At 72.7% G+C, this 113,325-nt stretch carries 106 protein-coding genes, 1 pseudogene and 1 riboswitch (1 of these 108 only partly in view); of the genes and pseudogenes, 56 read left to right on the forward strand and 51 right to left on the reverse strand.

Features of this window, described 5'->3' with window-relative positions; genetic code table 11:
* Positions 1-384: 384 nt before the first annotated feature.
* Positions 385-996 carry a DNA-3-methyladenine glycosylase gene (locus ACP4J0_RS16660; protein ID WP_426599461.1) on the reverse strand — a complete coding sequence of 204 codons (612 nt, stop codon included), beginning with the start codon at positions 994-996 and terminating at the stop codon, positions 385-387.
* A gap of 68 nt (positions 997-1,064) precedes the next feature.
* A pseudogene (locus tag ACP4J0_RS16665) lies at positions 1,065-1,226 on the reverse strand (DNA-3-methyladenine glycosylase); the annotation flags it as partial.
* A 145-nt stretch (positions 1,227-1,371) separates the two neighbouring features.
* Here ACP4J0_RS16665 and ACP4J0_RS16670 point away from each other — a divergent pair.
* The 3 genes from ACP4J0_RS16670 to ACP4J0_RS16680 all read left to right on the forward strand — a co-directional run bounded on the left by ACP4J0_RS16670 (position 1,372) and on the right by ACP4J0_RS16680 (position 3,447).
* Entirely contained in the window at positions 1,372-2,154 is a 783-nt protein-coding gene (locus ACP4J0_RS16670) for a sporulation protein (RefSeq protein WP_426599462.1), read from the forward strand.
* 49 nt (positions 2,155-2,203) lie between these two features.
* Positions 2,204-2,743, forward strand: coding sequence for a YbhB/YbcL family Raf kinase inhibitor-like protein (locus ACP4J0_RS16675; RefSeq protein WP_426599463.1), 540 nt, complete (start codon positions 2,204-2,206; stop codon positions 2,741-2,743).
* Between the two features lie 197 nt (positions 2,744-2,940).
* Positions 2,941-3,447, forward strand: a complete 507-nt coding sequence (locus tag ACP4J0_RS16680) for an HNH endonuclease (RefSeq protein WP_426519439.1) — start codon at positions 2,941-2,943, stop codon at positions 3,445-3,447.
* 81 nt (positions 3,448-3,528) lie between these two features.
* On the opposite strand, the gene ACP4J0_RS16685 is transcribed toward ACP4J0_RS16680, so the two are convergent.
* The 3 genes from ACP4J0_RS16685 to ACP4J0_RS16695 form a co-directional block, all read right to left on the reverse strand.
* Complete coding sequence (locus ACP4J0_RS16685) at positions 3,529-4,479, reverse strand: SPFH domain-containing protein (RefSeq protein WP_426599464.1); 951 nt, start codon at positions 4,477-4,479, stop codon at positions 3,529-3,531.
* 175 nt (positions 4,480-4,654) lie between these two features.
* Positions 4,655-5,086, reverse strand: a complete 432-nt coding sequence (locus tag ACP4J0_RS16690; RefSeq protein ID WP_426519435.1) for an NfeD family protein — start codon at positions 5,084-5,086, stop codon at positions 4,655-4,657.
* Between the two features lie 53 nt (positions 5,087-5,139).
* Positions 5,140-5,937: an ABC transporter ATP-binding protein gene (locus tag ACP4J0_RS16695; RefSeq protein WP_279566094.1), complete on the reverse strand. Its 798-nt coding sequence runs from the start codon at positions 5,935-5,937 to the stop codon at positions 5,140-5,142.
* Positions 5,938-6,089: 152 nt separating this feature from the next.
* Between ACP4J0_RS16695 and ACP4J0_RS16700 the strand changes: the two genes are divergently transcribed.
* Positions 6,090-6,878 (forward strand): hypothetical protein, encoded by a 789-nt coding sequence (locus ACP4J0_RS16700; RefSeq protein WP_426599465.1) that lies wholly within the window; start codon positions 6,090-6,092, stop codon positions 6,876-6,878.
* A gap of 256 nt (positions 6,879-7,134) precedes the next feature.
* Here ACP4J0_RS16700 and chpE read toward each other — a convergent pair whose 3' ends face one another.
* The 3 genes from chpE to ACP4J0_RS16715 all read right to left on the reverse strand — a co-directional run bounded on the left by chpE (position 7,135) and on the right by ACP4J0_RS16715 (position 9,330).
* Positions 7,135-7,380 carry a chaplin ChpE gene (gene chpE, locus ACP4J0_RS16705; RefSeq protein WP_426519431.1) on the reverse strand — a complete coding sequence of 82 codons (246 nt, stop codon included), beginning with the start codon at positions 7,378-7,380 and terminating at the stop codon, positions 7,135-7,137.
* A gap of 170 nt (positions 7,381-7,550) precedes the next feature.
* Positions 7,551-8,192, reverse strand: coding sequence for a response regulator (locus ACP4J0_RS16710; protein ID WP_426599466.1), 642 nt, complete (start codon positions 8,190-8,192; stop codon positions 7,551-7,553).
* Positions 8,185-9,330, reverse strand: a complete 1,146-nt coding sequence (locus tag ACP4J0_RS16715) for a GAF domain-containing sensor histidine kinase (protein WP_426599467.1) — start codon at positions 9,328-9,330, stop codon at positions 8,185-8,187. The genes ACP4J0_RS16710 and ACP4J0_RS16715 overlap by 8 nt, the downstream gene beginning before the upstream one ends.
* A gap of 217 nt (positions 9,331-9,547) precedes the next feature.
* On the opposite strand from ACP4J0_RS16715, the gene ACP4J0_RS16720 reads away from it, so the two are divergent.
* From ACP4J0_RS16720 to ACP4J0_RS16730, 3 genes are all read left to right on the forward strand, one after another.
* The gene (locus ACP4J0_RS16720) at positions 9,548-10,246 is read left to right on the forward strand and encodes an SDR family NAD(P)-dependent oxidoreductase (RefSeq protein ID WP_426599468.1); all 699 of its coding nucleotides are present in this window, start codon (positions 9,548-9,550) and stop codon (positions 10,244-10,246) included.
* Positions 10,243-11,355: an S-adenosylmethionine:tRNA ribosyltransferase-isomerase gene (locus ACP4J0_RS16725; protein ID WP_426599469.1), complete on the forward strand. Its 1,113-nt coding sequence runs from the start codon at positions 10,243-10,245 to the stop codon at positions 11,353-11,355. The genes ACP4J0_RS16720 and ACP4J0_RS16725 overlap by 4 nt, the downstream gene beginning before the upstream one ends.
* A 348-nt stretch (positions 11,356-11,703) precedes the next feature.
* Positions 11,704-12,414 (forward strand): transglycosylase SLT domain-containing protein, encoded by a 711-nt coding sequence (locus ACP4J0_RS16730; RefSeq protein ID WP_426599470.1) that lies wholly within the window; start codon positions 11,704-11,706, stop codon positions 12,412-12,414.
* Between the two features lie 118 nt (positions 12,415-12,532).
* Here ACP4J0_RS16730 and ACP4J0_RS16735 read toward each other — a convergent pair whose 3' ends face one another.
* Entirely contained in the window at positions 12,533-15,073 is a 2,541-nt protein-coding gene (locus ACP4J0_RS16735) for an FHA domain-containing protein (RefSeq protein ID WP_426599471.1), read from the reverse strand.
* Between the two features lie 240 nt (positions 15,074-15,313).
* Between ACP4J0_RS16735 and ACP4J0_RS16740 the strand changes: the two genes are divergently transcribed.
* Both ACP4J0_RS16740 and serB read left to right on the forward strand, forming a co-directional pair.
* Entirely contained in the window at positions 15,314-17,272 is a 1,959-nt protein-coding gene (locus ACP4J0_RS16740) for a streptophobe family protein (RefSeq protein WP_426599472.1), read from the forward strand.
* 668 nt (positions 17,273-17,940) lie between these two features.
* Entirely contained in the window at positions 17,941-19,185 is a 1,245-nt protein-coding gene (gene serB, locus ACP4J0_RS16745; protein WP_426599473.1) for a phosphoserine phosphatase SerB, read from the forward strand.
* Positions 19,186-19,265: 80 nt separating this feature from the next.
* On the opposite strand, the gene ACP4J0_RS16750 is transcribed toward serB, so the two are convergent.
* The 4 genes from ACP4J0_RS16750 to ACP4J0_RS16765 form a co-directional block, all read right to left on the reverse strand.
* Positions 19,266-19,784, reverse strand: a complete 519-nt coding sequence (locus tag ACP4J0_RS16750; protein ID WP_426599474.1) for a SixA phosphatase family protein — start codon at positions 19,782-19,784, stop codon at positions 19,266-19,268.
* 91 nt (positions 19,785-19,875) lie between these two features.
* Complete coding sequence (locus ACP4J0_RS16755) at positions 19,876-20,082, reverse strand: hypothetical protein (RefSeq protein WP_426599475.1); 207 nt, start codon at positions 20,080-20,082, stop codon at positions 19,876-19,878.
* A gap of 183 nt (positions 20,083-20,265) precedes the next feature.
* Positions 20,266-20,382 (reverse strand): SGM_5486 family transporter-associated protein, encoded by a 117-nt coding sequence (locus ACP4J0_RS16760; RefSeq protein WP_426519409.1) that lies wholly within the window; start codon positions 20,380-20,382, stop codon positions 20,266-20,268.
* A 118-nt stretch (positions 20,383-20,500) separates the two neighbouring features.
* Positions 20,501-21,904 carry a CynX/NimT family MFS transporter gene (locus tag ACP4J0_RS16765; protein ID WP_426599476.1) on the reverse strand — a complete coding sequence of 468 codons (1,404 nt, stop codon included), beginning with the start codon at positions 21,902-21,904 and terminating at the stop codon, positions 20,501-20,503.
* 88 nt (positions 21,905-21,992) lie between these two features.
* Between ACP4J0_RS16765 and ACP4J0_RS16770 the strand changes: the two genes are divergently transcribed.
* Entirely contained in the window at positions 21,993-22,685 is a 693-nt protein-coding gene (locus tag ACP4J0_RS16770; RefSeq protein WP_426599477.1) for a FadR/GntR family transcriptional regulator, read from the forward strand.
* Here the strand turns inward: ACP4J0_RS16770 and ACP4J0_RS16775 are convergent.
* The 3 genes from ACP4J0_RS16775 to fabG form a co-directional block, all read right to left on the reverse strand.
* Complete coding sequence (locus tag ACP4J0_RS16775; protein WP_426599478.1) at positions 22,663-23,022, reverse strand: hypothetical protein; 360 nt, start codon at positions 23,020-23,022, stop codon at positions 22,663-22,665. The two genes, ACP4J0_RS16770 and ACP4J0_RS16775, sit on opposite strands and share 23 nt — an antisense overlap.
* Before the next feature lie 168 nt (positions 23,023-23,190).
* Positions 23,191-23,958, reverse strand: a complete 768-nt coding sequence (gene fabI, locus ACP4J0_RS16780; RefSeq protein WP_426599479.1) for an enoyl-ACP reductase FabI — start codon at positions 23,956-23,958, stop codon at positions 23,191-23,193.
* Between the two features lie 5 nt (positions 23,959-23,963).
* Positions 23,964-24,668, reverse strand: coding sequence for a 3-oxoacyl-[acyl-carrier-protein] reductase (gene fabG / locus ACP4J0_RS16785; protein ID WP_426599480.1), 705 nt, complete (start codon positions 24,666-24,668; stop codon positions 23,964-23,966).
* A 281-nt stretch (positions 24,669-24,949) separates the two neighbouring features.
* Here fabG and ACP4J0_RS16790 point away from each other — a divergent pair, with 281 nt between their 5' ends.
* From ACP4J0_RS16790 to tyrS, 3 genes are all read left to right on the forward strand, one after another.
* Complete coding sequence (locus tag ACP4J0_RS16790; protein ID WP_426599481.1) at positions 24,950-26,473, forward strand: TldD/PmbA family protein; 1,524 nt, start codon at positions 24,950-24,952, stop codon at positions 26,471-26,473.
* Complete coding sequence (locus ACP4J0_RS16795) at positions 26,470-27,864, forward strand: metallopeptidase TldD-related protein (protein WP_426599482.1); 1,395 nt, start codon at positions 26,470-26,472, stop codon at positions 27,862-27,864. Before ACP4J0_RS16790 ends, ACP4J0_RS16795 begins: the two co-directional genes overlap by 4 nt.
* 61 nt (positions 27,865-27,925) lie before the next feature.
* A complete protein-coding gene (gene tyrS / locus ACP4J0_RS16800; RefSeq protein WP_426599483.1) occupies positions 27,926-29,194 on the forward strand; it encodes a tyrosine--tRNA ligase in 1,269 nt (422 codons plus the stop codon).
* 109 nt (positions 29,195-29,303) lie between these two features.
* On the opposite strand, the gene ACP4J0_RS16805 is transcribed toward tyrS, so the two are convergent.
* The gene (locus ACP4J0_RS16805; RefSeq protein WP_361737914.1) at positions 29,304-29,585 is read right to left on the reverse strand and encodes a GlsB/YeaQ/YmgE family stress response membrane protein; all 282 of its coding nucleotides are present in this window, start codon (positions 29,583-29,585) and stop codon (positions 29,304-29,306) included.
* A 260-nt stretch (positions 29,586-29,845) separates the two neighbouring features.
* Between ACP4J0_RS16805 and ACP4J0_RS16810 the strand changes: the two genes are divergently transcribed.
* Both ACP4J0_RS16810 and ACP4J0_RS16815 read left to right on the forward strand, forming a co-directional pair.
* Positions 29,846-30,244, forward strand: a complete 399-nt coding sequence (locus ACP4J0_RS16810; protein WP_426599484.1) for a DUF3099 domain-containing protein — start codon at positions 29,846-29,848, stop codon at positions 30,242-30,244.
* Positions 30,245-30,523: 279 nt separating this feature from the next.
* On the forward strand, positions 30,524-30,757 hold the full coding sequence (locus ACP4J0_RS16815) for a hypothetical protein (protein WP_426599485.1): 234 nt from the start codon (positions 30,524-30,526) through the stop codon (positions 30,755-30,757).
* 20 nt (positions 30,758-30,777) lie between these two features.
* On the opposite strand, the gene moaA is transcribed toward ACP4J0_RS16815, so the two are convergent.
* The 3 genes from moaA to ACP4J0_RS16830 all read right to left on the reverse strand — a co-directional run bounded on the left by moaA (position 30,778) and on the right by ACP4J0_RS16830 (position 33,940).
* On the reverse strand, positions 30,778-31,767 hold the full coding sequence (gene moaA / locus ACP4J0_RS16820; protein ID WP_426599486.1) for a GTP 3',8-cyclase MoaA: 990 nt from the start codon (positions 31,765-31,767) through the stop codon (positions 30,778-30,780).
* Between the two features lie 185 nt (positions 31,768-31,952).
* Positions 31,953-33,587 (reverse strand): solute symporter family protein, encoded by a 1,635-nt coding sequence (locus ACP4J0_RS16825; RefSeq protein ID WP_426599487.1) that lies wholly within the window; start codon positions 33,585-33,587, stop codon positions 31,953-31,955.
* Complete coding sequence (locus ACP4J0_RS16830) at positions 33,584-33,940, reverse strand: DUF485 domain-containing protein (protein WP_375922535.1); 357 nt, start codon at positions 33,938-33,940, stop codon at positions 33,584-33,586. Before ACP4J0_RS16830 ends, ACP4J0_RS16825 begins: the two co-directional genes overlap by 4 nt.
* 264 nt (positions 33,941-34,204) lie before the next feature.
* On the opposite strand from ACP4J0_RS16830, the gene ACP4J0_RS16835 reads away from it, so the two are divergent.
* The 10 genes from ACP4J0_RS16835 to ACP4J0_RS16880 all read left to right on the forward strand — a co-directional run bounded on the left by ACP4J0_RS16835 (position 34,205) and on the right by ACP4J0_RS16880 (position 45,770).
* The gene (locus ACP4J0_RS16835) at positions 34,205-35,779 is read left to right on the forward strand and encodes a S8 family peptidase (protein ID WP_426599488.1); all 1,575 of its coding nucleotides are present in this window, start codon (positions 34,205-34,207) and stop codon (positions 35,777-35,779) included.
* An 82-nt stretch (positions 35,780-35,861) separates the two neighbouring features.
* Positions 35,862-37,391, forward strand: coding sequence for a S8 family peptidase (locus ACP4J0_RS16840; RefSeq protein ID WP_426599489.1), 1,530 nt, complete (start codon positions 35,862-35,864; stop codon positions 37,389-37,391).
* A 105-nt stretch (positions 37,392-37,496) separates the two neighbouring features.
* On the forward strand, positions 37,497-38,054 hold the full coding sequence (locus ACP4J0_RS16845) for a hypothetical protein (RefSeq protein ID WP_426599585.1): 558 nt from the start codon (positions 37,497-37,499) through the stop codon (positions 38,052-38,054).
* Positions 38,051-39,445 (forward strand): CoA transferase, encoded by a 1,395-nt coding sequence (locus tag ACP4J0_RS16850; RefSeq protein WP_426599490.1) that lies wholly within the window; start codon positions 38,051-38,053, stop codon positions 39,443-39,445. The genes ACP4J0_RS16845 and ACP4J0_RS16850 overlap by 4 nt, the downstream gene beginning before the upstream one ends.
* 131 nt (positions 39,446-39,576) lie before the next feature.
* A complete protein-coding gene (locus ACP4J0_RS16855) occupies positions 39,577-40,584 on the forward strand; it encodes a CopD family protein (RefSeq protein WP_426599491.1) in 1,008 nt (335 codons plus the stop codon).
* A 258-nt stretch (positions 40,585-40,842) separates the two neighbouring features.
* The gene (locus ACP4J0_RS16860) at positions 40,843-41,829 is read left to right on the forward strand and encodes a DEDDh family exonuclease (RefSeq protein WP_426599492.1); all 987 of its coding nucleotides are present in this window, start codon (positions 40,843-40,845) and stop codon (positions 41,827-41,829) included.
* A 102-nt stretch (positions 41,830-41,931) separates the two neighbouring features.
* Complete coding sequence (locus tag ACP4J0_RS16865) at positions 41,932-42,165, forward strand: hypothetical protein (protein ID WP_071528763.1); 234 nt, start codon at positions 41,932-41,934, stop codon at positions 42,163-42,165.
* 201 nt (positions 42,166-42,366) lie between these two features.
* The gene (locus tag ACP4J0_RS16870) at positions 42,367-43,158 is read left to right on the forward strand and encodes an SURF1 family protein (protein WP_426599493.1); all 792 of its coding nucleotides are present in this window, start codon (positions 42,367-42,369) and stop codon (positions 43,156-43,158) included.
* Positions 43,159-43,222: 64 nt separating this feature from the next.
* Positions 43,223-45,010 carry a glycoside hydrolase family 15 protein gene (locus ACP4J0_RS16875; protein ID WP_426599494.1) on the forward strand — a complete coding sequence of 596 codons (1,788 nt, stop codon included), beginning with the start codon at positions 43,223-43,225 and terminating at the stop codon, positions 45,008-45,010.
* Between the two features lie 4 nt (positions 45,011-45,014).
* A complete protein-coding gene (locus ACP4J0_RS16880) occupies positions 45,015-45,770 on the forward strand; it encodes an SDR family oxidoreductase (protein ID WP_426599495.1) in 756 nt (251 codons plus the stop codon).
* A 271-nt stretch (positions 45,771-46,041) separates the two neighbouring features.
* Here ACP4J0_RS16880 and amaP read toward each other — a convergent pair whose 3' ends face one another.
* The 5 genes from amaP to ACP4J0_RS16905 all read right to left on the reverse strand — a co-directional run bounded on the left by amaP (position 46,042) and on the right by ACP4J0_RS16905 (position 48,482).
* The gene (gene amaP, locus ACP4J0_RS16885; RefSeq protein WP_426599496.1) at positions 46,042-46,629 is read right to left on the reverse strand and encodes an alkaline shock response membrane anchor protein AmaP; all 588 of its coding nucleotides are present in this window, start codon (positions 46,627-46,629) and stop codon (positions 46,042-46,044) included.
* Complete coding sequence (locus ACP4J0_RS16890; RefSeq protein WP_426599586.1) at positions 46,626-47,234, reverse strand: DUF6286 domain-containing protein; 609 nt, start codon at positions 47,232-47,234, stop codon at positions 46,626-46,628. The genes amaP and ACP4J0_RS16890 overlap by 4 nt, the downstream gene beginning before the upstream one ends.
* A gap of 107 nt (positions 47,235-47,341) precedes the next feature.
* Entirely contained in the window at positions 47,342-47,725 is a 384-nt protein-coding gene (locus ACP4J0_RS16895; RefSeq protein WP_426599497.1) for a hypothetical protein, read from the reverse strand.
* Entirely contained in the window at positions 47,722-47,907 is a 186-nt protein-coding gene (locus ACP4J0_RS16900; protein ID WP_426599498.1) for a hypothetical protein, read from the reverse strand. The genes ACP4J0_RS16895 and ACP4J0_RS16900 overlap by 4 nt, the downstream gene beginning before the upstream one ends.
* Positions 47,908-47,999: 92 nt before the next feature.
* The gene (locus tag ACP4J0_RS16905; protein WP_426599499.1) at positions 48,000-48,482 is read right to left on the reverse strand and encodes an Asp23/Gls24 family envelope stress response protein; all 483 of its coding nucleotides are present in this window, start codon (positions 48,480-48,482) and stop codon (positions 48,000-48,002) included.
* An 87-nt stretch (positions 48,483-48,569) separates the two neighbouring features.
* Here ACP4J0_RS16905 and ACP4J0_RS16910 point away from each other — a divergent pair, with 87 nt between their 5' ends.
* A complete protein-coding gene (locus ACP4J0_RS16910) occupies positions 48,570-49,310 on the forward strand; it encodes a nucleopolyhedrovirus P10 family protein (protein ID WP_426599500.1) in 741 nt (246 codons plus the stop codon).
* Positions 49,311-49,596: 286 nt separating this feature from the next.
* On the opposite strand, the gene ACP4J0_RS16915 is transcribed toward ACP4J0_RS16910, so the two are convergent.
* From ACP4J0_RS16915 to ACP4J0_RS16940, 6 genes are all read right to left on the reverse strand, one after another.
* Positions 49,597-50,400: an enoyl-CoA hydratase/isomerase family protein gene (locus ACP4J0_RS16915; protein WP_426599501.1), complete on the reverse strand. Its 804-nt coding sequence runs from the start codon at positions 50,398-50,400 to the stop codon at positions 49,597-49,599.
* 158 nt (positions 50,401-50,558) lie between these two features.
* A complete protein-coding gene (locus tag ACP4J0_RS16920) occupies positions 50,559-50,780 on the reverse strand; it encodes a helix-turn-helix domain-containing protein (RefSeq protein WP_053128672.1) in 222 nt (73 codons plus the stop codon).
* 334 nt (positions 50,781-51,114) lie between these two features.
* Positions 51,115-52,713: an ABC-F family ATP-binding cassette domain-containing protein gene (locus tag ACP4J0_RS16925; RefSeq protein ID WP_426519361.1), complete on the reverse strand. Its 1,599-nt coding sequence runs from the start codon at positions 52,711-52,713 to the stop codon at positions 51,115-51,117.
* A 165-nt stretch (positions 52,714-52,878) separates the two neighbouring features.
* On the reverse strand, positions 52,879-54,306 hold the full coding sequence (locus tag ACP4J0_RS16930; protein ID WP_426599502.1) for a hypothetical protein: 1,428 nt from the start codon (positions 54,304-54,306) through the stop codon (positions 52,879-52,881).
* A gap of 168 nt (positions 54,307-54,474) precedes the next feature.
* Positions 54,475-55,602 carry an alpha/beta hydrolase gene (locus ACP4J0_RS16935; RefSeq protein ID WP_426599503.1) on the reverse strand — a complete coding sequence of 376 codons (1,128 nt, stop codon included), beginning with the start codon at positions 55,600-55,602 and terminating at the stop codon, positions 54,475-54,477.
* A gap of 578 nt (positions 55,603-56,180) precedes the next feature.
* On the reverse strand, positions 56,181-56,864 hold the full coding sequence (locus ACP4J0_RS16940) for a class II aldolase/adducin family protein (protein WP_426599504.1): 684 nt from the start codon (positions 56,862-56,864) through the stop codon (positions 56,181-56,183).
* Positions 56,865-57,088: 224 nt separating this feature from the next.
* On the opposite strand from ACP4J0_RS16940, the gene ACP4J0_RS16945 reads away from it, so the two are divergent.
* The 9 genes from ACP4J0_RS16945 to cobI all read left to right on the forward strand — a co-directional run bounded on the left by ACP4J0_RS16945 (position 57,089) and on the right by cobI (position 69,910).
* Positions 57,089-58,324 (forward strand): anion permease, encoded by a 1,236-nt coding sequence (locus ACP4J0_RS16945; protein ID WP_426599505.1) that lies wholly within the window; start codon positions 57,089-57,091, stop codon positions 58,322-58,324.
* A gap of 34 nt (positions 58,325-58,358) precedes the next feature.
* Positions 58,359-58,580, forward strand: coding sequence for a hypothetical protein (locus ACP4J0_RS16950; RefSeq protein ID WP_398135458.1), 222 nt, complete (start codon positions 58,359-58,361; stop codon positions 58,578-58,580).
* A gap of 214 nt (positions 58,581-58,794) precedes the next feature.
* A riboswitch (cobalamin riboswitch) is annotated at positions 58,795-58,933 on the forward strand.
* A gap of 102 nt (positions 58,934-59,035) precedes the next feature.
* Entirely contained in the window at positions 59,036-60,001 is a 966-nt protein-coding gene (locus ACP4J0_RS16955; RefSeq protein WP_426599506.1) for a cobalamin biosynthesis protein, read from the forward strand.
* Positions 59,998-61,506, forward strand: a complete 1,509-nt coding sequence (locus ACP4J0_RS16960) for a cobyric acid synthase (protein WP_426599508.1) — start codon at positions 59,998-60,000, stop codon at positions 61,504-61,506. The genes ACP4J0_RS16955 and ACP4J0_RS16960 overlap by 4 nt, the downstream gene beginning before the upstream one ends.
* Positions 61,503-65,159 (forward strand): cobaltochelatase subunit CobN, encoded by a 3,657-nt coding sequence (cobN, locus tag ACP4J0_RS16965; protein ID WP_426599509.1) that lies wholly within the window; start codon positions 61,503-61,505, stop codon positions 65,157-65,159. Before ACP4J0_RS16960 ends, cobN begins: the two co-directional genes overlap by 4 nt.
* On the forward strand, positions 65,156-67,174 hold the full coding sequence (locus ACP4J0_RS16970) for a putative cobaltochelatase (RefSeq protein WP_426599511.1): 2,019 nt from the start codon (positions 65,156-65,158) through the stop codon (positions 67,172-67,174). The genes cobN and ACP4J0_RS16970 overlap by 4 nt, the downstream gene beginning before the upstream one ends.
* Positions 67,174-67,773, forward strand: a complete 600-nt coding sequence (cobO, locus tag ACP4J0_RS16975) for a cob(I)yrinic acid a,c-diamide adenosyltransferase (protein WP_426599512.1) — start codon at positions 67,174-67,176, stop codon at positions 67,771-67,773. Before ACP4J0_RS16970 ends, cobO begins: the two co-directional genes overlap by 1 nt.
* The gene (locus tag ACP4J0_RS16980) at positions 67,767-69,182 is read left to right on the forward strand and encodes a cobyrinate a,c-diamide synthase (RefSeq protein ID WP_426599513.1); all 1,416 of its coding nucleotides are present in this window, start codon (positions 67,767-67,769) and stop codon (positions 69,180-69,182) included. The genes cobO and ACP4J0_RS16980 overlap by 7 nt, the downstream gene beginning before the upstream one ends.
* On the forward strand, positions 69,179-69,910 hold the full coding sequence (cobI, locus tag ACP4J0_RS16985) for a precorrin-2 C(20)-methyltransferase (RefSeq protein WP_426599514.1): 732 nt from the start codon (positions 69,179-69,181) through the stop codon (positions 69,908-69,910). The genes ACP4J0_RS16980 and cobI overlap by 4 nt, the downstream gene beginning before the upstream one ends.
* Before the next feature lie 23 nt (positions 69,911-69,933).
* Here the strand turns inward: cobI and ACP4J0_RS16990 are convergent, their stop codons facing one another.
* Positions 69,934-70,662: a ZIP family metal transporter gene (locus ACP4J0_RS16990; RefSeq protein WP_426599515.1), complete on the reverse strand. Its 729-nt coding sequence runs from the start codon at positions 70,660-70,662 to the stop codon at positions 69,934-69,936.
* A 317-nt stretch (positions 70,663-70,979) separates the two neighbouring features.
* Here ACP4J0_RS16990 and cobM point away from each other — a divergent pair, with 317 nt between their 5' ends.
* From cobM to cobC, 6 genes are read left to right on the forward strand one after another with little or no spacing between them, the layout of a single operon-like run.
* Entirely contained in the window at positions 70,980-71,774 is a 795-nt protein-coding gene (gene cobM, locus ACP4J0_RS16995; protein ID WP_426599587.1) for a precorrin-4 C(11)-methyltransferase, read from the forward strand.
* Positions 71,771-73,006 (forward strand): precorrin-6y C5,15-methyltransferase (decarboxylating) subunit CbiE, encoded by a 1,236-nt coding sequence (gene cbiE, locus ACP4J0_RS17000; protein WP_426599516.1) that lies wholly within the window; start codon positions 71,771-71,773, stop codon positions 73,004-73,006. Before cobM ends, cbiE begins: the two co-directional genes overlap by 4 nt.
* Positions 73,003-74,685 carry a precorrin-3B C(17)-methyltransferase gene (gene cobJ, locus ACP4J0_RS17005; protein ID WP_426599517.1) on the forward strand — a complete coding sequence of 561 codons (1,683 nt, stop codon included), beginning with the start codon at positions 73,003-73,005 and terminating at the stop codon, positions 74,683-74,685. The genes cbiE and cobJ overlap by 4 nt, the downstream gene beginning before the upstream one ends.
* Positions 74,682-75,284, forward strand: coding sequence for a precorrin-8X methylmutase (locus ACP4J0_RS17010; RefSeq protein ID WP_426599518.1), 603 nt, complete (start codon positions 74,682-74,684; stop codon positions 75,282-75,284). Before cobJ ends, ACP4J0_RS17010 begins: the two co-directional genes overlap by 4 nt.
* Positions 75,281-76,201, forward strand: a complete 921-nt coding sequence (locus ACP4J0_RS17015) for a sirohydrochlorin chelatase (protein ID WP_426599519.1) — start codon at positions 75,281-75,283, stop codon at positions 76,199-76,201. The genes ACP4J0_RS17010 and ACP4J0_RS17015 overlap by 4 nt, the downstream gene beginning before the upstream one ends.
* Positions 76,173-77,273: an Rv2231c family pyridoxal phosphate-dependent protein CobC gene (cobC, locus tag ACP4J0_RS17020; protein ID WP_426599520.1), complete on the forward strand. Its 1,101-nt coding sequence runs from the start codon at positions 76,173-76,175 to the stop codon at positions 77,271-77,273. Before ACP4J0_RS17015 ends, cobC begins: the two co-directional genes overlap by 29 nt.
* Before the next feature lie 220 nt (positions 77,274-77,493).
* Here cobC and ACP4J0_RS17025 read toward each other — a convergent pair whose 3' ends face one another.
* On the reverse strand, positions 77,494-78,585 hold the full coding sequence (locus tag ACP4J0_RS17025; RefSeq protein ID WP_426599521.1) for an amidohydrolase family protein: 1,092 nt from the start codon (positions 78,583-78,585) through the stop codon (positions 77,494-77,496).
* 44 nt (positions 78,586-78,629) lie between these two features.
* A complete protein-coding gene (locus ACP4J0_RS17030) occupies positions 78,630-79,130 on the reverse strand; it encodes a hypothetical protein (protein ID WP_426599522.1) in 501 nt (166 codons plus the stop codon).
* A 169-nt stretch (positions 79,131-79,299) separates the two neighbouring features.
* On the opposite strand from ACP4J0_RS17030, the gene ACP4J0_RS17035 reads away from it, so the two are divergent.
* The 5 genes from ACP4J0_RS17035 (at position 79,300) to thpD (ending at position 84,070) form a co-directional block, all read left to right on the forward strand.
* Positions 79,300-80,430, forward strand: coding sequence for a pyridoxal-phosphate-dependent aminotransferase family protein (locus tag ACP4J0_RS17035; RefSeq protein WP_426599588.1), 1,131 nt, complete (start codon positions 79,300-79,302; stop codon positions 80,428-80,430).
* A 328-nt stretch (positions 80,431-80,758) separates the two neighbouring features.
* Entirely contained in the window at positions 80,759-81,271 is a 513-nt protein-coding gene (gene ectA / locus ACP4J0_RS17040) for a diaminobutyrate acetyltransferase (RefSeq protein ID WP_426599523.1), read from the forward strand.
* A 132-nt stretch (positions 81,272-81,403) separates the two neighbouring features.
* Positions 81,404-82,675: a diaminobutyrate--2-oxoglutarate transaminase gene (gene ectB / locus ACP4J0_RS17045; RefSeq protein WP_426599524.1), complete on the forward strand. Its 1,272-nt coding sequence runs from the start codon at positions 81,404-81,406 to the stop codon at positions 82,673-82,675.
* A 90-nt stretch (positions 82,676-82,765) separates the two neighbouring features.
* Complete coding sequence (locus tag ACP4J0_RS17050; protein ID WP_217144727.1) at positions 82,766-83,164, forward strand: ectoine synthase; 399 nt, start codon at positions 82,766-82,768, stop codon at positions 83,162-83,164.
* Positions 83,165-83,170: 6 nt separating this feature from the next.
* Entirely contained in the window at positions 83,171-84,070 is a 900-nt protein-coding gene (gene thpD, locus ACP4J0_RS17055) for an ectoine hydroxylase (RefSeq protein WP_426599525.1), read from the forward strand.
* A 344-nt stretch (positions 84,071-84,414) separates the two neighbouring features.
* On the opposite strand, the gene ACP4J0_RS17060 is transcribed toward thpD, so the two are convergent.
* The 5 genes from ACP4J0_RS17060 to ACP4J0_RS17080 all read right to left on the reverse strand — a co-directional run bounded on the left by ACP4J0_RS17060 (position 84,415) and on the right by ACP4J0_RS17080 (position 89,194).
* Complete coding sequence (locus ACP4J0_RS17060; RefSeq protein WP_426599526.1) at positions 84,415-85,473, reverse strand: aminotransferase class V-fold PLP-dependent enzyme; 1,059 nt, start codon at positions 85,471-85,473, stop codon at positions 84,415-84,417.
* 95 nt (positions 85,474-85,568) lie between these two features.
* Positions 85,569-86,282, reverse strand: coding sequence for a DsbA family oxidoreductase (locus ACP4J0_RS17065; protein WP_426599527.1), 714 nt, complete (start codon positions 86,280-86,282; stop codon positions 85,569-85,571).
* A 75-nt stretch (positions 86,283-86,357) separates the two neighbouring features.
* On the reverse strand, positions 86,358-86,861 hold the full coding sequence (locus ACP4J0_RS17070) for an N-acetyltransferase family protein (RefSeq protein WP_426599528.1): 504 nt from the start codon (positions 86,859-86,861) through the stop codon (positions 86,358-86,360).
* Between the two features lie 37 nt (positions 86,862-86,898).
* A complete protein-coding gene (locus tag ACP4J0_RS17075) occupies positions 86,899-87,507 on the reverse strand; it encodes a DUF1349 domain-containing protein (RefSeq protein ID WP_426599529.1) in 609 nt (202 codons plus the stop codon).
* Positions 87,508-87,664: 157 nt separating this feature from the next.
* Positions 87,665-89,194 carry an aldehyde dehydrogenase (NADP(+)) gene (locus tag ACP4J0_RS17080; protein ID WP_426599530.1) on the reverse strand — a complete coding sequence of 510 codons (1,530 nt, stop codon included), beginning with the start codon at positions 89,192-89,194 and terminating at the stop codon, positions 87,665-87,667.
* A gap of 129 nt (positions 89,195-89,323) precedes the next feature.
* Between ACP4J0_RS17080 and ACP4J0_RS17085 the strand changes: the two genes are divergently transcribed.
* The 10 genes from ACP4J0_RS17085 (at position 89,324) to ACP4J0_RS17130 (ending at position 100,513) form a co-directional block, all read left to right on the forward strand.
* Positions 89,324-90,097, forward strand: a complete 774-nt coding sequence (locus tag ACP4J0_RS17085; RefSeq protein ID WP_426599531.1) for an IclR family transcriptional regulator — start codon at positions 89,324-89,326, stop codon at positions 90,095-90,097.
* A gap of 3 nt (positions 90,098-90,100) precedes the next feature.
* Positions 90,101-90,571 (forward strand): GNAT family N-acetyltransferase, encoded by a 471-nt coding sequence (locus ACP4J0_RS17090; protein WP_426599532.1) that lies wholly within the window; start codon positions 90,101-90,103, stop codon positions 90,569-90,571.
* A 77-nt stretch (positions 90,572-90,648) separates the two neighbouring features.
* A complete protein-coding gene (locus ACP4J0_RS17095) occupies positions 90,649-91,653 on the forward strand; it encodes a hypothetical protein (protein WP_426599533.1) in 1,005 nt (334 codons plus the stop codon).
* Positions 91,650-92,909: a sensor histidine kinase gene (locus ACP4J0_RS17100; RefSeq protein ID WP_426599534.1), complete on the forward strand. Its 1,260-nt coding sequence runs from the start codon at positions 91,650-91,652 to the stop codon at positions 92,907-92,909. The genes ACP4J0_RS17095 and ACP4J0_RS17100 overlap by 4 nt, the downstream gene beginning before the upstream one ends.
* A 483-nt stretch (positions 92,910-93,392) precedes the next feature.
* On the forward strand, positions 93,393-94,055 hold the full coding sequence (locus ACP4J0_RS17105) for a response regulator (RefSeq protein ID WP_426599535.1): 663 nt from the start codon (positions 93,393-93,395) through the stop codon (positions 94,053-94,055).
* A gap of 65 nt (positions 94,056-94,120) precedes the next feature.
* Positions 94,121-95,575 carry a peptidoglycan D,D-transpeptidase FtsI family protein gene (locus tag ACP4J0_RS17110; RefSeq protein ID WP_426599536.1) on the forward strand — a complete coding sequence of 485 codons (1,455 nt, stop codon included), beginning with the start codon at positions 94,121-94,123 and terminating at the stop codon, positions 95,573-95,575.
* Between the two features lie 166 nt (positions 95,576-95,741).
* A complete protein-coding gene (locus ACP4J0_RS17115; RefSeq protein WP_426599537.1) occupies positions 95,742-96,308 on the forward strand; it encodes a SigE family RNA polymerase sigma factor in 567 nt (188 codons plus the stop codon).
* Entirely contained in the window at positions 96,305-97,156 is an 852-nt protein-coding gene (locus ACP4J0_RS17120) for a hypothetical protein (protein WP_426599538.1), read from the forward strand. The genes ACP4J0_RS17115 and ACP4J0_RS17120 overlap by 4 nt, the downstream gene beginning before the upstream one ends.
* 86 nt (positions 97,157-97,242) lie before the next feature.
* The gene (locus ACP4J0_RS17125; RefSeq protein WP_426599539.1) at positions 97,243-98,076 is read left to right on the forward strand and encodes a pectate lyase; all 834 of its coding nucleotides are present in this window, start codon (positions 97,243-97,245) and stop codon (positions 98,074-98,076) included.
* A gap of 229 nt (positions 98,077-98,305) precedes the next feature.
* A complete protein-coding gene (locus ACP4J0_RS17130; RefSeq protein ID WP_426599540.1) occupies positions 98,306-100,513 on the forward strand; it encodes a family 43 glycosylhydrolase in 2,208 nt (735 codons plus the stop codon).
* Here ACP4J0_RS17130 and ACP4J0_RS17135 read toward each other — a convergent pair.
* From ACP4J0_RS17135 to ACP4J0_RS17190, 12 genes are all read right to left on the reverse strand, one after another.
* A complete protein-coding gene (locus ACP4J0_RS17135) occupies positions 100,494-101,594 on the reverse strand; it encodes a dienelactone hydrolase family protein (RefSeq protein ID WP_426599541.1) in 1,101 nt (366 codons plus the stop codon). The genes ACP4J0_RS17130 and ACP4J0_RS17135 overlap by 20 nt on opposite strands.
* The gene (locus tag ACP4J0_RS17140) at positions 101,578-102,705 is read right to left on the reverse strand and encodes a pectinesterase family protein (protein ID WP_426599542.1); all 1,128 of its coding nucleotides are present in this window, start codon (positions 102,703-102,705) and stop codon (positions 101,578-101,580) included. The genes ACP4J0_RS17135 and ACP4J0_RS17140 overlap by 17 nt, the downstream gene beginning before the upstream one ends.
* 211 nt (positions 102,706-102,916) lie before the next feature.
* Positions 102,917-104,251: a pectate lyase family protein gene (locus ACP4J0_RS17145; RefSeq protein ID WP_426599543.1), complete on the reverse strand. Its 1,335-nt coding sequence runs from the start codon at positions 104,249-104,251 to the stop codon at positions 102,917-102,919.
* Positions 104,252-104,287: 36 nt separating this feature from the next.
* Entirely contained in the window at positions 104,288-105,088 is an 801-nt protein-coding gene (locus tag ACP4J0_RS17150) for a rhamnogalacturonan acetylesterase (RefSeq protein ID WP_426599544.1), read from the reverse strand.
* 148 nt (positions 105,089-105,236) lie between these two features.
* Positions 105,237-106,601 carry an ABC transporter substrate-binding protein gene (locus ACP4J0_RS17155; protein WP_426599545.1) on the reverse strand — a complete coding sequence of 455 codons (1,365 nt, stop codon included), beginning with the start codon at positions 106,599-106,601 and terminating at the stop codon, positions 105,237-105,239.
* 140 nt (positions 106,602-106,741) lie between these two features.
* Positions 106,742-107,791 (reverse strand): pectate lyase family protein, encoded by a 1,050-nt coding sequence (locus ACP4J0_RS17160; RefSeq protein ID WP_426599546.1) that lies wholly within the window; start codon positions 107,789-107,791, stop codon positions 106,742-106,744.
* 33 nt (positions 107,792-107,824) lie between these two features.
* Positions 107,825-109,342, reverse strand: a complete 1,518-nt coding sequence (locus ACP4J0_RS17165) for a family 43 glycosylhydrolase (RefSeq protein WP_426599547.1) — start codon at positions 109,340-109,342, stop codon at positions 107,825-107,827.
* Positions 109,339-110,184 (reverse strand): PmoA family protein, encoded by an 846-nt coding sequence (locus ACP4J0_RS17170; protein WP_426599548.1) that lies wholly within the window; start codon positions 110,182-110,184, stop codon positions 109,339-109,341. Before ACP4J0_RS17170 ends, ACP4J0_RS17165 begins: the two co-directional genes overlap by 4 nt.
* Positions 110,181-111,341: a Gfo/Idh/MocA family protein gene (locus ACP4J0_RS17175; RefSeq protein WP_426599549.1), complete on the reverse strand. Its 1,161-nt coding sequence runs from the start codon at positions 111,339-111,341 to the stop codon at positions 110,181-110,183. The genes ACP4J0_RS17170 and ACP4J0_RS17175 overlap by 4 nt, the downstream gene beginning before the upstream one ends.
* Positions 111,338-111,550, reverse strand: a complete 213-nt coding sequence (locus tag ACP4J0_RS17180) for a hypothetical protein (protein ID WP_426599550.1) — start codon at positions 111,548-111,550, stop codon at positions 111,338-111,340. The genes ACP4J0_RS17175 and ACP4J0_RS17180 overlap by 4 nt, the downstream gene beginning before the upstream one ends.
* The gene (locus tag ACP4J0_RS17185) at positions 111,547-112,446 is read right to left on the reverse strand and encodes a carbohydrate ABC transporter permease (RefSeq protein WP_426519264.1); all 900 of its coding nucleotides are present in this window, start codon (positions 112,444-112,446) and stop codon (positions 111,547-111,549) included. The genes ACP4J0_RS17180 and ACP4J0_RS17185 overlap by 4 nt, the downstream gene beginning before the upstream one ends.
* Positions 112,443-113,325, reverse strand: partial view of a carbohydrate ABC transporter permease gene (locus tag ACP4J0_RS17190; RefSeq protein WP_426519262.1) — the 3' portion only. It continues 53 nt past the right edge of the window; the window shows 883 of its 936 coding nt (coding positions 54-936); its start codon lies off the right edge, out of view; its stop codon occupies positions 112,443-112,445. The genes ACP4J0_RS17185 and ACP4J0_RS17190 overlap by 4 nt, the downstream gene beginning before the upstream one ends.

Genomic DNA, 113,325 nt, shown 5'->3' on the forward strand with positions numbered 1-113,325 from the left:
AGATCCTTTTCCGATCCGATTTCCTCGGTGCTTTCCAGGTTCCCGCTTTCGCGTTTCCCTTTCCGGCGGTTCCGACTCTATCAGATCCTTTCGGCCCTGATTCCCTGTCGGCGGGATTTGTCGTGGCCCTTGGGCTTTCGCCCGTCGGCCTTTCGACATTCACTACGTTAGCCGATTCCTCCGTGGACTCATAATCAAGTCCCGCGAGTTCGAATTCGAGCATGCGGACACGCCGAATTCGCCCCCGCCGAGGGGAAGTCGTAGGTAGTGGGGTGGCCGCTTCCGGCTGCAGGCGATTGCCGTACCCGGGTCAAGCGGCTCGGGCTACATTACGCGTCTCCCAAGGGAGAGTCAACTTCGGCGGCACCGTCCACGCCGGTGCGGTCAGGCTCCCGCGGACGGCTTGGCTCTCGGGCTCAGCCGGTACGCCGAGACTGTCGGGTCATCGGCCAGGTAGAAGCGGTGCTGCCAGTCGTGGGCTCTGCTGACGCCCACCCGAGGGCCGACCCGGACGAGCGCAGCGGGTACCGGCTCACCCGCGGACAGCGAGACCGAGGCGCCCGTCAGCAGGTCCGTGCCGTTGTGCTCCGCCGTGATGCCGAGCGCCTGGCAGAAGTTCCCCGGACCCCGCGCGAGGCGTGGGGTCTCGACCTTCGCTCCTCGCCGCTTGCGCGCCAGGTCTTCCCCTTCGACGACCCTGCCTGCCCGGATGAGGACGGCCGAGGCGATGCCGTCCGTCCCGGTGACGACGTTGGCGCACCAGTGGAGACCGTGGGACCGGTAGACATACAGGTGTCCTGCTGCTCCGAACATGACGGCGTTACGGGGTGTCCGGCCTCGGTAGGCGTGGGAAGCCGGGTCAGCCGTACCGGAATACGCCTCGGTCTCCGTGATGGCGATGCTCACCGCCCCATCGGGGGTCTTGCAAGTGAGGACGCTCCCGAGCAGCTTGGGCGCGACCTCTTCAGCAGGATGGGCGAGGAAGTCAACGTTCATGCTGACCGCCTCGTCATGCCGTAGGTGAAGCAGGCGTACACGTGTCCGGGAAGACCGGACATCACGTCGTTCCGACCGTCGTGGGCCTCGGCCTCCGTCGGGCGGAGGGTGATCGGGCCGTCGGGGGTGTTGCGCACCAGGGTGCGGCCCTGGAGGTCGGGGGCCACCTCGACGATGGGGCGGTCGAAGGAATTTCCGGGTGGAGGCGTACGGTCGGGGCTCGCGATCATGCCGTCCGAGCGTAACGCAGCCGGGGGCCTGCGCGGGGTGGTCAGGGAGTGTGCGCCTTGCCAGGGTGTGGGGCGCGGAACCGGCCACGGCCGAATCGCGTTTGTAGGGATCAAGGGTTCACACAATGCCTGGAGAGGGAGAGACATGGCGTTCAAGAAGCTGCTCGCGAGCCTGGGGGCCGGCGGGGCCTCGGTCGAGACCGTGCTGAGTGAGGTCAACGTCGTTCCGGGCGGTGTCGTCCAGGGTGAGGTGCGGATCCAGGGCGGGTCCGTCGACCAGCAGATCGAGGCGCTGTCGGTCGGTCTGCAGGCCAAGGTCGAGGTGGAGAGCGGCGACCAGGAGTACAAGCAGGACATCGAGTTCGCGAAGAGCCGGCTCGGCGGTGCCTTCGAGCTGAAGGCGAACGCGGTGCACGCGGTGCAGTTCGGCCTCGAGATCCCCTGGGAGACGCCGATCACCACGATCGACGGGCAGTCGCTGCGCGGGATGAACATCGGCGTGACCACGGAGCTGGAGATCGCGCGCGCGGTCGACTCCGGTGACCTTGACGCGATCAATGTGCACCCGCTGCCGGCCCAGAAGGCGATCCTGGACGCGTTCATCCAGCTCGGCTTCCGTTTCAAGAACGCGGACATGGAGCGCGGGCAGATCCGGGGGACGCGGCAGAAGCTGCCCTTCTACCAGGAGATCGAGTTCCTCCCGCCTCAGCAGTACCGCGGGCTGAACCAGGTCGAGCTGAGCTTCGTGGCGGACGCCCAGGCGATGGACGTCGTGCTGGAGATGGACAAGAAGCCGGGGCTGTTCAGTGAGGGCAGCGACACGTTCCGTTCCTTCCAGGTGGGGCTGAACGACTACCAGGGCACCGACTGGGTCGCGTACCTCAACCAGTGGCTCTCCGAGGTCGGCAGCAAGCGGAACTGGTTCTAGGGGTTCTAGGCTCGGTCGTCTCAGCACCGAACGATCAGGAGGTACCGAGGTGACCGAGCTCAAGCGGCGTCCACTCCCCCATGACTTCCACCCGCCCGTGCCGTCTTTCACGGTCACGAGCGAGGACGTCCAGGAGGGCGGGACGCTCAAGGACGCTCAGGTCCACGCGGCCGGCAACACCTCGCCGCAGCTGCGGTGGGAAGGCTTCCCCGCCGGGACCAAGAGTTTCGCCGTGACGTGCTACGACCCGGACGCCCCGACCGGCAGCGGGTTCTGGCACTGGGTGGTGTTCGACATCCCGGCCTCGGTGACCGAGCTGCCGGCCGGCGCGGGCAGCGGCACGTTCGAGGGGCTGCCGGAGGGGGCCGTACAGGCACGCAACGACTTCGGCAGCAAGGACTTCGGCGGTGCCGCGCCGCCGCCCGGGGACGGGCCGCACCGGTACGTGTTCACGGTGTACGCCGTGGACCAGGAGAAGCTGGGACCGGACGCGGACAGCACCCCGGCGTTCGTCGGTTTCAATCTGCGGTTCCACACCATCGGGCGTGCCCAGCTGATCGGTGAGTACGAGGTACCCGCCGAGGGTTAGTGTCCCGAGCGTTCACGGAACGTTTGCCCGCCTCTGGTCTTGGAATGGATCAGGGGCGGGCATTTTTGTTGCGGGGGTGGCGGGGGCATGGCCCCCGCAGGAGCAGCACATATTGCGTTGTCCATCTCGGCGTGCCCGGCCAGAGTTGATCCCAGCCCGCCAGGGGGTGGGCCGGTGCGCACGGGAGGTGGGCTGGTATGCGGGACACGCTGGTACTGAACGCGAGCTTCGAGCCGTTGTCGACGGTGACGCTGAATCGAGCCGTCGTTCTGGTGCTCCAGGACAAGGCCGTCGTCGAACAGGCCCACCCCGAACTGCGGATGCGCGGAGCCGCGCTCGACATACCGGCGCCCCGGGTGATCAGGCTGTGCCAATACGTACGGGTGCCCTTCCGAAGACGCGCCCCGTGGTCGCGGCGGGGCGTGCTGGTCCGGGACCGGCACCGGTGCGCCTACTGCGGGCGGCGGGCGACGACCGTCGACCACGTGGTCCCGCGGTCGCACGGCGGGCAGGACACCTGGCTGAACACGGTGGCCTCGTGCGCGGAGGACAATCACCGCAAAGCGAACCGGACGCCGGAGCAGGCGGACATGCCGCTGCTCCGGGTGCCGTTCGAGCCGACTCCTGCTGACGCGATGCTGCTCGCGTTGGGGCAGGACGACTTCGACGCTCTGCCGGAATGGCTGGCCCAGCCTGCCGCATAGCCCGCGACCGCAGTCCGCTACGCCGTCGGGGGCGCACCTCTGGTGAGAGGTGCGCCCCCAACGGCGTAGCGGGTAATGCCGTCAGTCGATGGACGGCTTCTCGCGCCGCTCCTGGGCCGGGACGCTCGCGCCGCCGCCACTGCCCGAACCGCCGCCCATGCCGCCGAAGTTGCCCATGGCGCCGGACAGGCCCTTGAGGGCGTCGCCGATCTCGCTGGGGACGATCCAGAGCTTGTTGGCGTCGCCCTCGGCGATCTTCGGGAGCATCTGGAGGTACTGGTAGGAGAGGAGCTTCTGGTCCGGGTCGCCGGCGTGGATGGCCTCGAAGACGGTGCGGACGGCCTGGGCCTCGCCCTCGGCGCGCAGGGCGGCGGCCTTGGCCTCGCCCTCGGCGCGCAGGATCTGGGACTGCTTCTCGCCCTCGGCGCGCAGGATCTCGGACTGCCGGACGCCTTCGGCCTGGAGGATCGCGGCGCGCTTGTCGCGGTCGGCGCGCATCTGCTTCTCCATCGAGTCCTGGATGGAGGTGGGCGGTTCGATGGCCTTGAGTTCGACGCGGTTGACGCGGATGCCCCACTTGCCGGTGGCCTCGTCGAGGACGCCGCGCAGGGCCGCGTTGATCTCCTCGCGGGAGGTCAGGGTCCGCTCCAGGTCCATGCCGCCGATGATGTTGCGGAGTGTGGTGACGGTCAGCTGCTCGATCGCCTGGATGTAGCTGGCCACCTCGTACGTCGCGGCGCGGGCGTCGGTCACCTGGTAGTAGATGACCGTGTCGATGTTGACGACCAGGTTGTCCTGGGTGATGACCGGCTGCGGCGGGAAGGGGACGACCTGTTCGCGCAGGTCGATGCGGTTGCGGATGGTGTCGATGAACGGGACGACGATGTTGAGGCCCGCGTTCAGTGTCCGCGTGTACCGGCCGAAGCGCTCGACGATGGCGGCGCTCGCCTGCGGGATGACCTGGATGGTCTTGATCAGGGCGATGAAGACCAACACCACCAGGATGATCAAGACGATGATGACCGGTTCCATCGTGGTTGTCCGTCCCCTTCTCCGCCTCGACGCTCTGGCAGATCCTATTGACCCTGACGACTGCTTACTGCCCCCGACGACTGCTGATCTTACGGCCGTTGAGGATCTTGCTGGTCGAGTCTGACAGACCGTCGCGCACCTCGGGGGGTGTTCGGTCCACTTTCGTCCGGCGAGGTCACATGATGATCGCCGTGGCCCCCTCGATGTCCACGACGTCCACTTCCTCGCCCGTCTCGTAGACGCGCCCGGTGTCGAGTGCGCGTGCCGACCAGACCTCCCCGGCGAGCTTGATCCGGCCGCCGGAGCTGTCGGTCCGTTCCAGTACGACGGCCTGTCTGCCCTTCAACGCGTCCGTTCCCGTGGCGAGTTGCGGCCGTTGGGAGCGGTGCCGGGCGGCGATGGGCCGGACGACGGCGATGAGGGCGACCGAGGCGACGACGAAGACGAGCACCTGGACGACGACGTCCGCGCCGAACCCGGAGGCGACGGCGGCGGCGACCGCGCCGACGGCCAGCATCCCGAACTCCGGCATCGCGGTCACGACAAGCGGGATTCCGAGCCCTGCCGCGGCGACGAGCCACCACACCCATGCGTCGATGTCGTTCACATGGTCATGGTAGGTCCGCGGGACGTACCGGGGACAGGGCGCACGGGGGGCGGTCAGGACAGAGGGAGACCCTGTGCGGTCCAGCGGTCGCCGACCTGCTCGACGACGAGCGGCAGCCCGAAGCAGAGGGACAGGTTGCGGGAGGTGAGCTCGAGCTCCAGCGGGCCTGCCGCCATGACCTTGCCCTGACGGATCATCAGGACGTGGGTGAAGCCCGGGGCGATCTCCTCGACGTGATGGGTGACCATGATCATCGAGGGGGCGATCGGGTCACGGGCGAGGCGGCCGAGGCGGCGGACGAGGTCCTCGCGGCCGCCGAGGTCGAGGCCGGCGGCCGGCTCGTCCAGGAGCAGCAGCTCGGGGTCGGTCATCAGGGCCCGGGCGATCAGCGTGCGCTTGCGCTCGCCCTCGGAGAGGGTGCCGAACTTCCGGTCCAGGTACTCGGTCATACCGAGACGGTCGAGGAAGGCACGAGCACGCTGCTCGTCGATGTCCTCGTACTCCTCCTGCCAGCCGGCGGTCATGCCGTAGGCGGCGGTCAGCACGGTCTGCAGGACGGTCTGGCGCTTGGGCAGCTTGTCGGCCATGGCGATGCCGGCCATGCCGATGCGCGGGCGCAGTTCGAAGACGTCGGTGCCGGGCTCGCCGAGGGTCTCGCCGAGGATGGTGGCGGTGCCCTTGCTGGGGTAGAGGTAGCTGGACGCGACATTGAGGAGGGTCGTCTTGCCGGCGCCGTTGGGGCCCAGGATGACCCAGCGCTCACCCTCCTTCACCGACCAGGAGACCTGGTCCACCAGAGCCCGGCCCTCGCGGACCACGGATACGTCCTGAAGCTCCAGAACATCGCTCATGAGCGCGTTGTCTCCCCTTGCATTGTGGCCGGTCTCGGCTGTCGCGTACGCCTGTGGCTCGGGCCGCCGCGCCGGTGGGCGCAGGCCCTCCAGGAAATCTACGCCACCGGTCGGCTTCACCGTTCCATCGGTCCGGTCCTTAGGGTGGGGGCATGCTCTCGGAACCACGCGCAGGGCGCCTTGCCGCCTGGGGAAATGCCCTTATTGCCGGAATGGTCTCGCCGGATGACGCCGCGCTCGCCGTTGTCGGTGAGGACGCGGTGCACCGGGTGGAGGGGCTGCCCGGTGAATCGGCGCCGGTCGGTCTCACGCTGGCGCTGGGGCGGCTGCGGGCGCTCGGGGCGACCGGACTGCGGGTCGCGCTGCCCGCGCCCGGGCATCCGCTGGGGCTGAGCGGACCGCCGGAGTTCAACGCGCGGGCACTGGAGGCCGAGGAGGCGGTGATCTGTCACGGTGCCGCGCTCGGGCTGGTGCCGGAGGTGTACGAGGCCGGCCCCGAGGGTGATGTCCATGTCGAGGTCGTCTGGCACTGCCTGCCGGTGCGGGAGGCGCCGCCGGCCGACGTGCCCTCGCTCGGGGAGGCGGAGCGGGAGCTGGCGGAGGCGTTGCGGGACGCGACGCAGGTGCTGACGCGGCTGGACGTCGCGGGATCGGGGCCGGTGGCGGAGGCGGCGGTCGCGGCGTACCGGGCCCGTGCCGAGCGGGGGCGCGAGGTGCTGGCGCCGGGGTATCCGCCGCGGGCGGTGCGGGTGCTGGAGTTGGCGCAGCGGGTGGGGGCCTTGGTGTCCCTGGCGTATGAGAACGGTCACGGGGGTGCGGTGAGCGCGTCCGAGATGGCGGCGCGGGGGGAGGCGTTGCGGCCGGTGGAGCGGACGGCTCGGCGGGCGCAGGTCGCGGCGTACAACTCCGTTGTGGAGGAACGGGAGCGGGGGGTGCGGTGACGTCCCTCGGTTGTGCGGGGGCGTTGCTCTGAGGAGTGCCCGGCGTGGGTGAGGGCCGGGGATGCGGCACGCGGCCCGGCTCTGCGGGGTGCCTCCCCCACTCTCGGCTGCGCTCGGGCGGGAGGTGCCCCCCACCGCCCGCCCGTGCCGCCCCAGCACCGGCGGGCGCAGCGGGTGGGGCCGGGAACACGACCGGCCTCCCGGGTGAGGCCCGGGAGGCCGTGGTGGGCTTGGTGGGCTTGGTGGCCGGCCTGGGTCAGTGGTTGACGCCGTGGTTGCCGAAGGCCGGGTTCAGGAGGCCGATGACGTTGACGCTGTTGCCGACGGCGTTCACCGGGATGTGGACCGGCGCCTGGACGACGTTGCCGGAGGCGACGCCCGGGGAGCCGATGGCCTCGCCGTGGGCGACGGCGCCATCGGTGGCGGAGGCCATGCCCGCGCCGGCGGCGATCAGCCCGCCGGCCATCATCGTCACGGCCGCTGCCTTCTTCAGGTTCTTCACTTACAACCCCTCCTTGCGATTGCCGCGGCAGTCGCCGCAGCACGCACTGGAGAACGGTCGGACCCCTCGCAGGATGCGCCATATGGGGGACATTCCCACGACGGTATGAATCTCCGACCGGAAGGGAACCCTCCGGGTTGCCGCCGCGTACGGGGGCAACCCGTCACGGATCAGCCGGTCACGCCGTGGCGCACGGCCCACAGCGCGGCCTGGGTGCGGTCCGCGAGGTCGAGTTTCATCAGGATGTTCGAGACGTGGGTCTTGACGGTCTTCTCCGAGAGCACGAGCGCGCGGGCGATCTCCCGGTTGGAGCGGCCGTCCGCTATCAGGGCCAGCACTTCGCGCTCCCGCTCCGTGAGGGCGCCCGCTCTCCCCTGGCCGGAGTTGCCCTCCTCCTGGGACAGCAGGGCGCCCGCGACCTCGGGCTGGAGCAGGATGTGGCCCGCGTGGACGGAGCGGATGGCTCCCGCCAGCGCGTCGGGATCGACGTCCTTGTAGACGTAACCGGCCGCACCCGCCCGGAGGGCCGGGACCACGGTGCGCTGTTCGGTGAAGCTGGTGACGACCAGCACCCGCGCGCGGTTGTCCAGCTCGCGGAGTCTGCGCAGCGCCTCGACGCCGTCCATGCCCGGCATCTTGACGTCCATGAGGATCACGTCGGGTTTCAGTTCCTCGGCGCGGTCGACCCCCTCGGCTCCGTCCGCGGCCTCGCCCACCACCTCGATGTCGTCCTGCACCTCCAGGAAGGTGCGCAGGCCCCGGCGGACCACCTGGTGGTCGTCGACGAGCAGCACCTTGATTGCGTCAGCCACCGGGGACCTCCATCTCGATCGTGGTGCCCTTGCCGGGCGCCGATGACACGGTCAGCCTGCCGCCGGCCCCGCCGGCCCGGTCCCGCATCGAGACGAGGCCCAGGTGGCGTCCCGCGCGGCGCACCGCGTGCGGGTCGAAGCCGCTGCCGTCGTCGGTGACGCGCAGTACGGCTCCGGCGCCGCGCCGGTGCAGCGTCACGTCGACGTGTTCCGCCGACGCGTGGCGCAGGGCGTTGTGCAGCGCCTCCTGGGCGACGCGCAGCATCGCCTCCTCCTGGGCGGCGGGCAGGGCCTTGACCCCGTGGCCGGCGAAGGTCACGCGTGCGGTGTGGGCGCGGTCGAGGACCTGGATCTGGGTGCGGAGGGTGGCGACCAGGCCGTCCTCGTCCAGGGCGGCGGGCCGCAGCTCGACGACGGCGGCGCGCAGCTCGTCGGCGGCCTCCGCGGCGAGCGCGGCGACCTGTTGCAGCTCGCCCTTGGCGCGCGCGGGGTCGCGGTCGACCAGGGTGGCGGCGGCCTGGGCGGTCAGGCGCAGCGAGAACAGTTTCTGGCTGACCGCGTCGTGCAGTTCGTGGGCGAGGCGGGAGCGTTCCTCGGCGATGGTCAGCTCGCGGCTGCGTTCGTACAGGCGGGCGTTGGTGAGGGCGATCGCGGCGTGCTGGGCGAGGATGCCCAGCAGCTCCTCGTCGTCCGGGGTGAAGCCGCAGGTGCCCTCGGGCCTCGCACAGTTCTTGTTGGCGAGGAAGAGGGCCCCGATGACCTCGTCGCCGTCGCGGATCGGCAGGCCCAGGAAGTCGGCCAGGTCGGGGTGGGCGGAGGGCCAGCCGCCGAAGCGGGGGTCCTTGCGGACGTCGGCGAGGCGCTGGGGCGTGGCCTCGTGCAGCATCGCGGCGAGGATGCCGTGCTGGCGCGGCAGGGGGCCGATGGCCTTCCACTGCTCCTCGCTGACGCCGTCGACCACGAACTGGGCGAAGCCGCCGTGGTCGTCGGGGACGCCGAGTGCCGCGTACTGCGCGTCGAGCAGCTCGCGGGCCGAGGCGACGATCGTCTTGAGGACGTCGCGCACCTCGAGGTGCCTGCTCATGGCCAGCAGCGCGGAACTCACCGCGGCGAGGCCGGACCGGGGGCCGTGACTCATGTCCTCACGGTACCGGCGGGGTGTGACACCGGGATCGGACCTGTGACCGCCGTCGCCTAGGGCGCCGGTCCTAGGCCGGAGGTCCTGCCCGCCGGTCCTAGGGCGAAGGGCCCCGCACGGTTGCGGCCCGTGCCCGAGGCGCCGGTGCGGCCCGATTCCTACGTTGAGGACCACGCCGAGCCGATCAGGCGGCGTGGACGACGAGGGGACGTGTGTCATGCCGGTCGCGATCATCACGGGAGCGTCGAAGGGACTGGGCCGGGCGTTGGCCGAGGCCCTGGCGGCACGGGGCTGGGACCTGGTGCTCGACGCCAGGACGCCGGAGGTGCTGGAGGAGACGGCGGCGGCGCTGGAGGCGTACGGCACGCGCGTGACGGCGCTGCCCGGGGACGTCACCGACGCCGGGCACCGGGCCGGGCTGGTGGCGGCGGCCCGGCGGCTGGGCGGGGTGGACCTGCTGGTCAGCAATGCGAGCGCGCTGGGTGCGGAGCCGCTGGTGCGGCTGGAGGGGCTGGCGCTCGACGGGCTGCGGCGGGCGATGGAGGTGAACGTCGTGGCCGCGCTGGGCCTGGTCCAGGAGGCGCTGCCGTCGCTGCGGGCGGCCCGGGCGGGCGCGGTGCTGACGGTCAGCTCGGACGCCGCGGCGGAGGCGTACGAGACGTGGGGCGGATACGGAGCGTCCAAGGCGGCCCTGGACCAGCTGGCGGCGGTGCTGGGTACCGAGGAGCCCGGGTTGCGGGTCTGGGCGGTCGATCCCGGGGACATGGCCACGGACCTGTACGCGGCGGCCGTACCGGACGACGACGATCCGCGGCCCGATCCGGTGAGTGTCGTCCCGGCGCTGCTCAGGCTCCTGGACGAGCGGCCGGCCAGCGGCCGCTACGGGGCTCCGGCGTTGCTGGAGGGAGTGCGATGACGACGGTGCCGCACGTTCCTCGGGAGCTGTCGGCGCGGGTGCCCGCCGAGCAGCGCGGGCCCGGACTGGACCGGGACGCCGTGCGGCTGCTGGTGTCGCGTGGCACCGAGGTGTCGCATCACGTGTTCGGTGAGCTGCCGGGGCTGCTGCGGGCCGGTGATCTGCTGGTCGTCAACACGTCGGCCACGCTGGCGGCCGCCGTCGACGGGCACGTCGGGCACGCGCGCGTGGTGGTGCACTTCTCCACGCGCGGGGACGACGGCCGGTGGGCGGTGGAGCTGCGGGTTCCCGACGGACGGGGCACCACGCGCGCGCGTGCGGAGGTAGGGGCAGCGGAAGGAGCAGGGCGTGGAGCGCTTCCTTCGAAGGGGGGCGGGAGACGGGCGGGTGGGCAGGAGGGGACGAGGGTGCGGCTGCCCGGCGGTGCGCGGCTCGTGCTGGAGGAGCCCCTGAGCGCGCGCGGGGAGCGGTTGTGGTGGGCACGGGTGTCGGGAGCCGAGGTGCCCGTGGTGCTGCGGGAGCACGGGCGGCCCATTCGCTACTCCTATACGGAGCGGGATCAGCCGTTGTCCGCGTACCAGACGGTGTTCGCGCTGCCGTCCGCGGACGGGTCGGGCAGCGCGGAGATGCCGAGCGCGGCGCGGCCCTTCACGGCGCGGCTGGTGGCGGAGCTGGTGAGCCGGGGGGTGCAGTTCGCGCCGGTGACGCTGCACACGGGGGTGGCCTCGGCCGAGGCGCACGAGCCGCCGTATCCGGAGCGGTTCTCGGTGCCGGAGGCGTCGGCGCGGCTGATCAACGCCGCGGCGGCGGGGGACGGCCGGGTGGTGGCCGTCGGGACGACGGCCGTGCGGGCGGTGGAGTCGGCGGCCGGTGCCGACGGACGCGTACGGGCGCGGGCGGGGTGGACCGATCTGGTCGTGACTCCGGAGCGCGGGGTGCGGGTGGTGGACGGGCTGCTGACGGGGCTGCACGAGCCCGAGGCCTCGCATCTGCTGATGCTGGAGGCGGTGGCGGGGCGGGCGGCGCTCGACCGCGGATACGACGCGGCGGTGCGGGGGCGCTACCTGTGGCACGAGTTCGGGGACGTCCATCTCCTCCTGCCGCAGTAGTGGGGCGCAGACCCTCACAGATTGCATTGCTTCAGCAACCAACGGTGAGAAGAGCGGGGGGTCGGTGTGAGCCCCCGCATAGGGTGCACGTCACGTACGAAGGAGAGTAGGAGAACGACTCGTCCGTTTTGACCGGGGCAGATAGTCCAATCTGCCCCGTTTCACCCCTGCCTGATCCACTACCTCGGATCGTACGTCACACCTTTGCCTCCGGATTTTGCGACCGCTAAGAATTGCTCTCGTCGCTCAACGCGGCGGGTCCCGCCCCGCGGCGTTTGTGCCGGAAGCACCAACTGTCCCCACCGGACGAGAGCGACCTCCGCGCTATTCGAAGAGGTCTATCCCGCCATGCCCAAGAACATCTTCACCCGTGGTCACAGTCGTCCCCTGAACCGCACCCACAAGCTCGCGATCGCCGGTGTCGGCACGCTCGGCGCCGCCGCCGTCGCGCTCACCGCGGTCCCCGCCAGCGGCCAGACGACCACGAGCGAGGCCGCTCCCACGGCCAAGGTGGCGTACAGCACCGAGCAGATCCAGGACGTGCACGCCGGTGTCACCGGCCAGCTCGCCGGTGCCGGCCAGAAGGTCGCCTCCATCGAGGCGAAGCAGGAGGCGGCCACCAAGGCCACCGCCAAGAAGGCCACCGCCGAGAAGGCCGTGGAGAAGCGCGAGGCCAAGGAGACCGCGAGCCGGTCCGCCAAGCGCGTCGAGGCCAAGCAGGTCTCGACGAAGAGCTACGCCGACAACCTCGACGGCTGGATCCGCGAGGCCCGGGACATCATGAAGAAGCACGGCATCCCGGGTAGCTACGAGGGCATCCACCGCAACATCATGCGGGAGTCCTCCGGCAACCCGAAGGCCATCAACGACTGGGACATCAACGCCATCAACGGCATCCCGTCGAAGGGCCTGCTCCAGGTGATCCCGCCGACGTTCGAGGCCTACCACGTGCCCGGCACCTCCAAGAACATCTACGACCCGGTCGCCAACATCGTCGCCGCCTGCAACTACGCGGCGGACAAGTACGGCACCATGGACAACGTCGACAGCGCGTACTGAGGTCGGCGCGGACCTCTTCACGCCGGCTCGCGACCGAACGCCGAAGGGCGGCACCCTCAGGAGGGTGCCGCCCTTCGGGGCGTCTCGGCCGCGGGTCACCCGCGCATGACGCCGCGGGCTACTTGCGCATGACCTCGGGCTCGTGGCGGCGCAGGAAGCGGGCCACGAAGAAGCCGCAGATCACGCCGAGGGCGATCAGCGCGGCCATGTTCAGGCCCCAGGCGCCGACGGTGTGCTCCCACAGCGGGTCCGCCTCGGCGCCCTTCTCCGGCGGGCTGATCCTGTTGAAGTCCAGCGTGGCGCCGGCCGCGGCGACCGCCCAGCGCGACGGCATCAGGTACGAGAACTGGTTGACGCCGACCGCGCCGTTCAGGGCGAAGAGGCAGCCGGTGAAGACGACCTGGATGATCGCGAACATGACCAGCAGCGGCATGGTCTTCTCGGCGGTCTTCACCAGCGAGGAGATGATCAGGCCGAACATCATCGAGGTGAAGCCCAGCGCCATGATCGGCAGGGACAGCTCGAGGAGTGTCAGCCCTCCGAGGATCAGCCCCTCCTCCGGGATCTCCCGGTTGACGAAGCCGATGACGCCGACCAGCAGACCCTGCAGCACGGTGATCGCGCCGAGCACGAAGACCTTGGACATCAGGTACGCGGACCGCGACAGGCCGGTCGCGCGCTCCCGCTCGTAGATGACCCGTTCCTTGATCAGCTCACGGACGGAGTTGGCGGCGCCGGCGAAACAGGCGCCGACCGCGAGGATCAGCAGGACCGTGGTGGCGGTGCCGTTGGGAACGATCCGGCCGGTCTGCGGGTGGGCGGGGTTGGGCAGCAGGCCCTTGTCGGCGTCGATCAGCAGGCTCACCGCGCCGAGCACCGCCGGCAGGATCACCATCAGGGCGAGGAAGCCCTTGTCGGAGACGATCACCGAGACGTAGCGCCGCACCAGCGTGACGAACTGGGACATCCAGCCCTGCGGCTTCGGCGGCTTCATCGCCTGCATCGCCGGGACCTGTACGGCCTGCGGGGCGACGGCGTCGATGTCCGCGGCGTACATCTGGTAGTGCTGCGAGCCCTTCCAGCGGCCCGCCCAGTCGTAGTCGCGGTAGTTCTCGAAGGCGGAGAAGACGTCGGCCCAGGTGTCGTAGCCGAAGAAGTTCAGCGCCTCCTCCGGCGGGCCGAAGTAGGCCACCGAGCCGCCCGGCGCCATCACCAGCAGCTTGTCGCAGATCGCCAGCTCGGCCACCGAGTGGGTGACGACGAGGACGGTGCGGCCGTCGTCGGCGAGGCCGCGCAGCAGCTGCATGACGTCGCGGTCCATGCCCGGGTCGAGGCCGGAGGTCGGCTCGTCCAGGAAGATCAGCGACGGCTTGGTGAGCAGCTCCAGGGCGACGGACACGCGCTTGCGCTGGCCGCCGGACAGGGAGGTGACCTTCTTGTCCTTGTGGATGTCGAGCTTGAGCTCGCGCAGCACCTCGTCGATGCGGGCGTCGCGCTCCGCGCCGGTGGTGTCGGCCGGGAAGCGCAGCTTGGCCGCGTACTTCAGGGCCTTCTTGACGGTCAGTTCCTTGTGCAGGATGTCGTCCTGCGGGACCAGACCGATGCGCTGACGCAGCTCGGCGAACTGCTTGTAGAGGTTCCGGTTGTCGTAGAGGACCTCGCCCTGGTCGGCGGGCCGGTAGCCGGTGAGCGCCTTGAGCAGGGTCGACTTGCCGGAGCCGGACGGGCCGATGACCGCGATCAGCGACTTCTCGGGCACGCCGAAGGAGACGTCCTTGAGGATCTGCTTGCCGCCGTCGACCGTGACGGTCAGGTGACGGGCGGAGAAGGACACCTCGCCGGTGTCGACGAACTCCTCGAGCCGGTCCCCGACGATCTGGAACGTCGAGTGGCCGACGCCCACGATGTCGCTCGGGCCGAGCAGTTGGGAGCCGCCCTTGGTGATCGGCTGGCCGTTGACGTACGTGCCGTTGTGCGAGCCGAGGTCGCGGATCTCCATGCGCCCGTCGGGCGTCGAGTGGAACTCCGCGTGGTGACGGGAGACCTGGAGGTCGGAGACGACCAGGTCGTTCTCCAGGGCACGGCCGATGCGCATCACGCGGCCGAGCGAGAACTGGTGGAACGTGGTCGGGCTGCGATCGCCGTAGACCGGCGGCGCCCCCGCCGCGCCACCGGTCCCCTGCTGCTGCGGGAAGTGCGGTGCACCCTGCTGCGGCTGCTGCTGCCAGCCGGCCTGCTGCTGCCCGTGCTGCGGGGCCTGCCGCTGCGGCGGCTCCTGCGCCGGCGCCTGCTGCGCCCAGCCCGCGTCCGCGCCCTGAGCGGCGTACGGCTGCTGCTGGGCCGCCTGCGGCGCGCCCGCGGCGGCCTGGGCTCCGGTCAGGTTCAGACGCGGTCCGTCGGTCGCGTTGCCCAGGTTCACCACCGTGCCGGCGCCGAGCTCCATCTGCTGGATGCGCTGCCCGTGCACGAACGTGCCGTTGGTACTGCCGTGGTCCTCGACGACCCAACTGCGGCCGTTGAAACTGATCGTGGCATGCCGCCAGGAAACCCTGGCGTCGTCGAAGACAAGCTCCCCCTGCGGATCGCGTCCGAGCGCATATGACCGGGACGGATCGAGCGTCCAGGTCCGTCCATTGGATTCCAGTACGAGTTCCGGCACTCCATGCCCCACTGAGTTGTCCCCCGATGTACCCCCGTAGCGGGGAGTCCAGGGATGTCGAACATCGGGGGGCACTATTTCAGGCTCGGGCCCCTGACCGAAAGTCGGACCTTGTGAAAACCGCGTAGGCGCCCATCGGCCGTTCCCGTTGACGGGGTTGAAACCTGCCCGGACAGTGGTATTCCACGCGAGGGGGACATGCGCGGCAACCGGGCCGCGCAGCGGATCGGGGGGTCTGCCATGAGTGCGTCCACGAGCGTCGGTTCCGGGGAGTACGGCACCAAGGTGCCCTGGGGAGACGTCCTGCTGTCCGCGATCGCCTCCGTGAGCTGGGCGTTGATCGGCATGGCGGGAACGGCGGCGCTCGGTCTGCGTCTGCTGGACGCGGACGCGGCGGGCTCGCTGGGCCCGATGACCGCGGCGGTCGTGGCGCTCGGCGCGGGCGGTTCGGTCACCCCGACCGGTGACGTGTCGGCGTTCGGGCTGAAAGGGGCGGAGGCGCACACGGCCCTGGAGATGACGCCACTGGGCGTGGGTCTGGTCGGCGCGCTGCTGCTGTCGTTCTTCTTCCTGCGGTCCCTGCGGGCGGCCGGAGTCGTGGTCGCACCTGCCGAACTCCTCGCGCGCGCGGGCGCGGTGATCGCTCTGTTCGTGGCGATGACGGGCGGGCTGGCCTGGGCGGGCCACGACGTCATCACGATCGACGGCGGCTCGCTCGGACTCGACGACCTGCCCGGCGGCGGGGGTGGTGGTCTCGAGATCCCGGGGCTCGGCGACGTGGGTGACATCGGCGGGCTGCTGCCCGACCGGATCGGTGACCTCGTCGACGCCGAGGTGGCCGTCGGCTTCACCGTCGACACCGCGCCGACGCTGCTGGGCGGCCTGGTCTGGTCGGCCGGGGTCCTGCTGGTCGCACTGCTGGCCTCGCGCCGCGCTCCCCTGCCGCGCGGGGGCGAGGCCGTGCACCGGGTGGTGCGGCCGGCCGTGTCCGCCCTGGTCACGGTGGCGCTGACGGCGGTGGCGGCCGGCTTCGCGGCGGCGGCCTACGCGGCGATCGGCGACGACCACCCCCGGCGGATCGCGGGGGCCGCGTTGCTGGGCGCGCCGAACGGGGTGTGGCTCGGCGTTCCGATCGGACTGTTCGTGCCGTGGGACGGGCGGGCCACCGGTGAGCTGGTCCGGGTTCTCCCGGCTCCGCTGGACGAGCTGCTGGGCGCCGGCACCGAGCGGCCGGTCACGCTCGGGCGGCTGGCGGAGCTGGACGAACGGGTGTGGCTGCTCGGGGTGGCGGCTGCGCTGATGATGCTGATGAGCGGGGTACTGACGGCAGTACGGACTCCTGTGGCGCCGGGCGAGGCACGCTCGCCGGCTTTCGCCGGGCGGTGCGCCGTACGGCTGGGCGTCGGGACCGCACTGGCGCTGCCGCTGCTGGTCTGGCTGACGGAGGTGTCCGTGGACGCCTCACTGTCGGTACTCGGCGTCGACGCCTTCGGCGCGAGCGTCGACCTGCGCGGACGCCTCGGTACGGCGCTGCTGCTGGGTGCCGTGTGGGGCGCGGGGGCGGGGGCGGCCGGGGCGTTGCTGGCACGGGCGAGCGGGGCGGCGGGGTCGGGGGCGACGGCGTTGGCACGGGGTGCCTGGACGGCGGGGGCGGGTGGCGCGGACGGGGGTGGCGCGAGGGCCGGCGGTACGGCGTACGCGGGGGCGCCGCCCTCGGGGCCGTACCGGCCGGGCGCGCCGCATCGGCCGCCCAACCCCGGCACCAATCCGTACCTGCGACTCGGGGAAGGGGCGGGAGCAGGAGCGGGAGCGGGAGCGGAGACAGGAGAACCCGAGGATGCGCGGCCGGCGGGGTCGCGCATCCCTTCGCCGTCCGATGGCGGGCGGGCGCCGGGCTCCGGGCAGCCCGGCTCCGGCGCCCGGCCGCCTGTCGGCGCCGGGCGGGAAGAGGGGCGTGTGGACCGACGGTCCGGGAGCGCGGGGCAGCAGCCCGACGGCGACGAGCAGCAATCCGGCGACGACGTGTACGGCGCCCCTACGGTGGCCGGGCCGCTGGGACCCCGGCCGGGAACGCCGCGGCGGCCTCCGAGGCCCGGGGAACGGCCCGGGGGCCGGCCGCCGGGCCGGTGGGGTGAGGGGCCCCCGCCGCCGCCTCCCCCGCCTCCGGCGCCACCGCGGCGGCCCAGAGACGGTCAGTAGGAACCCCGGACACGAACGGGGGCGGCCGCGGTCGCTCCTCTGGGCCGCTGGACCGCTGGACCGCTGGGCCGCTGGAGCCACCGCCTGAGCGCCCCGGCGGCCTCCGCTTCCGGGAGCGGCCCGGACCGATCGCCCTTCACCCCGGGGACGACGGACCGCTCCCCGCCGCCCTCGGTGCCGGAGCTGAGGGGGAAACCGGCCGACCGGGCGCGGAGCGGGACGTCGGCCGAGACCCTCTCGGAGGAGCGGGACCGCTGGAACCATCGCCCTGAGCCGGGGACCCCTGAAAACCACCGTCCTGAGCCGGGGACCGCTGGAACCATCACCCTGAGTCCAGACCGCTGGACCCACCGCCCTGAGCCCAGACCACTGGACCCACCGCCCTGAGTCCAGACCACTGGACCCACCGCCCTGAGCCCAGACCACTGGACCCACCGCCCTGAGCCCAGACCACTGGACCCACCGCCCCGGGAAGCGTAGACGCGGGCGTCCTCGCCGGGGGGTGAACGGCCACCGGCTTCATCGCCCCCCGCTTCCAGCACCGCCCCGCACCCCCGGTGCAGCGGTGAACGTGCGGGCGCGGGCCGGGGCCCGCCCCGGCGGGGCCGTGTCCGTCAGGCGGACCTCGGGGGCGGGAGGCACCGGGTGCCGGATACGGTGGGAGCACCATGAGCGCTTCGCAGACCTCTGACGTTCCCACGCTTCTCGTCAAGATCTTCGGCAAGGACCGACCGGGCATCACGGCCGGCCTGTTCGACACCCTCGCCGCCTACTCCGTCGACGTCGTCGACATCGAGCAGGTAGTCACCCGTGGCCGGATCGTGCTGTGCGCGCTCGTGACCGAGCCGCCCCGGAGCCTTGAGGGTGATCTGCGGGCGACCGTGCACAGCTGGGCGGAGTCACTGAAGCTGCAGGCGGAGATCATCTCCGGTATCGGCGACAACCGGCCGCGCGGTCTCGGCCGCTCCCTGGTCACGGTGCTCGGCCACCCGCTCACCGCGGAGGCGACGGCCGCCATAGCGGCCCGGATCGCCGAGTCCGGCAGCAACATCGACCGCATCTTCCGGCTGGCCAAGTACCCGGTGACCGCTGTCGAGTTCGCGGTGTCCGGCGTGGAGACCGAGCCGCTGCGCACCGCGCTGGCCACCGAGGCCGCGGCGCTCGGTGTGGACGTCGCGGTCGTCTCGGCGGGGCTGCACCGGCGGGCGCAGCGCCTGGTCGTGATGGACGTGGACTCCACCCTGATCCAGGACGAGGTCATCGAGCTGTTCGCCGCGCACGCCGGCTGCGAGGACAAGGTCGCCGAGGTGACGGCGGCCGCGATGCGCGGGGAGCTGGACTTCGAGCAGTCGCTGCACGCGCGCGTGGCGCTGTTGGCGGGGCTGGACGCCTCGGTGGTGGAGAAGGTGCGCAGCGAGGTACGGCTGACGCCGGGTGCCCGCACCCTGATCCGTACGCTGAAGCGGCTCGGCTACCAGGTGGGGGTCGTCTCCGGCGGCTTCACCCAGGTCACCGACGATCTGAAGGAGCGGCTGGGGCTGGACTTCGCCCAGGCCAACACGCTGGAGATAGTCGACGGCAGGCTGACGGGCCGGGTCACCGGGGAGATCGTGGACCGGGCGGGCAAGGCCCGGCTGCTGCGCCGGTTCGCCGCCGAGGCGGGCGTACCGCTGGCGCAGACCGTGGCGATCGGGGACGGGGCCAACGACCTGGACATGCTGAACGCGGCCGGGCTCGGGGTCGCCTTCAATGCCAAGCCGGTGGTGCGCGAGGCGGCGCACACCGCGGTGAACGTGCCCTTCCTGGACACGGTGCTGTACCTGCTCGGCATCACCCGCGAAGAGGTGGAGGCGGCGGACACGCTGGACGAGGGTCTCGGCGAGGGCGTCGGCCTGCCCGTCGACCGGATCTGACTCACGCGCCCGGCCCCGGGCGGCTCGTACGGCGAGGGCCCGGACCGCCTGGGTGCCGGGCCCTGTCGCGCGGGGGCGGGTCAGTCGGCCGGCGCCCAGTAGTCGACCAGGGAGGCAGCGCCCGGCTCGACGTCCTTCCAGGAGCCCGTGAAGGTCAGGACGGCGAAGGCGGCGGTCGGGAAGCCCCGGTGGCCCATCCGCTCGCGGACGTCGCCCTCGGCCGAGCCCGCCAGGATCTCGGCGAGTGCTTCCATGCCCGGGTTGTGGCCGATCACCAGCACGTTCCGCAGGTCGTCGGGGGTCTCGTTGAGCACGGCGATCAGCTCGCCGGGAGAGGCCTCGTAGATCCGCTCCTCGTAGACGGTTTTCGGCCGCTGCGGGAACTCCGCGACGGCGAGCTTCCAGGTCTCGCGGGTCCGGGTCGAGGTGGAGCACAGGGCCTGGTCGAAGTGGACGCCGGTGTCCGCGAGCCGGCGCCCGGCCTCTGCGGCGTCCTTGCGGCCCCGATCGGCGAGCGGCCGCTCGTGGTCGGTCACCTGTGGCCAGTCGGCTTTCGCATGCCGGAAAAGGACAATCCTGCGGGATTCTGCGACGCTCATGGCATCCAGCTTCGCATGAAACAGGCCACGGGGCGCAGGGAGTTGACATGCGGATGCACCGCCTCGGGCGGATCCGGGGCGCCGGTCCGCCTCAGCGCCCGGTCAGCTGCCGCACCAGCTCCAGGAGGTGGGCGATCGCGGGTTCGCCGGCGGTGGCGTGGGCCTCGGCGGGATTGAGTATCAGCAGGAGCAGCGCGACGAATGCGAGCACGGGCAGAGTGAGGGCCCACCAGGGCAGCCGGATCTCGACGCCGCCCCCGGGTGTCCGGGGAGGCCGGGTGTGGGTTGGGGCCGACATGAGTGCCTCCGCTGGTCTTCGAGCGTCCCTGGTCCGTGCTCCGCGGCCCGCCTGTGGCGGGCACATCTCGAAACTACGGAATCCGCGGGCCCCAACCCATCCGGAGGTCCACCCACTTGACCCTGACCCTCGCCCCCTAGGGGATGGGGGGTTAACCCCACCGTCGGGCGGCCGAGGGCGGGATCACGGTGCGGCGATCGTCGCGATGACGCCGATGATCACGAAGATCGCGAGGAAGCCGCCGAAGACGTACAGCATCTTCTTCTGGCCGTGCTGGGGGTTCGGGTCGAGGACTGGCATACGGCAAGTCTCGCATCCGTCGCCCGCACCGGGGCAGGCGGGCCGCTTCCGCCGTCAGCGGGCGCCTGCCCCGACGCCGGGAGGCCGCTCCCCCGGAGCCATCAGGCCCCTGCCGGAGTCAGCGGGCCGCTTCCTCCTCCACCGTGCGGTCGCGCCCCGCCAGGAAGCCCACCACCATCTGCGGCACCATCAGGGCACTCATCAGTGCGATCGGCAGGCCCCAGCCGCCGCTGTGCTGGTAGAGCACGCCCACCAGCAGCGGACCCGGGATGGAGATCAGGTAGCCGGTGCTCTGCGCGAAGGCGGACAGCTGGGCGACGCCCGCGCCCGTCCTGGCCCGCATCCCGACCATGGTCAGCGCGAGCGGGAAGGCGCAGTTGGAGACGCCGAGCAGCAGGGCCCAGGCCCAGGCACCGCCGGCCGGCGCGAAGTACAGGCCGGCGTATCCGGCGAGCCCGCACACACCCAGTACCAGCACGATCGGGCCCTGATGGGGCAGGCGGGTGGCCACGCGCGGGATGACGAAGGCGAGCGGCACGCCCATCACCATGATGACGGCGAGCAGCAGCCCGGCGGTGCCGGCGGACACACCCGCGTCCCGGAAGATCTGCGCCATCCAGCCCATCGTGATGTAGGCGGCGGTGGCCTGGAGGCCGAAGAAGACGGCGAGGGCCCAGGCCGTGCGGCTGCGGGTGATCCGCAGCGGGGGCTGCTCGGCGGGCTGCTTCGCCTGCCGGTCCGCAGGGCGTGCGGTCGCGGGCTTCCCGGTGGCCTCGTCGGCCTCGAGGGCCTCGTCGGAAGGGTCCGGGGCGGGCGTGAGCGTGGACGGTGCCCTCCGTTCGCGTACGAACGGGATCCACGGCAGGACGGCCGCCGCCGCCACCACGGCCCACACCGCCAGGCCGGGCTGCCAGTCCCCGCCCAGCGCGTTCGTCATGGGCACGGTCGCCGCGGCGGCGATCGAGGTGCCGAAGGCGAGGGCCATCGAGTACAGGCCGGTCATGGAGCCGACCCGGTCGGGAAAGAAGCGCTTGACGATGACCGGCATCAGGACGTTGCTGACCGCGATGCCCATCAGCGCGAGGGCGGTGGCGGCCAGGAAGCCGGCGGTGCCGCCGGCGTACGGGCGTATGAGCAGGCCCGCGGTGATGGCGACCATGCCCGCGCAGACCACCGCGCCGGGCCCGAAGCGGCGGGCCAGCCGCGGGGCGGTGACCCCGAACACGGCGAAGCAGAGCGGGGGCACGGAGGTGAGGAGCCCGGCCACGCTGCCGCTCATGCCGAGCCCGTCGCGGACCTCCTCCAGGAGCGCGCCCAGGCTCGTGATGGCGGGGCGCAGGTTCAGCGCGGCCAGGACGATGCCGAGGAGGAGCAGGCGGGTCGTCCACGTCGTCCACGCGCGCGTGCCGGGTGCCCCGGGCGCCTCGCCGGGTACCCGGGCGTCGCGTGCGGTCGCCTCGCCGGGGGTCGTGGACCTCATGGTCTCCGTCCGGGTTTCGTCACTAGCCATGAGACCCATCATAGAATCATGGGATGATTGGTTGTCCATCCCGGCGTCATCCGGTGCCCGGTGGCTGTCCGCCGCCGGGACTCGCGTGCGAAGGTGAGCCATGCCCCTGAGCCATCCCCGCCGTTCGGCGCTGTCCGAGCAGGTCATCGCGGCCCTGCGCCAGCAGATCGCCTCGGGCGAGTGGCCGGTCGGCTCCCGCATCCCGACCGAGCCCGAACTGGTCGAACAGCTCGGTGTCGCCCGGAACACGGTCCGTGAGGCGGTCCGCGCGCTGGCCCACAACGGTCTGCTGGACATCCGCCAGGGCTCCGGCACGTACGTCGTGGCGACCAGCGAGCTGGCGGGCGTGATGCAGCGCCGCTTCGCCGAGGCCGACCCCCGGCACATCGCCGAGCTGCGTTCCACGCTGGAGTCCGCCGCCGCCCGGCTCGCCGCCGAGCGGCGCACGGAGAAGGACCTCAAGCAGCTCGACGCGCTGCTGGTGCGCCGCGAGGAGGCCTGGGAGTCGGGTGACACTGAGGCGTTCGTGACGGCGGACGCGACGTTCCACCTGGCCGTCGTGGCCGCCTCGCACAACGACGTGATGACCGCGATGTACGCGGATCTGGGCGAGGTGATGCGGGACTGGCTGCGCGTGGACGTCGGCGGCGAGCTGACGCCGGAGACGCACATGGACCACACGCGGCTGGTCGACGCGATCCGCGTGGGGGACGCGGTGACGGCCGCCCAGGAGGCGGCCGGCTATCCGTTCCTGTGCCGTCCGGGCCGGATCAGCGCGCCCGCTGATGGCTGACCCACGCCGCCTGGATCTCCTTCCAGCAGCGTCCGTCCAGTCGCACGGTCTGCGCGGGCCCCGCCGCGACCGCCGAGCCGTCGCTGTCGAGGTCCCACCAGCGGACGCACTCGATGTGCAGGCGCACGTGGTCGGTCTCCGGGAACGGGTTGTGGCAGTGGGCGGTCACCTGGGAGTCGTCGACGCGGACCCGGCACTCGGCGCCGAACGGCTCCGCCGACGCGGAGTCCCCGGTGTCCCCGGCGGGCACGCGCGCGTGGGACACCGCTTCGTACGGCAGGATCAGTACGCAGGCGACGGCGGCGGTCACTGAGGCCAGGCGGGAAAGCAGACGCACAGGGGACCTCCTCGGCCGTACGGGGAACTGGGGAGGGAAGGCGCGTGGTGAGGAACTCGTACTCCAGCGTGTGCCGTCGACTGCCCCGCCGCCCGGCCGGCTGGGCCGAACGGGTGACACGCCAAGGGCCCGCACCCTGGTGGATGCGGGCCCCGGAGGGACGACCGGTCAGGCGCCGATGGCGTGCAGACCGCCGTCGACGTGGACGATCTCGCCCGTGGTCTTCGGGAACCAGTCGCTCAGCAGCGCGACGACACCGCGGCCGGCGGGCTCCGGGTCCTTCAGGTCCCACTCCAGCGGGGAACGGCTGTCCCACACGGCGGCCAGGTCGCTGAAGCCCGGGATGGACTTGGCGGCCATGGAGCCGAGCGGACCCGCCGAGACCAGGTTGCAGCGGATGTTCTGCTTGCCCAGGTCACGGGCCATGTAGCGGCTGGTGGCCTCCAGCGCGGCCTTGGCCGGGCCCATCCAGTCGTACTGCGGCCAGGCGAACTGCGCGTCGAAGGTGAGGCCGACGACCGAGCCGCCGTTCTGCATCAGCGGCAGGCAGGCCATGGTCAGCGACTTCAGGGAGTACGCCGAGACGTGCATGGCGGTGGCGACCGACTCGAACGGCGTGTTCAGGAAGTTGCCGCCGAGCGCGTCCTGCGGGGCGAAGCCGATCGAGTGGACGACGCCGTCGAGGCCGCCCAGCTCCTCGCCGACGACGTCGGCCAGGCGTCCGAGGTGCTCGTCGTTGGTGACGTCCAGCTCGATGACCTTGGCGGGCTTGGGCAGCTTCTTGGCGATGCGCTCGGTCAGCGTGGGCCGCGGGAACGCGGTCAGGATGACCTCGGCGCCCTGCTCCTGGGCCAGCTTGGCGGTGTGGAAGGCGATGGAGGCCTCCGTCAGCACACCGGTGATCAGGACGCGCTTGCCCTCGAGAATTCCGCTCATGGTGATCAGTGACCCATTCCCAGTCCGCCGTCAACGGGGATGACGGCTCCAGTGATGTACGAGGCGTCCTCCGAGGCGAGGAACCGCACCGCCGCGGCGATCTCCTCCACCTGCGCGTACCGGGCGAGCGGCACCTGCGCGAGGATCTTCGTCTGCTGCTCCTCGGTGAGCTCCCGGGTCATGTCGGTGTCGACGAAACCGGGCGCGACGACGTTGAAGGTGATGTTGCGCGAGCCCAGCTCACGGGCGAGGGAGCGCGCGAAGCCGACCAGCGCGGCCTTGGAGGCGGCGTAGTTCGCCTGCCCCGCGGAGCCGAGGAGCCCGACCACCGACGAGATGAGCACGACACGGCCCTTCTTGGCCCGCAGCATGCCGCGGTTGGCGCGCTTGACGACGCGGAAGGTGCCGGTGAGGTTGGTGTCGATGACGGAGGTGAAGTCCTCTTCGGACATCCGCATCAGGAGCTGGTCCTTGGTGATGCCGGCGTTGGCGACCAGGACCTCGACGGGACCGTGGGTCTCCTCGATCTCCTTGTAGGCCTGCTCCACCTGCTCGCTGTCGGTGATGTCGCACTTGACGGCGAGGAAACCCTCGGGGGGCTCACCCGAGCGGTACGTGATCGCGACCTTGTCGCCGGCGTCGGCGAAAGCGCGGGCGATGGCGAGGCCGATGCCCCGGTTGCCTCCGGTGACGAGAACCGAGCGGCTCAACGGATCACCCTTTCGATAGCGGCTGGTACCCGCCCGAACACCCGGTTGACGGGCGGCGTTGACAGGCGGCTTCCTCGAAAACCTATCGGTCCCCACCCCTGCGCAAAGACTCGGGCACCCACAGTGGCTTACGGGGCTGACTGTCGGGTCCCTACAGAAGGGGCCCGGGTTCCCGCCCTCCGTGCCGGACGTGAATCCATTGGCCCGGCCCGGTGCCGACGCCCCATGATTCACTGCGGGACAAGCATGTCCCGCTCACCATGACTCAAGGGAGGCCGTTCGTGGCCCACGAGGTCGATCAGTCATTCCTTGCACTTCCCCTGCGCGCCCTCGCGGACGCCGCCCTCGCCCGCGCGCGTGCGCTCGGTGCCGAGCACGCGGACTTCCGCCTGGAGCGGGTGCGAGGCGCCGCCTGGCGCCTCAGGGACGCCAAGCCCGCCGGGTCCTCGGACACCACCGACCTCGGGTACGCGGTGCGCGTGGTGCACGGCGGTACGTGGGGCTTCGCGTCCGGTGTGGACCTCACCATGGACGCCGCCGCCAAGGTGGCGTCCCAGGCGGTGGCGATGGCAAAGCTGTCCGCGCAGGTCATCAAGGCGGCGGGGTCGGACGAGCGGGTGGAGCTCGCCGACGAGCCCGTGCACGCCGACCGGACGTGGGTCTCGTCGTACGAGGTCGACCCCTTCACCGTGCCCGACGCGGAGAAGTCGGCCCTGCTGGCCGACTGGAGCGCGCGGCTGCTGGCGGCCGACGGGGTCGACCACGTCGACGCCTCGCTGCTCACCGTGCACGAGAACAAGTTCTACGCCGACACCGCCGGGACCGTGACCACGCAGCAGCGGGTGCGGCTGCACCCGGTGCTCACCGCCGTTTCGGTGGACGGCTCCAGCGGCGAGTTCGACTCCATGCGCACCCTCGCGCCGCCCGCCGGTCGCGGCTGGGAGTACCTGACCGGCACCGGCTGGGACTGGGACGCCGAACTGGCCGAGATCCCGGAGCTGCTGGCCGAGAAGATGCGGGCGCCGAGCGTCGAGGCGGGCCTGTACGACCTGGTCGTCGACCCGTCCAACCTCTGGCTGACCATCCACGAGTCCATCGGACACGCCACCGAGCTCGACCGCGCCCTCGGCTACGAGGCCGCCTACGCCGGCACCTCCTTCGCCACCTTCGACCAGCTCGGCAAGCTGCGTTACGGCTCCGAGCTGATGAACGTCACCGGCGACCGCACCGCCGAGCACGGCCTGGCGACCATCGGGTACGACGACGAGGGCGTCGAGGGGCAGTCCTGGGACCTGGTGAAGGACGGCACGCTCGTCGGCTACCAGCTCGACCGGCGGATCGCGAAGCTCACCGGGTTCGAGCGGTCCAACGGGTGCGCCTACGCCGACTCCCCCGCGCACGTACCCGTGCAGCGCATGGCCAACGTGTCGCTGCGGCCGGATCCCGGCGGGCTGTCCACCGAGGACCTGATCGGGGGCGTGGAGCGCGGGATCTACGTCGTCGGTGACCGGTCCTGGTCCATCGACATGCAGCGCTACAACTTCCAGTTCACCGGGCAGCGGTTCTTCCGGATCGAGAACGGGCGGCTCGCCGGTCAGCTGCGGGACGTGGCCTACCAGGCGACGACCACCGATTTCTGGGGGTCCATGGCGGCCGTCGGCGGCCCTCAGACGTACGTCCTGGGCGGTGCCTTCAACTGCGGCAAGGCCCAGCCGGGGCAGGTCGCGGCCGTGTCGCACGGCTGCCCGTCCGCCCTCTTCAAGGGAGTCAACATCCTCAACACCACCCAGGAGGCCGGTCGATGAGCGCGCTCACGAGCAAGCCGCACGAGATCGTCGAGCGGGCGCTGGAGCTGTCCCGGGCGGACGGATGCGTCGTCATCGCCGACGAGGAGTCCACCGCCAACCTGCGCTGGGCGGGCAACGCCCTCACCACCAACGGCGTCACGCGCGGGCGCACCCTCACCGTCGTCGCCACCGTGGACGGGCGGGAGGGCACGGCCTCCGGGGTCGTGTCGCGCTCGGCGGTGACCGTGGACGAGCTCGAGCCCCTGGTGCGCGCCGCCGAGGCCGCCGCACGCGGCGCCGGACCGGCCGAGGACGCGCAGCCGCTGGTCACGGGCGTGCCCTCCTCGCCCGACTTCACCGACGCGCCCGCCGAGACCTCGTCGGCCGTGTTCGCCGACTTCGCGCCGGCCCTCGGTGAGGCGTTCGCCCGCGCGCGGGCGGGCGGCCGGGAGCTGTACGGCTTCGCCAACCACGAGCTGACGTCGACGTACGTGGGTACGTCGACGGGGCTGCGGCTGCGGCACGACCAGCCGAACGGCACGCTGGAGCTGAACGCCAAGTCGCCGGACCGCACCCGGTCGGCGTGGGCGGGACGCTCCACACGGGACTTCAAGGACGTCGACCCGGCGGCGCTCGACGCCGAGCTGGCCGTACGGCTCGGCTGGGCCGAGCGGCGGGTGGAGCTGCCCGCGGGCCGGTACGAGACGCTGCTGCCGCCGACCGCGGTCGCGGACCTGCTGATCTACCAGTTCTGGTCGGCGTCGGGGCGGGACGCGGCCGAGGGGCGCACGGTGTTCTCGAAGCCGGGCGGCGGCACGCGCGTCGGCGAGCGGCTCGGCGAGCTGCCGCTGACCCTGCGCAGCGATCCGCACGAGCCGGGCCTGGAGTGCGCGCCCTTCGTGGTCGCGCACTCCTCGGGCGGCGACCAGTCGGTGTTCGACAACGGGCTGCCGGTGGCGGCGACCGACTGGATCCGCGCGGGCGAGCTGCACCGGCTGACGACCACCCGGCACAGCGCCGGGCTGACCGGGCTGCCGGTGGCGCCCGCGATCGGCAACCTGGTCCTGGACGGCGGCACCGACCGCTCCCTGGAGGAGATGGTCGCGTCCACCGGGCGCGGGCTGCTGCTGACCTGCCTCTGGTACATCCGTGAGGTCGACCCGGCGACGCTGCTGCTGACCGGGCTCACCCGGGACGGCGTCTATCTCGTCGAGAACGGCGAGGTCGTCGGCGAGGTGAACAACTTCCGGTTCAACGAGTCGCCGGTGGATCTGCTGGGCCGGGCCGCGGAGGCCGGGCGCACGGAGAAGACGCTGCCCAGGGAGTGGGGCGACTGGTTCACCAGGGCCGCGATGCCGGCGCTGCGCGTCCCCGATTTCAATATGAGCTCTGTCAGCCAGGGCGTATAACCTCGTAGGCGGCTGTCACCCGACTGCCGAAGATCATGATCATGTAGGAGACACGAGAACCGTGACGGACATCGTCGACGAGCTGAAGTGGCGTGGGCTGTTCGCCCAGTCCACCGACGAGGACGCCTTGCGCAAGGCGCTCGCGGACGGTCCCGTCACGTTCTATTGCGGTTTCGACCCGACCGCGCCGTCCCTGCACGTGGGGCACCTGGTGCAGGTGCTCACCGTGCGCCGGCTCCAGCAGGCCGGTCACCGGCCGCTGGCGCTGGTCGGCGGCGCGACGGGCCAGATCGGCGACCCGCGGCCGACCGCCGAGCGCACGCTGAACCCGCCGGAGACCGTCGCGGGCTGGGTGGAGCGGCTGCGCGGCCAGATCGAGCCGTTCCTGTCCTTCGAGGGTGAGAACGCGGCCCTGATGGTCAACAACCTCGACTGGACCGAGGGCCTGTCGGCGATCGAGTTCCTGCGGGACATCGGCAAGCACTTCCGGGTCAACAAGATGCTGACCAAGGACTCCGTCGCCCGCCGCCTGGAGTCCTCCGAGGGCATCAGCTACACGGAGTTCAGCTACCAGCTCCTCCAGGCGATGGACTTCCTCCAGCTCTACCGGAGGTACGGCTGCACCCTCCAGGGCGGCGGCAGCGACCAGTGGGGCAACCTCACGGCCGGTCTCGACCTGCTGCACCGCCTGGAGCCGGACGCGACCGTCCACGCGTACGCGACGCCGCTGATGACCAAGGCGGACGGCACCAAGTTCGGCAAGACCGAGGGCGGCGCCGTCTGGCTGGACCCGGAGATGACCACGCCGTACGCGTTCTACCAGTTCTGGCTGAACGCGGACGACCGGGACATCTCGAAGTACATGCGCATCCTGTCCTTCCGCTCCCGCGAGGAGCTGGAGGAGCTGGAGCGGCAGACCGAGGAGCGGCCGCAGGCCCGGGCCGCGCAGCGCGCGCTGGCCGAGGAGCTGACGACGCTGGTGCACGGCGCCGACCAGACGGCCGCCGTGATCGCCGCGTCCAAGGCCCTCTTCGGCCAGGGCGACCTGGCGGAGCTCGACGAGCGGACGCTGGCCGCGGCCCTCTCCGAGCTGCCGCACGTCGAGGTCGCCGAGCCGGCTCCGGTCGTCGACCTGTTCGCCGAGGTCGGCCTGGTCGCCAGCAAGTCCGCCGCGCGCCGCACGGTCAAGGAGGGCGGCGCCTACGTGAACAACGCCAAGGTCACCGGCGAGGACGCCGTGCCAGCCCGGGAGGACCTGCTGCACGGGCGCTGGCTGGTGCTGCGCCGCGGCAAGAAGAACCTGGCCGCGGTGGAGGTCACCGGCGCCTGAGCGTGCCTACGGCCCTCGCCCCGGCGGGGTGCGGGAGGGGCGGTTTCCGCTGCCCTGCGGCTTGCCGGAGGCCGCCCCTTCCCCCGTCGTGCGGGGACCGTGCGGGGCGTCAGGCCCGTTCACGCCGCTTGTTGCCCCGCACCGCCATGTAGATCGCGTCGCCCACGGCGACGATGACGATCGCGGCCACCAGCTGGAAGACGTGCCGCCACCAGTCGATGCCGGAGGTCGCGTCCACGCCGGCCGCCCGCGCGATCGCGTTGCCCGCGATGGCGCCGAGCATGCCGAAGATGGTGGTCAGCCACAGGGGGCTGTGCTGCTTCCCGGGAATGATCGCCTTGGCTATCAGACCGAGCACGAATCCGACGATGATCGCCCACAACCAGCCCATGCCTGCCTCCTCATACGGCTCTACGCGAGCATTTCCGCCAGTCTTCGGCCGTACCGCGTACGGCGCATGCCGGGTACGGCCGAACGGGGTACCGGACTACGGAGCGCGGCGCATGCCGGGTGCGCGGTCCCGGGGTGCCCCGGTCTCGTAAGCGGCGCAGGTGCGGCGTAACGTGAGAGCTGTCCGGGACCGGTGTCCCCGAGCGGCCGCGGACGGGAGCGGGGCGGGGAGAGTCCGATGCGGGCGGATGGTGGAACCAGATGCGGAAGCAGAGTGCCGGCGGCAGTGCCGAGGTGTTCCGGATCACCGGAGCCCGGACGGGCCTCCAGGAGGACGTGCGCGGGCGGCAGCGCCGCTACATCATCTCGATGTCGGTCCGTACGGTGTCGGTGGTCCTCGCGGCCTGTCTCTGGAACGTGGAACGGCACGTCGCGATCGTGGCCCTGGTCCTCGGGGTGGTCCTGCCGTACATCGCGGTCGTGATCGCGAACGCCGGGCGTGAGAACGCGCCATCGTTGCCGTCGACGTTCGTGACGGCGCCGACGCCGCCGATGATCATGCCGCCGCGTGCCGACGACGGCTCGGCGGAATCCGTCCCGGAGGACGCCGTGCCCGGTCCGGCGGCGGGCACGGCGGGTGAGCCGCGCGGCCGGACGTGACCGCGGGACGCTCCCGGAGGCGAACGTCGATTCCGCGCCAGACCGAAGAAATGCTCAGATGAATCGTGTTGTTCCGGTGCCGGGTCATGGGTGACCCGTGACATACTTCGTACTCGCTCCGCATCCCCCGTCGGAGCGACGGACCGACGCCGGGCAGCTCCCCCCGTGGCTGCTCGGCGTCGCCTTTTTCATGCAGGTTCCGTGGTTGTGACGCGGTCGCTCCCGCGGTTGGTCCCCCGGTTGTTCCGTAGTTGTTTCCGGTAGTTGTGAGACGAAGCTGTGAGTGACGAAACCACCCCGATCTGCTCCGCCAAGGGCTGCCGCGCCGCCGCCGGGTGGGTGCTGGCATGGAACAACCCGAAGATCCACACGCCGGAGCGCCGCAAGACGTGGATCGCGTGCGACGAGCACCGGGAGCATCTGTCCCGGTTCCTCGACGTGCGGGGCTTCCTGAAGGACGTGGTCCCGCTGGCCGACTGGGAAGCCTCCGCCGGTCCGCAGGAACTGCCGTGAGCCCGTCCTAGGAGCCCGTCCTAGCCTCCGATCGCCGACATCGGCCGGTCGGGCTGGACGAAGGCCGGGTCGTCGAGGCCGGCGCCGGCCTTCTTGCCCCACATGGCCAGTCGCCAGATGCGGGCGATCTCCTCGTCGGGGGCGTCGGAGCGCAGGGCGGCGCGCAGGTCGGTCTCCTCGCGGGCGAAGAGACAGGTGCGCACCTGGCCGTCGGCGGTCAGGCGGGTGCGGTCGCAGGCCGAGCAGAACGGGCGGGTGACGGAGGCGATGACGCCGACGCGGTGCGGGCCGCCGTCCACGAGCCAGCGCTCGGCGGGGGCCGAGCCGCGCTCCTCGGAGCCCTCGGCGGTCAGCTCGAAACGGGTGCGCAGGGAGGCGAGGATGTCACCGGCGGTGATCATGCCTTCGCGCTTCCAGCCGTGCTGGGCGTCCAGCGGCATCTGCTCGATGAAGCGCAGCTCGTAGTCGTGCTCGACGGCCCAGGCCAGCAGGTCGGGGGCCTCGTCGTCATTGAGCCCCGGCATCAGGACCGAGTTCACCTTGACCGGCGTCAGCCCGGCCTCGCGGGCGGCTGCCAGGCCCTCCAGGACGTCCTTGTGGCGGTCCCGGCGGGTGAGGGTCTTGAAGACGTCCGGGCGCAGGGTGTCCAGCGAGACGTTGACCCGGTCCAGGCCCGCGGCCTTCAGGGCCGGTGCCGTGCGGCGCAGGCCGATGCCGTTGGTGGTGAGGGACATCCGGGGGCGCGGCTCCAGGGCGGCGACGCGCTCGACGATGCCGGCCAGGCCGGGGCGCAGCAGGGGCTCGCCGCCGGTGAAGCGGACCTCCTCGATACCGAGGGAGGTGACGGCGATGCCGATGAGGCGGACGATCTCGTCGTCCGTGAGCAGGTCGGGCTTGGCCAGCCACTGCAGGCCCTCTTCGGGCATGCAGTAGGTGCAGCGCAGGTTGCAGCGGTCGGTCAGCGAGACCCTCAGGTCGGTGGCCACTCGGCCGTAGGTGTCGATGAGCACGTGGGCCCCCTCCCTCGACGCGGATCGGCGGAGCCCTTCCACTTCTCTCCTCCGACATCTGCGAGCCTACGTGACCGGTCCGACATCGACAGCGGCCCGGATCCCACGACGTGCGACGCGGCCGCGTCGTAGAGATCTACGACGCGGCCGCGTCCGCGGTGGCCCGGTGCGGGCCCGTGCGTGGCTCAGTGCGCTCCGGTGCCGGTCAGGGACCGGACCTCCAGCTCCGCGTACTTCGCCTCGTTGGCCTTCTCCTTGGACAGGATCGTGCCGAGCCAGCCCATGAGGAAGCCGAACGGGATGGAGATGATGCCCGGGTTCTTCAGCGGGAACCAGGCGAAGTCGACGTCCGGGAACATGGCCTTCGGGTCGCCGGAGACCACGGGCGAGAACAGCACCAGGCCGACGGCGACGATCAGACCGCCGTAGATCGACCACAGGGCGCCCTGGGTGGTGAACCGCTTCCAGAACAGGCTGTAGAGGATCGTCGGCAGGTTCGCGGAGGCGGCGACCGCGAAGGCCAGGGCGACCAGGCCGGCCACGTTCAGGTCGCGGGCGAGGGCGCCGAGCGCGATGGAGACGATGCCGATGAAGACGGTGGCCCAGCGGGCCGCCCGCATCTCCTCCTTCTCGGTGGCCTGGCCCTTGCGGATGACGTTGGCGTAGATGTCGTGCGCGAAGGACGAGGACGAGGCGAGGGTGAGGCCGGCGACCACGGCGAGGATGGTCGCGAACGCCACCGCGGAGATCGTGGCGAGCAGGATCGCGCCCCACGCCGAGTCGACGCCGCCCACGTGCAGGGCGAGCAGCGGTGCGGCCGTGTTGCCGGACGGGTTGGACTCGATGATCTCCTTCGGCCCGATGAGCGCGGCGGCGCCGAAGCCGAGCGCGATGGTCATCAGGTAGAAGGCGCCGATGATGCCGATGGCCCAGTTCACGGACTTACGGGCGGCCTTGGCGTTGGGCACCGTGTAGAAGCGGATCAGGATGTGCGGCAGGCCGGCCGTGCCGAGCACCAGGGCGATGCCCAGGGAGATGAAGTCGAGCTTGGTGGTGCCGCTGGCGCCGTACTGGAGGCCGGGCTCCAGGAAGGCGGCGCCCTTGCCGCTGTTCTCGGCGGCGGTGCCGAGCAGGTCGGAGATGTTGAAGTTGAACTTCAGCAGCACCAGGAAGGTGATCAGGATGGTGCCACCGATCAGCAGCACGGCCTTGACCATCTGGACCCAGGTGGTGCCCTTCATGCCGCCGATGGAGACGTACACGATCATCAGCAGGCCGACGAGGGCGACGATGAGGATCTTGCCCGCGTCGGAGGTGATGCCGAGCAGCAGGGAGACGAGGATGCCCGCGCCCGCCATCTGGGCCAGCAGGTAGAAGATCGACACGACGATCGTGGAGGTGCCGGCGGCGGTGCGCACGGGGCGCTGGCGCATGCGGTACGCGAGGACGTCGCCCATCGTGTAGCGGCCGGAGTTCCGCAGCGGCTCGGCCACCAGGAGCAGGGCGACCAGCCAGGCGACCAGGAAGCCGATGGAGTAGAGGAAGCCGTCGTAGCCGAAGAGGGCGATGGCGCCGGCGATGCCGAGGAAGGAAGCGGCGGACATGTAGTCGCCGGAGACGGCGAGGCCGTTCTGGAAGGCGCTGAACGACCGGCCGCCCGCGTAGAAGTCGGCGGCGTCCTTGGTCTGGCGGCCCGCCCAGACGGTGATGCCGAGCGTCGCGACGACGAAGAGCGCGAAGAGCGTGATGATGAGCGGCCGGTGCTCGCTGGCCTCGTTGGCGGCGAGTTCGGCGGCGAGAACGGTCTGTGCGGGGCTCATGCGCCGCCCTCCATCCGGGACTTGATGGCCTCGGCCTTGGGGTCGAGCTTCGCGGCGGCGTACCGCGAGTACCACCAGGCGATGAGGAACGTGGTGACGAACTGGGCGATACCGAAGACGAAGGCGACGTTGATGTTGCCGAACAGCTTGGTGCCCATGAAGCCGCCGGCGTAGTTCGACAGCAGCACGTACAGCAGGTACCAGGCGACGAAGGCGATCGTCAGCGGGAAGGCGAAGGAGCGGAAGGAGCGGCGCAGTTCGGCGAACTCAGCGCTCTGCTGCACTTCGGAGAACTCCTCGGCGGAGGGAAGTGGGCGTTCCTCTTTCGAGGGGGGTGGTGCGTCGGTGGCCACGGAGTCTCCTCGTACGACGGACATGACGGCTTGGACCTCGGTGTTTCACAGGGGCCTGATCGTGCTCGGGCTCCCTGTCCAACGACACGGCGCCCCACGGGGACCGGTTCAACACCCGGAGCACTTTCCGAAGTCATCCGTGGCGGGTCATTGCTGGCCAGGGACTGCGGGGGATAACTTCGCCCTGCACCACTCCGTCATGTACCTGCCCGAGCACCACCTGTGTCTCGGGCCGGTTTCGTTTCCGGATGATGTGGAGACCCCATGGATCATCTGTCTTCGCCGCGTTCGTCGCGGTCCTCGCGTTCCAGACGGCGACTCGCCCTCGCCGTACCCGTCGTCCTGTCGCTGACCGCGTCGCTCGGCTTCCTGCCGGCGGCCGCCTCGGCCGCCCCGCAGGCGGACACCGCCGCACAGGCCGCGCGGGCCGACCGGTCCGGGGACGCGCCCGGCCTGGCGTACGTCGTCAACACGAGGACGGACCACCGCACGATCGCGTCGGTGAAGCGCGCGATAGCCGAGGCCGACGGCAGCGTCGTGGCGACGTACCAGAAGATAGGCGTGATCGTCGTCCACTCGGCGAACCCCGACTTCGGTGAGCGGATACGGAAGGCGCGCGGGGTGCAGTCGGCGGGCGCGACCCGCACCGCGCCGCTGACCGCCGCCGGGACGACGGACCAGGGCGCCGCCCAGGTGCTCACCGACGAGCAGGCCGCGAGGACCTCGAAGGCGTCCGAGGCCGCGGGGGCCGGCGAGCCGCTGGAAGCGGACCAGTGGGACCTGCGCGCGATAGGCGCCGACAAGGCGGCGAAGATCAACCCGGGCAGTTCCCGGGTCACCGTCGCCGTGATCGACACCGGCGTCGACGACACCCACCCCGACCTCGCCCCGAACTTCTCCGCCTCGCAGTCCGCCAACTGCGTGGGCGGCAAGGCGGACACCAGCGAGGGCGCCTGGCGGCCGTACACCGCCGACGACTACCACGGCACCCACGTGGCCGGTGAGATAGCCGCCGCCCGCAACGGCATCGGCGTCGCCGGTGTCGCGCCGGGCGTGAAGGTCTCCAGCATCAAGGTGAGCGACCCGGACAACGGGCTCTTCTACCCCGAGAACGTCGTGTGCGCGTTCATGTTCGCCGCCGACCACGGCGTCGAGATCACGAACAACAGCTACTACGTGGACCCCTGGCTGTACAACTGCATGGACGACCCCGACCAGCGCGCGATCGTCGACGCGGTCAACCGGGCCCAGTTGTACGCCCAGCGCAAGGGCACCCTGCACCTCGCCTCCGCGGGCAACTCCAACCACGACCTGGACGCGGACGCGATCGTCGACGACTCCAGCCCGAACGACACCACTCCGGTGACGCGGACCATCGACCCGCACGAGTGCTTCGACGTGCCGACCCAGCTGCCGGGCATCGTGACGGTCAGCGCGACGGGCGTCGACAAGGAGAAGTCGTACTACTCCACGTACGGCAACGGTGTCGTCGACATCGCGGCGCCGGGCGGTGACGCGCGCTACCAGATCCCGGACACGCCGTCGAAGAACGGCCGCATCCTGTCGACCATGCCGAACAACGAGTACGCCTGGCTCCAGGGCACCTCGATGGCCTCGCCGCACGCCGCGGGCGTCGCCGCGCTGCTGAAGTCGAAGCACCCGTGGGCGTCCCCGGCGCAGTTGCAGTGGCTGCTGAAGGCCCAGGCGGACAACCCCGGCTGCCCGGCCTCCTACGACCAGGACGGCGACGGCACGCAGGACGCCACGTGCGAGGGCGGCAAGCGGGTCAACGGCTTCTACGGCTTCGGCATCGTCAACGCGCTGCGCGCGGTGAAGTGATCCGCCCGTCCGGCTCCGCAGGCCTGCTCCCGTGTCCCCGTCACGCTCACGAAGTCCCTCGAAACAACTGGAGACATCGCACATGACAGCGCACCACCCGCGTCACCGCCGCGCCCTCGCGATCCCGGCCGGCATGGCCGTGGCCGCGTCCCTCGCGTTCCTGCCGGGCGTCCCGGCCTCCGCCGCGGAGAGCGCTCAGGCCTCTCCCGCGGTCGCGGCCGGCACGTCGTCGTCCCTCAGCCACGTCGTCAACGTCCGTCCCGGGCACGGCCCCTCGGCGCACGTGAAGCGGGCGATAGCCAAGGCCGGCGGCACGATCGTGACGTCGTACGACCGGATCGGCGTGATCGTCGTCCACTCCGCGAACCCGGACTTCGCCAAGACCATCCGCAAGGTGCGCGGCGTGCAGTCGGCCGGTGCCACCCGCACGGCGCCGCTGCCCTCGGCCGCCACGACCGACACGGGCGCGCCGAAGGTGCTCAGCAGCCAGGAGATCGCCGCGGCCGAGGCCGTCGAGGGGCAGGACCCGCTGCAGCCCCTCCAGTGGGACCTGCCCGCCATCAAGGCGGACAAGGCGCACGAGAAGTCGCTGGGCAGCGAGAAGGTGACCGTCGCCGTCATCGACACCGGCGTCGACGACACCCACCCGGACATCGCCCCGAACTTCGACCGGGACGCCTCCGTCAACTGCGTCTCCGGCAAGCCGGACACCAGCGACGGCGCCTGGCGGCCGAGCGCGGCGGAGAGCCCGCACGGCACGCACGTGGCGGGGGAGATAGCCGCCGCCAAGAACGGCGTCGGCATGACCGGGGTGGCGCCCGGGGTGAAGGTCTCCGGCATCAAGGTGTCCAACCCGGACGGCTTCTTCTACACCGAGGCCGTGGTCTGCGGCTTCATGTGGGCGGCCGAGCACGACGTCGACGTGACCAACAACAGCTACTACACCGACCCCTGGTACTTCAACTGCAAGGACGACCCGGACCAGAAGGCGCTCCTGGAGGCCGTCACCCGCGCCTCGCGGTACGCGGAGCGCAAGGGCACGGTCAACGTCGCCGCGGCCGGCAACGAGAACTACGACCTCGCGGCCGACGAGATCACCGACCCGTCCTCCCCGAACGACACCACGCCCGGCGACCGGGTGGTCGACCCGTCCGAGTGCCTCGACATCCCGACCCAGCTGCCCGGCGTCGTGACGGTCGCCTCGACCGGCGCGAAGGGTCTCAAGTCGTCCTTCTCCAACCACGGTCTCGGTGTCGTCGACATCGCCGCGCCCGGCGGTGACTCGACGGCGTACCAGACGCCGGCACCGCCCGCCACCAGCGGTCTGATCCTGGGCACGCTGCCCGGCGGCAGGTGGGGCTACATGGCCGGTACGTCGATGGCGTCGCCGCACGTCGCGGGTGTCGCCGCCCTGATCAAGTCGACGCACCCGTACGCCTCCCCGGCCATGGTGAAGGCCCTGCTGTACGCGCAGGCCGACGCCACGCCGTGCACCAAGCCGTACGACATCGACGGCGACGGCAAGGTCGACGCGGTGTGCGAGGGCTCGAAGAACCGCAACGGCTTCTACGGCTGGGGCACGGCCGACGCGCTGGACGCGGTGACCCGGTAACCGGCACGCGCGCGTGGAGCGGGCCGGGGGCAGCCTCCCGGCCCGCTTCCCGCTTCCGGCGTCCGGCGTCCGGCGTCCGGCGTCCGGCGTCCGGCGTCCGGCATGATGCGCGCCGTGCGCGTTCACGAGGAATACGAGACCTGGATGCCCGAACCGGTCCGGCCGCGGTGGCAGTCGGCACTGCGGTTCGCCGCGACCCTGGTGTTCTTCCCGCTGCTGTGCGCGGTGTGGCCGGCCGTCGCCGCCGTGCTCTTCGTGGTGGGTCTGTTCACCGACCTGATCACCGCGGTCGGCGAGGGCTTCGGGGACGGCTGCATGAGGTTCGTGGACGACACCCTGGGCGCGATCGCGCGGCTGGGCTCCTGGTGCGTGACCTGGCCGGAGCCGCGGCACGAGGGCGACACCGAGTACTACAGGGCGCGCGTCGGCAGGAAGGTCGCCCACTGGACCACCCGCGCGACGGACCCGGAGGGCGGGACATCCCCCGTGGAATGCGGGATACCGCGTCGCGACCACCGTGGTGTGGGCGGGCGGTACGTCGCCGAAGCGGCCCTCGCCCAGGGGTGGGAGCTGCGGCCCACGGACGTGCGCCGGAAGGTGCGGCTGGCGTGGCCGGCCGCCCCTGGTGCTGCCGGAGCCGACCCCGCACAGTACCTCCCATGAGAGGTGTCGAGCAGGTGTGGTCGGCGTTGGGCGGCGATCCCGCGCTGGTGTCCCGGGTGTCGGAGGTCGTACGCCGTGGGGCGCTCGGCGCGCGGCTTCCGGTGCGGGAGTCGGCGAGGGCGTGTGTCGGCGCGTGTGCGCTGGCCGCCGCCGAGCTGGGGGCGCGGCGGGCCGGCCTCGGGGAGGTGCCCGGGGTGCGGGTGGACGACGGGGCCGTCGCCGCGGCCTTCACCAGTGAGCGGCATCTGCGGGTCGGCGGGCGGGAGCCGGTGTCGTTCGCGCCGCTGTCGCGGCTGTGGCGGACGGCCGACGGGTGGGTGCGCACGCACGCGAACTATCCGCATCACCGGGAGCGGCTGCTCGGCGCGCTGGGCGTGCCCGAGGACGTGGCCGCGGTGGGGTCGGTGCTCGCCGGGCGGTCCGCGTGGGAGGTCCAGGAGACCGTGTACGCGGCCGGCGGGCTGGCCGTCGCGCTGCGGACGCCCGAGCAGTGGGCGGCGTCCGGGCAGGGCGGGGCCGTGGCGCGGCTGCCGCTGGTGGAACGGGGACGGCTGGACGCGTCGCCCGCGCGCGCGTGCCCGTCGCCGGTCCCCGCGTCGTCCCCGCCGTCTCCCCTGCTGCCCGCCGCCGGGCTGCGTGTCCTGGACCTGACCCGGGTCGTCGCGGGGCCGGTCGCCACCCGCACGCTCGCCCTGCTCGGTGCGGACGTGCTGCGCGTGGACCCGCCGGGGCTGCCGGAACTGTCCGACCAGCATGCCGACACCGGCTTCGGGAAGCGGTCCACGACGCTGGACCTGTCGCGCGGTCACGGTCACGGGACGTTCGAGGAACTGCTCGGCGCGGCCGACGTCGTCGTCACCGGGTACCGGCCGGGTGCGCTGGACCGGTTCGGGCTGTCCCCCGAGGCGCTCGCCGCGCGCAGGCCGGGGCTGGTCGTGGCGCAGTTGTCGGCGTGGGGCGCCCGCGGGCCGTGGGCCGGGCGGCGCGGCTTCGACAGCCTGGTGCAGGTGGCCACCGGGATCGCCGCGGTGGAGGGGACCTCCGAGCGGCCGGGCGCGCTGCCCGCGCAGGCCCTCGACCACGGCACCGGGTACCTGCTGGCGGCCGGGGTGCTGCGGGCGCTGACCGAGCGGTCGTACGAGGGCGGCAGCCGGTACGTCCGGGTGGCGCTGGCGCGGACCGCTTGCTGGCTGACGGACGGGATCCGGCCGGATGCCGCGGACGGTGCCGGCGACGCGGCGTACCCGGGTCCGGGGCCCTGGCTCGCCGAACGGGACAGCCCACTGGGGCGGTTGCGGTACGCCCTGCCGCCGGTGTCCTTCACGGGCGGCCCGGCCGATTGGGCCCGGCCGCCGGGGCCGTGCGGCGCGGACACCGCGCGGTGGGTGTGACGCGTTCGTCATCCCTTCCCGGCCTCCCCGAACCGTACGGCGGCCGAAAACGTCCTCATGTACGGAATGCCGGAGCGCCAGTTGTTTTCCGGAACTTGCCCGGCTCTGGGGGAGCTGGTGAAGATCTCGAGGTGACCTTGACAAGACCTCCGTCCAGGACCGCCGGTACCGGACGGCACACGCGGCCCTCCGGTACCGGCCGGACCGTGGCCGTGCTCGTGCTGGTGGTGCTGGCCGCCCTGATACCCGTCCTCGGCCCGTCGCCCGCCCTGCACGGCACCGGGGAGGACGCGGCGCCCGGCACCGGCGGCATAGCACTGCTGCGCACGGTGCTCTTCGCCGCGCTGAGCGTGCCGGTCGGCGAGCTCTTCGTGAACCGGCTGGCCCGGTCGCTCCCCGACGCTCCCGCTCAGCGGCCCCGCGGCTGGTCGCCGTACGCCGCCGCCGCCGGATTCGTCGCGGCACTCGGTCTGGCGTCGGTCGTGGCCACGGGCAATCTGGTGCCGGACAGCTTCGCCGACATCGACGTGGGCGGCCTCTACGAGTCCCGTGACGGCAAGCTCGCGCTCCTGGAGGTCAACGCGTTCCTCGCGGCCGGCCTGTGCGCCACCTCGCGCCGGCCGGGCCTCCAGGTCTGGCCGCTGGCCGCCGTGGTCGTCGCGGAGGCGCTGCGCGCGCACCCCACGACCGAGTACAGCCCGCTGATCGGCTCCGGTCTGACCCTCGTCCACCTGACGTGTGCGTCGCTGTGGGTGGGCGGTCTGCTGTACGCGCTGCGGACCCTGCGGCAGTGGCGGGGCGCCGAGGCGGGTCCGGCCCTGCTGGGTCTCTACGCGCGCGTGGCGGCCGTTCTGCTGGCGGCCATCACGGCGACCGGGGTGGGCAGTTCGCTGCGCCGGATGCCGCCGGGCACGATCGTGGACCAGCTGACGGACACGGCGTACGGGCGGGTCCTGCTCGCCAAGGTGATTCTCGTGGCCGCCGTCGCCGCCCTCGCACTGTGGGCCAGGATCCGGCTGAGCCGCGCGGCCGACCCCCTGACAGCCTGCTCCCCCGCGCGCGCGGAGGTCGTCGCCCTGGGCGTGGTGGTCGCGGTGTCCGGACTCCTGACGGCCCTTCCGGTACCGATCCGGTGGTGACCCGCGTCCGTGACCTGCCGGACGACCGGCAGCCCCACGGCCCGTCAGGGCCTCGCCGTGCGTGGGTCGCGTCACACACGGGGGACGCCGTCGGGCGTGTCGCCCGCCCCGTGCAGACGCCCCGCTCCCGCCTCCCCGCCCCCTTCCCGCCGTAACCCTCGCCCGCCGGGCGGAACTTGGCGGCGGAACCGTTTCGCCGGGCGGCGCGGGGCACCTGCCGGACCGGAGTGTCAGTCGCGGCCCGTATCCTCATGGACCATGCTCGAAGACCACACGACCGCAGCGTCGTCCGCCACGACGTGGCCGGCCGCGTATCCGCAGGGGTACGCGGTCGTCGACGTGGAGACCACCGGCCTGGCCCGCGACGACCGCATCATCTCCGCGGCCGTCTACCGGCTGGACGCCCGCGGTGAGGTCGAGGACCACTGGTACACCCTGGTCAATCCGGAGCGGGACCCGGGCCCGGTGTGGATACACGGCCTGACGAGCGAGGTGCTCCGGGGTGCGCCGCTCTTCCAGGACGTCGCCGAGGAGTTCGCGGCCCGGCTCGACGGGCGGGTGCTCGTCGCGCACAACGCCGTCTTCGACTGGCAGATGATCGCCCGCGAGTACGCGCGCGCGAAGCGCGAGGCGCCGGTGCGCCAACGGCTGTGCACCATCGCGCTCTCCAAGGAGCTGGGCCTGCCCCTGCCCAACCACAAGCTGGCGTCGCTGGCCGCCCACTTCGGCGTCGTACAGCAGCGGGCGCACCACGCGCTGGACGACGCACGGGTGCTGGCGGAGGCGTTCCGGCCGAGCCTGCTCGCCGCGGCGGCGGGTGGCGTACGGCTGCCGCTGCACGAGTGCCGGCCGCTGACCGAGTGGTCGGACCGGCCCGCTCCCCGGATCGGGCAGCAGGCGGGCCACGGTGGCTACCGGCAGACCGGTTGGCGCCCCGCCCGCAAAAGGCCCGCGTGCCCCTATCCCAACCCCGGCCGGTACGAAGAGGGCGAACGGCTCAAACAGGGCATGCGGGTCGCCTTCTCGGGTGACACCTCCGTCGAGCGGGACCTGCTGGAGGACCGCGCGACGGAGGCCGGACTGCATGTCGCCACCAGCCTGTCCCGGCTGACCAGTCTGCTGGTCACCAACGATCCGGACTCGGGCACGTCGAAGGTGGTCAAGGCCCGCCAGTACGGCACGCCGGTGGTGGACGAGGCCGCGTTCGGGCAACTGCTCGCGGATGTCGAGCCCGCGGACGGCTGAGCGGGTACGTGAGCCGTACCCGAGCCGTACGGACGGGTGATTCCGGGCGACTCGCCCGGCGCCCGCTCGCCCGCGTCGCGGTGACGGCTCACCCTGTGGCGCATGGCGACATGTGAAGTCTGCGGCAACAACTACGGAATGACCTTCGAGGTCCACGCCCAGGGAGCGGTGCACGTCTTCGACTGCTTCTCCTGCGCGATCCACCGGATGGCCCCCATCTGCGAGCACTGCCGGGTGCAGATCATCGGCCAGGGCGTCGAGGTCGAGGGCCACTGGTACTGCGGCGCCCACTGCGCCCGCGCGGAGGGGAGGGCGGGGATCGTCGACAAGGTCTGACCCCTTCGCCTGCCCGCCCTGCGAGGCCGTCGCCGAACCCGCGCCGCGGCATCGACGTCGCACGTGCTCCCCGCCGGCGCGGGGACGGCCCGCGGCAGACCCCACGGCGCCGCGAGTCGGTCGCGCACCCCCGCCGGCCGGGATCGGCCCTCACGGGGACCTCCCCGCGAGGGCCGATCCCGGCCAAGGTACCGTCGACGCGTGTACCGCTTCCTCTTGTCCCGCCAGTGGGTGATCCTCACGCTGGTCGCCGTGCTGCTCATCCCCACGATGATCTGGCTGGGCTTCTGGCAGATGGACCGCTACGAGGAACGCACCGCCCGGAACGACCTGGTCGCGCAGGCGCTCGACGCGGCGCCGGTACCCGCCGAGTCGCTGACCGCTCCCGGCAAGAAGATCACCTCGCGTGAGCGGTACCGCACCGTCACCGCGGAGGGGCACTTCGACACGGACCGCGAGGTCGTCGTCCGCCGCCGCACCGACTCCGACGACAACATCGGCTACCACGTGCTGACCCCGTTCGTGCTGAACGACGGCGAGGTCCTGCTGGTCAACCGGGGCTGGATCCCCGCGGACGGCCCGAGCCAGACCGCGTTCCCCGAGGTCCCCGCGCCGCCCCGGGGAGAGATCACCGTCACCGGGCGGCTGATGCCCGACGAGACGACCGAGGCGAGCGGCATCAAGGACCTCGAGGGCCTGCCGGACCGGCAGATCATGCTCATCAACAGCGAGCAGCAGGCCGAGCGCCTGGACGCCCCGGTGCTCGGCGGATACGTCGTCCTGATCGAGCCGGAGCCGAAGAACGGCACCCCGGAGCGGATCGGCAGGCCCGGCAACGAGGACGCCGCGCTGAACTTCGCGTACGCGATCCAGTGGTGGCTGTTCGCCGCGGCCGTACCGGTCGGCTGGTGGTTCCTGGTCCGTCGCGAGAAGCGCGACCGTGAGACCGACGGGGACGCGGAACCGGCGCGGGCGGAACCCGCCACGGTGTAGCCGTCCGACGGGTGCACGCGGGCGGATCCGATTGCTCCGCTCCCTGTCGGGAAGACGGAAACCCGTGCACCCCCACATCGAGGACTACGCGCTCATCGGCGACCAGCAGACCGCGGCCCTGGTCGGCACGGACGGCTCCGTGGACTGGCTCTGCCTGCCCCGCTTCGACTCCGCCGCCTGCTTCGCCAAGCTGCTCGGCGACGAGGACAACGGCCACTGGCGTATCGCCCCCAAGGGTGCGGAGCGCTGCACCCGGCGGGCCTACCGGCCGGACACCCTGGTCCTGGACACCGAGTGGGAGACCGGGGACGGCGCGGTACGGGTCACCGACTTCATGCCCCAGCGCGACCGCGCCCCCGACCTCGTACGCGTCGTGGAGGGCCTGCGCGGCGAGGTCACCGTGCACAGCGTGCTGCGGCTGCGCTTCGACTACGGCTCGATCGTGCCGTGGATGCGCAGGGCCGACGGGCACCGGGTGGCCGTCGCCGGGCCGGACTCGGCGTGGCTGCGCAGCGAGCCGGAGGTGCGGAGCTGGGGGCAGGACTTCGGGACGCACGCGGAGTTCACGGTCGCCGAGGGCGAGAAGGTCGCGTTCGTCCTCACCTGGCACCCCTCGCACGAGCCCCGCCCCGCGCTGGTGGACCCGTTCATCGGCCTGGAGCACAGCGTCGAGGACTGGCGGGCCTGGGTCGCCCACTGCGGCTACGACGGCCCGCACCGGGACGCCGTCGTCCGCTCGCTGATCACCCTCAAGGCGCTCACCTACAAGCCCACCGGCGGCATCGTGGCGGCGCCGACCACCTCGCTGCCCGAGGAGCCGGGCGGCGTACGCAACTGGGACTACCGGTTCTGCTGGCTGCGGGACTCCACCCTCACCCTGGGCGCCCTGCTGTCGGCCGGGTATCTGGAGGAGGCCGAGGCCTGGCGCGACTGGCTGCTGCGCGCGGTCGCGGGGAATCCGGCCGACCTGCAGATCATGTACGGCCTGGCGGGCGAGCGGCGGCTGCCGGAGTTCGAGCTGCCGTGGCTGTCCGGCTTCGCCGAGTCCACGCCGGTACGGATCGGCAACGACGCCGTGAACCAGCTCCAGCTGGACGTGTACGGCGAGGTCATGGACTCCCTGTCACTGGCCCGGCTGGTGGGCATGCACCCGCAGCCGCAGATGTGGGAGCTGCAGTGCGCCCTGATGCGCTTCCTGGCCACGGCGTGGCGCGAACCCGACGAGGGGCTGTGGGAGGTGCGCGGCGGGCGCCGGCAGTTCGTGCACTCGAAGGTGATGACGTGGGTGGCCTTCGACCGGGCCGTGCGCACGCTCGAGGAGCATCCGGAGCTGAGCGGCGGTGACCCGGACGGCTGGCGCGCGTTGCGCGACGAGGTGCACCGCGAGGTGTGCGAGAAGGGCTACGACCCGGAGCGCAACACCTTCACGCAGTCCTACGGCTCGCGGGAGCTGGACGCCTCGCTGCTGCTCATCCCGCGCGTGGGGTTCCTGCCGCCGGACGACCCGCGGGTCGTCGGCACGGTCGACGCGATCGGTGAGGAGCTGACCCGGGGCGGCCTGGTACGCCGCTACAGCACCGAGGGGGAGCCCGTCGACGGGTTGCCGGGCAGCGAGGGGACCTTCCTGGTGTGCTCCTTCTGGTACGCGGACGCGCTGCACGCGACCGGCCGGACGAAGGAGGCCCGGGAGCTGTTCGAACGGTTGGTGGGGCTCGCCAACGACGTGGGGCTGCTGGCCGAGGAGTACGACCCGGCGTCCGGCCACCAGCTCGGCAACTTCCCGCAGGCGTTCAGCCACATCGGCCTGGTGAACACCGCCCTCGCCCTGTTCGGGGACGAGGGGGCAGGATAGGGCCATGGATCTTGGACTGAAGGACCGGGTGTACGTCGTCACGGGAGCCACCCGGGGCCTGGGCAACGCCGCCGCGCGCGAGCTGGTCGCCGACGGCGCGAAGGTCGTCGTGACGGGGCGGGACGAGAAGAGCGTCGCCGAGGCGGCGGCCGCGCTGGGTCCGGACGTGGTCGGGGTGGCCGCCGACAACGCCGACCCGGGAGCCGCCGGCCGGCTGGTCGCGACCGCCCGTGAGCGCTTCGGCCGCTTCGACGGCGTACTGATCAGCGTGGGCGGGCCGCCGCCCGGGTTCGTCGCCGACAACACGGACGAGCAGTGGCAGGCGGCGTTCGAGACGGTGTTCCTGGGTGCGGTGCGGCTGGCCCGGACGGCGGCGGCGGAGCTGGAGCCGGGCGGTGTCATCGGCTTCGTGCTGTCGGGCTCGGTGTACGAGCCGATTCCCGGTCTGACCATCTCCAACGGCCTGCGGCCGGGGCTGGCCGGCTTCGCCAAGTCCCTCGCCGACGAGCTGGGCCCGCGCGGTGTCCGTGTCGTCGGCCTGCTGCCGGGCCGCGTCGACACGGACCGGGTGCGCGAGCTGGACGGCATGTCCGCCGACCCGGAGGCGACCAGGGCGGCCGCCGAGTCCCGCATCCCGCTGCGCCGCTACGGCACCCCGGAGGAGTTCGGCCGCGCCGCGGCGTTCCTGCTGTCCCCCGCGGCGTCGTACGTGACGGGCGTGATGCTGCCGGTGGACGGCGGGGTGCGGCAGGGGTTCTAGGCCCGTCACCCCCTGCCGGGCACCGGGCGCCCCCCGGTGTCGGGCCGTCGTCGTGCCGTCCGTGCGCCCCGCTCGGCCGGCCGGCCGCCAGGACGGCGGGGCGGTCCCGGCCGAGCGGACGGGGACACGGCGGACACCAGGGACGCCGGCCGGCGGGGCGGAGGCGGGGCGGAGAAGGGGTGCGGGGCGGCCGCCGCGCGCTCCCGGGCACGCGAAGGGAGCCCCCGCTCCGGACGGGCGGCACGGGGCGTGGCCCGCTGCGCGCGCGGGATCAGCTGACCCGTTCGGCCCCGTGTCCGACGCTGTGGAGGTGGACCTCCGCCGGAAGGGCCGTGAGGTTCGCCGAGTCCCGGGCGTGGGTCAGTGCGTGGGCGGTGAGGTCGCGCAGCGCGGTGCCGGGGTCCACGTGGGGTGCCAGCAGCAGCCGGACGCGGGCCGCCGGGGCGTCGCGGCGGCCGGTGAGCCGGACGCCGGCCCGTTCGACCCCGTCCATCCGTTCCGCGTCCTGGGCGAGGGCGATCTCCAGGGCCCGGCCGCGCAGCACCGCGCCGTCGCCGTCGCCGGTGTCGACGAGGACCTCGGCGAGCCGGCGGCGGCGCGCCACCGTGGCCAGCCACCACAGGGCGGACAGCAGGACGGCGGCGAGTACGGCGATGACGACCGGCCACCACCAGCCGGCGTTCCGCCACCGGGTCCGCTCGGCGGCGCTGAGCAGCACGTCGTGCGGCCCGTCGTGGATCCACCAGGACGGCGCGGAGGCACCGAGGCCGACGGCCAGTACGGAGCCGCCGAGAACGAACAGGACCAGGCCCACGAGCCCGAGCAGCATACGGTCGACCGTCCTGGGCACCGCCCTCACCTCTTCCGTCCGGGCCGCGCCACCCGCACGGACAGGGCGGGCTGCCGGGCCAGCCCCAGCCCGCGCGCCGCGTCGTGGAGCACGCCGTCCAGATCGGCCCGTACGTCGTCCAGTTCCCGGAAGTGCGACAGCACGCGCACGCGTGCCTTCCGCCGACGCATCCGTACCCGTGCCGACCGCACCCCGGCGACCTCCATGGCCCGGTCGCGCAGCACCGTCGCGGCGGCGTTCCGGTGGAGCCCCGCGCGTACGTCCGGGTGCGTGCGCCGCATCGGGAGCACCTTGCGCAGGCCGGGGGTGAGGGCGAGGGCGAGCAGCCAGAGCCCGAGGGCCGCGGCGATTCCCGCGCCGACGAGGACCCACGTGTCGTCGAGGCGCCGGTCGGCGAGCTGCCGGGCCAGTTCGCGGCGCCATCCGAGGGCGGTCCGGCCGGCGCGCACGGCGGCGATGTCGTAGAGGAAGGCACCCGTGACGAGCAGAAGCAGCAGTGCGACGACGCCCGCGGGGACGCGGCGCGCGGACCAGAAGCGGCCGGCCGGTCCGCGGCCGGGGCCGGACGGCGGCCCGGTGCCGGCTGCCGTCCGCCGCTCCGTGCCGGGCTCCATGACGGGCAGGCGCCGCGTGCCGCCCTCGGCCCCGTGGAAGCCCTCGGAGTGCCTGAAGCCGTCGGAGCGCTGAGGGACGTGGGGGTTCCGGGGCCCCTGGGGCTCGCTCATCGCGTCCTCTCCTGCCCCGCCCCGTACTCCGCCGCCAGGTGCAGTCGCTCCACCTCGACGGCGACCTCCGGCACCGCCATGCCCACCAGCGTGCGTACCCGATGGACGACTTGCCGACGCACCTGTCCGCAGCGGGCGCCGACGTCGCACGGGTAGTCGAGTTCGAGGTGGACCCGGACGTGGGCGGTGTCGTGGTGGACGACGACGGTGGCGTACGGGCGCGCCGCGTCCGGGTGGAGCGGGCCGGCCGCCTCGCGTGCCGCCCGGGCGGCGACCTTGGCGACGACCCGGTCGGCGATCCGCGTGGCACCGCGCTCGCCCGGCTCCACGGGGGCCAGGGGTCCGGGGAGCCCACCGGCGCCACGGCTCACGCCGGTCACCGGCGACGGTCGTCGCGGGAGCGGAGAAGATCACCGAGGTCCATGTCCCCCTCCAGGAAGCGGCCGACGACGAACCCGACGGCGCCCAGGGCCGCCACCAGCAGGAAGGCGCCGAACCCGCCGAAGTACCCGGCGAAACCCAGCGCCATGCCGACGATCATGCCGACCACGGCCGTGCTCATGGTGCGCTCCCCTCAGCCCTCGGTTTCCTCGGTTTCCTCGGTTCTCAGCCTTCAGTCCTCATACCGTCCTCATACCTCAGCTCGCTTCCGGCTCACTTGATCCGGGGCTCCGGCTCCTCTTCCTCCTCGTCGGGCAGCTTCACGTCGCTCACCGCGATGTTGACCTCGACGACCTCCAGGCCGGTCATCCGCTCCACCGCCGCTACCACGTTCTCCCGCACGTCCCGGGCGACGTCCGCGATGGCCACGCCGTAGTCGACGACGATCTCCAGATCGAGCGCGGTCTGCTTCTCGCCGACCTCCGCCTTCACCCCGCGCGTGACCCCTGACCTGGTCCCGCCGGGCACCCGGTCGCGCACGGCGCCGAAGGTGCGCGACATCCCGCTGCCCATGGCGTGCACACCGACGACGTCGCGTGCGGCCATCCCGGTGATCTTCTCCACCACGCCGTCGGCGATGGTGGTCCGCCCCCTGGTACCGGGGTCCTGGCCGCCGCGCCGGATCGTCTGGGCCTTGAGCGTCCCCGAGGTCTCGACGGTTTCCTGCCCGGTCCGGTGACTCTCCACGTCGCTCATCGTCGTACGTCCCTTTCGGTCGTAGTCCTGTGACCACGGTAGGTGGGGTCACTGCGGGGCGCGTCGCGGATACGGCAGGGTGGAGGAATGACCACGGCGGACGGGTGGACGCGGACGGTGCGGGAGCGGCTGGGGCTCGGCAGGCTGCTGCCGCTGGGAGGAGCGCGGGACGGCGCGTGGATCGCCGAGCGGGCGGCACGGGAGGTGCTGCTGGCCGCGGCCCGGGGTGTGGCGGGTGTACGCCCCGGCGGTCTGCGCATCGCGCCCGCCGGGTCGGAGGGTCCGGGCGAACCGGTCGTACCGTCACCGCCCGGCGCCCTGCCGCCCGGCCCGCTGCGGGTGACGGCCGGCTTCGCGGCGACCGCCGGCGCCGCGACGGCCATGGCCGAGCCGCTGCCGGCGACGGGCGCCCGTCTGCGCGCGGCACTCGCGGCGGCGGCGACGCGGGGGCTCGGCCTGACGGTGACCGCCGTGGACCTGCGGGTGACGGCCCTGCTGGACGCGGCCACGGGACCGGAGCCGGCTCCCGGGTCCGGTCCGCGGCGGCGTCCTCCGGCCGTCGAGCACGGGGACGGGGACGAGGGCCGTGCGGCCGGCGCCGCGCTGGCGGTACCGGGCGTGGCCGGGCTGACGGCGACGCTGGGCCGTCCGGTCCACGTCACGGAGCTGCCGCGGGGACCGGCGCTGCCGCGCCGCCATGTCCGGGTGGAGCTGGCCGTCGACGCGGACCACCGGGCCGTGGAGGTGGCCAGGCGGGTCCGCGCGGCGGTGGCGGAGGCCCTGCCGGACCGTCCGTCGGTGGCGGTACTGGTGACGGACGTCTGCTGAGCGGGCCGGCACCGGGCCGGCTGAACGGGCCGGCACCGGGGTGCAAGGGCCGGGACCGGGCCGGCTGAACGGGCCGGCACCGGGATGCAAGGGCCGGGACCGGACCGGCTGAACCGGTCGGCACCGGACCGGCTGAGCGGCCCTGCCCCGGCCTTTCCCGGAAGCCGACCGGCGGTTCGACGCGGTGCCGCAACGGTCCGCGGCCACCGGCCGTCCGTCGGCCGCGGCGCCGGTGACGGCCGTCGCCGCGCCGCCGCGCGGACGCCGGCGGGGGTCCGTGCCCGGGTTACTCCCCGAGTCCGGCCAGGTCGCGCAGCCGGCGTCCCTGCGCGGCCCGCTCGGCGGCGCGCTGGGCCTCGTAGTCCCGGCCCTGGGCGCCCTGGAGCAGCGCCTTGGTCTCGATGACCGCGTCGCGCGGTGCGGCCAGGACCGCCGACGCCAGGTCGTGCACGGCGCCGTCGAGCTGGTCCGCGGGCACGGCGAGGTTGGCCAGCCCGGTGTTCACCGCCTCCTCGGCCATGACGAAGCGGCCCGTCGCGCAGATCTCCAGCGCGCGGGCGTAGCCGACCAGGGAGACCAGGGGGTGCGTGCCCGTCAGGTCCGGCACCAGGCCGAGGCTGGTCTCGCGCATGGCGAACTGCACGTCGTCGGCGACGACCCGCAGGTCACAGGCGAGGGCCAGCTGGAAGCCGGCTCCGATGGCGTGCCCCTGCACGGCGGCGACCGACAGGATGTCGCTGCGCCGCCACCAGGTGAACGCCTCCTGGTACTCGGTGATGGTCGCGTCCAGCTCGGCGTCGCCGCCCCGTGCGAGGTCGATGAACGACGGTTCGCCGTCGAAGCCCTCGGGCGTGAACGCCTGCCGGTCGAGCCCGGCCGAGAAGGACTTGCCCTCGGCCCGCAGCACCACGACCCGGACGGAGCCCGGCAGCAGCCGGCCGGCCTCGGTCAGCGCCCGCCACAGAGCGGGGCTCTGCGCGTTGCGCTTGGCCGGGTTGGTCAGCGTCACCGTGGCGATCGCGTCGTCGACGGTGAGCCGCACGCCGTCCCTGTCGAGCGCGGGAGCGGGGTCGTGGGCGGGCGAAGCCATGGGGCGCCTCCGGAAGGTGCGGTCGTCGTCCCCGCCGTACGCCGGTTTCCACGCCGTGCGACGGAAGGGCTGAGTGACTGCACAGTAACCACCCGGACGGTCTGGCGACCGGCCGGGTGACCACCTTCACTTTCGGAGCCGAGGGGTCGCCCGGGACGTCAGGCCGTTGTGGCCTTTTTGCCCCGGGTAGCCCCGCCACGCCCTCGCAGCGTGACACCCGACTCACTGAGCATGCGGTGCACGAAGCCATACGAGCGGCCGGTTTCCTCGGCCAACGCCCGGATGCTCGCACCGGCGTCGTACTTCTTCTTCAGGTCTGCCGCGAGCTTGTCGCGCGCGGCGCCGGTCACCCGGCTGCCCTTCTTCAGAGTCTCGGCCACCCGTGCCTCCTCATGGGAAGTGCGCTCTGGTCTCCTCATGATCACCCCTCCAGGGCTTCATGGCCACCCATTCGGCAAGGTCGATGAGACAAGGTTGTGACGACAGGAGCGAGTCCCCACATACGGAATCCGTGATTCCAGAGGATCGCGCCCGTACGGCCGAACGGGTTTTTCCGCGAAGTTCCAGGTCAGAAAGGTGTCGCGGCCGGGCCCCCGGCAATGGGGGCCCGGCCGCGAAATCGATGTAGGACACACCTCGTGATGAGGAGATCTCACACAGATGGTGGATCACGGATCGGCCGAATGATCCATACCCAGTGGATCATTCATTCGATCAAGCCAGGGCGACGAGGTCCGCGTAGTCGGCGCCCCACAGGTCCTCGACGCCGTCCGGAAGCAGAATGATCCGCTCCGGCTGGAGTGCCTCGACGGCACCCTCGTCGTGGGTGACCAGGACGACCGCGCCCTTGTAGGTGCGCAGCGCGCCGAGGATCTCCTCGCGGCTGGCCGGGTCGAGGTTGTTGGTCGGCTCGTCGAGCAGCAGCACGTTCGCCGAGGACACCACGAGGGTGGCCAGCGCCAGGCGGGTCTTCTCGCCGCCGGACAGGACGCCGGCCGGCTTGTCGACGTCGTCGCCCGAGAACAGGAACGAGCCCAGCGTCTTGCGGACCTCGACGAGATCGAGGTCGGGGTTGGCCGAGCGCATGTTCTCCAGGACGGTGCGCTCGGGGTCGAGGGTCTCGTGCTCCTGCGCGTAGTAGCCGAGCTTGAGGCCGTGGCCCTCGATCACCTGGCCGGTGTCGGGCTTCTCGACGCCGCCGAGGAGCCGCAGCAAAGTGGTCTTGCCCGCGCCGTTGAGGCCGAGGATGACGACCCGGGAGCCCTTGTCGATGGCCAGGTCGACGTCGGTGAAGATCTCCAAGGAGCCGTACGACTTGGACAGGCCCTCGGCCATCAGCGGGGTCTTGCCGCAGGGCGCCGGCTCGGGGAAGCGGAGCTTGGCGACCTTGTCGGACTTCCGCTCCGCCTCCAGACCGGCCAGCAGCTTGTCCGCGCGGCGGGCCATGTTCTGCGCGGCGACGGTCTTGGTGGCCTTGGCGCGCATCTTGTCGGCCTGCGAGTGCAGCGCGGAGGCCTTCTTCTCCGCGTTCTGCCGCTCGCGCTTGCGGCGCTTCTCGTCGGCCTCGCGCTGCTGCTGGTAGAGCTTCCAGCCCATGTTGTAGACGTCGATCTGGGAGCGGTTGGCGTCCAGGTAGAACACCTTGTTGACGACCGTCTCGACCAGGTCGACGTCGTGGGAGATCACGATGAAGCCGCCGCGGTAGGTCTTGAGGTAGTCCCGCAGCCAGACGATCGAGTCGGCGTCGAGGTGGTTGGTCGGCTCGTCGAGCAGCAGGGTGTCCGCGTCCGAGAACAGGATCCGGGCCAGCTCGATACGCCGGCGCTGACCGCCGGAGAGCGTGTGCAGGGGCTGGCCGAGCACCCGGTCCGGCAGGTTGAGCGCGGCGGCGATGGTGGCGGCCTCGGCCTCGGCGGCGTAACCGCCCTTGGTGAGGAACTCCGTCTCCTGGCGCTCGTACTGCTTGAGCGCCTTCTCGCGGGTGGCGCCCTGGCCGTTCGCGATGCGCTGCTCGTTCTCGCGCATCTTGCGGATCAGGACGTCCAGGCCGCGCGCGGACAGGACGCGGTCGCGGGCGAGCACGTCGAGGTCGCCGGTGCGCGGGTCCTGCGGGAGGTAGCCGACCTCGCCGGAGCGGGTGACGGCGCCGGCGGCGGGCTGGCCCTCGCCGGCGAGGACCTTGGTGAGGGTGGTCTTGCCGGCACCGTTGCGGCCGACCAGGCCGATGCGGTCGCCCTTGGCGATGCGGAAGGTGGCGCTTTCGATGAGGACGCGGGCACCGGCGCGCAGCTCGATGCCGGAGGCGGAGATCACGGTCAGACTCCTGAGCGGGTGGGTGGCGGGATGGGCGGCTGAGGACGTTTCCCGCCGTCTAATGCGCGAGGAGAATGGCCATGGGGGCCAGTCTAACGGGACCGTGCAAACGCTTTTCACGGGTGCGGATGTCCGCGGTCCGGTGGCCGCGGATGCTCCGCGTGGTCAGCTGCCCCCGGTGTGCACCTGGAAGGCCGCCCTGCGTACGGCCTTGGCCAGGGCGGGGTCGGGGTGTGCGGCGGCGAGGGCGACCAGGACCTGCACGGTGCGGGGGTGGCCGACGGCCCGGACCTCGTCCAGCAGGGCCGGGACGGTGGGCTGCACCGCGGACTCCAGGTGTCTCACGAGCAGCGGGGCCTCGCCGTGGTCCGCGACGGCGGCCGCGGTGTCGACCCACAGCCAGGTGGCCTCCTGGCGGGTGAGGACCTCATGGGCGTCCTCGGGGTCGGCGCCGTCGTGCTCGGCCAGCCACAACAGGGCGTAGGGCCGCAGGGTCGGCTCGTCGAGGACGGCGCGGACGTCGGGCTCGGCGGGCGCGCCGACGACGCGCAGCGCGTCGAAGGCGAGGCCGCGCAGCAGGGCGTCCTCGCCGCGGGCACCGCCGAGCAGTTCGGCGACGGCGCTGCCGACGGGGCGCGCGGCGAGCCAGGCGCGGTACTCGGCGCGCGCGGCGTTGGGGCGGAGCTGGGCGCAGCCGCGGAGCATGTCCTCGGCCGACTGCTCGATGTTGCCGGCGGGGCTCTGCGCGGCGACGCAGATCTGCTCCAGCTTGACCCAGACCGCCCAGCTGCCGAGCGGAGTGAGCGTGGCGTGTCCGTCGCCGCAGGTGAGGGCGCCGACGGAGGCGAGGGCGTGCAGGGCCCAGTCGAGGAGGGGGGCGAGCGGGGTGTCGGCGGTGGCGTCCGGGAGCGGTGCGGGCGCGGGGGTCTGCGGCGTGCCGGGCTCGAGACGGGGGCCGTAGGGCACCTCGCAGCGCTCCGTGCGCAGTTCGGTGACGCGCTGCTCCAGCAGGTCCAGGAGCTGCGCCACCGGGACGGGCCCTGCGGACAGCTGGAGGAAGGAGAGCACCTGGGGCATCGCGGAGATGACCTCGGCCACGGCGGCCGGCTCCTGCCCGGCGGGCTCGGGGTGGGCCAGCGACCAGGCGTCGAAGAGGGCGACCCAGCCGCGCAGTACGGCGCTGTCGTCGCGGTTCCAGGCGCGCAGGCGCCAGCCGGGGCGGGCGCTGCCGCCGTGCACCTCGACCAGTCCGGCGAGACGGGCGGTGTCCCAGTCGGCGCGGACCTTGGCCGCCGTCAGGCCCAGCTCCCGGGCCGCCTGCTCGGCGGTCGCGTCGGAGAGGGTGGCCTTGCCGTCGGCGGTCGCGCTGCCGCGGCCCGGGCCGAGGGCGGTGTCGGCCCAGCGGGCGACACGGGCCGCGTCGGCCAGACCGGAGCGCGCCATTCTGGCCAACTCCGACCGGGCCGGTGTGCCCTCCGGGGGTCGCGGCGCGGCGCGGCGCGGACGCCGCTGGTTCATCGCTTGGGGGGCGGCGGCCAGGGGTCGGGGGCGGACGAGTCGAAGCCTGGAGTCGCGCGGGATACGGGACGTCACGGGTGCAGTCTTCCGGTTGACGGTCCGAAAACCCAAACGGAATGCCGTGACTGACGCCGGGGACGGCGGACGCACGGGTGCGGCACGCCGTCCGGCATGAGAACAGGCCAGTGGTACGACGCTAAACGGAACCGGGCGGGCCCGCGCCGGTGCGTGGGTGCGGCGGGGTCACACCAGGGGGGTCATGAAGCGGCGCAGGGTCTCTTCGTAGTCGTGCGGGTCGACGTTCCACATGGCGCCGTGCGGGGCGCCCGCGACCGTGTGCAGGGCGACCAGGCGCGGGTGGGTGTCGGCGAGGCGCCGGGAGAGCCGCCAGGGGGCCACCGCGTCGCCGGGGCCGTGGAAGATCAGGGTCGGGACCGCCGGGCGGTGGAGACCGGCGGTGCCGGCGTCGTGGTCGGCGCGCAGCCCGGCGCGGCCCTGGGCAGCGCGGACGGCGAGCGGCAGGAGGGCGCCCGGTGTGCGGCGGGCGGCGGCCAGGGCGCGCAGGGTGGTCTCCCAGCTGAGCACCGGGGAGTCGAGGACGAGTCCCGCGATGCGGTCGCGTACGCCGGAGAGCGCGGCGGTGCGCAGGGCCATGGTGGCGCCGGTGGACCAGCCGAGGAGGACGACCTGGCGGGCGCCGTGGGCGAGGGCGTAGCGGACGGCCGCGTCCACGTCGCGCCACTCGGTCTCGCCGAAGTGGTGCAGGCCGTCCGGCGAGGGCGGGGCGCCGGCGTCGCCGCGGTAGGCGAGGGCGAGCACCGGGACGTTCCGGCGGTGCAGGGGGGTCATGAGGTTCATGGCGTGTTCGCGGGTGGCGCCCAGGCCGTGCACGGCGATGATCCAGGTCGGGCGGGCGCCGGGCAGGAACCAGGCCGGGAGGGGTCCGAGTTCGCCGGGGACCTCGGCGTCGGCGTGTTCGAGGTCCAGGGCGGTGCCCGGATCGCCGACGTACAGGTTCGGGGTGAACCAGGCCCGGTCGCCGGCCGTGAGGGTGCCGTGCGTGACGCGTTCGAGGCGGCGTACGACGGTGTCGGCGCCGTGCTCGGCCGTGTCGAGGACCTCGCCGACCACGGCGTGCGAGCCGTCGCCGGCGAGGCCGTACCGGCCGGGGCGCAGCGCGGCCAGATCCCGGGTGAGGGTGATCTGCCCGGCGGCGGTGCCGTGCACGGTGAGCCGGGGTTCGGTGGGCAGGGGCCTGCCGGGGGGCGCCTTGAGCGCGACGTCGGCGGCGAGCCGGCCGGCGACGACGCTCGCCGCTCCGGCCGCCAGGGCTGCGGTGACGGCGGCGGTCGTCGCTGTGACAGTGCGCATGGGGCCAGTCTCCTGGTGGAGTCCTCGGGCGGCCAGTGGGGCGGGCGGCGGGGGGTGACGTGCCCCGCCGGGGGCGCCTGCCGGGCCGGGAGCCATGAGTCGGTCCTGCTTGCCGGTACCCCCGAAGCCGCGCGGTACGCGCCGCACGGAACACCGGAGGCGCGTTCCGTCGGTGGAACAGCGGCCGGGACCCTGCCACCGGGGGGCCTGACTCCCGTACCGGTGGCAGGGTCCCGCACCAGTGACCTGACACCTGACCCCGTACCGGTGGTCCGGTCCGTACCAGTGACCTCGCCCCGTACCGGTGTTCCGGTCCCTACCAGTGACCTGACCCCATACCGGCGGTTGGGTCCGTACCAGTGACCTCGCCCCGTACCGGCGGGCGGGTCCGTACCAGTTACCTGGCCCCGTACCGGCGGCCGGTCCGTGTACCGGTGACCGGGACGCGTACCCCTGACAGGTTCTCGTACCGGTGCCCAGACCGGACCTCGCACCGGTGACCGGTGACCGGCCTCCGTGCGGTGAACGGCCTCCGTGCCGCGACCGGGCCTCCGTCCCGGTGGCCGACCGCCCGTTCGTCAGCCCCGCTGCCCGTACCCCCGGAGCCGTTCCGTCACCTCCGCCAGCTGGTGGTCCGTCAGCAGCGACGGGGTGCGGCCCGGCACCGAGGAGGCCGTCAGCCAGAGGCGGCACATCCACTCCAGCTGGGCCGTGCGGTCGTACGCCTGGTCGAGGGAGGTGCCGTAGGTGATCGTGCCGTGGTTCTGGAGGAGGCAGCCGGTGCGGTCGGTGAGGGCATCGAGCATGGTGCGGGCCAGTTCGTCGGTGCCGTAGGTCGCGTAGGGGGCGACCCGGACGGGGCCGCCGAGGGCGGCGGTCATGTAGTGGACCGGCGGGAGCTCGGGGACGAGGACCGAGACCGCCGTCGCGTGGACGGCGTGGGTGTGGACGACGGCCCGGGCGTCGGTTGCGCGGTACACGGCGAGGTGCATGGGCAGTTCGCTGGTGGGCACCAGCGTGCCGAGCACCTGCCGCCCGTCGAGGTCGACGCCGGTCATGTCGTCCGGGGCCAGACGGTCGTAGGGAACACCCGTAGGAGTGACCAGCACCGTGTCGTCGACGCGCACCGAGACGTTGCCGGAGGTGCCGACCACCAGCCCGTCCGCCACCGTCCGCCGGGCCGTCGCGACGAGTGCCTCCCAGGCGGCCTCCGTGGACCGTTCCTCGTCGCCCCGCACCTCTCCGACCCGCGAATACGTCACAGTCACCGTCTCCTTCCGGGCATCGGGTGCCCCCTGCCGTGCCGCCGCCGGCCGGCCTCGCGGCGATCCTGCCAGGCACGTCTCCGGAGAGCATCGGGCCGGACACACAGAGGGAGGCGGTAGCGCCGGTTCCGGTCACCGTGACGCCCAGCCCAGTTCATCTTCCGTTCACTCTGGTTACCTACGTTCGTCCAGCCAATGACCTCGAACGATTGCCTGGGTAAATGGAAAGCTTCTCGCTGATCCTCGCGATTGTGGTGGTAACCGCACTCGCGTTCGATTTCACGAACGGTTTCCACGACACCGCGAACGCGATGGCAACGACCATTTCGACCGGTGCGCTCAAGCCCAAGGTGGCGGTGGCGATGTCCGCCGTCCTCAACCTTGTCGGCGCCTTCCTCTCGGTGGAGGTCGCCAACACGATCTCCAAGGGTCTCGTCGACGAGACCGGCATCCGTCCCGAGGTCATCTTCGCCGCCCTGGTCGGCGCGATCCTCTGGAACCTGCTGACCTGGCTGGTCGGACTCCCGTCCAGCTCCTCGCACGCCCTCATGGGCGGCCTGATCGGTGCCGCGGTCGCCTCGGCGGGCGTCGGCGCGGTGAACGGCGACGCGCTCGTCACCAAGGTGCTGATCCCGGCGATCGCCGCCCCGATCGTCGCGGGAGTCGCGGCGCTGCTCGGCGCGCGGCTGACGTACAAGCTCGGCCGCAAGGCCGACGGCAAGGCCGCCTCGAAGGGCTACCGCGCCGGGCAGATCGCCTCCGCCGGGCTGGTCTCGCTGGCGCACGGCACCAACGACGCGCAGAAGACGATGGGCATCATCACCCTGGCCCTGGTCGCCGGCGGCTCCCTCGCCCCCGACTCCGACCCGCCCCTGTGGGTCATCCTCTCCGCGGGCGTCGCCATCGCGCTCGGCACCTACCTCGGCGGCTGGCGCATCATCCGCACCATGGGCAAGGGCCTGACCGACCTGCAGCCGCAGCAGGGCTTCGCCGCCCAGACCAGTGCCGCCACGGTCATCCTGGCCTCCTCCCACCTCGGCTTCTCCCTCTCCACCACCCACTCGGTCTCCGGCGCGGTGATGGGCGCGGGCCTCGGCCGCAAGGGCGGCGTGGTGCGCTGGTCCACGGCCACCCGGATGTTCGTCGCCTGGGGTCTGACCCTGCCGGCCGCGGCCCTGGTCGCCGCGATCGCCGAGTGGGTCTGCGGCCTGGGCGACTGGGGCACCGCGCTCGTCGCCGTCTTCCTGGTCGTCTCCAGCGCCGCCATCTGGAAGGTCTCCCGGCGCGAGGTCGTCGACCACACCAACGTCGTCGACGAGGCCGAGCCGTCCGGTGTGGTGACCACGGCGATGGCCGCCGTGTCCCCGCCCCCGGCGGGCGTCACCGAGGACCTGGCGGGCACCGTCCCGGCCTCCGCGTCCGACTCCAAGGCCCCGTCGGCCACCACCACCGTCTGAGCCCGCGCCCCGGGTACGAAGGAAGCGAACCTCCATGAGCATCGACTGGGCAGCTCTCGGCTCCGTCTTCGGGGTCAGCCTCGTGGCCACCGTGGTCCTGGTGGGCCTGTTCACCCTCGGCATCACCGGCCTCTCCCGCCAGGAGCGGGCCGCCGCGCAGGGCGGCTCCGCGACCCTCGCGGTCACCGGCGCGTACGCGTGCTTCGCGGCCTGCGCGGCGGCGGTGGCGTACGGGATCTATCTGATCGTCGCCTGACCCACGCCGATCGTCGCCCGGCCCACGAAGGCCGCCCGGCCCCCGAGGGTCGTACGGCGACGAACGCCGCCCGACCCTCCGCGCAGACCCCTGAGGCGGGGCGCGGGACGGACTCCGACCGTCCCGCGCCCCGCCTTCTTCTCGTGCCGGCGCACACCGCCCGCGTGTGGGCCTTCGCACACTCCCCCGCCGCAGGTCAACGCCAGGTTGACTGGTGTTCGCGGGCCGTGGTGGACTGCCGGAGCCAATACGGCGGCAGGAGAGGAAGCCCGGTGCGAATCCGGCGCGGTCCCGCCACTGTGACCGGGGAAGGATCCCCGGGAGCCAGGAACTCTCACCGCCGGTCTCTTCGAACCAGGGCGCGGACACCCTGAGTGAGGACATACCGCCATGCTCGGCTGCCGATCGACGTTCAGTACCAGGTTCCTCCCTGACCGTGTGACCGGCTGAGCCCCGTGCGTGCCGAACGCGTCTTCGCGTACGGCGCCGCCGCCGGCCTCCTCGGTGACCTCCTCCTCGGCGATCCGCGCCGCGGACACCCGGTCGCCGCGTTCGGCCGTGCCGCCGGTGCCGTGGAACGGGTGCTGTGGCGTGACCACCGCGGGTGGGGCGCGCTGCACACCGCCGTGTGCGCCGGTGGCGCCGCCGCCCTCGGGCTGGCCGCCACCCGCGCCGTACGCCGCTCCCCCGCCGCCTCCGTCGCGCTGACCGCCGCCGCCACCTGGTCGGTGGTCGGCGGGACCTCGCTCGCCCGCGAGGCGAGCGCCATCGGCCGTGCCCTGGAGGCCGGCGACGTCGAGGCGGCCCGCGCGCGGCTGCCGCACCTGTGCGGGCGGGACCCGCAGGCGCTGGACGCCGACGGGATTGCCCGGGCCGTCGTGGAGTCCGTCGCCGAGAACACCTCGGACGCGGTGGTGGGCGCCCTGGTGTGGGGCGCCGTGGCCGGAGTGCCGGGGCTGGCCGGCTTCCGGGCCGTGAACACCCTGGACGCGATGGTCGGCCACAAGTCGCCCCGGTATCGCCGCTACGGCTGGGCCTCGGCCCGGCTCGACGACCTCGCGGGCTGGCCCGGCGCCCGGCTGACCGCCGTCCTGGCCACCGTGGCCGGCGGCGATCCGCGGGGCGCCGTACGGGCCTGGCGCGCCGACGCCGCACAGCACCCGAGCCCCAACGCCGGTCCCGTGGAGGCCTCCTTCGCGGGCGCCCTGGGCGTGCGGCTCGGCGGGACGCTCTCCTACGGGGGGCGCGTCGAGCACCGGCCCGTCCTCAACGGGGCGGCGGGACGCGCCGTCCGGGCCGGTTCCGGCGACATCGACCGGGCCGTACGGCTCTCCCGGCGCGTGGGCTGGCTGGCGCTCGGCGTGTGCGCGGGCGCGCGGCTGCTCGGCCGCCGGGCACTCACGAAGGGACGTGACTCATGAGCGGTGGCCTCCTCGTCGCCGGCACCACCTCCGACGCCGGCAAGAGCGTCGTCACCGCCGGGATCTGCCGCTGGCTGGTGCGTCAGGGCGTCAAGGTCGCGCCCTTCAAGGCGCAGAACATGTCGCTGAACTCCTTCGTCACCCGCGAGGGCGCCGAGATCGGGCGGGCGCAGGCCATGCAGGCCCAGGCGTGCCGCGTGGAGCCGACCGCGCTGATGAACCCGGTGCTGCTCAAGCCGGGCGGCGAGCAGAGCAGCCAGGTCGTGCTGCTCGGCAAGCCGGTCGGCGAGATGAGCGCCCGCGGCTACCACGGCGGGCGGCAGCAGCGGCTGCTCGGCACCGTGCTGGACTGTCTGGCCGAACTGCGGGACACGTACGACGCGGTGATCTGCGAGGGGGCGGGCAGTCCGGCCGAGATCAACCTGCGCCGGACCGACATCGTGAACATGGGGATCGCCCGGGGCGCCGGGTTCCCCGTGCTCGTCGTCGGCGACATCGACCGCGGGGGCGTCTTCGCGTCCTTCTTCGGCACGGTGGCGCTGCTGGCGCCCGAGGACCAGGCGCTGGTCGCCGGGTTCCTCGTCAACAAGTTCCGCGGCGACGTGTCCCTGCTGGAACCCGGCCTGAACATGCTGCACGGCCTGACCGGGCGGCGGACGTACGGCGTGCTGCCCTTCCGGCACGGGCTCGGCATCGACGAGGAGGACGGGCTGCGCGTCTCGCTGCGGGGGACGGTGCGGGAGTCGGCCGTCGCGCCGCCCGTCGGCGAGGACGTGCTGCGGGTCGCCGTCTGCGCGGTCCCGCTGATGTCCAACTTCACCGACGTCGACGCGCTCGCCGCCGAGCCGGGCGTCGTGGTGCGCTTCGCGGACCGGCCGGAGGAGCTGGCCGACGCGGATCTCGTCATCGTGCCGGGGACGCGGGGGACGGTCCGGGCGCTGGAGTGGCTGCGGGAGCGGGGGCTCGCGGACGCCATCGCGCGCCGGGTGGCCGAGCGGCGGCCCGTGCTCGGCATCTGCGGCGGTTTCCAACTGCTCGGCGAGCACATCGAGGACGACGTCGAGTCCCGCGCCGGGCACGTGGACGGGCTCGGACTGCTGCCCGTGCGCGTGCGGTTCGCGCGCGAAAAGACCCTCACGCGGCCGGTGGGCGAGGCCCTCGGCGAACACGTCGAGGGGTACGAGATCCACCACGGGGTCGCCGAAGTGACCGGGGGCGAGCCCTTCTTGGACGGCTGCCGGGTCGGCCAGACCTGGGGCACGCACTGGCACGGCTCGCTGGAGTCGGACGGCTTCCGGCGGGCGTTCCTGCGCGAGGTGGCCGCCGCCGCGGGCCGCCGCTTCGTGCCGGCTCCCGACACCTCGTTCGCCGCGCTGCGCGAGGAGCAGCTCGACCGGCTAGGCGACCTCATCGACCAGCACGCGGACACGGACGCGCTGTGGCGGCTCATCGAGTCCGGCGCGCCCCGAGGACTGCCCTTCATTCCACCAGGAGCGCCCGCATGAGCACAGTGTTGTTGTTGTCCACCGCCGACACGGACCTGCTGGCGGCCCGAGCGTCGGACGCCGCCTACCGCATCGGCAACCCGACCCGGGTCGACGTGACGGAGGAGCTGCCGGGACTCGTCGAGGGCGCGGACGTCGCCGTCGTGCGCCTGCTCGGCGGCAAGCGCGCCTGGGAGGACGGGCTCGCCGCGCTGAAGGCCGCCGGTGTGCCGACCGTCCTGCTCGGCGGCGAGAGCGTGCCGGACGCGGAGCTCATGGCGGAGTCGTCGGTGCCGGCCGGGGTCGTGGCGGAGGCGCTGCGCTACCTCGTCGAGGGCGGCCCCGCCAACCTCACGCAGCTGGCGCGCTTCCTGTCGGACACGGTGCTGCTGACCGGCGAGGGCTTCGACGAGCCGGAGAAGATGCCGGAGTACGGCCTCCACGGCGAGCGGGCGTTCACCGAGGGCCGCCCGACGGTCGGCGTGCTCTTCTACCGCGCCCACCAGCTGAGCGGCAACACCGCCTTCGTCGACACGCTGTGCGACGCGATCGAGGCGCACGGCGCCAACGCGCTGCCCGTGTACTGCGGTTCGCTGCGCGGCGCGGACGCCGGGCTGTACGAGCTGCTGGGCCGGGCCGACGCCCTGGTCGCCACCGTCCTCGCGGCGGGCGGCACGCACGCCTCGCAGGCGTCGGCGGGCGGCGACGAGGAGGCCTGGGACATCGGCGCGCTGGCCGACCTGAACGTCCCGGTGCTGCAAGGGCTCTGCCTGACCTCGTCGCGCGCCGCGTGGGAGGCGTCCGACGCCGCCCTCTCCCCCATGGACGCGGCGATGCAGGTCGCCATCCCGGAGTTCGACGGGCGCCTGGTCACGGTGCCGTTCTCCTTCAAGGAGCAGGGGCCGGACGAGGTGCCGGTGTACGTCGCCGACCCCGAGCGGGCCGGCCGGGTCGCCGGGATCGCCGTACGGCACGCGGCCCTGAAGCACAAGGCGAACGCCGAGAAGAAGCTCGCGCTCGTCTTCACCGCGTACCCGACCAAGCACTCCCGCGTCGGCAACGCGGTCGGTCTCGACACCCCGGCGTCGGCGGTGCGGGTCCTGGACGCGCTGCGGGACGCGGGGTACTCCCTCACCGACTACCCGTCCGGCGGCGACGAGCTGATCCACCGGCTCATCGAGGCGGGCGGCCACGACGTCGAGTGGCTGACGGAGGACCAGCTGGCCGCCGCGCCCGCGCGGGTGCCGCTCGCCGACTACCGGGCGTGGTTCGAGAAGCTCGACCCGGACCTCAAGGGAGCCATGCGGGAGGCGTGGGGCGAGCCGCCCGGCTCGCTGTACGTCGACGGGGACGACATCGTGCTCGCGTCGCTCCAGTTCGGGAACGTCGTCGTCATGATCCAGCCGCCGCGCGGCTTCGGCGAGAACCCGATCGCGATCTACCACGACCCCGACATGCCGCCGTCGCACCACTACATGGCCGCGTACCGCTGGCTGGACAACAGTTTCGGCGCCGACGCGATCGTGCACATGGGCAAGCACGGCACGATGGAGTGGCTGCCCGGCAAGGGCCTCGGGCTGAGCGCCGGGTGCGCGCCCGACGCGGTCCTGGGCGACCTGCCGCTGATCTACCCGTTCATCGTCAACGACCCCGGCGAGGGCACCCAGGCCAAGCGACGCGGACACGCCACGGTCGTCGACCACCTGGTCCCGCCGATGGCGCGTGCCGACACCTACGGCGACCTCGCCAAGCTGGAGCAGCTGCTGGACGAGTACGCGCTCGTCTCCGACCTGGACCCGGTGAAGGCACCGGCGGTCCGCGCGCAGATCTGGACGCTGGTCAAGGCGGCCGAGCTCCATCACGACCTGCACGTGGACGACCAGCCGGACGACGACGCGTTCGACGAGTTCGTCATGCACATCGACGGCTATCTGTGCGAGATCAAGGACGTGCAGATCCGCGACGGCCTGCACATCCTCGGCGGCGGCCCGGTCGGTGAGCCACGCGTCAACCTCGTGCTGGCCGTGCTGCGCGCCTCGCAGGTGTGGGGCGGGCAGGCGAACGCGCTGCCGGGGCTGCGGGCGTCGCTGGCCGAGCACTTCGGGCTGGTGGAGAAGGAGCTGCTGGCGGAGCCGGGCGCGCCGGTGAAGGTGCCGGTGGAGCTGACGGACCTGGTCGACGGGCCTTCCCGCAGCGCCGCCGACGCGGTCGACCTGCTGGAGCAGCTGTGCCGGCGGTTCGCGGAGGGGATGGAGTCCCGTGCGTGGGACACCGCGGCCGTACCGGCCCTGGTGCGCGAGGTGCTGGGCGGCGCCGAACTCCCCGACGCGGTGGCCGTGCTGGAGTTCGCCTGCACGGAGGTCGTGCCGCGGCTGGCCCGGACGACGGACGAGATCGGGCACATCCTGCGTGCCCTGGACGGCGGTTACGTCCCGGCGGGCCCGTCGGGCTCCCCGACCCGCGGGCTGGTCAACGTCCTGCCGACCGGCCGGAACTTCTACTCCGTCGACCCGAAGGCGATCCCTTCCCGGCTGAGCTGGGAGGTCGGCCAGTCCCTCGCGGACTCGCTGATCCAGCGCTATCTGAGCGACACCGGCGAATACCCGAAGTCCGTCGGCCTCACGGTGTGGGGCACGTCCGCGATGCGCACCCAGGGCGACGACATCGCGGAGATCCTGGCGCTGCTGGGCTGCCGTCCGGTGTGGGACGACGCTTCGCGCCGGGTCACCGGCTTCGAGATCGTGCCCCCGGCGGAGCTGGGCCGGCCGCGCGTCGACGTCACGGTGCGCATCTCGGGCTTCTTCCGCGACGCGTTCCCGCACGTCGTGGGGCTGATCGACGATGCGGTGCGGGCGGTGGCGGAGCTGGACGAACCCGCCGACCAGAACTACGTGCGCGCCCACGCCGACGCGGACACCGCCGAGCACGGCGACCGGCGCCGGGCGACGGCCCGCATCTTCGGTTCCAAGCCGGGCGCGTACGGCGCCGGCCTGCTGCCGCTGATCGACGCCCGCAACTGGAGAAGCGACGCGGACCTCGCCGAGGTGTACGCGGTGTGGGGCGGCTACGCCTACGGGCGTGGGCTCGACGGGCGGGCGGCGCGCGGGGACATGGAGACGGCGTTCCGGCGGATCGCGGTCGCCGCGAAGAACGTGGACACCCGCGAGCACGACCTCGTCGACGCCGACGACTACTTCCAGTACCACGGCGGCATGGTCGCCATGGTGCGGCACCTGACGGGGACGAGTCCGGAGGCGTACGTCGGTGACTCGGCGACCCCGGACCAGGTGAAGACTCGGACGCTGGGCGAGGAGACGCACCGGGTCTTCCGGGCCCGCGTGGTCAACCCGCGCTGGATGGCGGCGATGCGCCGGCACGGCTACAAGGGTGCTTTCGAGATGGCGGCGACCGTCGACTACCTCTTCGGGTACGACGCCACGGCCGGGGTCGTGGACGACTGGATGTACGAGAAGCTCAGCGCCGAGTACGTCTTCGACGCGGAGAACCGGGACTTCATGAAGAAGTCCAACCCGTGGGCGCTGCGGGGCATCACGGAGCGGCTGCTGGAGGCGGCCGACCGCGGTCTGTGGGCCGAACCGGACGCGGAGACCCTGGAGCGGCTGCGCGCCACCTATCTGGAGCTCGAGGGCGACTTGGAGGGCGACGAGAAGTGAGTACCCCGTTCCCGTTCACGGCCGTCGTGGGTCAGGACGACCTGCGGCTCGCGCTGCTGCTGAACGCCGTCTCCCCGGCGGTCGGCGGCGTGCTGGTGCGCGGCGAGAAGGGCACCGCCAAGTCCACGGCGGTGCGCGCGCTGTCGGCGCTGATGCCGGAGGTGGACGTCGTCTCCGGGTGCCGGTTCTCCTGCGACCCGCACTCCCCCGACCCCAGCTGCCCGGACGGACCGCACGAGCCGGGGGCCTCGGGCTCCCGGCCGGCCCGGATGGTCGAGCTGCCCGTCGGTGCCTCCGAGGACCGGCTGGTGGGCGCCCTCGACATCGAGCGGGCCCTCGCGGAGGGCGTGAAGGCCTTCGAGCCGGGCCTGCTGGCCGACGCGCACCGCGGCATCCTCTACGTCGACGAGGTCAACCTCCTCCACGACCACTTGGTGGACCTGCTCCTCGACGCGGCGGCGATGGGTGCCTCGTACGTGGAGCGCGAGGGTGTGTCGGTGCGGCACGCCTCGAAGTTCCTGCTCGTCGGCACCATGAACCCCGAGGAGGGCGAGCTGCGGCCGCAGCTCCTCGACCGGTTCGGGCTGACCGTGGAGGTCGCCGCCTCGCGCGAGCCCGACCAACGCGTCGAGGTCGTACGGCGCCGGCTCGCGTACGACGACGACCCTGCCGGTTTCGCCGCGCGCTGGGCCGACGAGGAAACCGCCGTACGGGCGCGGATCGTGGCGGCGCGGGCGCTGCTGCCGTCGGTGCGGCTCGGGGACGGGGCGCTGCGGCAGATCGCGGCGACCTGTGCCGCCTTCGAGGTGGACGGCATGCGCGCCGACATCGTGATGGCGCGGACGGCCACCGCGCTGGCGGCCTGGGCCGGGCGGACGGACGTACTCGCGGAGGATGTGCGGCAGGCCGCGCTGCTGGCGCTGCCGCACCGGCGGCGGCGCAACCCGTTCGACGCGCCGGGCCTCGACGAGGACAAGCTCGACGAGACGCTGGAGGAGTTCGGCGGGCAGGACGGGGACGGTGGCGGGGACGACGATCCCGACCCGGGCCCCGACGGTCCCGGTGGGCCGGGTGGTCAGCCGGAGCCCGACGACGCCCCGGCCGGTGACGGCGACGCCGCCGCGCGGCCCGAGGCCGGGGAGGGCGGGGAGCCGCAGCCTTCCGGGTCCGGGGCCGGTGAGCAGTCGCCCGCGCGTGCCGCCGAGCCGTTCCGCACCAAGGTGCTGAGCGTGCCGGGGCTCGGCGAGGGGGCCGCCGGGCGGCGGTCCCGGGCGCGGACCGAGCACGGGCGGACGACCGGGGCCCGGCGGCCCCGGGGGGCGCTGACCAAGCTGCACCTGGCCGCGACCGTGCAGGCGGCGGCGCCGCACCAGCGGGCGCGGGGGCGCAGCGGCCCGGGGCTGGTGGTGCGGCGGGACGATCTGCGGCAGGCGACCCGTGAGGGGCGTGAGGGCAACCTCGTGCTGTTCGTGGTCGACGCCTCCGGGTCGATGGCCGCGCGGCAGCGGATGAGCGCCGTGAAGGGTGCCGTGGTGTCGCTGCTGCTGGATGCCTACCAGCGGCGGGACAAGGTGGGGCTGGTGACCTTCCGGGGTTCGGCCGCCGAGGTCGCGCTGCCGCCGACCTCGTCGGTGGACGCGGCGGCGGTCCGGCTGGAGTCTCTGCCGACGGGCGGGCGGACGCCGCTGGCGGCCGGGCTGCTGCGCGCCCATGAGGTGCTGCGGGTGGAGCGCTTGCGGGATCCCGCGCGGCGGGCGCTGGTAGTCGTGGTGACCGACGGCCGGGCCACCGGCGGCCCTGAGCCGGTCGCCCTGGCCGGGCGGGCCGCACGGCTGTTCGCCGCCGAGGGCACCGCCTCCGTCGTCGTGGACTGCGAGTCGGGGCCGGTGCGGCTCGGGCTGGCCGGGCGGCTCGCGGGTGAGCTGGGCGGTACGGCGGTGACGCTGGACGAGCTGCGGGCGGATTCGATCGCCGGGCTGGTCAGGGACGTGCAGGGAACGAGGAGGGCCGCGTAGTGCCGAAGGGACAGCCGAATGTCGTACCGGACGACGGTCTGACGACCCGTCAGCGCCGTAATCGTCCGCTGGTCGTCGTGCACACGGGCATCGGCAAGGGCAAGTCCACCGCCGCCTTCGGGCTGGCGCTGCGGGCGTGGAACCAGGGGTGGCCGATCGGGGTGTTCCAGTTCGTCAAGTCGGCGAAGTGGAAGGTCGGCGAGGAGAACGCGCTGCGGGTGCTGGGCGCCAGTGGTGAGGGCGGGTCCGTCGACTGGCACAAGATGGGCGAGGGCTGGTCCTGGGTCCAGCGGGACGCCCAGATGGACAACGAGGAGAAGGCCCGGGAGGGCTGGGAGCAGGTCAAGCGCGACCTGGCCGCCGAGACGTACAAGCTGTACGTGCTGGACGAGTTCGCCTACCCGATGCACTGGGGGTGGATCGACACCGACGAGGTCGTGTCCGTGCTGCGGGAGCGGCCCGGGACCCAGCACGTCGTGATCACCGGGCGGAACGCGCCGGAGAAGCTGGTGGAGTTCGCCGACCTCGTCACCGACATGTCCAAGGTCAAGCATCCGATGGACGCGGGGCAGAAGGGGCAGAGGGGCATCGAGTGGTGACCTCGCCGGCCTCGCCCTCCGCACCGGCCGCGTCCGTGCCCCGGCTGGTCGTCGCCGCTCCCTCCTCGGGCAGCGGCAAGACCACCGTCGCCACCGGGCTGATGGCCGCGCTCGCCGCGCGCGGGTTCGCCGTGTCCCCGCACAAGGTCGGCCCCGACTACATCGACCCCGGCTACCACGCGCTCGCCACCGGGCGGACGGGGCGGAACCTGGACGCCTACCTGTGCGGGCCCGAGCTGGTCGGGCCGCTGTTCCTGCACGGGGCGCACGGCTGCGACATCGCCGTCGTCGAGGGCGTGATGGGGCTGTACGACGGGGCCGCCGGCGAAGGCGAGCTGGCGTCCACCGCCCAGGCCGCCAAGCTGCTGCGGGCGCCGGTCGTACTCGTCGTCGACGCGTCGTCGCAGTCGCGGTCGGTGGCGGCGCTGGTGCACGGGTTCGCGTCCTGGGACCCGGAGGTGCGGGTCGGGGGCGTGATCCTCAACAAGGTCGGGTCGGACCGGCACGAGGTGCTGCTGCGGGAGGCGCTGGAGTCGGCAGGGGTGCCGGTGCTCGGGGTCCTGCGGCGGGCCGCTCAGGTCGAGACGCCGTCGCGGCACCTGGGACTGGTACCGGTCGCCGAGCGGGGTCCGCAGGCGGTCGAGGCCGTGGCCGCGATGGCCGCGCAGGTCGCCGACGGGTGCGACCTGGAGGCGCTGGTCGCGCTGGCGCGCGGCGCCGGGCCGCTCTCCTGCGCGGCTTGGGACGCGGGTGAGGTGCTCTCCGCGGTGCTCCCCGCGGCTCCCCCGGTGGGGGAACCCCCGCACGCGCCGGTGGTCGCCCTGGCCGGCGGGGCGGCGTTCACGTTCTCGTACGCCGAGCACGCCGAGCTGCTCGCCGCCGCCGGGGCCGAGGTCGTCGTCTTCGATCCGTTGCGGGACGAGGAGCTGCCCGAGGGGACCCGGGGGCTGGTGATCGGGGGCGGGTTCCCCGAGGTGTACGCCTCGGAGCTGTCCGCCAACGAAGGGCTGCGGAAGTCCGTCGCCGAGCTGGCGCTGAGCGGTGCGCCGGTCGCCGCCGAGTGCGCCGGGCTGCTGTACCTGTGCCGGGAGCTGGACGGGCTGCCCATGTGCGGGGTGCTGGACGCGTCCGCGCGGATGTCGGAGCGGCTGACGCTGGGCTACCGGGACGCCGTCGCCGTGTCCGGCAGCGCGCTGGCCGTCGCGGGGACGCGGATGCGGGGGCACGAGTTCCACCGGACGGTCGTGGAGCCGGGGGCCGGGGCGGCGCCGGCGTGGGGGATGCGGGCGCCCGAGCGGCGCGTCGAGGGATTTGTGGAGCGCGGTGTGCACGCGAGCTATCTGCACACGCACTGGGCGTCCGAGCCCGGTGTCGCCCGTCGGTTCGTGGAGAGGTGCCGGACGTCATGAGCAGCAGGCTGATCGGTGTGGGAGTCGGGCCCGGGGATCCGGAGCTGGTGACCGTCAAGGGGGTCAACGCGCTGCGGGCCGCCGACGTCGTCGTCGTACCCGTGATGGACACGGGAGAGCGGGGGCGGGCCGAGGCCACCGTGCTGCACTACGTGGGCGGCGAGAAGGTCGTACGGGTCGTGTTCGCGCTCAACGAGCGCACCGACCGGGCGCGGCGCGAGGCGGCCTGGGACGCGGCCGGGGAGCGGGTGGCCGGGCTGCTGCGGGAGCACGGCCGCGTCGCCTTCGCCACCATCGGCGACCCCAACGTGTACTCGACCTTCACCTATCTCGCGCAGACCGTCGGCGGCCTCGTGCCGGGCACCGTCGTGGAGACCGTGCCCGGCATCACCGCCATGCAGGACCTCGCGGCGCGGTCGGGTGCCGTGCTGACGGAGGGCACCGAGCCGCTGACCCTGGTGCCGGTCACCGCGGGGTCCGCCGTGCTCAAGGACGCGTTGAACGGGCCCGGCACGGTCGTCGCCTACAAGTTCGGCCGGCAGGCCGCCGAGGTCGCCGAGGCGCTGCGGGAGACCGGGCGGCTGGACGACGCCGTGTGGGGGTCGGCGCTGGGGCTGCCGGAGGAGTCCCTGCGGGCGGCGGCGGACCTGGACGGGGCTCCGCTGCCCTATCTGTCGACGCTCATCGCGCCCGCCCGGCGCGAGGGCGGGCGGGGCGGGAAACTGTGACCGTCCGTCCGGGGGGCCGCCGCTCACTCGGCGATGCCCACCACCAGCCAGATGAACGCCGCGCCGGCGACCGTGCACAGCAGGGTCGGGCGGGCGGGGTGCTCGTGATGGGCCTCGGGGAGGATCTCGGCGGCGGCGAGGTAGAGCAGTACGCCGCCGAAGAGGCCGAGATACGCGCCGAGCGCCCCTTCCGGGATCGTGAAGAGCAGGGTGGAGGCGGCCCCGGCCACGGGTGCCAGGGCGTCGGCGACCAGCATCGCGATCGCGCGGCGGCGGGCGTTCCCGTACAGGCTGGTCAGCGTGTAGGTGTTGAAGCCGTCCGCGAAGTCGTGGGCGATCACGGCCATCGCGACCGCCGCGCCCATTCCGCCGCCGACCTGGAAGGCCGCGCCGATCGCCACGCCGTCCATCGCGCTGTGGCCGACCATCGCGGCGGCGGCCGTCAGGCCCACCTGGGGCGAGCGCTGTCCGTGTTCGTCGGCGCCGTGCGCGGCGCGGCGGGCGGCCAGCAGGCGTTCCACGAGGTGCGCGAGCAGGAATCCGGCGACGAAGAGCAGCAGTGCCTCGGGCACGCCGAACACCTCGCCGCCCGCCGCTTCCAGCGCCTCCGGCAGCAGGTCGAGGCCGACCACGCCCAGTATCAGGCCGCCGGCCAGGCCCAGGACCAGGTGGCGCCGGTCGGTCACGCGCTGTGCCGTCCAGCCGCCGGCCAGCGTCATCAGGAACGCGCCGAGCGCTACGAAGACCGCCATGGGCCCTTGCTATCCGATCAGAGCGCGTATCCGTGCGCACCACAGCAGCAACCGCAGTAAATATGCGTAGGAGAGGACCGATTCCCATGGCTCCCGAGGCTTCCGCGGCTCCCGAGGCTTCCGTGACTCCCGAAGCCTCCGTGACTTCCACGGCTTCCGTGACTTCCGGGGCTCCCGCAGTTCCCGAGGCTCCCGTGACTCCCGAAGCCTCCGTGACTCCCGAAGCCTCCGTGACTTCCGCAGTTCCCTCGGCTCCTGCGGCTCCCGAGGTTTCTCCGGCCGCCACGGCAGCCGCGGCCGAGGACCCCGTCGGCAAGGTGACCTTCGTCGGTGCCGGTCCCGGCGCCGCCGACCTGCTGACGTTCCGCGCCGCGCGTGCCATCGCCGAGGCCGACGTCGTGATCTGGGCGGCGAGCCTGGTCCAGGCGGAGGTCCTCCAGCACGCGCGGGGGGACGCGGAGGTCCTGGACTCGGCGACGATGTCGCTGGAGGACGTCGTGGCCGTCTACCGGCGGGCGCGTCAGCAGGGGCTGCGGGTGGCCCGCATCCACTCCGGCGACCCGGCCCTGTGGGGCGGTACGCAGGAACAGCTCGACCGGTGCGCGGAGATCGGTATCGCGACCGAGATCGTGCCCGGCGTCTCCGCCTTCTCCGCGGTCGCCGCGCTCGCGCAGCGGGAGCTGACCATCCCGGAGGTCGCGCAGTCCGTCGTCCTGACCCGGCTCGGCGGCGGCAAGACGCCGATGCCGCCCGGGGAGGAGGTCCGCGAGTTCGCGAAGCACGGCACCACCATGGCGATCTTTCTGTCGGCGGCCCGCAGCGGCCAGCTGGTGCGGGAGCTGCTGGAGGGCGGCTATCCGACCGAGACGCCGGTCGTCGTCGCGTACCAGGCCACCTGGCCGGAGGAGCTGGTCGTGCGGTGCACGATCGGCACGCTGGAGGAGACGGTCAAGGAGCACAAGCTCTGGAAGCACACCCTGTTCCTGGTCGGCCCGGCCCTCGACGCGCACGGCACCCGCTCGCACCTGTACCACCCGGGGCACTTCCACGGCTACCGCAAGGCCGACCCCCAGGCGCGCCGGGAGCTGCGCACCCGGGGTGCGAGCACGTGATCACCGTGGTGGGGATGGGGGCCGGCGCGCCGCCCGGCGAGGACGTCGCCGCCGGTGCGGAGCTGGTCGTCGGCGGGCGGCGCCACCTGGACGCCGTACGGCTGCCGGACGGTGCCGAGCGGGTCGTGCTCGGGGCGCTCGCGCCCGCCCTCGACACGGTCGCGGAGTACGTCGCGAAGGGGCGGCGGGTGGTCGTGCTGGCCTCCGGTGACCCGGGGTTCTTCGGGATCGTGCGGGTGCTGGCCGAGCGGTTCGGGCCGGAGCGGCTGGACGTGCGGCCCGGTGTCTCCTCCGTCGCCGCCGCGTTCGCGCGGGCCGGGCTGCCGTGGGACGACGCGGTGGTGGCCAGCGCGCACGGGCGGGACCCGCGGACGGCGGTGAACCTGTGCCGGGCCCACCCGAAGGTCGCCGTGCTGACGGGGCCCGGGGCCGGCCCGGCGGAACTCGGCGCCGCGCTGCGGGACGACCCGCGGGTCCTCGTCGTCGCCTCCGCGCTGGGCTCCGCCGAGGAGCGCGTGGAGCGGGTGACTCCCGCCGAGGCCGCCGTCCGTGACTGGGGGACGGCGGTGAGCGTGGTGCTGTGCCTGGACGAGGCACGGGCGCCGGCCCCGGTACGGACGGTCGCCGGGCCTCGGCCGGGTCCCGCCGGGTGGGCGCTGGACGAGGCCGAGTTCGCGCACCGCGACTCGATGATCACGAAGTTCGAGGTGCGGGCGCTGGCGCTGGCCCGGCTCGGGCCCCGCCCCGGCGACCTGGTCTGGGACGTCGGCGCGGGCTCCGGTTCCGTCGCCGTGGAGTGCGCGCGGCTCGGCGCCGCCGTCACCGCCGTCGAGAAGACGCCGGACGGTGTCGATCGCGTCCGCGCCAACGCCGCCGCGCACGGCGTCGACGTCCGGGTGGTGCAGGGGGCGGCGCCCGCGGCGCTGTCCGGCCTGGACGACGACCCGGACGCCGTGTTCGTCGGCGGTGGCGGGCGCGAACTGCCCGCGATCGTCGCGCGGTGCGCGCGACGGGCGCGGCGGACCGTGGTCGTCGCCATGGCCGCGCTGGACCGGGTGCCGGCGGCCCGCCGGGCCCTGCTCGACGCCGGGCTGGAGTGCGACGGGGTGCTGCTGCAGTCGTCCCGGCTCGCGCCGCTGCCGGGGGACGTGACCCGGCTCGCGGCGACCAATCCCGTCTTCCTGCTGTGGGGCGTGAGGCCGCACAGCCGTACCGAAGGAGTTGCCCCTTGATCGGCCTCATTTCCGCCACCTCGGCGGGAGCTGCGGCGCGGGACCGGCTGGCCGCGGCGTGGCCGGACCGCACGCGCGTGTACGGGGGTCCCGTCGCGGACGCCGTGCGGACCGCGTTCGCCGAGTGCGAGCAGCTCGTGTGCTTCCTGGCCACGGGGGCCGTGGTCCGGCTCGTGGCGCCGCTGCTGGACGACAAGCGGACCGACGCCGGTGTGGTGTGCGTCGACGAGGGCGGGCGGTTCGCCGTGTCGCTGGTCGGCGGCCACGGGGGCGGCGCCAACGAACTCGCCCGCGCGGTCGGTGCGGTGCTGGGCGCCGAGCCGGTGGTGACGACGGCGACGGACGCCGTGGGCCTGCCCGGCCTGGACACCCTCGGGCTGCCCGTGGAGGGCGATGTCGCCGGGGTCTCGCGGGCCCTGCTGGACGGCGAGCCGGTCGCGCTGCGGTCGGAGGTGGCCTGGCCGCTGCCGCCGCTGCCGGTCGCCGAGGACGGGGCGTACACGATCCGGCTGACGGACCGTCTGGTGGAGCGGGCCGGGCGCGAGGCCGTCCTGCGTCCGCCGTCCCTGGTCGTCGGCGTCGGCGCGTCCAGGGGGGCGCCGGTCGACGAGGTGCTCGGGCTGGTGGAGGAGGCCCTGCGGGACGCCGGGCTGTCCGCCGCGTCGGTCGCCGAGCTGGCCACCGTGGACGCCAAGGCCGAGGAGCCCGGGATCGTGGGCGCCGCCGAGCGGCTGGGCGTGCCCCTGGTGACGTACGCCGCCGACGAGCTGGCGGGCATCGAGGTGCCCAACCCCTCCGACGCCCCGCTCGCGGCCGTGGGCACCCCGTCGGTCGCGGAGGCGGCGGCGCTGGTGCGCGGCGGCGAACTCCTCGTGCCCAAGCGCAAGTCGGCGGCGACCCCCGCGATGGCGACCTGCGCCGTCGTACGGCGTCCGGGGCGCGGGCGGCTCGCGGTGGTCGGGCTCGGGCCGGGCGCCCGGGACCTGGTCACGCCGCGCGCGCAGGCGGAGTTGCGGCGGGCGTCCGTGCTGGTCGGCCTCGACCAGTACGTCGACCAGATCCGCGACCTGCTGCGGCCCGGCACGCGTGTCCTGGAGTCGGGGCTCGGCGCCGAGGAGGAGCGGGCCCGGACCGCGGTCGAGGAGGCCCGGCGCGGGCACGCCGTGGCGCTGATCGGCAGCGGGGACGCCGGGGTGTACGCCATGGCATCGCCCGCGCTCGCGGAGGCCTCCGACGACATCGACGTGGTCGGGGTGCCGGGCGTGACGGCGGCGCTGGCGGCCGGGGCGATCCTGGGCGCGCCGCTCGGCCACGACCACGTGTCGATCAGCCTGTCCGACCTGCACACGCCGTGGGAGGTCATCGAGCGGCGGGTGCGGGCGGCGGCCGAGGCGGACATCGTCGTGACGTTCTACAACCCGCGCAGCCGGGGCCGGGACTGGCAGCTGCCCAAGGCGCTGGCGATCCTCGCGGAGCACCGGGCACCGGCCACCCCGGTGGGTGTCGTGCGCAACGCGTCGCGGGCCGACGAGTCCAGCCGGCTCACCACGCTCGCCGCTCTCGACCCGGCGACCGTCGACATGATGACCGTCGTGACGGTGGGCAACACCGCGACCCGCGAGATCGCCGGGCGCATGGTGACGCCGCGCGGCTACCGCTGGCAGGAGGAGCCGAAGTGAGCCGTGTCGTCCATCCCATCGAGGAGGAGTCCTACCGGCGGCTGCGCGCCCGCCTGGACACCTCGCACTTCCCGCCGCTGACCCGCGCGGTGGTGGAGCGGGTCATCCACTCCGCCGCCGACCTGGAGTACGCCACCGACCTCGTGACCGACGAGGCCGCGCTGGAGCGGGCGTACGCCGCGCTGCACGCCGGGGCGCCCGTCGTGGTGGACGTCGAGATGGTCGCGGCCGGGATCACCCGGCGGGAGACCGTCTGCCGGCTGAAGGACGCCGTGGCCGGGCCGGGCCTGACCCGTTCGGCACACGCGATCCGGCTCGCGTACGAGCAGGTCGGTCCCGGTGCCCTCTGGGTGATCGGCAACGCGCCGACCGCCCTGGAGGAGCTGCTCACCCTGGACGCCGACCCGGCGCTCGTCATCGGTCTGCCCGTCGGCTTCGTCGGCGCGGCCGAGTCCAAGGCCGCGCTGCGCGAGAGCGGGCTGCCCGCCGTCAGCAACGTGTCCGAGAAGGGTGGTTCGGCGGTCGCCGCCGCCGCGCTGAACGCCCTGCTGTACCACCCCACTTCGTACTCCGATTCGCACTTCGAGGAGAAATCGTGACCACCCCGCCGCCCGCCCTGCTCATCGCCGGACACGGCACCCGGGACGAGGCCGGAGCCGAGGCGTTCCGCGACTTCGTGCGCGAGCTGGGCCGCCGCCACCCCGAACTGCCCGTCGCCGGCGGCTTCATCGAGCTGTCCCCGCCGCCGCTGGGCGAGGCGGTCGCCGAGCTGGTCGAGCGCGGCGTGCGCCGGTTCGCCGCGGTGCCGCTGATGCTGGTCTCCGCCGGACACGCCAAGGGCGACATCCCGGCGGCGCTGTCCCGCGAGAAGGAGCGGCACCCCGGCATCTCGTACACGTACGGGCGTCCGCTGGGCCCGCACCCGGCGCTGCTGCGGGTGCTGGAGCGGCGGCTGGCTCAGGCGGTCGACCCGTCCTGGGACCCCGCCGAGGTGACCGTGCTGCTGGTCGGGCGCGGGTCGACGGACCCGGACGCCAACGCGGAGGTGTTCAAGGCGGCGCGGCTGCTGTGGGAGGGGCGCGGGTACGGGGCCGTGGAGACGGCGTTCGTGTCGCTGGCGAAGCCGGACGTGCCGGGCGGCCTGGACCGGTGCGTGCGCCTCGGGGCGCGGCGGGTCGTGGTCCTGCCGTACTTCCTGTTCACCGGCATCCTCCCGGACCGGGTCCGGCACCAGACCGAGGAGTGGGCCGGCGCGCACCCGGAGACCGAGGTGCGGTCGGCCGACGTCATCGGTCCGGAGCCGGAGCTGCTCGACCTGGTGTGGGAGCGGTACGAGGAGGCCGTCAAGGGCGACCTCCGGATGAACTGCGACAGTTGCGTGTACCGGATCGCGCTGCCCGGGTTCGAGGACAAGGTGGGGCTGCCGCAGCAGCCGCACTTCCACCCCGACGACGACGGCCATCACCACCACGGGCACCATCACGGGCATGGACACGCACACTCCCATGCACACTGAGGCCGGGGCCCGGGCCGGTTCCGGGGGCCCCGACCTGCGGCACCACGGGGACGCCGAGGTCCGCGACGACGGCTCGGCGCTGGTGGACCTCGCGGTGAACGTGCGCGCGGGCACGCCGCCGGACTGGCTGCGCGACCACGTCGCCGCCTCCCTCGGCTCCCTCGCGGCCTACCCGGACGGGCGGGCCGCGCGGGCGGCGGTGGCGGCGCGGCACGGGCTGCCGGTGGAGCGGGTCCTGCTGACGGCGGGCGCGGCCGAGGCGTTCGTGCTGCTGGCGCGGGCCCTGAAGGTGCGCCGGCCGGTCGTGGTGCACCCCCAGTTCACGGAGCCGGAGGCGGCGTTGCGGGACGCGGGGCACACGGTCGACCGGGTGCTGCTGCGGGAGGCGGCCGGCTTCCGGCTGGACCCGGCGGCCGTCCCCGAGGACGCCGACCTGGTGGTGATCGGCAACCCGACCAACCCGACGTCGGTGCTGCACCCGGCGGCCGCGATCGCGGAACTGGCCCGTCCCGGGCGGACGCTGGTCGTGGACGAGGCCTTCATGGACGCGGTGCCGGGCGAGCGGGAGGCGCTGGCCGGGCGCACGGACGTACCCGGGCTGGTCGTCCTGCGCAGCCTCACCAAGACGTGGGGGCTGGCCGGGCTGCGCATCGGATACGTCCTGGCGGCCCCGGAGACGGTCACCGGTCTGGAGCGCGCCCAGCCGCTGTGGCCCGTGTCCACGCCCGCGCTGGCGGCGGCCGAGGTGTGCGTGGCACCACCGGCGCTGGCGGAGACCGCCCACGCCGCCTACCACATCGCCGCGGACCGGGCCCATCTCGTCGCCGGGCTGGCGGAGTTCGCCGGCGCCGGGTTGCGGGTCGCCGAGCCCGCCGAGGGCCCCTTCGTCCTCGTCCGCCTGCCGAACGCGGCCTCGGTACGCCACCGGCTGCGCGACCTCGGGTACGCGGTACGGCGCGGGGACACGTTCCCGGGGCTGGGCGAGGAGTGGCTGCGCCTGGCGGTACGGGACCGGGCCACGACGGACGGCTTCCTGCGGGCGCTGGGGCGGGCGGTGGCGGAACCGGCCTGAGGCGTACGGCCCTCCCCCGGGAGCCCGGCGCGGACGCCCCGCGGTCCGCCCTGGGCTCCGCCGCCCGCCGGTACCTCGCCCGCCTCGCCCGTCGGCATCCCGGGCGGCGGTGCCGGCCGCGACGTACGGGGTCGCCGAGCCGCCGCCCGTCGCCGTCGCCCGCCGCCGTCGCGCCGGTGCGGGCCACCTCGGCGCGCGGGACGCCGACGGGTCGCTTCGGCTAACCGACGACCCGCCCGTTCAGCACCACCCGGCGCGGAGCGGCGAGCACGCGCACGTCCGCGCGCGGGTCCTCGTCGTACACCACCAGGTCCGCCGGCGCGCCCTCGTCCAGACCGGGACGGCCGAGCCACCGCCGGGCGGCCCAGGTCGTCGCGGCGAGGGCCTCGACGGGCGGGATGCCGGCCGTGACCAGTTCGGCGACCTCCGCCGCCGCCAGGCCGTGGGCCAGGGAACCGCCCGCGTCGGTGCCGACGAAGACCGGGATCCCGGCGTCGTAGGCGTCGCGCACCGTGTCGTAGCGGCGTTCGTGGAGCCGGCGCATATGGGCCGACCAGCGCGGGTACCGGGACTCGCCGCCGTCGGCGAGCGCGGGGAAGGTGGCGATGTTGACGAGGGTGGGCACGATGGCGACGCCCCGCTCGGCGAAGAGCGGGATGGTGTCGTCCGTCAGCCCGGTGGCGTGCTCGACGCAGTCGATGCCGGCCTCGACCAGGTCGCGCAGGGAGTCCTCGGCGAAGCAGTGCGCGGTGACGCGGGCGCCCAGGCGGTGGGCCTCGGCGATCGCGGCCTCGACGGCGCCGCGCGGCCAGCAGGCGGACAGGTCGCCGAGGTCCCGGTCGATCCAGTCGCCGACCAGCTTCACCCAGCCGTCACCGCGCCGGGCCTCCTGGGCGACGTACGCGACGAGGTCCTCGGGCTCGACCTCCCAGGCGTAGTTGCGGATGTAGCGGCGGGTGCGGGCGATGTGCCGGCCCGCCCGGATGATCTTCGGGAGGTCCTCGCGGTCGTCGGTCCAGCGGGTGTCGGAGGGCGAGCCCGCGTCGCGGATGAGGAGGGTGCCGGCCTCGCGGTCGGTGAGCGCCTGCTTCTCGGCGACATCCTGGGGGACGGCGCCGTGCTGGTCCAGGCCGACGTGGCAGTGCGCGTCGACCAGGCCGGGCAGCGCCCAGCCCTCGACGGTGCGGACGTCGGCGGCGCCGGCGGGGCGGTCGTGGGAGATCCTGCCGTCGATCACCCACAACTCGTCGCGGACCTCCTCCGGTCCGACGAGCACCCGACCCCTGACGTGCAGCACCGTGCGATCGCTCATGCCCCGCACCTTAGACCGGCCCGCGGGGGTGTTCGAAGGCCCGGTCACCGGCCGCCGTCGCGCGCTGCCGCTCGGGCGCGCAGCTCGGTCGCGTATCCGGCCGCGACGGCACCGGCGACGGCGGTCAGGGCGAGGACGGCGACGCCGGGGTTGACGTAGCCGGGGACGTCGGCGGAGTCGTAGGCGTCACCGTCGGTGGTCTCGCAGCTGAAGCGCAGGGGCAGGTAGGAGACGGAGTAGTCGATGACCCGCCCGGACAGCTCCGGGGACACGCCGGCACGGCAGGGCCGCAGCGGCGCGGAGCCCGTACCGCCGCCCTCCGCCTCCATGGCCGCGAACCCCACGCACAGCAGACCCCAGAGGTACAGCAGGGCGGCGGCCCCGCCCGCGACCCCGGCGACGACGCGGAAGGGCGCGCCCGGCTTGCGCGGCGCGGGAACGGCGGCCGTCGGTGCCGGCTGCGCGCGGGGGTACGTGCCGGGACCCCGGCTCACGAGGGCGGCCGTCACCACCGCGACGAGGAGGAGCAGCAGGAGAGCGAACACGAGTACGAGTTCATCAGCTCGGCGATCATGACGGCTGTGGCGGAAGCCACAATTCCGGGCGTGGGGGTGTCGCAACGGACGGCCTCCGGCGCGAGCGGCGGCGGAGGCCATGGTTACTCTCGACTCCGTACGCGCCGTACACCTGCCCGTGAGCGAAGAGAGCACCACAGTGACCCACCCCTTCCTGGACCTCGCCCCGCTGAGCGCCGGCCGTTTCGCCGCGATCGAGGACCGGGTCGCGCGCCTGCTCGGCACCGGCCAGGACGTCGTGATCATGCAGGGCGAGGCACTGCTGCCGCTGGAGGGTGCGATCCGCGGTGCCGCCGGGCCGGGCACCGTCGCGCTGAACGTGGTCACGGGGCCGTACGGGCAGACGTTCGGGGACTGGCTGCGGGACTGCGGCGCGACCGTGCACGACCTCGCCGTGCCGTTCCACACGGCGGTGACCGCCGAGCAGATCCGCGGGGCCCTGGCCGAGCACCCGGAGATCGACTTCGTCTCCCTGGTGCACGCGGAGGCGGCGACCGGGAACACCAACCCGGTCGCGGAGATCGGTGAGGTGGTGCGGGCGCACGGCGCGCTCTTCTACCTGGACGCCGTGGCCTCCGTGGGCGCCGAGCCGGTCCTGCCGGACGCGTGGGGCGTGGACCTGTGCGTCATCGGGGCCCAGAAGGCGATGGGCGGTCCGGCCGGGGTGTCGGCGGTGTCGGTGAGCGAGCGGGCGTGGGCGCGGATGGCGGCGAACCCCGGGGCGCCGCGCCGGTCGTACCTCTCCCTGCTGGACTGGAGGGAGCGCTGGATCGACGGCGGGCGCAAGGCGCTGCCGCACGCGCCGGCGCAGTTGGAGATGCTCGCCCTGGAGGCGTGCGTGGAGCGCATCGAGGCGGAGGGCCTGGAGACGGTGACGGCACGGCACGCGGCGGCCGCGGCGGCCACCCGGGCCGGCGCGCTCGCGCTGGGCGGCGGCCTGGAGCCGTACGTGTACGAGGCGAAGGACGCGGCGCCGGTCGCGACGACGCTGCGGACGCCGTCCGGCGTCGACGCGTCCGAGCTGGTGGCCCGGGCCCTGGAGTCCGATCCGGCGCTGCCGCTGGCGGCGGGCGGGGGCGCGCTCGCCGGGGAGATGATCCGCGTCAACCACTACGGTCCGCAGGCGACGCGCGGAGCCGTCCAGGGCTCTCTGGCGGCACTGGGTGCCGCGCTGGCCGAGAAGTGCCTGAAGGCCGACCTGGAGGCGGCACGGCGGGCCGTCGAGGACGCCTGGGTCCGGCCGGCCGGCCCCGGACTTTCGGGAGCATGAACTCAAGGGAATTACCGAAGCTCACACAAACAGAATTAACGAATTACACTCAGCACAGCTTCCCGTATTCTCCTGCCCGCTTTCCCGGGTCTTAAACACAACGACTTCACGGGCCTCGACTCTCGCATTTCGGGCAGCTCTCGCACGGGTTACGTGATTGTGACCCGATCCACATGCTGCCCGTTTTGCGGCGTTTGACACGTGCAAACCGCACATATCGCCGCCTCCTCGCGCGGAAGCACGCGCCCGCGTGATAACACATGACGCGCCCATACGTAACCCCGTCCGGCGATGCAATTTCGAATTTCCCTGGGTAAATTCAATTCGCATGACTGCCGCGCAAGCAGACCTGCAAATCGACCGTCCGAGAGTGGCCGACGGGGCCGCTCTGTGGCGGATAGCGAGGGATTCCGAGGTCCTCGACCTGAACTCGTCCTACAGCTATCTGCTCTGGTGCCGGGACTTCGCCGCCACCTCGGCCGTCGCCCGCGACGGGCACGGCGTGCCGGTCGGCTTCGTCACCGGCTACATGCGGCCGGACCGGCCGGACACCCTGCTCGTGTGGCAGGTGGCGGTGAACCGTGCCTACCGTGGACGGAGGCTCGCGGCTTCTCTGCTCGACGGACTGGCCGCCCGGACCGTCGCGGAACGCGGGATGACAACCGTGGAGACCACCATCTCACCCGACAACACCGCGTCCCAGCGGCTGTTCACCTCGTTCGCCGAGCGACACGGCGCCCGGCTGGAGCGCGAGGTGCTGTTCGGCACCGACCTGTTCCCCGACGGGCCGCACGAGCCCGAGGTCCTGTACCGCATCGGCCCCCTGTCCGCAGCCCGCTGACCGACCGGCTGCCCGGACGGCCCGGCACCCCTGGCCGTCCGGCCCTGAGACTTCCCGGCCGGGACCTCACCGGTCCCCCGGATCCGTACGACCTTCCTCTCCCACCCTCATCCCACGAGGAGCGATTTCGTCGTGACCATCACCCAGCCCGACCTCAGTGTCTTCGAGACCGTCGAGTCCGAGGTGCGCAGCTACTGCCGCGGCTGGCCCACCGTCTTCGACCGCGCGCTCGGCAGCCGCATGTACGACGAGGACGGCCACGAGTACCTCGACTTCTTCGCCGGAGCGGGCTCGCTCAACTACGGGCACAACAACGCCGTGCTGAAACGCGCGCTGATCGACTACCTGGAGCGGGACGGCGTCACGCACGGGCTCGACATGTCGACCACCGCCAAGCGCCGCTTCCTGGAGACGTTCCAGAACCTGGTGCTCCGCCCGCGTGACCTGCCGTACAAGGTCATGTTCCCCGGCCCGACGGGCACCAACGCCGTGGAGTCCGCGCTCAAGCTGGCGCGGAAGGTGAAGGGACGCGAGTCGATCGTGTCGTTCACCAACGCGTTCCACGGCATGTCGCTGGGCTCGCTCGCCGTGACCGGCAACGCCTTCAAGCGGGCCGGCGCCGGCATCCCGCTGGTGCACGGCACGCCCATGCCGTTCGACAACTACTTCGACGGCACCGTCGAGGACTTCCTGTGGTTCGAGCGGCTGCTGGAGGACCAGGGCTCCGGCCTCAACAAGCCGGCCGCCGTGATCGTCGAGACGGTGCAGGGCGAGGGCGGCATCAACGTCGCCCGGGCCGAGTGGCTGCGCGCCTTGTCCGAGCTGTGCGAACGCCAGGACATGCTGCTGATCGTCGACGACATCCAGATGGGCTGCGGCCGTACCGGTGCCTTCTTCTCCTTCGAGGAGGCGGGCATCACGCCGGACATCGTCACCGTCTCCAAGTCGATCAGCGGCTACGGCCTGCCCATGGCGCTGACCCTGTTCAAGCCCGAGCTGGACGTCTGGGAGCCGGGCGAGCACAACGGCACCTTCCGCGGCAACAACCCGGCCTTCGTCACGGCGACCGCCACGCTGGAGGCGTACTGGGCCGACGGGTCGGCGATGGAGAAGCAGACCCGCAAGCGCGGCGAGCAGGTCGAGCAGCACATGATCGCCATCACCGAGGAGAACCTCGCCGACATCAAGGAGTACCGGGGCCGCGGCCTGGTCTGGGGCCTGGAGTTCCACGACAAGGAACGCGCGGGGAAGGTCGCGGCGCGCGCCTTCGAACTCGGGCTGCTCATCGAGACGTCCGGCCCCGAGAGCGAGGTCGTCAAGCTGCTCCCGGCGCTCACCATCACGCCCGACGAGCTGGACGAGGGCATGAAGACCCTCGCCCGGGCCGTGCGCGAGACCGCCTGACGGCACCACTGCTTCCGGCGCCTTCGGCCCGCGCGGCCGAGGGCGCCGGGGACCCTTGCACACCCTTCACCTAGGAGGCATCGCAACACCGTGATCGTCCGTTCGTTCAAGGAGATCGAAGGCACCGACCGGCACGTGAAGTCGGCGTCCGGCACCTGGGAGAGCAAGCGCATCGTCCTGGCCAAGGAGAAGGTCGGCTTCTCCGTCCACGAGACGATTCTGTACGCGGGTACGGAGACGTCGATGTGGTACGCGAACCACATCGAGGCCGTCGTCTGCACCAAGGGCGACGCCGAACTGACCGACCGCGAAACGGGGAAGACGTACCACATCACGCCGGGGACCATGTACCTCCTGGACGGCCATGAGCGGCACACGCTCAAGGTCAAGGAGGACTTCCACTGCATCTGCGTCTTCAACCCGCCCGTGACCGGACGGGAGGATCACGACGAGAACGGCGTCTACCCGCTGCTCACCGAGGAGGTGTGAGTCACCGTGACCACCACGACCACGAACGTCACCGACCTCTATCCCACCCGCGGCGCCACCGAGGTGGCAACCCCCCGGCAGGACCCGGTCGTCTGGGGCTCCCCGGACACGCCCGGCCCGGTCTCGGCCGGTGACCTGCAGGCGTTGGACCGCGACGGTTTCCTCGCCGTCGACCAGCTCATCGGACCGGACGAGGTCGACGTCTACCGGCGCGAGCTGGAGCGGCTCACCACGGACCCGGCCATCCGCGCGGACGAGCGCTCGATCGTCGAGCCGCAGTCCAAGGAGATCCGGTCGGTCTTCGAGGTGCACAGGATCAGCGAGGTGTTCGCCAAGCTGGTGCGCGACGAGCGCGTGGTCGGGCGGGCCCGGCAGATCCTCGGCTCGGACGTCTACGTCCACCAGTCCCGGATCAACGTCAAGCCGGGCTTCGGGGCCAGCGGCTTCTACTGGCACTCGGACTTCGAGACCTGGCACGCCGAGGACGGCCTGCCGAACATGCGCACCATCTCGGTCTCGATCGCGCTCACCGAGAACTACGACACCAACGGCGGTCTCATGATCATGCCGGGGTCGCACAAGACGTTCCTCGGGTGCGCGGGGGCCACGCCGAAGGACAACTACAAGAAGTCCCTGCAGATGCAGGACGCGGGGACGCCGTCCGACGAGGCGCTGACGAAGATGGCCTCCGAGTACGGCATCAAGCTGTTCACCGGCAAGGCCGGCTCGGCGACCTGGTTCGACTGCAACTGCATGCACGGGTCGGGCGACAACATCACGCCGTTCCCGCGCAGCAACGTGTTCATCGTGTTCAACAGCGTGGAGAACACGGCGGTCGAGCCGTTCGCGGCGCCGATCCGGCGGCCGGAGTTCATCGGGGCGCGGGACTTCACTCCGGTCCGGTGACCCCGCTCCGCCGGGGGTCCGGGGGTCGTCCCCCGGAGAACACCGCATCGGGGCGCGGGACTTCACCCCGGTGAGGTGACTCCGCTCGGCCGGAGGGTCCGGGGGTCGCCCCCCGGAGAACACCGCATCGGGGCGCGGGACTTCACCCCGGCCCGGTGACCCCGCTCGGCCGGGGATCCGGGGGTCGCCCCCCGGAGAACACCGCATCGGGGCGCGGGACTTCACCCCGGTGAGGTGACCCCCATCCGAACCCGGGCAGGGGCCTTCTCGTGTGGGACGGGAGGCCCCTGCCCGATGCTGTCCCGGCCCGGCTGTTTGTCCCTGCCGCCTCCGGCCCGGCCGTCTCAGCCCGCCAGCACGTCCAGCAGCCGGTCGACGTCCGCCGCCGTGTTGTAGAGGTGGAACGCGGCCCGCAGATGGCCCGCCCGGTCGGAGACCTGGACGCCGGCCCGGCTCAACTCGCCCTGCCGGTGGCCGAGCCCGGGCACGGAGACGATCGCGGAGCCCGGCGCGGGCACCGGCTCGTGCCCCAGGGAGCCCAGCCCCTGCCGGAACCGGTCGGCGAGAGCGGTGTCGTGGGCGTGTACGGCGTCCACGCCGAGTTCCTCGATCAGGGCCAGGGAGTGCCGGGCGCCCGTGTAGGAGAAGAGGGCCGGGCTCTCGTCGAAGCGGCGTGCGGAGTGCGCGAGTTCCTCGACGGGGCCGTAACAGCTGTCCCAGGGGCGCTCACCCGACGCCCACCCGGCGAACAGCGGCGTCAGTCCCGCCGACTCTCCCAGGTCCTCCGGTACGACGAGGAAGGCGACGCCACGCGGGCAGAGCACCCACTTGTAGGCGACGGCGGCCACGTAGTCGAAGTCGTCCGCGGCCAGCGGCAGCCACCCGTTGGACTGCGAGACGTCGACCAGCGTCCGAGCACCGTGCGTCCGTGCGGCGTCCCGCAGCGCCGCCAGGTCGGCGATCCGCCCGTCGGCGGACTGGACGGAGCTGACCGCGACGAGCGCGGTCTGCGGACCGACCGACTCCGCGATCCGCTCCAGCGGCACGCTGCGCACCTTCAGGTCGCCGCGGGTGTACAGGGGGTTCACCAGGGAGCTGAAGTCGGCCTCCGCGGTGAGGACTTCGGCGCCCGCGGGCAGCGAGGCCGCGACGAGCCCGCTGAACGTGGCGACGGACGCACCGGCCGCGACCCGGGTGGCGGGCACCCCCAGGAGCCGGGCGAAGGCGGACCGGCTCGCCTCGACGTCGGCGAACATGTCGAGCGGCTGCCCGGCCGCCGCGGACGCCGCCGCGTCACGCATCGCGACGAGGGTCCGGGCGGGGAGCAGGCCGGTACTGGCGGTGTTCAGGTACGTGGTCTCCGGGGCGAACTCGGCACGGACGAGGTTCTCGAAGCTCTCCATGAGGCCACTGTGCCGCCCGGCGACCTACCCGTCCATCACGTATTCCTACGCGGTTCCTCCAAGGAACGCTTATGCGACTGCCGCCACCTGGAGTTTCAGTTCCGGGGCACCGCGCACCCGTCCGGACCGCACGCCTCGGCGCCCCCGTCGTCGATCAGCTTCAGCGGTGTGCGCTCGCCCCACGCCTGCGTCAGCGCCTGGGCGAAGACCTCGGCGGGCTGGGCGCCGGACACGCCGTACTTCCGGTCGAGCACGAAGAACGGCACGCCCGTGGCCCCCAGCTCCGCGGCCTCGCGCTCGTCGGCGCGCACCTCGTCGGCGTAGGCGGCGGGGTCGGCGAGCACCGCGCGGGCGGCGTCCGCGTCCAGCCCGGCGGCGACGGCCAGCTCCACGAGCCGCTCGTCGTCGTTGAAGACGGAGCGCTCGTCGGCGAAGTTGCCCCGGTAGAGCGCGTCCAGCAGCGCCTCCTGCCGTCCCTGCTCCTTGGCGAGGTGCAGCAGCCGGTGCATGTCGAAGGTGCTGCCGTGGTCGCGGTCCCGGGTGCGGTAGTCCAGTCCCTCGGCGGCGGCCTGCGTACCGAGGTTGTCCTCACCGGCCTGTGCCTGGGCCTCGCTCATGCCGTACTTGGCGGTGAGCATCGTCAGCACGGGCTGGACGTCGTCCTTGGCCCGCCCGGGGTCCAGCTCGAACGACCGGTGGACCACCTCGACGCCGTCACGGTGCGGGAAGGCCGCGAGCGCCTTCTCGAAGCGGGCCTTGCCCACGTAGCACCACGGGCAGGCGATGTCGCTCCAGATCTCGACGCGCATGTCTCGGCTCTTCTCCAGGTCGTACGGGTGCGGAGGCCCTCTCCGCCTCGTACGTGAACGTTCAAGCAGCGGGGCTCATTCCCCCGGCACGCGATACCGCAGGAACAGGTGGTGGTCGCCCTCGGCGGGCGGGTTCTCCGGGTCGGGGACCCAGCCCCGGCGGGCGTAGAAGGCCTGGGCGCGCCGGTTGTCGACGTGTACGTCCAGGACGGCCGTCCGCCTGGCGTCGGCGTGCCACTGTTCGACGCAGGCCGTGTGCAGGGTGGTGCCGATGCCGGTGCGCCAGTGGCCGGGGTCGACGTGGAACTGGAACAGCTTGACCGTGTCCGCCGGGCCGTCGTCCGGGACCCGGAAGGAGGCGATGCCGACGAGGCCGCCCCGTTCCACGGCGCACAGCACGTGCCCGTCGGGCCGTTCGACGGCACTGCGCCACACGGCCACCCAGTCGACGCCGTCGTCGGGGAGCCCGTCCGGGTAGTACGTCGCCCTGGCCCGGGCGTGCAGGGCGGCGACGGTCTCCGCCTCGGCGGGCAGGACGGTACGGATCACCCGGCTTCCGGTCACACGTTCGCTGATCATGCAACGCAGGACGCGGAAGCCGGGCCTCACGGTTGCGTCAGCTGCCGTCGCGCAGGTCCGCCGGCCAGGCCGGCCGGAACTCCAGGTGGTCGTACGTCACCTCGCACCCCTCCCCCACCGGCGCCTGGGCGAGGAAGCCGACCAGGGCCGCGCCGGTCTCCTCCTCGTCGCCCAGGGTGAACAGCCGGACGAAGGTCCAGCGCTCGCCGTCGAGGGAGGCGTGGAAGGCGAAGGCCCGTCCGGTGCGGCTGACCCGCAGCCAGACGGAGTTTCCGTCCACGGTGAAGGAGTTGACGTCGTCGGAGTGCCCCCGGGTGACCACCGTGCAGACGGTGGGCACGTCCGGGGAGTACTCCAGGCACAGCTTGGCCCAGGCCCGTTCGCCGACGTGGACGTAGAGGACGCCGGCGTCGAAGGCGCCCTTGAAGCCGACCGTGACGCGGGCGATCAGCTGGAAGTCCCCGTCGGGCGGACCCAGCAGTCTCGGCGCGTCGGACGTGGGCTCCAGTGCCTCCCCGGTCGGCGGCACGAAGCGGTCCTGCCGGGGGCCGGCCGATCCGGTGAGGACACCGTTCTCGTAGGACCAGGCCCCGTCGGGGCCGTAGGTGCGGAGGGGGAAGGGCAGTTCGGGAAGTTCCAGGTCCATCGGTCGATCCTCTCGGGGCGGGTGTACCTGCTCGGGGGCGCGGAGGCGCGGGGCCGCGTCGGGCCGCGGCTCCGCCGCGTGGGCGCGAGCGGCCACCGCGGTGCCGCGGCCCGCGAAACGGTGCCGCGGCCCGCGCACCACCCGCGCCCCGACGGCGCTACCGCTCGAGCACCCCGTTGAACCGGCGGGGCAGCCCCAGCGGATTGCCGTCCCGCAGCTCGGCGGGAAGCAGCGCCTCGGGCGTCCCCTGGTACGCGACCGGCCGCAACCACCGCTCGATCGCCGTACCGCCCACCGACGTGGACGTCGACGTCGTCGCCGGGTACGGGCCCCCGTGCTGCTGGGCCGCCGCCACGGCGACCCCCGTGGGCCAGCCGTTCACCAGCACTCGTCCCGCGAGCGGCGTGAGCTCCGCGAGGATCTCCGCCCCGCGTCCCTGGCCCGCCGCCTCCTCGGCGGAGAGCTGCACGGTCGCCGTGAGGTTGCCCGGCAGCCGGGACAGGACTCCCCGCACCTCGGCCTCGTCCTCGTAGCGGGCCACCACGGTGACCGGTCCGAAGCACTCCTCGAGGAGCAGGTCGTGCTCGCCCTGCTCCGTCAGCCGCCCGGCCGGCACGGTGAGGAACCCGGCGGCCACGGTGTGCTCGCCTCCCGAGCCCGGCGTCACCGGGCAGTCCACGTCGGGCAGCGCCGCGCGTTCGGCGACGCCGGCGACGAAGTTGTCCCGCATGCGGTGGTCGAGCAGCACGCCGGCGTCGGTGTCGCCGACCGCGTCCGTGAGGGACTTGACCAGGCCGTCACCGGCGGCGCCCGACGGCACCAGGACCAGGCCGGGCTTCACGCAGAACTGGCCGACGCCCAGCGTCATCGAGCCGGCCAGCCCGGCGCCGATCGCCTCCGCCCGCTCGGTGGCCGCCGCCTGGGTGACGACGACCGGGTTCAGCGAACCGAGCTCGCCGTGGAAGGGGATCGGGACCGGCCGCGCGGCGGCGGCGTCGAACAGCGCGCGGCCACCGCGGACGGAACCCGTGAAGCCGGCGGCGGCGACCAGCGGGTGCTTGATCAGTTCGATGCCCGCCTCGAAGCCGTGCACGAGGCCGACGACGCCCTCGGGGACGTCGTGCCGGGCGGCGGCCCGGCGCAGCACCTTGGCGACCAGCTCGGACAGGGCCGGGTGGTCGGGGTGTGCCTTGACGACGACCGGGCAGCCGGCCGCGAGGGCGCTCGCGGTGTCACCGCCGGGGACGGAGAAGGCGAAGGGGAAGTTGGAGGCCGAGTAGACGGCGACGACACCCAGGGGCACCTTGTAGCGGCGCAGGTCCGGGATCGGCGGGGTCGCGGTGTCGTCGGGGTGGTTGATGACGACGCCGAGGAACTCGCCCTCGTCGACGATGTCGGCGAAGGCCCGCAGCTGGTAGCAGGTGCGGGCGAGTTCGCCGGTGAGCCGGACCGGGCCGAGCGCGGTCTCCGCGTCGGCCGCCTCGACGAGGGTGCTCTCGGCCGCCTTCAGCTCGTCGGCGGCGGTGCGCAGGAAGGCCGCGCGGACGGTGCGGTCGGCGAGGGCGTCCCGGGCGGCGTGCGCGGCCCGGACGGCGGCGTCCACCTCCTGGGCCGTGGCTTCCACCGCGACCTGCTCGCGCTGCTTCCCGGTTCGGGGGTCGACACTCCAGACTGGTGCTGCTGCCACCGCGGGTCCCTCCACGTGCTCTGCATCGGACGTGCTGCGCATCGGACTCGTTCGATATACTGAACGCTGTCTCTGATGATGAATATGCTGTTGGAGACTATTTCCCGTCGAACGAAGGGGTCAAGGGCGATGTCGGCTGGCGAGACGGGAGGCGGAGCGCAGGTCAAGTCCGCCGTACGGACGGTTGAACTGCTCGAGTACTTCGCCGGACGCCCCGGTATGCACTCCCTCGCGTCGGTCCAGGAGGCCGTCGGCTATCCCAAGTCCAGTCTCTACATGCTGCTGCGCACACTGGTCGAGCTGGGCTGGGTGGAGACGGACGCCACGGGCACGCGGTACGGCATCGGCGTGCGGGCGCTGCTGGTCGGCACGTCGTACATCGACGGCGACGAGGTGGTCGCGGCGGCGCGGCCGACGCTGGACCGGCTCTCCGACGACACCACGGAGACCATCCACCTGGCGCGGCTGGACGGCACGAACGTCGTCTACCTGGCCACCCGCCAGTCGCAGCACTACCTGCGGCCGTTCACCCGGGTCGGCCGCCGGCTGCCCGCGCACTCGACGTCGCTGGGCAAGGCGCTGCTGAGCACGTACGGCGACGAGCAGGTCCGCAAGATGCTCCCGGAGACGCTGCCCGCGCTGACCGAGCACACGATCACCGACCGGGAGAAGCTCATCGAGGAGCTCCACCAGGTGCGGGAGCAGGGCTTCGCCGTGGACCGCGAGGAGAACACGCTGGGGCTGCGCTGCTTCGGCGTCGCGGTCCCCTACCGGACGCCCGCCCGGGACGCGATCAGCTGCTCGGTGCCGGTGGCGCGGCTGACGCCCGCCCACGAACAGATGGTGAAGGACGCGCTGTTCGACGCGCGGGACCGGCTGATGCTGGCCACGCGTAGGCTCTGAGCCATGCACATCGCTCTGCGCGAGGTACACGACAGCGACCTGCCCGTCTTCTTCCGGCAGATGAACGACCCGGAGGCCCTGCGCATGGCGGCCTTCACCCCGGAGGATCCCGCCGACCGGGACGCCTTCGAGGCCCACTGGGCGAAGATCCGCGCGTCCTCCGACGTCGTGCGGACCATCCTCGGCGACGGTGACGTCATCGGCAGCGCGGCGGTGTACGGGGAGCCGGGCGAGCGCGAGGTGACGTACTGGGTCGACCGGGCGTACTGGGGGCGGGGGGTGGCCACCGCGGCGCTGCGGGCGCTGCTCGCCGAGGTGAAGGACCGCCCGCTGTACGCGCGGACGGCGGCCGACAACGATGGTTCGCGGCGCGTGCTGGAGAAGTGCGGCTTCGAGACGAGTGCCCGCGCCCGCGGGTTCGCCCGGGCCCGGGGCGAGGAGATCGACGAGCTCGTGCTCCACCTCGCGGACTGACCCGCTCCGCCGCGCGGCGGAGGCGGATCGTCGGTGCGCAGGACGTGCCCGGGGCGTCCGCGCGGGAGCGTGGAGGCATGACGCAGACGCTCGCATCCCGAGGAACCATCCCCGCCCCGGCGCCCGGTACCACCCGGGCCCGCCGGCTCCTGCGCGCCGTGGCCGTGCTCTCCTGCCTGCCCTATCTCGGGCTCAAGGCCGCCTGGATCGCGGGGAGTCGGGTCGGGATACCGGACGGCAGCGTCCTGCTGGACCACCGGGTCACCATGGCCCTGGCCAACGGGCTCACCCTGCTGCTGGACAGCTGTGTGATCGTGCTGGTCCTGGTGCTGACCCGGCCGTGGGGCCTGCGGGTGCCCGCGTGGCTGCTGGCGTTCCCCGTGTGGGTCGCCGGGGGGCTGCTCGCGCCGATCATGGCCGGGTTCCCGCTGCAGCTCCTCACCCGGGCGCTCGGTAGCAGCACCGCGACGGCGTCCGGCCAGGGGCGCGAGCCCTTCCTCGACGCATGGGTGTTCGGGGTCGTGTACACCGGGTTCATCGTGCAGGGACTCGCCCTCGGGGCGCTGTTCGTGTCCTACGCACGTGACCGCTGGGGTCATCTGTGGCGCGGGCGGGTGTGGGAGCTGCCGGCCGGCGTCGTCGGGACGCCGTACAAGGCCGTCGCCCTGGCCGGGGCGGTCCTCGCGTCGTTCCCGCTCGCCGTCCGGGCGTACTGGGCGTGCGGCGGCACGGCGGGACTCGGTGCCGCGGACCGCATCAGTGGCTTCCAGGCGCTGGAAGGCATGCACGTCGCGTTCCTGGCGGCGGCGGTCACCGGCACCCTGCTGCTCGCCTTCCGCCGAGCCCCCGCCCTGCCGGTCACGGTGCCCCTCGCCGCGACGTGGGTCTGTTCCGGCGCCGCGGCCTGCTGGGGCGGCTGGGTCCTGCTCGCCACGCTGCTGCCGGCCGGTGATTCCGCCGACAGCCCGACACGGCTGATGACGCTCGCCTACGCTGGCCAGATGATCGTCGGCCTCCTCCTCGCCTCAGTCGACGCCCATTTCCTCGCCCGGCGGTCGGCGACGGCCCGCACGCGGCCGTGACCGCACTCGCCCGGTTCCTGTTCGGCCGGCGGGCGCGCCTGCGGTGGATCCATCTGATCCTCGGCGGCGCGCTCGCCATGCCGTACGTCCTCGTCGGCTCGGTCGTCGTCGGCCCGGCCACCGGGGTCACGAACGTCTTCGGCTCCTTCTCCCTGCAACTGGCCTCGTTCGTCCTCGGGTTGCCGCTCGCGGCCGTCACCTCGCTGTTCCCGCTGACCCGCCCCCTGGAGTCCGGCGTCGTGCGGTGGCTGTGCGGCGTCGAAGCGGACCGGCTCGCCTTCGGACCCGCCCGGACGACGGGCGAGAAGGGGCGTACGGCGGCCTGGTTCACGCTGCACCTCGGCTTCGGCGGGATCATCGCCGGGATGTCCCTCACGGTGCCGCCTTTCGCGGTGGCGCTGGTCGCGCTGCCGTTCGTGCCCGCGCTGCGCGAGGACTGGGCGGAGCCGCCCGGTGTCCTCCACCACTCCTGGGCGCTCGCGCTCGCGCCGGTCGCGGGTGCCGCGATGCTGGTCGCGCTCGCCGGATGCGCCGCCGCCTGCGGCACGCTGCTGGCCCGCTGGGCGCCCGCGCTGCTCGGCGCGTCCCCCGAGGACCGCGTCGCGGCGGCCGAGGCCCGCGCCGCCGACCTCGCCGTCCGCAACCGGCTCGCGCGCGAGCTGCACGACTCCGTCGGCCACGCCCTCAGCGCGGTCACCCTCCAGGCGAGCGCGGCCCGCCGGGTCCTGGACACCGACCCGGAGTTCGTCCGCGAGGCCCTCGCCGCGATCGAGGACACCACCCGCCGCACCGTCGGTGAACTCGACGCCGTACTGGGGGTGCTGCGGGACGGCGACGCGCCCGGCACCGCGCCGGCGCCGACGCTCGCCACCGACCTCGACGGCCTGCTGCGCCGCGTCCGTGCGGGCGGACTGCGGGTGACGGCCACCGTCGCCGCCGACCCCGGGGCGCTTCCGCCGCTGGTCTCCCGCGAGGCGTACCGCATCGTGCAGGAGGGGCTGAGCAACGCGCTCAAGCACGCGGGCGGACAGGTCGCCGTGGCGCTGCGCGTCGATGTGCTGGACGATCACCTGCGGATCACCGTCGAGAACCCCCTCGGCGGGACCGGCGAGGCCCGCGCCCCGCGCCCCGCCGGTGGGCACGGCCTGCGTGGCATCGCCGACCGGGCCCGCCTGCTGGGCGGCGCGGCCGAGGCGGGCGCCGTCGAGGGGGTGTGGCGGCTCCACGTGCGGCTGCCGCTGAGGGGCGGCGCGTGACCGGCCGGACGGGACCGGGCGCCCCGCCCGCCGCCGGTGGCCCGCCCGGGGAAGACCGTCCCGCGGCCCGCCCGTGGGACATCGTTCCCCGCGCCTTGCGGAGGAACGTCCCGCAGCCCTGTGAAGGGCCGGCCCGCGGCCCGTCCCTGGAGCATCGTCCCGCAGCCCCCGTGGAGGGCCGGCCCGCCGGCGGGAGGCCGGGCGTCCCGCCCGGAGGAGGCCGCACGGCCTGCCGGTGCGGGACCGGGCACCCCTGCCGCACAAGCCGCACGAAACCGCACGCACCGTCCGAAGAACCCAAGCGCCCCGCCCGAACGATCCCGCACGCATCGTCCGAAGAACCCGAGCACCCCACCCGAAACGATCCCGCACGACCCACCCGAAGAACCCGAACACCCCACCCGAAGAACCCGAACACCCCACCCGAAGAACCCGAACACCCCACCCGAAACGATCCCGCACGACCCACCCGCGGAGGACCCCATGACCCGCCCGCCGATCCGGATCGTCCTCGCCGACGACGAACGCATGGTGCGCACCGCCCTGCGCGCCATCCTCTCCGGGGAGGCGGACCTTGAGGTCGCCGGTGAGGCCGCCACCGGGGCCGAGGCCGTCTCCGTCGTGCGGCAGACCCGGCCGGACGTGGTCCTGATGGACGTCCGCATGCCCGAGGTCGACGGCATCCGCGCCACCGAGCAGATCCTCGCCACGCTCGCCGAACCGCCCCGCATCGTGGTCGTGACCACCTTCGAGAACGACTCCTACGTCTACGACGCCCTGCGCGCCGGGGCCGCCGGCTTCCTGCTCAAGCGCGCCGACGCCGACACGCTCGTCCAGGCCGTACGGCTGGTGGCGCGCAGTGACACGCTGCTGTTCCCGTCGGCGGTGCGGGGGCTGGCGGCCGAGCACGCCCGCGCGAACCCCGCCCCGCCCGCCTGGGTGGCCCGGCTCACCGACCGCGAGGGCGAGGTGCTGCGCCTGATGGCGACCGGGCTGACCAACGCGGAGATCGCCGAGCGCATGCGGGTGGGGCCGGCCACGGTGAAGACCCATGTCGCGTCGGTGCTGGCCAAGACCGGCACCCGGGACCGCACCCAGGCGGTGATCCGGGCCTACGAGGCGGGCTTCACGAAGCCGGCTTCATGAACGGAAGATGAGAAAACAGGGCGCATGGGAACGATTCGCTCCCGCCCGTTCGTCCTGTCACCGGGATGAACAAGACGATCAGGCGTGCATCGGTCTTCACGCTGCTCCTGGTGTTCGCTCTGCTGATCAGGGCGACCTGGGTGCAGTTCTACGACGGCCGGGCACTCGCGGACGACAAGGAAAACCGGCGCAACGCGATCGAGACGTACGCGGAGCCGCTCGGGAACATCATCGTGGCCGGCCGGTCGGTCACCGGCTCGGCGCGGACGGAGGGGAGTGACCTCGCCTACAAGCGCACGTACGAGGAAGGCAGCCTGTACGCGGCGGTGACGGGCTACGCCTCACAGGCGTACGCGCCGACGCAGCTGGAGGGCATCTACCAGGACCTGCTCAACGGCACCGACCCGCGGCTGAAGACGGTGATGGACACCGTCACCGGCACCCGGGCCGAGCCGGGCAACGTGGTCACGACGATCGACCCGGACGTGCAGAAGGCAGGGCTCGATGCACTGGGCGGGACGAAGGGCGCCGCCGTCGCGATCGACCCGAGGACGGGCCGGATCCTGTCGGTCGTGTCGACCCCGTCGTACGACCCGGGCTCGCTGACCGACGCCAACACCGCCGGCGAGGCGTGGGAGAAGCTCACCGGCGACCCGGACAAGCCGCTGACCAACCGCGCGCTGCGCCAGCCGCTGCCGCCGGGCTCGACGTTCAAACTCGTCGTGGCCGCCGCCGCGCTGGAGGACGGGCTGTACGGGTCGGTGGACGAGCGGACCGACAGCCCGGACCCGTACACGCTGCCGGGCACCGTGACCGACCTGACGAACGAGAACCCGAACGCGCCCTGCGAGAACGCCACGATCCGCACCGCGCTGCAGTACTCGTGCAACAACGTCTTCGCGAAGATGGCCGTCGACCTCGGTCAGGACGAGCTGCGGGCGACGGCCGAGAAGTTCGGCTTCAACGACGAGACACAGGACGTGCCGGTGCGGGCCTACACCAGCGTGTTCCCGAAGGACATGAACAAGTCGTCGACGGCCCTGACCGGCATCGGCCAGTTCGACGTGACGGCGACCCCGCTGCAGATGGCGATGGTGTCGGCGGCCCTCGCCAACGGCGGCGAGCTGGTCTCCCCGCACATGGTGTCGCAGATCACCGACAGCGGCGGTGACGTCCTGGAGGACTACGGCGACGCGGACTCGAAGCGGATCGTCAGCTCCGCCACCGCCGAGCAGCTGCAGTCGGCGATGGAGACCGTCGTCGAGAAGGGCACCGGGTCGAACGCGCAGATCTCCGGCGCGACCGTGGGCGGCAAGACGGGCACGGCCCAGCACGGCGAGAACAACAGCAAGACCCCGTACGCCTGGTTCACGTCGTACGCCAAGTCCGACTCGTCGGACGAGGAGGTCGCCGTGGCGGTCATCATCGAGCAGTCCGACGCGGCCCGCTCCGAGGTCAGCGGCAACGGCCTGGCGGCCCCGGTGGCCAAGGCGATGATGGAGGCGGCGCTGAAGAGCTAGGGGGTGGCGTTCGGACCGGGCCGACGGACCCCCGGCGGGGTTCGCTCCGTCATACGGCGTTCGGCTCACCGTACGGTCGGTACGTCGGACGCTGCTACAGTTCCGGATTCCCGCCCGGCGCACGGCTGTTCGACGCCGGGGAAGCCGCTGCGAGGAGAGTCCGCCTGTGGAGACAGTCGTCGACGACGCCGCCTCCGTGGAGTTCCACGCCTTCTTCGAGCGCCACTACGCCGAACTCTCCCGGCTCGCCCACCTGCTGACGGGCGAGCCGGACGCCGCCGACGACCTCGCCGCGGACGCCCTGCTGGCCCTGTGGCACCGCTGGGACCGGGTCCGCGCGGCCGACCATCCGGCGGCGTACGCGCGCGGTGTCGTCGCCAACCTCGCCCGCACCCGCATCCGCACCGCCGTGCGCGAGCGCAGACGGATCGCCCTGTTCTGGTCGCAGCGCGAGGAGAAGACGGAGAACCCGGACGTCGCGGGTGTGGTGGACGTCCAGGAGGCGCTGCGCCGGCTGCCGTTCCGCAAGCGGGCATGTGTGGTGCTGCGGCACGCGTTCGACCTCTCCGAGAAGGACACGGCGCTCGCCCTGGGCGTCTCGGTGGGTACGGTGAAGAGCCAGACGTCGAAGGGAATGGCCGAACTGCAGCGGTTGCTCGGCACACGGGAAGCTCAGAAACAGGTGCACGCGGCGGTCGCGCGCAGTGGTGAGGCCGCGGGAAGGAACCGATGACCGGGCAGCTGGACCGGGACGAGGAGCTGCGCACCCGGTTGCACGAGGCGGCCGGGGCACATGAGCCCGACCGGGCGCGCATCCTGGCCCGGGTCGAGCGCGGCATGGCAGGCCAGGGCCAGGACCGCCCCGGGCAGCACCGGGCGGCGCGTCCGCCGCTGCTGGGCTGGGCGCGGGTGGCCGGTGCCACGGCCGCGGTGGCGGGAGTCCTCGCGGTCGGCGGATACGCGGTCGCGTCGGCGGTGAAGGACGACGCTCCCCCGCAGCGCTCGGTCACCGCCTCTCCGACCCCCGCGCCGTCACCGGACGCCACCACGAGCCGGACGCCCGTCCCGCCGGACGACCCGACGCCGACCGCCCCGCCCGAGCCGACGGCCCCGGACACCCCCGCGTCCTCCGGGCCGCCGACCGGAACCGCAACCGCCCGGCCGCCCGCCTCCGGCGTCGAGGACGGCCCGCTGTGGTCGGACGGCTCGGTGGACCCGCACAGCAACGACTTCTGGGCACAGAGCAACGTCACCCTGAAGACCGGTGAGCCGCTGACCGCGCTCACCGTCGAGCTCAGGGTGGCGCAGACCGGCGGTGTCACCTCCACCGGCGCCTGGCGGTCGCTGCCGGAGGACGACTTCACGTTCACGCTCGAGGAGCGGGACGGTTTCCTCGTCCACCGGTGGACGCTCAAGGAGGGCCGGACGGTCCCGGCGGGCGAGTGGGTGTTCGCCGGCCAGTACAACCACGAGCACGGCGGCCGGGACGCGCGCGGCGACCACTACTCCGCGACGGCCACCGCCGGGTCCGAACGGCTGGCGGTGAAGGGCGACTTCGCACCCCGCGACGAAGATTCGTGAAAAAGATCCGAAGACGCGGCAACCCATTCCGTACCGGTGGCGACCAGGAAGCGTAAAGATCCTCTCCCCACGCAAGGAACATGGGCATGACTGCACGAGCTGAACAGCGCGTCCGCCACCGCCGCCGGATCACCAAGCGGCGGGCGGTGATCGCCGGAACCGCTGCGTTCGGCCTCACCGGAGCGGCGATCGTCACCACGACGATGCTGTCCACCGCGGGTGCCGCGTCGTCCTGGCCCGAGGACACCGGCAGCAAGCCCGTCTCGTCGACGATCCCGGTCAAGGGGACGTACGACGGCGGGATGAAGAAGTTCTACGGCACCGGCGACCTGGGCGGCGACGGCCAGGAAGAGGGCCAGGACCCGGTCTTCGAGCTGGCGGACGGTGCCACGCTGAAGAACGTCATCATCGGCACCCCCGCCGCCGACGGCGTCCACTGCAAGGGCTCCTGCACGCTGCAGAACGTGTGGTGGCTGGACGTCGGCGAGGACGCCGCCAGCTTCAAGGGCACCTCGCCCTCGGCGGTGTACACGGTGTACGGCGGCGGCGCGAAGAACGCCGACGACAAGGTGCTCCAGTTCAACGGCGCCGGCAAGCTCGTCGTCTCGAAGTTCCGGGTCGAGAACTTCGGCAAGCTGGTGCGCTCCTGCGGCAACTGCAAGAAGCAGTACAAGCGCACCATCATCATCAACGACGTGGACATCACCGCGCCCGGCAAGTCGATCGTCGGCATCAACCAGAACTACGGCGACACGGCGTCCCTGCGCAACGTCCGCATCCACGGTGACGGCAAGAAGAAGATGGAGACCTGCGTCCGCTTCGAGGGCAACAGCAGCGGCAAGGAGCCCAAGAAGCTCTCCCCCGCCGGCCCGTACGGCAAGACGTGCAACTTCACCGCTTCGGACATCAGCTACAAGTAGCCGTCCGAGCCGTCAGGACCACCGGCCCGCCCCCCGGGCCGGTGCGCGCCGTCCGAGCCCCCCTCGGCCGGCCCGTCGAACGCCCCCGCCGGTGACGACCGGCGGGGGCGTTCCCCGTCCGTCCCGAAACTTTCGGGCACTGCCGTCCCGTTGACGCCCCGACGCGCACTGGTGACACTCCGAGGGCACGCCATCCAACAGAAACCCTCAGACTCCCACAGGAAGTGTCATGCGCCGTCACACCGCCCGTCGCACGCTCCTGGTCCCCTTCCTCGCCCTCCTCCTCGCCCTGCTCGCCGCCCCGCCGGGCACCGCACACCCGGGAGCGCCACCCGTGCAGAAGACCCCCTACGCCGGTTACCTCTTCGCCTACTTCACCGGCGAGGGGACCGCCGACGGCGAGCAGATCCGCTACGCCCTCAGCCGCGGCAACGACGCCCTGCACTGGCGCGAACTGAACGCGGGCAAGCCCGTACTGACCTCCACGATCGGCGAGCAGGGCCTGCGCGACCCGTTCGTGATCCGCTCCCCCGAGGGCGACAGGTTCTACATGATCGCCACCGACCTGCGCATGTACCGGGGCAGCAGCGGCAGCTGGGACGAGGTCCAGCGGCACGGCAGCAAGTCGATCATGGTCTGGGAGTCCACCGACCTGGTCCACTGGACCGACCAGCGCCTGGTGAAGGTCTCCCCGGACAACGCGGGCAACACCTGGGCGCCCGAGGCCTACTGGGACGCCGAGCTCGACGCGTACGTGGTCTTCTGGGCGTCGAAGCTCTACGCCGACGACGACCCGGACCACACCGGCTCGACGTACAACAAGATGCTGTACGCGACCACGAAGGACTTCCGCACCTTCAGCGAGCCGAAGGTCTGGAACGACCCTGGTTACTCGGTCATCGACTCCACGGTCGTCGAGCACGACGGCACGTACTACCGCTACACCAAGGACGAGCGCGACCCGTCCTCCGGCTCGCCGTGCTCGAAGTTCATCACCGGCGAGAAGTCGGCTTCGCTGACCGACACCTCGTACGACTTCGTCTCGGACTGCATCGGCCGGGGCGCGATGGAGCGCGGCGAGGGGCCGACGGTGTTCAAGTCCAACACCGAGGAGAAGTGGTACCTGTTCGTCGACGAGTACGGCGGCCGGGGCTACCTCCCCTTCGAGACCACCGACCTCGACTCCGGCACGTGGACGCCGTCGACCGACTACCAACTGCCCGCCAGCCCCCGGCACGGCACGGTGATCCCGGTGACGCAGGCGGAGTACGACCGGCTGCTGGCCGCCTACCCCGCGAGCCCCGCCTCGATCGTGGACGCCACGGCACGCGGGCAGAAGGGGTACGCGGTCGTCAGCGAGGAGACCGGCAAGGTCGTCCTGCCGATGGAGCCGCGCACGAACCTGCGCAACCTCGCCCCGAAACTGTGGGTCGGCGAGGAGGCGACGCTCAGCCCGAGGTCGGGCACGCGCCGCGACTTCCGCAGGCCGCAGACGTACACGGTGACGGCCGCCGACGGCACGAAGCGCACCTGGACGGTGGAGGCGGTGCCCACCCGCAGCCCGGTCCTGCCCGGCCTGTACGCGGACCCCGACGTGCGGTACATGGACGGCCGGTACTGGATCTACCCGACGACGGACGGCTTCCCCGGCTGGAGCGGCACGCGGTTCAAGGCGTTCTCCTCCAAGGACCTGGTCCACTGGAAGGACCACGGTGTCGTCCTCGACCTGGGGCCGGACGTGAGCTGGGCCGACAAGAACGCCTGGGCGCCGGCGATCGCCGAGCGCGGCGGCAAGTACTACCTCTACTTCAGCGCGGAGCAGCAGATCGGCGTCGCCGTGGCCGACTCCCCGGCCGGCCCCTTCACGGAGGCGCTCGGCGAACCGCTGGTCGCGAAGGGGCGGTTCGAAGGCCAGATGATCGACCCGGCCGTCTTCACGGACGACGACGGCACGTCGTACCTGTACTGGGGCAACGGGCGCGGCTACGTCGCCCCGCTGAACGACGACATGGTGTCGTTCGACGCGTCGCGCGTGCAGGACATCACCCCGGAGAACTTCCGTGAGGGCTCGTTCGTGGTGAAGCGCGACGGGACCTACTACTTCATGTGGTCCGAGGACGACACCCGCAGCGAGAACTACCACGTCGCCTACGCGACCGGCCCGACCCCGCTCGGCCCGTGGACGAAGCGGGGCACGATCCTGTCCAAACGCCCGGAGTACGGCATCCTCGGCACCGGCCACCACTCCGTGGTCAACGCCCCCGGCACCGACGACTGGTACATCGTCTACCACCGGTTCGCCCTGAACGGCCCCGGCAGGCCCGGCGGGGACGGCACGCACCGGGAGACCACGGTCGACCGGCTGCGCTTCGCGGCGGACGGCACGATCGAGCCGGTGGTGCCGACCCTCGGGTCGGTCAGGCCGGTGCGGCGGTGACCGACTCCAGCCAGGCGAACACCTCGTCCTGCATGCGCCGCGGGAAGGCGTGCCCCACGTCCGACCAGACCTCGGTGCGCAGCCGGCCGGCGGCGCCGCGGGAGTGCCAGACGGCGCGCAGCCGGGCGTAGGCGGTGCGGACGCCCTCGGCGGTGAACAGGGGGTCCTGTCCACCGCCGAGGAACAGCATCGGCTTGGGCGCCGCGATGCTCGCCACGTCGGGCAGGTCGAGGTGGCGGGCGAGCCCGGGGTGCAGCATGTGGAACGCGGACTGCCCGCGCAGGGTGTTGTTGCCGGGCACCAGCATCCCCTTCAGGCCGGTCATCCAGCACACGCTCACCGCGGCGGCGACGTCGTCGCTGAGGGCGGCGGTCTGCCAGGCGCGGTAGCCGCCCATGGAGAAGCCGGCCGCCGCGACCCGGCGGGCGTCCACGCGGTCGAGGCCGGCCAGGAAGCCCGCGGCGCGCTGGTCCTCGCGGGCCAGCAGCCCGGCCAGGGAGCTGCCGAGGTGGAAGAGGTTGCTCGCGAGGGCCTGCTGCCGCTCGTAGGTGAGCGGTTCGCGGTCGCCCCAGCCCAGCGCGTCGGCGCAGAACACCACGTAGCCGCGCCGGGCCAGTTCGTCGCCGGGGAAGCGCCCGTCGAAGTGCCGGTCCGCCCAGTCGTCGGCGGCGGCGAACCGGGTGTCGTCGTACCAGGGCCGGACCAGTTTCTCCTTGCCGATGTCGAAGCGGGAGCCGTGGTCGTGCAGGAGCAGCACGGCCGGGAAGGGCCCGGCGCCGTGCGGGGTGAGCAGGGCGCCGCGGACCCGTCCGTAGCGGGTGAGGGAGAGGGTGACCAGCTCCCGCGTGTACCCCTCGCCGTCGTCGCGGGCGGTGAACTCGGGGGCGTAGGGCGTGTCGTCCTGCCGGTCGACGAGGAGGTGGGCCTCCACGGTGGCGCGGGCGGTGCGCCGCCACGCCTCGAAGTCCCGTACCGGCGAGGTGCCCCAGGCGAGCGGGAAGGTCAGCTCGTCCTTGAGCGCCGGGTGGAACCCGGGCAGCGCAGCGGCCGTGCCGTCGGGCGGGTCACCGGCGGCGGTCATACGGCCGCCAGTCGCCGAGGTACGCCTCCCGGGTGTGCGACGCGGCCTCGGCGCGGGTGAGCCGGGGCCGGTTCTCGGGGACGGTGACCGCGGCGCCGGGGCCGGTGTTGCGGTACTCCCGGAACCGCTGCTCCTGCCAGGGGTGGGCGTCCCGCATGTTGGCGTAGGGGGCGACCGCGTCGATGCCCGCGCCGAGGTGGGTCTCGCGCACGGTGAGCATCGGGCGGGCGGTGGTGTCGGAGCTGGGCACCCAGGGGCGGGCCAGCTTGTAGTAGCCGTCGGGGGCCTCGCTGCTGATCCGGCCGCGCGTGACGAGGTAGCCGCGCGGGTTGGCGCCCGCCGTGGACGGGGCGAACACGAAACCGTAGGGGGCGCCGGACAGGTCGGTGCGGACCAGGGTGCGGAAGTGGCAGCGCTCGTACACGGCCGTCGCCCGGCCGAAGACGAAGTCGACGTCGCCCTCGACGTAGCAGTGGGCGTAGTACTGGCGGGCGAAGTGGCCGAGGTCGCGGCTGTCGGCGTAGAGGGTGTCCTGGTGGCCGAGGAAGCGGCAGTGGTGGAACGCCGAGCGGTCGCCCTGGACCTTGATCGCGACGGCCTGGGTGCCGGTGAAGTCGGGGTGGTCGGCGCGCAGCCAGTCGTTGGCGAAGGTGATCCGGTGGGCCGTGAAGCCGTCGGCCCGCACGGTGGTGGTGGCGGAACCGCTGGTGCCGTGGGTGCCGGAGCCGTCGGGCTTGGGCGTTCCTGCCGCGTTGTCGAAGACGATGACGACGTCACGCGGGTCCGCACCCGCGCCGATCCAGGTCGCCCCGGTGCGGTCGGCGTCCACGGAGACCGTCTCGCGGTAGGTGCCGGGGGCGAGGACGAGCGTCCAGCCGGGGCCCTCGGCGGCGGTCACGGCGGCCTGGACGGAGGTGAAGTCGCCGCGGCCGTGCGGGTCGACGTACAGGGTCTTCGGGGTGCGGCGGGCGGCCGGTGAGCCGTACCTGCCGAAGGGGCGCGGGCGCGGCCGGGTGCCGGCGGCGGCGGGGCCGGCCGCGAGGCCGAGGGCGGCGCCCGCGCCGGCGGTCGTCAGGAGGAAGCCTCTGCGGGACAGGGCGGGTCGGTGCATGCCGGTGCTCCTTCGGGTGCGCGGTTGCGGGGGCGCGTGCGTTGCGGGTGCGTTTCGGTACGCGTGTGCGTGCGTTGCGGGGGCGTTTCCGTACGCGTGTGCGCGCGTTGCGGGGGCGTATGCGGTGCGGGTGTGTTGCGGGTGCGGGTGTGTTGCGGGTGCGGAGAGGGCCGGGGCGGTGCGGGCGCCCCGGCCCTCGGTTCGGGGGGTGTCAGCGCAGGCGGCCGGCGCCCGCGCCGTGGTCGACGACGAAGGGGACCGCCCAGGCCGGGAGGACCTTGGTGCGCAGGGTGGGCGTCCAGCCCGCGCCGGAGCGCAGCGGCGCGTCCGGGTTCGCCGCGTTGTGCGCGGCGATCAGGTCGACGCTCCGGCCGTTGACGCGGTTGTGCGCGGCGGTGAGCGGCGAGTCGTTCCACCGCTTCAGCACCTTCTCGGGGCCGACGCCGTCCGGCAGGGTGAAGGCGTTGTGCTCGGCGACGAGCTGGGACTCCTTGCCGACGCCGAAGCTGTAGGCGTAGTCCTCGCCGGCCACGAAGTGGTTGTTGTAGACATCGACCTGCCCGAACCGCACCCGGGGCGCGCGCTCGACGAGGCCCTTGAAGAGGTTGTGGTGGAAGGTCGTCCTGAGGTGCCCGCGGTCACCGGCGGCGGTGGACTCGCTGTCGCTGTTGCCGATCAGGATCGTCTTGTCGTGCTCGGTGAAGACGTTCCAGGAGGCGGTGACGTGGTCGGCGCCCTTCACGATGTCGAGCTGGCCGTCGTGCTGCTGGTACAGCATGCCGAAGTAGGTGGGCGCCTCGCTGTCGGGGTGCTCGCCGTCGGTGAACGTGTTGTGGTCCAGCCAGACGTGCGTCGACCCGTGGACGACGGCGCTGTCGTACTCGGAGTTCCAGTTGCCCTTGTCGCCGTCCGTGGGGTCCCACTGCGGGAAGCAGTCCACGGGGCTCTCGAGCGTCAGGTTGCGGACGATGACGTTGTCGACGCCCTTGATCTGCAGGCTGGCGCCCTTGATGCCGGCGTTCCGCCCGACGCCGATGATCGTGGTGTCGGCGGGGATGTTCGCCTTGATGGCCTGGTCCTGCCGGGCGGCGGAGGCGCGGCGCAGGCCCTCGGGGCTGGCGTCGGGCTCGTCGCTCAGGTCGGTCTCCAGGCCCCAGTTCTCGGGGGAGTACTTCTCCAGGTAGGCGTCGAAGTCGTAGCCGGGCGCGGCGAAGGCCTCGCAGCCCTCGGAGACGGCGTCGATCGTGCCCTTCACCTTGATGATCCTCGGGGCGTCGCCGTCGGCGGCGAGGGCGGCCCTGAACTCGGCCCAGGTGGTGACGGTGTACACATGTTCCGCGTCGGCGGCGGACCCGCCGGTGGTGCCGGTGCCGTGGGAGGCCCAGCCGTCGTTCGCCGGCAGCGTCTGCCGGGCGGTGTCGCGGGGGCGGTGGTGGTCGGGGCGGGCCTGCGCGGTGGCGGCGGTCAGGCTCAGCACGAGGGCGGTGCAGCCGGCGAGCGCGGCGGTTCTACCCATGGCATGCCCATGCCATCTGCGTGTGCTCATGGTGCGGCTCTCCCTTTCTCGGGGGTGGAGGTGGTGTTACGCGGTGGCCGGCTCCGGCCAGCTGATCCAGGACTCGGGGATCTCCTCGTCCAGCCGGCGCACGTCCCGGCGCGCCAGCACCCGCGTGCGCAGCAGCTCCCGCGCGACGAGCCGGGCGACCGCGATCGCGCCGGGCGGGTTGAAGTGGGTGTTGTCCTGCTCGGTGGCGGTCCAGTTGAAGTACGCCTTGGTCCCCTCCCCGCCGAGCCGCTGCCACAGCGCGAGCGACAGCGCCTGCGCGTCGAGCAGCGCCACGCCCTCCTCCCGCGCGAGCGCCCGCATCGCCGCCGGGTACTCCCCGTGACTGGGCACCGCGTCGCCCGCGGCGTCGAACCGCCGCCGCTCCACGGGTGTGGCCAGCACCGGCCGCGCCCCGCGGGCCCGGGCCCCGTCGACGTACAGCCGCAGGTGGTCCTGGTACGTCGTCCACGGCTCGGTGTAACGGGTGGGGTCGGCCTGCTTCTCGTCGTTGTGCGCGAACTGGACGAGCAGGAAGTCGCCCGGCCGGATCGCGTCGAGGACGGCGTCCAGCCGTCCTTCGTCGACGAAGCTCTTGGAGCTCCGCCCGTTCACGGCGTGGTTGGCGACGCGGAGGTCCTTGCGGAGGAAGAACGGCAGCGCCATCCCCCACCCCGTCTCGGGCGCGGCGTCGGCGTACTTCTGCGCGGCGGTGGAGTCGCCGGCGATGTAGAGGGTGCGGGGGCGGCGTCCGCCGGCCTGCGCGGTACCGGTGGCGGCGAACGCCAGGGGGAGGGAGGCGAGGGCTGCGGTAGTGACCTGTCTTCGGGTGACGGACATCGGCACACCTTTCAGCAGAGGCGAGAGGGCCGGCCAGGGGCGCGGGGCTGTATCCATGTCGGCTCGGCCGCGCGGGCGCGACCAACCAGGGACGGCCTGCGGCCCGCACACCGCAGACCGCCCCACGGCGATTCCCAGCACAGGACGGTCAGCCCATCTGCTCCGTCCACTCGGTCTGCGCCTCGTTCAGCTTGTCGGCCAGAGAGTCCAGGAAGTCCTTCGCGCTCATCTCCCCGAGCAGCACCTTCTGGAACTGCGGCTCACTCTCCGACTTGGACAGCGTGTTCCAGTCCGGCAGGTAGTACGGCAGCTGGACGATGGTCGTGGACCCGTCGTTCAGCGCCTCGGCCGCCAGCTTGGTGGGCTCGGCCTTCTGGATCCACGCGTCCTTCGAGGCCTCGGTGTTCGACGGCACCTGCCCGGCCGACTCGTTGAACCTCGAGTTCTGCTCGGGCGAGGTGGCGAACTCGATGAACTTCCAGGCGGCCTCCTTGTTCTTGGAGCTCTTGAACACGCCGAGCCCGTCGACCGGGTTGGACACCTGCACCCGCTTGCCGGAGGCGCCGACCGGCTGCGGGATGCCGCGGAACTTCTCGACGCCGAGCGCCTTCACGTGGTCCTGGTAGGAGCCCAGGTTATGGTTCAGCATGCCGATCGTGCCGGTGTCCCACTGGGCGGTCATCTTGGCGAAGTCGTTGTTGACGTCGGCGGCCGGCGTGACCTTCTTGTAGAGGGCCGCGTACTTCTCCAGCGCCTCGACGTTCTTCGGGTCGTTGACCGTGGTCTTCTTCTTGCCGGCGTCCCAGAACGAGGTGATGCCGGACTGCCCGTACATCGCGTCGAGCGCCTGGGCTATGGAGCCGGAGCCGCCGCGGATGGTGTAGCCGAACTCGTTCTTGTCCTCGTTGGTCAGCTTCTCGGCGGCCTCGTAGAACTTGTCCCACGTCGTCGGCGCGTCCAGCCCCGCCTTCTCGAACAGGTCGGTGCGGTAGTAGAGGACGCCGTTGTTCGCGGAGGTCGGCACCGAGTACAGCGTGCCGTCGCCACCGCCGGCCGCCTTCAGGGACTCGACCATGTCCTTGTTGAGCTTGCCGTTCAGCGAGGACTTGGCGAGCCGGTCGTCCAGCGGCTCCAGGGCCTTCTGGGCCGAGAACCCGGCGAGCATCGCCGCGCCGACACCGCCGACGTCCGGCAGGCCCCCGCCCTGGATGGCGGTGTCGACCTTGGACTGGTACTCGGTGGCGGCGATCCCGACGTACTCCACGTCGATGTCCGGGTTCGCCTTCTCGAAGTCGGCGATGATCTCCTTCCAGACGGCCGTACGGATACCGCCGTTGTTGTCCCAGAAGACGATCTTCCCCGTGCCGCTGCCCTCGGCGCCCTTGTCGCCGCCCGCCCCGCTGCCGTCGTCACCGCAGGCGGTGGCGGTCAGCGCGAGCACGGCCCCCAGAGCTACGGCGGCGGATGCCCGGCGCCCGCCTGTGCTTCTGCTGCTGCGATTGCTGATCTTCATTGGTCGGCTCTCTTCTTCTGGATCCAACGGTGCGGTGGAACGGTGCGGTGAAACGTGCTGAACACGTGGGGGGGGTCAGTGGGTGGCCCGGTGCAGTGCGTGGACCGGTGCGTGGGCCGGTAAACGGGCCGGTGCGTGGTTCAGTGCGTGCCGAGGTGCTTCTGCGGCCCGGAGAAGCGCTTGACCAGGGCCGGAACGGCGGCCGCCGGGTCGAGCCGGTAGTCGTAGAAGTCGCCCGGTTCGAAGGCGTCGCCCCACGCGTCGTGCCGGCCGGTCGTGTCCTTCAGGATCGATCCGCGCTGCACCAGTTCCGCGGTGGCGTCCGCCTGGTGGGGGTGCTGGACACCGTCGTAGTAGCTGTTTTCGATGACCATCCGGGTCGCGCCGCGCGCCCAGTTCCCGTACGTCCACTGCGGGTCGCCGTCGTCGACCTGGGCGGAGAGGTAGTTGTTGTACAGGTGGGCGTAGGCGCAGTTGTCCGCGGACGGGTTGCGCTGCTTGGTGCCGGTGAACCAGTTGTGGTCGATGGTGATCTGGGTGCGGACGTTGTCCGTCCAGCCGATGCCGAGCGCCTTGTTGTGGTTCTCGAACCGGTTGTAGGAGACGGTGACGTACTCGCTGTCCTTGCGGATGTCGAGCAGTCCGTCGCCCATGTGCGTGAGGCGGTTGTGGTCGATCCAGACGTGGTGGACGGAGTCCATCTGGATGGCGTCGAAGTCGGTGGTCTTGCCGTCCCAGTCGCCCTCGACGTAGCTGTCGCGGATCGTCAGGTTGCGGATGATCACGTTGTGCGTGCCGGGGTTCAGGTGCAGCTCGCCGTGGACGATCTCGCCGGTGTCGCCGACGCCGATGATCGTCTTGTCGGAGCCGACCACGATGTCCGAGCCGAAGGGCGCGACGGCGATGGTGCCCGCCACCCGGATGACGTACGGCTCCTCGGCCGCCGCGTACTTCGCCAGCGCGGCCTGGTCCGTGACGGTGACGACCTCGCCGCCCGCGCCGCCGGTGGTGCCGCCGGCGAGGGAGGCGAAGCCGTGCGCCCGGCCGGTGGGGCGAGGCGTCCCCGTCTCCCCGGCCGGGGCGGCCTGGACCTCCCCGACCGTTCCGAGGGCCAAGGCGGCGACCAGACCGAGGACGGAGGCCAGGATCCTGCCGGATCCCGGCAAGCGCTTGCGACGGAAGTGCGTCATTGCGGCTCCCAACGGGCGTACGGGTGAGGGGGGTTACTGGGGTCCGATCCGGAAGTGCGTGAAGGTGGCCGCGCCGGCGTGTCCCTGGCCGGCGGGTGCGAGCGCGAACAGGCCGAGCAGGGCACCGACCCAGCGCCAGGGGGTGGCGGCGAACTCCTGGCCGGTGGGACGCGGGCCGTCGCCGAGGTCGTAGAAGAACCGGCAGCGGGCCCCGGCACCGGCCTCGACCCGCAGCCTTACCCGTCCCCCGGGTGCGGGGCGGGGGTGGTCGGCGTCCCGCTCGGTCTCGGCCACCGACTCGGCGAACCGGTGCACCAGGTGCACGGTCCCGTCCGCGCCCCGCTGGAGCCCGATCCAGCGGTAGGCGTCGCCGAGCACCGCGAGACCGGCCCGCGCGCCCGGTTCCCCGGCGTCCAGGCGCAGCTCCACCTCGATGACCGCGGGGTCGCCGGGCAGCCGCTGGGTGAGCACGTTCGGCAGTCTGCGCAGGTCGTGCGCGTCGGCCGAGCGTACACAGGCGAGCCGGAGCCCGTCCCCGGTGTGCTGGGTGGCCCAGCCGTCGCGGGGGTTGGCCGTCCACGACCACTGGCGGCCGAACCGTCCGCCGGGGAAGTCGTCGTCGGTCGCGGGCGCGGCGGGCGGCTGCGGCGGCAGGCCGGGGCGCGGGTGCTCGGCGACCGGGGCGCCGTCGTCGCCCAGCACCGGCCAGCGGTCCGCACCCCACCTCATCGGCTGGAGGTGGACCACCCGCCCGTACGCCCCGCGCTGCTGGAAGTGCAGGAACCAGTCCTCGCCGGTCGCCGTGCGCACCCAGCCGCCCTGGTGGGGGCCGTTGACGTCGGTGTCCTTCTGTTCGAGGACGACCTTCTCCTCGTACGGCCCGAAGAAGCCGCGGGAGCGGAAGGCTCCCTGCCAGCCGGTCTCCACTCCCCCGGCGGGTGCCAGGATCCAGAACCAGCCGTCGTGCTTGTAGAGCTTGGGCCCCTCCAGGGTGAACCAGCCGGGGAGGCGGTCGGCGTCGACGATCACCTTGCCCTCGTCGAGGAGTCCGGTGCCGTCGGGGTGCATGCGGTGGCCGGTGAGCCGGTTCTTGATCCCGGAGCGGGACCTGGCCCAGGCGTGCACGAGGTACGCCTCGCCGGTCTCCTCGTCCCACAGGGGGCAGGGGTCGATCAGGCCCTTGCCGGCCTTCACCAGGTGGGGCGCGGTCCACGGGCCCCGGATGTCGGGGGCGTTGACCTGGAAGATCCCGTGGTCGGGGTCGCCCCAGAAGATCCAGAAGCGGCCCGCGTGGTGGCGCAGGGACGGGGCCCAGACGCCGCAGTCGTGGCGGGGCGTCGCGAACGCCTCCGCCGGTTCCAGGCGGGGCAGGGCGTGCCCGACCAGGGTCCAGTTGACCAGGTCGCGGGAGTGCAGGAGCGGCAGGCCGGGGACGCGGCCGAAGCTGGAGGCGGTCAGGTAGAAGTCGTCGCCGACGCGGACGACGTCCGGGTCGGACCAGTCGGCGTTCAGGACGGGGTTGGTGTACGTGCGCGCGGTCTCGGGGGTCACGGGCTCACCGCCTTTCGTACGAGGGTGGCGGCGCCGTCGGCGTCGAGGCGGCCGTCGGCGACGACGGTGACGATCCGGCGGACGACGGTGTCGCCCGGGGCGAGAGCCAGCCGTTCGTCGTGGGCCAGGGAGGAACCCACCCCCGGGTACTCCTCGGTGCGGACGAACCAGGGGTCGCGCCGGGTCTCCTCCGTGGCCCCGGCGAACACCAGCGACCACGTGTCGCCGGTGAGGGCGAGCCAGTCGGCGCGGCTGCCGTGCACGTCCCGCTCGCCCTCGCGGCCGGCGGTGAAGACCCGGGGGGCCGCGCTCTCCTTGCGGGCGCGCCAGAAGAAGCCGCCGTAGGCCGCGCCGGGGCGCCCGTTGGTGGCGGGGCTGCCGATGGTGAGCGGGTCCGCGGTGACATTGGTGAGGGAGAAGGTGAAGTCCAGCGCCCAGGCCGCGGCGGTGAGTCCGGTGGCCGCGACGGTACGGCGCTCGCGCAGCAGCTCGGTGCCGGCGGCGACCCAGCGCAGCTCCTCGACGAAGCCGTCGGGGTCGCGGAGCTGGAAGGCGGTGTGCCGCTGGGCGCCGTGGTTGTCGAGCTCGGTCGGCCCCTGGTCGCGGACGTAGGTGCGCCCGCCCCAGAAGTTGTGCCCCTCGACGTCGGGAACGGCGACACCGACGCCGAGGTGATGGAGGTGGTCGGCGGGGCTGAACTCGGTCACGGCCGTGCCGGCCAGGGTGGTGACGGGGTGCAGGCAGGGGCGCGGGGAGAGCCGGGCGGGCAGTTCCGGCCGGGTGACGTACCGGCCGACGGGGCGGCCCGCCACGCGCAGCACCGGGGAGTCGTTGCCGGTCATCGTGTGCTCACCTCGTTCAGGGGGTGCTCCGTGCGCGGCGCCCAGGGCGCGCCCAGTTCGGAGTAGAGGGAGAGGGTGTCGGCGGCGGCGGCCACCAGGCCGTCGATGCCGGGGACCACGCGGCGATTCTCACCGGGGACGTGGCGCCAGGCGGCGTCGGGCAGCCGGTCCGGGTCGGGGGCCCGGCGGATCGCCTCGACGACCCGCATGAAGGCGCCCGTCTCGTCCGGCGGGACCAGCAGGCCGGCGCCGGTGGTGAGGTGGGCGACCAGGTTCTCCAGCAGGTCGGTGCGGCCGTACTGGTACTCCTCGGGGCCGTGGCCGCCGCGCTGGAGCAGGACGCGGTCCTGCTTGTACCAGAAGGTGACGCGTCCCCTGCTGCCGTGCAGCAGGACGTACGGCTCGTCCGCCCGCTCCGCGCACAGGGTCGCGGCGACGGTGACGCGCAGGCCGCGCCCGGTGGTGACGCGTACGCAGGAGGTGTCGTCGGCCTCGATGTCGTTGGCGTGGCTGAGTTCGGTCTCGATGCCGGTGACGTCCTCGGCGCGGCTGCTGTCGCCGAGCGCGAGGGCGGTGGCGACGGCGTGCGCGAGGGGGTTGGTCAGCGCGCCGTCGATCACGTCGACGCCGTTCAGGCGCCGCCGGCCCGACCAGGGCGCACGGCGGAAGTAGGCCTCGTCGCGCACCCAGGCGCCGGCCCCGCCGATGCCCACCACCTCGCCGATCGCGCCCTCGGCGACCAGGTCGCGGATGGCCGGCACGGCGTGCGAGCCCAGCGACTGGAACCCGACCTGGCAGGCGACGCCGGCCTCGGCGACCCCGTCGGCCATCCGGCGGAACTCGGCGTACGACGGTGCCGGAGGCTTCTCCAGCAGCAGGTGCACACCCCGGCGGGCGGCGGTCAGCGCGAGGTCGGTGTGGGTGGGGATCGGCGTGCAGATCACGGCGATCCGGGCGCCGGTGGAGTCGAGCAGGGCGCCGAAGTCGGCGGACTGCTCGGGGAGCTCCCCGCCGGCCTCCTCCTCGGTCAGCGGCGTCAGCTCGCAGATGCCGGCCAGCCGGACCAGCCCCGCCCGCTCCAGGCGGCGGATGTTGGCGACGTGCCAGCGGCCGTGGCCGCGGGCGCCCGCCAGGACGACGGGCAGCGGTGTCCTCATCGCGGCCTCCCCGCGCCCGCGCCCCTCGCCACCGCCCGGTCGGCCGCGGCGGTGTCCTCGACCGGGGCGAGGGTGTCGCGGCCGATGCCGTGGGCGGCCCGGCCGGTGCCGCGGACCTCGTGCCCGGTGTCACCCGGGTCGTCGGCCCGCGCCGGCACGCGGAGCAGGCTCGGCCGGGTGGCGGCCACCGCCGCCTGACGCAGTCTCATCCCTTGACCGCCCCCGCGCTGAAGCCGGTGATCAGCCACTTCTGGATGAAGGCGAACACGAGCACCACGGGTACGGCCGCGATGATGCCGCCGGCGGCGAGCGCGCCGAGGTCGACGCTGTCCGCGCTCATCAGGGTGTTGAGACCGACCGGGATGGTCTGCTTGTCCTGGTTGTTGAGGAACATCAGGGCGAACAGGAAGTGGTTCCAGGAGTGCACGAAGGCGAAGGAGCCGACGGCGATCAGGCCCGGCCGCAGCAGCGGCAGGACGACGACCAGGAAGGCCCGCATCCGTCCGCAGCCGTCGACCCAGGCGGCCTCCTCCAGGGAGTACGGCACGTTCTTGATGAAGTTGCTGATCAGGATGATCGACAGCGGCAGCTGGAAGACCGTCTCGGCGATGATGACGCTGCCGAGCGAGTTGATCATCTGCAGTTCGGCGAAGATCTCGAAGAGCGGGACCAGCAGCAGTGCGCCGGGCACGAACTGGGAGCAGAGCAGGGCGAGCATGAAGGCCCGCTTGATCTTGAAGTCGAACCGGGCGAGGGCGTAGCCGCCGGCCAGGGCGACGAGTGTCGTCATCACCAGGGTGGCGAGCCCGACGTACACGCTGTTCTCGAAGAAGGTGCCGAAGCTGCGGTCCGTCCACACCTTCTCGAAGTGGTCGAAGGTCATCGGCCAGGGCACGAGCGAGGTGGAGCCGGCCGGGCGCAGCGCGAAGAGCAGGATCCAGTAGAACGGGATCAGGGTGAAGACGAGGTAGATGCCGAGCGGCAGGTAGATCTGCCAGCGGGGGACCTCGTCCCAGGCGGGGCGGCGCTTCTTCGCCGGCCGCGGCGGTTCGTGGTCGGCCCGCGCGGGCACGGGGGCGGGCGCGGTGGCCTCCTTGGTGATCACTTGTTCTCGCCTCCGAACTTGCTCAGCCGCAGGTAGACGATCGAGCAGAAGAGCAGGATCACGAACGCGACCGTGGTGAGGGCCGACGCGTAACCGAAGTCGTGGGCGTCGACGCTGGTGTTGGCGATGTACAGCGGCAGTGTGGTGGTCACTCCCGCGGGTCCGCCGCCGGTCAGGGTGTAGAGCAGGTCCACGTTGTTGAACTCCCACACCGCGCGCAGCAGCGTGGACAGGATGATGGCGTCCTTCAGGTGGGGCAGCGTGATGTGCCAGAACTGCTTGAACCGGCTCGCCCCGTCGACCTCCGCGGCCTCGTACAGGTCCTTCGAGACGGACTGGAGGTCGGCGAGGATGAGGATGGCGAAGAAGGGGACGCCGCGCCACAGGTCGGCGACGACGGCCGCGGAGAACACGGTCGAGGTGTCCGACAGCCAGCTGGTGCCGTAGTCGCCGATGCCCATGTCGGCGAGGTAACGGGTGATGCCCGTCTGGGAGTTGTAGAGCAGCACCCAGATCGCGGAGGTCAGCACGCCGGAGACGGCCCACGGGGAGAAGACCAGGGCGCGCCCGATGCCCCGGCCCACGAAGGTCTGGTTGACGATGAGCGCCAGTGCCAGGCCGAAGAGCAGCTGCAGGCCGACCTCGACGAAGACCCACTTGGCGCTGAAGACGAGGGTGTCCCAGAAGATGGGGTCGTCGGTGAAGATCTTGACGAAGTTGTCGAAGCCCGCGTAGCCGTTCCGCCACGGTTTGGTGGGGTTGTACTCCTGCAGGCTGTAGTAGAAGACGCTGATGACCGGGTAGGCGATGAAGCCCAGCATCAGCAGGGCGGCCGGTCCGATCAGCAGGTACGGGAGCCTGCGCGGTGTGGCGGAGGCA

Origin of the sequence: Streptomyces sp. WG7, from assembly GCF_049975785.1 — a bacterium.
In the GTDB taxonomy this organism is placed as follows: Bacteria; Actinomycetota; Actinomycetes; order Streptomycetales; family Streptomycetaceae; genus Streptomyces.

Coding starts and splice junctions, on each gene's coding strand:
- ACP4J0_RS16840 (WP_426599489.1), top strand. CDS start 35,862: ATGACAGCGCACCACCCGCGTCACCGCCGCGCCCTCGCGATCCCGGCC.
- ACP4J0_RS17090 (WP_426599532.1), top strand. CDS start 90,101: ATGCACATCGCTCTGCGCGAGGTACACGACAGCGACCTGCCCGTCTTC.
- ACP4J0_RS17125 (WP_426599539.1), top strand. CDS start 97,243: ATGACTGCACGAGCTGAACAGCGCGTCCGCCACCGCCGCCGGATCACC.
- ACP4J0_RS16670 (WP_426599462.1), top strand. CDS start 1,372: ATGGCGTTCAAGAAGCTGCTCGCGAGCCTGGGGGCCGGCGGGGCCTCG.
- ACP4J0_RS17085 (WP_426599531.1), top strand. CDS start 89,324: ATGTCGGCTGGCGAGACGGGAGGCGGAGCGCAGGTCAAGTCCGCCGTA.
- ACP4J0_RS17170 (WP_426599548.1), bottom strand. CDS start 110,184: ATGACCGGCAACGACTCCCCGGTGCTGCGCGTGGCGGGCCGCCCCGTC.
- ACP4J0_RS17150 (WP_426599544.1), bottom strand. CDS start 105,088: ATGTCCGTCACCCGAAGACAGGTCACTACCGCAGCCCTCGCCTCCCTC.
- ACP4J0_RS16865 (WP_071528763.1), top strand. CDS start 41,932: ATGGCGACATGTGAAGTCTGCGGCAACAACTACGGAATGACCTTCGAG.
- cobC (WP_426599520.1), top strand. CDS start 76,173: ATGGACACGCACACTCCCATGCACACTGAGGCCGGGGCCCGGGCCGGT.
- ACP4J0_RS16900 (WP_426599498.1), bottom strand. CDS start 47,907: ATGAGCACGGCCGTGGTCGGCATGATCGTCGGCATGGCGCTGGGTTTC.
- ACP4J0_RS17175 (WP_426599549.1), bottom strand. CDS start 111,341: ATGAGGACACCGCTGCCCGTCGTCCTGGCGGGCGCCCGCGGCCACGGC.
- ACP4J0_RS17130 (WP_426599540.1), top strand. CDS start 98,306: ATGCGCCGTCACACCGCCCGTCGCACGCTCCTGGTCCCCTTCCTCGCC.
- ACP4J0_RS16835 (WP_426599488.1), top strand. CDS start 34,205: ATGGATCATCTGTCTTCGCCGCGTTCGTCGCGGTCCTCGCGTTCCAGA.
- ACP4J0_RS16810 (WP_426599484.1), top strand. CDS start 29,846: ATGCGGAAGCAGAGTGCCGGCGGCAGTGCCGAGGTGTTCCGGATCACC.
- ACP4J0_RS16845 (WP_426599585.1), top strand. CDS start 37,497: ATGCGCGCCGTGCGCGTTCACGAGGAATACGAGACCTGGATGCCCGAA.
- ACP4J0_RS17140 (WP_426599542.1), bottom strand. CDS start 102,705: ATGCACCGACCCGCCCTGTCCCGCAGAGGCTTCCTCCTGACGACCGCC.
- ACP4J0_RS16685 (WP_426599464.1), bottom strand. CDS start 4,479: ATGGAACCGGTCATCATCGTCTTGATCATCCTGGTGGTGTTGGTCTTC.
- ACP4J0_RS17060 (WP_426599526.1), bottom strand. CDS start 85,473: ATGGAGAGCTTCGAGAACCTCGTCCGTGCCGAGTTCGCCCCGGAGACC.
- ACP4J0_RS16990 (WP_426599515.1), bottom strand. CDS start 70,662: ATGGCGGTCTTCGTAGCGCTCGGCGCGTTCCTGATGACGCTGGCCGGC.
- ACP4J0_RS17180 (WP_426599550.1), bottom strand. CDS start 111,550: ATGAGACTGCGTCAGGCGGCGGTGGCCGCCACCCGGCCGAGCCTGCTC.
- ACP4J0_RS17145 (WP_426599543.1), bottom strand. CDS start 104,251: ATGAGCACACGCAGATGGCATGGGCATGCCATGGGTAGAACCGCCGCG.
- ectA (WP_426599523.1), top strand. CDS start 80,759: ATGACTGCCGCGCAAGCAGACCTGCAAATCGACCGTCCGAGAGTGGCC.
- ACP4J0_RS16700 (WP_426599465.1), top strand. CDS start 6,090: ATGCTCTCGGAACCACGCGCAGGGCGCCTTGCCGCCTGGGGAAATGCC.
- ACP4J0_RS16890 (WP_426599586.1), bottom strand. CDS start 47,234: ATGGAGCCCGGCACGGAGCGGCGGACGGCAGCCGGCACCGGGCCGCCG.
- ACP4J0_RS16850 (WP_426599490.1), top strand. CDS start 38,051: ATGAGAGGTGTCGAGCAGGTGTGGTCGGCGTTGGGCGGCGATCCCGCG.
- ACP4J0_RS16660 (WP_426599461.1), bottom strand. CDS start 996: ATGAACGTTGACTTCCTCGCCCATCCTGCTGAAGAGGTCGCGCCCAAG.
- ACP4J0_RS16760 (WP_426519409.1), bottom strand. CDS start 20,382: ATGCCAGTCCTCGACCCGAACCCCCAGCACGGCCAGAAGAAGATGCTG.
- ACP4J0_RS16730 (WP_426599470.1), top strand. CDS start 11,704: ATGCCCAAGAACATCTTCACCCGTGGTCACAGTCGTCCCCTGAACCGC.
- ACP4J0_RS16715 (WP_426599467.1), bottom strand. CDS start 9,330: ATGAGTCACGGCCCCCGGTCCGGCCTCGCCGCGGTGAGTTCCGCGCTG.
- ACP4J0_RS16720 (WP_426599468.1), top strand. CDS start 9,548: ATGCCGGTCGCGATCATCACGGGAGCGTCGAAGGGACTGGGCCGGGCG.
- ACP4J0_RS16860 (WP_426599492.1), top strand. CDS start 40,843: ATGCTCGAAGACCACACGACCGCAGCGTCGTCCGCCACGACGTGGCCG.
- ACP4J0_RS16960 (WP_426599508.1), top strand. CDS start 59,998: ATGAGCGGTGGCCTCCTCGTCGCCGGCACCACCTCCGACGCCGGCAAG.
- fabI (WP_426599479.1), bottom strand. CDS start 23,958: ATGAGCGGAATTCTCGAGGGCAAGCGCGTCCTGATCACCGGTGTGCTG.
- ACP4J0_RS17160 (WP_426599546.1), bottom strand. CDS start 107,791: ATGACGCACTTCCGTCGCAAGCGCTTGCCGGGATCCGGCAGGATCCTG.
- ACP4J0_RS16750 (WP_426599474.1), bottom strand. CDS start 19,784: ATGAGCGTCGCAGAATCCCGCAGGATTGTCCTTTTCCGGCATGCGAAA.
- ACP4J0_RS17110 (WP_426599536.1), top strand. CDS start 94,121: ATGAACAAGACGATCAGGCGTGCATCGGTCTTCACGCTGCTCCTGGTG.
- ACP4J0_RS17135 (WP_426599541.1), bottom strand. CDS start 101,594: ATGACCGCCGCCGGTGACCCGCCCGACGGCACGGCCGCTGCGCTGCCC.
- ACP4J0_RS16825 (WP_426599487.1), bottom strand. CDS start 33,587: ATGAGCCCCGCACAGACCGTTCTCGCCGCCGAACTCGCCGCCAACGAG.
- ACP4J0_RS17065 (WP_426599527.1), bottom strand. CDS start 86,282: ATGCGCGTCGAGATCTGGAGCGACATCGCCTGCCCGTGGTGCTACGTG.
- ACP4J0_RS16910 (WP_426599500.1), top strand. CDS start 48,570: ATGACCACGGCGGACGGGTGGACGCGGACGGTGCGGGAGCGGCTGGGG.
- ACP4J0_RS16915 (WP_426599501.1), bottom strand. CDS start 50,400: ATGGCTTCGCCCGCCCACGACCCCGCTCCCGCGCTCGACAGGGACGGC.
- ACP4J0_RS16725 (WP_426599469.1), top strand. CDS start 10,243: ATGACGACGGTGCCGCACGTTCCTCGGGAGCTGTCGGCGCGGGTGCCC.
- ACP4J0_RS16740 (WP_426599472.1), top strand. CDS start 15,314: ATGAGTGCGTCCACGAGCGTCGGTTCCGGGGAGTACGGCACCAAGGTG.
- ACP4J0_RS16795 (WP_426599482.1), top strand. CDS start 26,470: ATGAGCGCGCTCACGAGCAAGCCGCACGAGATCGTCGAGCGGGCGCTG.
- ACP4J0_RS16950 (WP_398135458.1), top strand. CDS start 58,359: ATGAGCATCGACTGGGCAGCTCTCGGCTCCGTCTTCGGGGTCAGCCTC.
- ACP4J0_RS16770 (WP_426599477.1), top strand. CDS start 21,993: ATGCCCCTGAGCCATCCCCGCCGTTCGGCGCTGTCCGAGCAGGTCATC.
- ACP4J0_RS17070 (WP_426599528.1), bottom strand. CDS start 86,861: ATGATCAGCGAACGTGTGACCGGAAGCCGGGTGATCCGTACCGTCCTG.
- ACP4J0_RS17095 (WP_426599533.1), top strand. CDS start 90,649: ATGACGCAGACGCTCGCATCCCGAGGAACCATCCCCGCCCCGGCGCCC.
- ACP4J0_RS16680 (WP_426519439.1), top strand. CDS start 2,941: ATGCGGGACACGCTGGTACTGAACGCGAGCTTCGAGCCGTTGTCGACG.
- ACP4J0_RS16755 (WP_426599475.1), bottom strand. CDS start 20,082: ATGTCGGCCCCAACCCACACCCGGCCTCCCCGGACACCCGGGGGCGGC.
- serB (WP_426599473.1), top strand. CDS start 17,941: ATGAGCGCTTCGCAGACCTCTGACGTTCCCACGCTTCTCGTCAAGATC.
- ACP4J0_RS16905 (WP_426599499.1), bottom strand. CDS start 48,482: ATGAGCGACGTGGAGAGTCACCGGACCGGGCAGGAAACCGTCGAGACC.
- ACP4J0_RS16805 (WP_361737914.1), bottom strand. CDS start 29,585: ATGGGCTGGTTGTGGGCGATCATCGTCGGATTCGTGCTCGGTCTGATA.
- cobI (WP_426599514.1), top strand. CDS start 69,179: ATGAGCAGCAGGCTGATCGGTGTGGGAGTCGGGCCCGGGGATCCGGAG.
- ACP4J0_RS16935 (WP_426599503.1), bottom strand. CDS start 55,602: ATGCGCACTGTCACAGCGACGACCGCCGCCGTCACCGCAGCCCTGGCG.
- ACP4J0_RS16880 (WP_426599495.1), top strand. CDS start 45,015: ATGGATCTTGGACTGAAGGACCGGGTGTACGTCGTCACGGGAGCCACC.
- ACP4J0_RS17025 (WP_426599521.1), bottom strand. CDS start 78,585: ATGAGCGATCGCACGGTGCTGCACGTCAGGGGTCGGGTGCTCGTCGGA.
- ACP4J0_RS17120 (WP_426599538.1), top strand. CDS start 96,305: ATGACCGGGCAGCTGGACCGGGACGAGGAGCTGCGCACCCGGTTGCAC.
- ACP4J0_RS17075 (WP_426599529.1), bottom strand. CDS start 87,507: ATGGACCTGGAACTTCCCGAACTGCCCTTCCCCCTCCGCACCTACGGC.
- ACP4J0_RS16945 (WP_426599505.1), top strand. CDS start 57,089: ATGGAAAGCTTCTCGCTGATCCTCGCGATTGTGGTGGTAACCGCACTC.
- cobN (WP_426599509.1), top strand. CDS start 61,503: ATGAGCACAGTGTTGTTGTTGTCCACCGCCGACACGGACCTGCTGGCG.
- ACP4J0_RS17105 (WP_426599535.1), top strand. CDS start 93,393: ATGACCCGCCCGCCGATCCGGATCGTCCTCGCCGACGACGAACGCATG.
- ACP4J0_RS16695 (WP_279566094.1), bottom strand. CDS start 5,937: ATGAGCGATGTTCTGGAGCTTCAGGACGTATCCGTGGTCCGCGAGGGC.
- ACP4J0_RS17155 (WP_426599545.1), bottom strand. CDS start 106,601: ATGAAGATCAGCAATCGCAGCAGCAGAAGCACAGGCGGGCGCCGGGCA.
- ACP4J0_RS16765 (WP_426599476.1), bottom strand. CDS start 21,904: ATGATGGGTCTCATGGCTAGTGACGAAACCCGGACGGAGACCATGAGG.